This is a genomic window from Evtepia gabavorous (assembly GCF_003425665.1).
GTDB classification, from domain to species: Bacteria; Bacillota; Clostridia; order Oscillospirales; family Oscillospiraceae; genus Evtepia; species Evtepia gabavorous.
Genome location: NZ_QQRQ01000004.1, coordinates 113,957 through 197,500, shown reverse-complemented (window position 1 = coordinate 197,500; position 83,544 = coordinate 113,957). Strand labels below are relative to the sequence as shown.

Here is an 83,544-nt window from a genome sequence, read left to right as displayed (position 1 = left end):
GTTGCCCCACAAAGCTTTAAGCTTCATGGACAACTTTTACTTGTCCGTTTTGGTGCTTCGTGTTTCTTACTTACGTTGTTTAATTTACAAGGTGCACACCGCTCTTACAGGGCGATTTGTATTTTAGCACAAATCCAAGTTGTTGTCAAGAACTTTTTTCTTCTTTTTCTCCAACTTTTCAACCTGTGTCTTGCGACAGCTTTGACATAATAGCATTTCTTTCCTCCATTGTCAAGGGTTTTTCTCAAACTTTTTTCTTCTTTTTAAGACAGTCTGGAACACTGTCTTTCCCAACCGCCCTCAGTAAACTCTCTCAGCTTCTCTCCTCAAAGCTGGCGCCACATTGCCGACAGGTTACCTTGATCTTCCCTTTTCCTCTTGGCACCCGAAGTTTTACTCCGCAGGATGGGCACTTAAAAACCTTATATTGCCGCTTCTGCTCCATTTTTGCTCGCCAGTTTCGCCCTATGCGAAATCCACGGGTCATAGCCAGAAATTTCTGGTTTTCCTGCTGCCTGCGTCCCAAGTTCTGGGAAAACGCACGAACACAGCAAAAAGCAGCTGCCAAAAGGCAAGCCCAATGAAGCAGATTGGCCAGTCCCCTGGTTGGTGCAAACAGAGAGCCTATCCAGCAGAGGATTGCCAGCACAAAAAGAGCAATATTCAATTGATCGATTCCATTTCTTCCAGCGAACAGTCGGTCAAACATGGTTCTCATCATTTCTTCGCCTCTTTGCTTCGGATCTGGCCGTTCTTCTGGTTTCCTGTCTTTTCGAAAGACCAGCAACCAAGACAGCTTACTTTATATTAAGATAAAGTATTCCTATTGTTTGTCAATGGGTTTCTCAATTTGTTTACAAAAAGATTACACTGTATTTTCTTTCCGACACATTGCAAAAAGAAACCGCCGCACAATCGTGCGGCGGTCTCTTAAATTCAGCCAAATCTTTGGAAAGAATTAGAAATACATATACTTGTTGGCTTCTTTCCGCAGTTCCGCGCGGAAGTCGGGGTGTGCAACAGCAATCAGGTTCTCTACACGCTGCTTCACAGTACGGGCACGCAGCTTTGCCACACCATACTCCGTCACCACCATATCGGTCAGGTTCCGGGAAACAGAAACAATAGAACCGGGGTCCAGGATGGGAGCGATTCTGGAAACAGTTCCCTTCTTCGCAGTAGAAATCTGGCACAGCATTGCACGGCCACCCTTGGAGTGATAAGCACCATAGGCATAGTCCGTGGCACCACCGGTTCCAGACCACTGAATGTTGGCAATGGCCTCTGCTGCCACCTGACCAGTCAGGTCAATCTGCAGGGCAGCATTGATGGACACCATGTTATCCTGCTGTGCAATAATCATCGGGTCATTGGTGTAACGACCACGGCGCATCAGGACACGGGGATGGTTGTTCAGATATTCATAGGTAAAGTTGTCCGCAATGATGAAGGTACCGACAGACCAGCCCTTGTCCAGGTTTTTATACCGGTTGGTGACAACACCCTTCTGGAGCATGTGTGCCATGGAAGCACCAATCTGCTCAGTGTGGATGCCCAGGTCGTGACGATCCATCAGTTCAAACCCGATGGCATTAGGGATGCCACCAAAGCCAAGCTGAATGCAGTCACCATCGTGAACCATCTCAGCAGCGTACTGGGCAACGGTCTTTTCAGCCTCGCCGATGGGGGGATCCTGCAGCTCATACAGGTCCAGATCAGACTCAATGATCACGTCAGCCATTGCCACGGGTACAGCACACTCACCGGGCAGGTGGGGAATCTTGGGGTTGACCTCAAAGATGATTTTATCTGCGGAATACAAAGACTCCATTTCCCACTGCAGGTCACAGGACACACAGCAATAGCCATGCTCGTCCATGGTAGAAACACCAATCACTACCACATTCGGGCGCTTGCAGCGATGCAGTTCCTGGCCATAGTTATGCAGGTTGACAGGGAAATAGGTGCTCATGCCGGAGGGATGAATCTTCCGGAAGTTGCCATCATAGAAGAAAGTCTGATGATGGAACTTATCCTTCAGCTCAGGATTGGTATGGACTTCATACTCAGGTCCCCAGCGGTGCACACAGGACCACAGCTCAACAGGGTTGTTGGGATCAATGCGGTCGGCAATGCGGTGCAGATTGCGATAGAAGAGACGGGGTTCGCAGCCATGGATGGAGTTGACAATGCAATCGCCGCTCTCGATAATGGCCAGCGCGTCTTCCACCGTGCCCAGCTTGCTCTTGTAGATTTCCTCATGAGACATGCCGGCATAGACGTCATTCAAATACTCTTCATGCTTCTTATGCTTCTTCAGCATGACATCAGGAATGTAACGATCATAGTTTTCATGATGTTCAAACATTGGATGTGTCCTCCTGTCTTTAATATGTACCAGTCTGTGCTACGCACAAGTTTACTCCTTTATGCTAACCCACCTTATATAAAAAGTCAAGACAGTCATTGTGCGATACTTTGAACAAAATTGCTCCTTTGATTTTGTTCGTTTTGACACAGTTTTCCGGAATATCAAATTATTTCTTTTGTTTAGCTGCGTTTCTCTTTTCTTTTCTCCATTTTTCTGCTACAATAGACCCGAAACAGAGGCAATGGCCTCGTTTTCTTTACTCATTCAACCTATCAATTCGATTGTTAAATCAGGCCAGCAAGGAGGCACGATATGTTAACCCCTGGAACCGCTTTGGAGCTCACTTTCCCTGTCACAGAGACACTGACCGCCAAAACCGTCGGCAGCGGGACACTGGACGTTTTGGCTACTCCCGTTATGATTGCCCGCATGGAACAGGCCGCCTGGACCGCAGTGGCTCCTTCCCTCTCTCCAGAGGAAGGAACCGTAGGTACTTGGATGAATGTAAAGCATCTGAGCGCCACACCCATTGGTGTAGAGGTCACTTGCCGTGCGGAACTGACAGAAGTAGACGGCAGACGATTGGTTTTCCGCGTAACCGCACAAGATTCCCAAGGTCTCGTGGGGGAAGGTATCCACGAACGTGTGATCGTTCAAAATGATCGTTTCCTCACAAAAGCGCAGAAGAAAAGGAATCCCAAATAATGGATTTGCATATTCAGCGGTGAATACTCACGTTCTCCGTAGAATCCTTCTTCCCAGAAAAACCAGATATGGAAGGTCGGAATCAGATTCCACATTATATTGTGGCATCTTTTGACTCCGGCCTTTCTTTTTCCTTATTTTCCCTGGGTATTCTCTCTTTTTTATGAAAAAAATCTTGATTTTTTCTTACAAATAAATTACAATGTGGTAACAACTATGAATATTCGGAAACAGGAGTAGCATGACGATGAAAAATCACTTGCCCAGCGCGATCATTCTATTCGTGCTCTTGTTGGCGTTCTGCTTTCACGCAATCGCCGCAGACAACAAGTCCTATTCCGGAACAAGTACGTTGGCTTCCACACAATCAGGTTATCTTTTCACAAGCACATTGGAAACCTCATCGGTTGATTACCTCGATGTCATTGATCCCGTCGCCACAGACACTGTGGCCACATTGCTTCGTACTACACCGGATATTACCGTCAACGGGACCTGGATCGCCGCCCGAACCGCCACAATCACTGCGGACGGCACAACCTATCTTTCCATCACGCCAGTCCTCCAGGCACTTTTCCCAAACGTCTCGGTCACCCTGAAAAATGGACGGCTCACTGCATCAGGCAACGGCCTCTCTCTGGAAGCCATCGCAGAAGAAGCCTATTTTATGGTCAATGACCGGTATTTTTATGTACCATCCTTGGTTATGGCCCAAGAGAATGATCTGTTGCTCCCCGCAGAATCACTGGCCAACGCCTTGGGCTGTTCCGTGGTGAAAGAGCCCGCAACAGGAACCCTTTCGATTCGCCGGGTCGGGCCGGTGGCCACCGCTAACACTTACGTAGAAGAAGACCTCTACTGGCTCTCCCGCGCTATCTACTCTGAGTCTGGAAACCAGCCGATGAAAGGGAGGATTGCCGTGGGAACCGTAATCCTGAACCGCGTCGCGGATGAGGCTTTCCCCGACACAATTCAGGAAGTCATTTTTGCACCAGGGCAATTTTCTCCCGTGGCCAACGGCACTATCTACCGCACCCCTGATGAGAAAAGCGTGATCGCTGCCAAGCTCTGCCTGGACGGTGTGCGGGAAGCCGATGGGTGCCTGTACTTTAATGTAACCAGCATGTATTCCTGGGCGGATCAAAGCCGTACTTACTCCTGCACCATCGGCGGACATAATTTCTATCTCTAATCTTTCCACCGGCTCGGACCTTGCAGTCCGAGCCGGTTCACTCAGCCTAAATTTTTTCCAAAATTTTTGCATTTTTCTCTTGACTTCTCTTCCAAAGCTGTTATAATACCTATTGTTGCGTCCCCCACGGCAAAATTTCAAAGCAAGTCATAGTAACAGAGCAAACACGGAGAAGTCGCGTAGTTTGGTCGAGCGCGCACGATTGGAAATCGTGTAGGCCCCAAAAGGGTCTCGAGGGTTCGAATCCCTCCTTCTCCGCCAGAAGAAAAACCTTGATCTTTCAGATCAAGGTTTTTTTATCTGTCAATGGATCACCATAAATTCCCCTCCCCCGCTCTCTAAACTACCTCGACAACCTTGACAAGGCAGCAAATCCTATGGTATCGTGAGATGCAATAGAATACTTATTTGCTCCAAAACGCACCGCGTAATTTTTATTGCAGGGCTATATATTTTCCTGTTTCTGATTGATAAACAGGCAAATATATGGCCCTACTTTTTTGGACAGGAAAGAGGCGATTACATTGAAACATACAGAGCATCCCATGGGAACCCGGCCGGTTCTTCCCCTGTTGGTCAGCATGTCACTGCCAGCCATCACCTCCATGCTGATCCAGTCACTATACAATGTGGTAGACAGCATTTTTGTTGCGCGGGTGAGCAACGACGCTTTAACCGCCGTTTCCCTGGCATACCCTCTGCAAAATATGGTACTGGCCGTGGCTGTAGGATTTGGAGTGGGTGCCAATGCATACATTGCCCGCAACCTGGGAGAAGGAAATCAGCGCAACGTGGACCGTGCCGCCTCTATGGGGATGGTCTTTACCACCATTCACGCTGTGATCTTTTTGCTCATTGGGCTGCTTGGCAGCGAACCGTTCCTGGGGATGTTCACCAATGACCCCGAGATCCTCCGCATGAGCAGCAGTTACACCCGCATCGTAATCTGCCTGTCTTTCGGCAGCTTATATCACATTTACATTGAAAAGCTTTTTCAGGCAGTAGGAAACATGTTTGTGCCTATGATCCTGCAAGGGGTTGGCGCCATTGTCAATATCGTCCTGGACCCCATTCTAATTTTTGGTTTATTGGGGCTGCCTGCCCTGGGTGTCACCGGTGCCGCAGTCGCCACGGTGGCCGGGCAGATGACAGCCTGCAGCTTGGCCGTACTCTACTTTTTCCGGACCAACCCCGGCATCCACATCACCCTTCCGGACATGCGCCCTGACCGCAGCATCGCCAAACGAATTTACGCCGTTGGTGTGCCATCCGGTCTGATGACCGCCATGCCCAGCCTGCTGGTTGGCATTTTGAACGCGCTGTTGGTGGAGCTCCATGCCCTGGCGGTTGCTGCGTTCGGTCTATATTTCAAACTGCAAACCTTTGTCTACATGCCGGCCAACGGTCTGATTCAAGGCATGCGCCCTCTAATAAGCTACAACTATGGTGCAGGCCGCCAGGACCGCATGCGCCACATTATTCGATGGAGTTTAATTCTCACCGCCGTCATCATGGCGGCAGGGACCTTGTTAGCCTGGCTTCTTCCCACGCAGATCATGGGCCTGTTTGATGCGGACCGCGCTCTCATCGCCGTAGGGGTTCCCATGCTACGCATCACCAGTCTCGGCTTTCTGGTCTCCACGCTGGGGACCGTTCTGGCGGGGTGCTTTGAGGCTTTGGGGAAAGGTCTGCGTTCCCTTGCTGTCTCCTGTATCCGCCAGCTTATCATCATCCCTCCGCTGGCCCTTGTTTTCTCTCGTTTCTGGGGCTTAAATGGTGTTTGGGCAACTTTTCCGGTGGCTGAGACACTGGCTGCCCTGGTAGCCGTGCTGTTGTATTTTCGTCTTATGAAGCAGTTATGCCAAAGAGAGGAAGAGAGCAACTCCCCTGAAACAGAGAATACATGAAAAATGATGCACGCAAAAATGCGTGCATTGTTTCATTTGTCGGCCCTGTTCCCTGTCCATTTCACTTTCTCGAAGGATCCAGCAATCAGAGACTGTTCGCTCGATCACAAAATTACGGTAAATACCCCTCTGGGTTACCAACGTGTCATGGGTCCCTCCCTGGACAATCTTTCTCCGGTCCAAAACCAGGATTTGATCCGCATTGCAGACGGTTTTCAGCTGGCGGACAATCATCGGCACAGTTTTCTCCCGTGTCAGCACCTCCATGGCCTTTTGCAGCATCCGCTTTAATATTGTAAAGGTCGCTTTATGAGGCTGGGACACTACCAAGGAATACAGCGTGGCACGGAGCAGAAAGCTCAAATGTGCCGAAGCGCACCACCCCAAATAAAATGTATCACCAGGCCTCCCCTCCAACAGTCCTAACATAATCTGCGCCGCCGCAAAATAGGAAAGCATTCCAAACAGCACTCCTACCACCCCAGACAGAACCGCCCGGATCAGCAGACCGTGCTCTCGTCCCCCAGTTCCCATAATTGTCTGTTGCTAAAGCTGGAAAGAGTGCCTTGATTCTGTTTAGAATCAAGGCACTCTTTCAGGACGGCGCCACAAAGCTTGCCTGCATGTAGAGCCATTCTACACAAATCGACGTTCTCGCCCCTCCTTGGGAAGCAAAGGTTCGGACCTCACACATAGACCAGAGCTGGCTGTCTGGATCACGCTGACGGATACGCATCCAATGGGTTTCCTCAGAATTGCTGTAAACAATGTCATCCAAAACCAATCTCGTTGTAATGGTCGCGTTGTTGTTGCTCTGGGCCTCCACCGCACCTGAGTTGTAAATGCTGGCCCGCCGGATATCTGCCAAAACAGGAACACTGGTACTCAAGGCCTGAATACCAATCCGCAGGGCAGACGTAGAGACATTTTGGTAGGTCAGCACCAAATTTTCAATTGGAATATTGACCATGCTGCCTGCCTTAGAAAGATCCAGATTGTAATATTTGATGTTCGATTTTAGGTTCGGACTGATAAAGCTTTGCTCCGATGTCTTGAAACTCACCTTATAGCTCACGGGGGTGTCCTCTTCCACCGCAATTTTCGGTGTTTCCCCGGCAAGCCCCTGCGGTCCTGTCTCCCCTTGTGCTCCCACTGGCCCTGCCTGACCCTGGGTTCCTTGGGGGCCCGTAGGGCCAGGTTCTCCCTTTTCTCCCCGGGGGCCAGTCGGGCCCATCTCCCCTTGTAAGCCGGCCTCCCCTTGGATGCCTTGCGGACCCGTGGGACCAACTTCTCCCTGGAGCCCCTGTGCACCAGGCTCTCCCTTTTCTCCCCGAGGGCCGGTCGGACCCATCTCCCCTTGTAAGCCGGCCTCCCCTTGGATACCTTGCGGACCCGTGGGACCGGGTTCTCCCTGAAGCCCTTGCACACCAGGCTCTCCCTTTTCTCCCCGGGGGCCGGTCGGACCCATCTCCCCTTGTAAGCCGGCCTCCCCTTGGATACCTTGCGGACCCGTGGGACCGGGTTCTCCCTGAAGCCCTTGCACACCAGGCTCTCCCTTTTCTCCCCGGGGGCCGGTCGGGCCCATCTCCCCTTGCAAGCCGGCCTCTCCTTGGATGCCTTGCGGACCCGTGGGACCAACTTCTCCCTGAAGCCCCTGCACACCAGGTTCTCCCTTTTCTCCCCGAGGGCCGGTCGGGCCCATCTCCCCTTGTAAGCCGGCCTCTCCTTGGATGCCTTGCGGACCCGTGGGACCAACTTCTCCCTGAAGCCCCTGCACACCAGGCTCTCCCTTTTCTCCCCGGGGGCCGGTCGGACCCATCTCCCCTTGTAAGCCGGCCTCTCCTTGGATGCCTTGCGGACCCGTGGGACCAACTTCTCCCTGAAGCCCCTGTACACCAGGCTCTCCCTTTTCTCCCCGGGGGCCGGTCGGGCCCATCTCTCCTTGTAAGCCGACCTCTCCTTGGATGCCTTGCGGACCCGTGGGACCAATTTCTCCCTGGAGCCCCTGTGCACCAGGCTCTCCCTTTTCTCCCCGGGGGCCGGTCGGGCCCATCTCCCCTTGTAAGCCGACCTCTCCTTGGATACCTTGCGGACCCGTGGGACCAATTTCTCCCTGGAGCCCCTGTGCACCAGGCTCTCCCTTTTCTCCCCGGGGGCCGGTCGGACCCATCTCTCCTTGTAAGCCGGCCTCTCCTTGGATGCCTTGCGGACCCGTGGGACCAACTTCTCCCTGAAGCCCCTGCGCACCAGGTTCTCCCTTTTCTCCCCGGGGGCCGGTCGGGCCCATCTCCCCTTGTAAGCCGACCTCTCCTTGGATGCCTTGCGGACCCGTGGGACCAACTTCTCCCTGAAGCCCCTGCGCACCAGGTTCTCCCTTTTCTCCCCGAGGGCCGGTCGGGCCCATCTCCCCTTGTGCACCGGCCTCCCCTTGAATGCCTTGCGGCCCCGTAGGGCCAGGCTCTCCCTTTTCCCCCTGGGGCCCCCGCTCTCCTGTATCTCCTTTGGCACCTGTCCGTCCGGCCGCACCTTGGGAACCTGCCGGAATAATGAAATCCAGCGCAACGCCTGTCTCCGTTTCACAGGCTGTTACCTGGGCGGTCTCTCCGGTGATAACCCTTCCAATTTCCACAGTAGGCATCGCGCCCATAGGGCCTGCGGGCCCGGGCTCTCCCCGGGGACCTGCGGGACCTCTCTCCCCTGGGAATCCTTGCTGTCCGGAGGGTCCAGTTTCGCCTGGGATTCCTCGCTCTCCTTTCTCTCCTCTGGGCCCCACAGGACCAGTAGGGCCAGGGACTCCTGGGACCCCTTGAGGTCCTGCCGGTCCCTGCCAGTCTGGATACCTCGCTGGGATGCACCACTGAGAGAAATTCCCATAACCATACATCCAAAACACCCCTTTTCCCAATGCCACTATCACTTTTGGGCAGACAATTTTTCTGCCTCCTTCTCTGGCAGTTCCTCCTGTTTCTCATTCTGGATTCCAAAATAGAATGCCACAATCACAGAAAAAACGGTCAAAAAATCCTGGTTGGAAATTCGCTCTGCCAGAGAAAGGCGAGCAAACACAACGGTTAAAACAATGGTCACAATGCTTTTTACACACAAAAGATTATTCAATCTTCGCAGCCAAATCGAACGCACGAGACTCACTCCTTTTGATCACCGTACCTTTTCGCATTTTATGCCATGGCCTGTCAATCTGTGACAGGGAACACCCTGTTCCCTCCATTTTCTCAAAGTTTTTCCCCAAAACAAGTCGGACTCGTTTTTCTCCGCTCCTCTGGAATGTCGAGAGAAATCCCGCCATAAAGATTGACATTCTCTCAATCAGGACGTACAATAGTGTCGAATGTTTGCCCTGTACGCAGACGCGAATAGGATATAAACGGAGGTAAGGACATGAAGTTTTCCAGCAAAGTCAAAAAATGCGGTCTGTCCCCGATGCGGAAGTTCCATCCCTATGCAGTGGCGGCGGAAGCCAAAGGCCGTAAGATCTATCATCTGAACATTGGCCAGCCCGACGTGGAGACCCCTCCTCAGTTTTTTGAGGCCGTGCGGAATTTCAGCCAGTCTGTTCTGGAATACGCTCCCTCCCCTGGTGTGCCCGAGCTGATCGACGCTGTTCAGAAGTATTATGACAACCTGAACATGCACTTTGAAAAGGATGAAATTCTCATCACCACCGGCGGCTCCGAGGCCCTTTCTATCGTTTTCCAGTGCATTCTGGATGACGGAGACGAGGTTCTGATTCCTGAGCCCTTCTATCCCAACTACGCCACCATGGTCAATACCACCGGCGCCAGCATCCACCCCATCCCCACCTCCCCCGAGGAGGGATACCGCTACGCTGACCGGGCTAAAATCGAGGCGCAGATCAATGAGCACACCCGCGCCATTGTCTGCACCAACCCCGGCAACCCCACCGGCGTTGTGCTGACCCCCGAAGAGCAGCGCCTCATGTGCGACATTGCCAAGGAGCACAACCTGTTCATCATTGGCGACGAGGCGTACCGTGAATTTGTCTATGCCGGCGAGCCCCTGCAGTCCTTCGGGGAGTACGCCGATGCTGCGGAGAATGTTATCGTCATCGATACCGTCTCCAAACGGTTCTCCGCCTGTGGTGCCCGGGTGGGTGCCATCCTCAGCCGCAACCACGAACTGCTGTCTGAGGCCATGAAGTACTGTCAGGCCCGCCTGTCTGTGGCGACCCTGGATCAGATTGCTTCCGCCGCGCTGTACAATGTCGGCCCGGAGTATTTCGCCGCCGTTCGTGAGGAGTATAAGCGCCGCCGTGACACTGTGGTGGCTAAGCTGGCTGAAATCCCCGGCGTGGTCTGTGAGTGTCCCAAGGGGGCTTTCTATCTGATGGCCGCACTGCCTGTGGATGACGCCGACAAATTCCAGCAGTGGCTGCTGGAAGAGTTTGAAGACAACGGCGACACTGTCATGTTTGCCCCCGGCGAACCCTTCTATGGCACCCCCGGCAAGGGCAAAAACGAGATCCGCATTGCTTATGTGCTGAAGCAGGCTGATCTGGAGCGCGCCATGGACCTGCTGGCCCTGGGCATCAAAGCATATAACGAGAAGAAGTAATCATTCCCTTCCAAAACACAACGCCCTGTGATCTGTGATCACAGGGCGTTCTTTCATTTCTCCAAAAAACGCTGAACCATCACCGCCATTTGGGCCCGGTCCGCCGTCGCCTGTGGGGCCAGTGTTTCCCGTCCGGTTCCCCGCAGGATTCCCTCCGCGACAGCCCATTGAACTGCTTCCTCTGCCCAAGGTGCTACTTGAGATCGATCCGCATAGCCCTGCAGGTTATCTCTCTTCTCTACATCCCTTCCGCTGTACTCCCCATAGCGGTAGAGAAACACCGCCAACGCCTGCCGGCTTACACCTCGGGCGGGGAGAAACTCTCCCGGGGCCGCTCCCCGGGCAATCCCAATCCCTTCAGCCCATCGAACGGCCTTCCCATACCAAGCGTCAAGGGGAACATCGGAAAAACCAGTGGGACCAGAGCCTGGCGGCTCCCCTGCCAGTCGGTATAACATGGTCACCACCGCAGCCCGCTGGGCGGGACGGTCCGGTCCAAACCGGTCCGGCGTAATCCCCTGCAGCAGTCCCCTCTCAAACAGCTCTGTAACCCCCTTTGCATACCAGTCCTGAGGACGCACATCCAAAAAGGGCATCTCTGCGCCCTGCTCCAGCAGCATACCCTCAGTAAACCGATCCAGGTCCACCGCGCCCGCAATTCCGGGCACCCGGCCATTGTCCTCATACTGAAAGCCCGCCCACTGTGTCCAGTAGCCAAGGGAGGTCGGTTCCTTGGGCCCATAATCCGCAATCCAGAGGGGATACCGCGTCAGCGCCGGTTCCCAGATCTCTGCGGCACTGGACGCATTGGTATAAAAAGCCGGCGTTTTTCCCGTTCTCTCCTCCAGCGTCTCCGCAAATGCCAAGGCAATCCCGTTGAGTTCTCCCTTGGACAGTGTGCCGTATTGTTCAAAGTCCACCGCTGGCCGGCAGTCATAGGGATATTCCTGAATCAGTTCCGAAAAATAAACCGCTTGCGCCCGGGCCTGGGTCTGATTGGTAGCGGTGACAAAGAAGTAAAAGCCCACCTTCATCCCCGCCCGCCGGGCACCTTCCGCATTCTCCCGGAATCGGCTGTCCTCTGACAGACCATATCCCGCTCGGATATAGACCATCTCTTTCCCGGCCGCCTTCACCTGGGAAAAGTCAATTTCTCCCTGCCAAACACTCACATCCAACCCTTCGTAAACCGCCGCCTGTGCACGCACCGGCAGGACCAGCAGGGAGAGAGCCAGCAGGAAGCACCATCGCTTTATCCATTTCATCACATTCACCATAGCTTTCTCTGTATTTGCCCCAGTGTATGTCATTGGGGGGGCGTTTGTGATGAAACAAGGCAAAACCCTGAACCCGGTTTCCTGGGAAAAAGACGGGGAAAAGCATTTCCCCTTGTAAGATACGTGCATTTCCTCCCGCAAAAAAGTGGGGAAAGACAATGTCTTTCCCCACTTTGCATGAAAACTTGATTTTATCTAAACTCAGCTGATCTTCAGGGTCAGGTTGGAATACTCCTGCTCCAGATTGTTGTAGTCCGCATCCACAGCCAGGGTACCATCCTTGACCTTCTGATACATTTCCTCATACTGCTCCACAGTATAGTTGGTCAGGCTCCAGGAATCGGTGGGCAGGCCCACGGCGTCCTCTTCCACACCCAGAGAAGTGGCAACGCCGCCGATTTCGGAGAAGGTATCGTCATAAACCTTAGCCAGAGACCATTCCACCGCGTCAGACAGTTCCTTCATGGCGGAGGTCACAACCGTATCAGACTGGGTGGACTGGTCCACGTCAACACCGATCACGGCACCATCGTTGGCGGAAGCCGCCGCCGTGATGGACTGGAACATGGAACCGCCGCAGGCAAAGATCACTTCCGTGCCGCTCTGATACCAGCCATTGGCCATGGTCTGCAGCTCAGGAGAGGCAGAGAAGCTGGAGCCGTACTCCCAAGAATAATTCATCTCCACCTGGACGTCCTTCTCCGCCGCAGCGGCGTTGGCGCCCTGCACAAAGCCATAACCATACCGGCAGCAGGCGGGATTGGTGCCGCCGCCACCGCCGGAGAAGCCCAGCTTGGTGTAGCCTTCCATCACAGCGGCATAGCCGGCAAAGTAGCCGGACTGCTCTTCCTTAAAAGCAATGCCAGCCACGTTGGCCAGAGGCTGATTGTCGTCTCCATTGATGGGATATCCGTCCACAAAGATAAACTTGGTGTCAGGATAGTCAATGGCGGCCTGCTTCAGGGCAGCTTCCTGCAGGAAGCCGGCGCAAACCACCACCGTGGCGCCGCCATCCACAGCGGCCTTCATGGCCTCATAACGGTCATCGTCGGTGGCCTGGTCGCCGTTGGCAGGCTGATAGTACTTGTAAGACATGTCATTCTTGCTGGCATACAGCTTCACGCCGTTCCAGGTGCCCTCGTTGAAGGACTTGTCCTTCAGCTGGCCCACGTCAGTGACAAAGGCCAGCTCATACTTGCCGTCCTCAGACGTCATGGAGTCGGGGATGTCATTGGCCGATGTCTCGGTGGTGGTAGCGGGCTCCTTGGTGCCGGCGTCTGTGTCTTCTGCCGGGGTATTGTCCCCGCCGCAGGCGGCCAGTCCCAGGACCATCACCGAGGCCAAGAGAAGTGCAAGAATCTTTTTCATCCTTTTCATTTCCTCCGTTTCAATGGATTGGTTCGGGTGTGTACAGGGTATTTTTTTACAACCCTTTAATGGGATTATAACATTGATATATCCAGCAATCAAGAGTGCAAATGAAACTCCCTCCCTTTTTGACAAAATTGACAATCTGTTGTTTCCCTGTTCAAAGGCCGCCAGACAAAAATTGCATTGTGCCCGGGAATATGCTATCATGTTTTGGTAAGAATCTTCCAGGAAAAGGCGGGAACAACAGTGGCAAAACTTTATTTTAAGTATGGTGCCATGGGCAGCTCAAAATCCGCACAGGCGCTGATCACACAGTTTAACTACGAAGAATTGGGCATGCGCGTTTGGCTGATCAAACCCAGCATTGACGACCGGGACGGCGCCTCTATCGTCAAAAGCCGTGTGGGGCTCTTTCGGGAGGCCGATGTCATTTTCCCGGAGGACAATCTATATGACCGCTATCAGGCGGGAGAACACTATGACGTTATCATCGCGGACGAGGCACAGTTCTTCACCCCCGAGCAGATTGACCAACTGCGTCAGATTGTAGACGAAGCGGATCTTCCTGTCCTCTGTTTTGGTCTGCGCACAGATTTTCTTACCCATCTTTTTCCTGGCTCCCGCCGTCTGATGGAGTTGGCCGATTCCATTACAGAGATCAAGACCGTGTGCGCCTGCGGCTCCAAGGCCACCGTCAATGCCCGTCTGGATGCCAGCGGGACCATTCTCACCACAGGCAGTCAGGTGTTTTTGGGGGGCAATGACAGCTATGTCGCTATGTGCCACCGGTGTTGGCGCAAGAAGATCCAGGCCCAGCAAAAAAGCAATCTGAATTGAGACAGCGCACCCTGACTGGGTGCGCTGTTTTCTCTTGCCCTGCCTTCTTTTCTCGGAAATCTTCCCTCCATTTCCTGGCCCTATCTGGATGCTGTTTTCGAATTTTATTGAAAAAAGCTGACAATCTTATGATTTTTATGGTATAATGTAAATATAATCTATCGTTTGACACCCAATACCGTAGAAAATTTCAGGAGGTCTCTGCTCTATGAAATGCCCGTTCTGTGCCACCCTCGACAGCAAGGTTGTAGACTCCCGTCCCGCCAACGACGGTACCAGCATCCGCCGCCGGCGGGAATGCCTCAAATGCCACAATCGGTTTACCACCTACGAAACCATCGAAGTTCTCCCCATGATCGTAATCAAAAAGAACGGCATTCGTCAGGCATTTGATCGCAGCAAGCTGATGACCAGTATGCTCAAGGCCTGCGAAAAACGGTCTGTCTCTCTCTCCCTGCTGGAAAAGGCCGCTGACGACATTGAAAAAGAGCTTCAAAATGAACTGGGCGGTGAAGTGAGCAGCAAACAGATCGGTGAATTGGTCATGGAAAAGCTGAAAGACTTGGACGAGGTGGCCTATGTTCGCTTTGCCTCTGTCTACCGGCAGTTCAAAGACATCAACACCTTTATGGATGAGCTCAACAAACTTCTGGACAACAAAAAATAAGGCTCCAGCCCCTTCCGAGTCAGCAAAAGTGGATATCTCTCCCCCATCCCCCTGCTGCGGAATCTGCTTCCCGGCAGGGGACCATTTTATGGTATCCTATCCTGTGGAATTCATTTTTTATACAATGTGTACCGATGACAAATTTGATTCCTCATTGTATCATTTCTTTGGCCCTGCCGGCGCCCTTGCTTTCGATTAGACAGCATGCAACAGAATGTTAAGAATTACGAATGCTTTTCTCTATTGATGTTTTGTCCGTTTTCCTTTATAATATAGGAGTATAAGGCAGGTATAAAGAAGATATTACGTTTCGTATATTGGGTTGAGATTTCCACAGAAAGCAGAAAATAAAATCATTTCTGTTTTCCTTTTGACCCCCCTGTATTCCAAGATACGAATCATAAAAATCCATTTTGAAAAATCGACGCAATCCGTACCGCGGCTTTTTTCAGAGGGACCCGATGCCGGCATGGTTTCCGTCTCCTCTCCGCCGCAGCAGAAACCCCGCAAAGAAAGGAGTGTATCTCATTGGTTAAATTTGAACACATTTCTCTGTCCTATGGCAACCAGCAGGTGATCTTTGACTTGAGTTTTGAGATCCCAGACGGTAAATTTGTCGTCCTGATCGGGCCATCTGGCTGTGGGAAAACCACCACCCTCAAAATGATCAACCGTCTCATTCAGCCAAACGCCGGTCACATCTACATAGATGGAGAAGACATCGCAAAGCAGGATAAGGTAACCCTGCGCCGCCGCATCGGCTACGTGATCCAGCAGATCGGCCTGTTCCCCAACATGACGGTGGCCCAAAACATCTGCGTGGTTCCCAAACTCTTGAAATATCCCAAGGAACGGTGCGAGCAGATCGTCCGGGACATGCTGGCCATGGTGGACATGCCTTATGAACAGTATGCCCACAAGTATCCCTCAGAAATGTCCGGCGGACAGCAGCAGCGTGTGGGAATCCTGCGTGCCCTGGCCGCTTCCCCTCCCATTGTTCTCATGGATGAGCCCTTCAGCGCGCTGGACCCCATGACCCGGCGCACCCTCCAGCAGGAAATGAAATCCCTGCAGCAAAAGCTGAACAAAACCATCGTCTTTGTCACCCACGACATGGAGGAAGCCCTTGACCTTGCTGATCTCATTATTTTCATGAACCACGGCAAAATTGAGCAGATGGCTTCCCCGGAAGAGATGCTGTCCCATCCGGCCACCGGTCTGATCCATGACTTCCTGGGCAAGCACATGCCGGAGCAGTCCGCCGCAGACCTGAAGGTCAAGGAGTTCATGCGCACCGGCGTCTATACAGTGGAGCAGACCCGGGGCATCAACGAATGCATCAGCAAAATGCAGCGGCACAACGTGGACACCTTGATTGTGGTGGACTCTCTCAAAAAGTATCTGGGAACCGTGTCCATCACCGATATCCGTCTGACCGGGCATGTGGTGGATTCCATCGGTCCCTTAATCCGCTGCAACATGCCCACAGTGCAGACAGAGGACAACGCCCGGGCCTGCTTCGATCAGCTGATTGAGAGCGGAAGCTCCTATCTGGTGGTCCTGAACCCCGACCAGACGGTCGCCGGAATCGTCACCAAGACCAGCATGGCTTCGGCAATGGCGGAACAGCTGTGGGGGTGAACCAATGAGTTACCATGATCTTCCCCAGGCCATTTTGACCCACCTCGCCTTCACCTTGGTTTCCGTGCTGTTCGGTCTGATCCTGGGCGTGGTGTTGGGCATTCTGCTCTCCCGTAGGCCCAAGCTGTCCAAATTTGTGCTGCCGGTGCTCTCGGTGTTCAATACCATCCCCGGCATTGTCTTTGTGGGGCTTCTGTTCATCTGGCTGGGCATGCAGCCGGCCACAGTGCTCATCGCGCTGTCCATCTACGCGATGTTCCCTATCCTGAAAAACACCTATGCAGGGCTGGTCTCTGTGGACCCGCAGTATATTGAAGCGGCCCGGGGCTGCGGCATGACCCCCTATCAGCGCCTGTATAAGATTGAAATTCCCCTGGCGCTGCCTACCATCATCGGCGGTCTGCGAATGTCCACCATTTACACGGTCAGCTGGACTGTCCTGGCTGCAATGATCGGGCAGGGTGGTTTGGGCACGTTCATTTACACTGGAATCAGCGCCAATGACAACGGACTCATCCTGATGGGCGCCATTCCCGCAGCACTGCTGGCCTTCATCTTGGGCTCTCTCATCGACGCGCTTCAGCGCAAAGTGGTACCCAAGGGAATGCGAAAGGAGGCGGACGAGCTATGACCGGTATCATGATTTTAGACCACATCTCGATCGTTGTCGCCGCCTTGCTGTGTGCCATCGTGGTCGGCGTCCCTCTGGGAATTCTCTCCTACTTTTATCCCTCCGCCCGCAAAATTATCCTGCGGGTGGTGGACCTGCTCCAGACTACCCCTGCATTGGCCCTGCTGGGCATCATCATGGTCTTTCTGGGGGCGGGCAAACCGACCGTCATCATCGGTCTGGCCTTATACTCCCTGCTGCCCATTGTACGAAATACCTGCCTCGGCCTGAACCAAGTTCCCGACTACCTGGTGGAAGCAGGGAAAGGCATGGGCATGTCCCGGATGCAGCGTCTGCTCCGGGTGGAAATGCCCCTTGCCACCCCCATCCTCTTCACGGGAATCCGAATCGCGGCAGTCAACGCGGTGGGAACCGCCGTCTTTGCCGCCTTCGTGGGCGGCGGCGGCCTGGGGAGCGTCATCAACACCGGCATCCGGCAGGATGACATGGCAGCCATCCTTGGCGGCACTGGCGTGCTGATGCTCATGGCCTTGGTGCTTGACACCTTAATGGGTCTCATAGAGCACCGGATGAATCACCACACCGCCGGTTCCACCTCTCACCGCTTCCGTATGGTCAAACGTCTGGGGGCCGCTGGATTGGCCGTCTGTGTGATCGCGGTGGGCGCCTGGAGCTTCATTCCCCAAGATGAAAACGGCATTGTCCTCTATCAGGGAGAATTCTCGGAAGTCCAACTCATCAACAGCATGATCCAGCAGCTCATGGAGGACCGCTATGGCCTAGAAGTGACCATCAAGGACCAAATGACCTCGAAGAACAACTTCCAGGCGCTCATCGGTGACGATCACAGCTGTGACTTGATGTACAACTGGGATGGCACGATCCTCACCACCATTCTGGGGTTGGACACCACGGACATTCCCGACGGCATGACCCTCTACGATTTTGTCAACCAAACGGTTCAGGAAGAGTACGACTGCCGTATGTTGGGAAAAATCGGGGTCAACAACACCTATGCCATTGGTGTGACAAGCCAAGTGGCGGAACAGTACAACCTGAAAACCATCAGCGATCTGCAGCCCGTGGCCGGTTCCCTGCGCTTTGGCGCGGAGCAGGACTTTTTCACAGATGCAGGCAGCATGAAGTTTGGTCCCTTCGTTGAATTCTATGATCTGAACTTCAAAGAGGTTCTGCACGTGGACATCATGCTGAAATACAAGGCCATCGAAGAAGGCTCTTATGAGGTCATGGTGGTTTACGCAACAGACGGCCTGAACAAGCGGGCCAATCTGAAAATTCTGGAGGACGACAAACAGTTTTTCCCAGAGTATTACGGCACTATCTTGGCCCGCAACGATCTATTTGAGCGGTTCCGGGAGGAAGCCCCCGATTTGGAGGAAACCCTCTCCTCCTTGAACGGGCTGTTCACCAACGATCTCATGAGCAGTATGACATACGAAGTCGATGTAGAGCAGCGCTCTGTTGACGACGTGGCACGAGAATTTTTGATAGAACAGGGTCTGTTGGCACCGTGAAAGAAAACAGAGTGGACATTCCAGTCCACTCTGTTCTTTTTCTCTTCCCGCCACTTCCTCGGTGGTGGACAGGAAAACCGGCAGGTCCTTTACAGAACACTGCCGGTCTCCCTGGATTTTTATTTTTAGGATGTGAATACGTTTCCAGTCAGGACTTAGGCGTCCTTGGCCTCCCAAGGCTTGCTCAGCTCTACCAGACGCGCATATTTCTCCTGCGCCTCCTTCTCCGCCCGGGCAAAGAGCTCTGTGGCCCGTTCCGGGAAGGTGAGCTGAAGGGAGGAATAACGGACCTCTCCGGTGAGGAACTCCTGGTAGTCCATAATGGGTGCCGGAGAATCCAGCTGGAAGGGGTTTCTCCCCTTCTCCTTCCGGCGGGGATCATAGCGGAACAAATGCCAGTAGCCAGCTTGTACGGCGGCCTTCATTTCCAGCATGGTGTTGTTCATGCCAATCTTAATGCCGTGGCTGATACAGGGTGCATAGGCGATGATGATAGAGGTACCAGGATAGGACTCGGCCTCCAACAGCGCCCGCAGGGTCTGGCTGTAATCCGCGCCCATGGCCACCTGGGCCACATAGACATTGCCATACTGCATGGCGATGGCCGCCAAATCCTTCTTTTGGACCGCCTTACCCGCTGCGGCAAACTGTGCCACCGCGCCGGTATTGGTCGCCTTGGATGCCTGGCCGCCGGTATTGGAGTAGACCTCAGTATCCAGGACCAGAATATTGATATTCTCTCCCGAGGCCAACACATGGTCAACCCCGCCATAGCCGATGTCATAGGCCCAACCGTCGCCGCCAAAGGCCCAGACCGACTTTTGGCCAAACATGTCCCGCATGTTGTACAGGGCCTGCAATTCCTCCTGGTTCCCCGTGCCGGCCGAAATGGCTTTTGCCAGCGCGGCGGCCAGTGCCTGCCCCGTGGTCCGAGAGCCTTCGGTTTCCCTCCGGTGGTTCAGCCATTTCTGGGCACACAGGGTCACAGCGGCGGGGGTGTCCTCCTTCTGGGCAAGGGACCGAGCCAGATCCGCCGCAGCGGTCTGCCGGGCGTTCACCGCCAGGTTCATGCCATAGCCAAACTCCGCACCGTCTTCAAAGAGAGAGTTTTCCCAAGCCGGTCCTCTCCCCTCCTTATTGACCGTATAGGGCGTGGAGGGGGCGCTGCCACCCCAAATGGAGGAGCAGCCAGTGGCGTTGGCAATGTACATCCGGTCACCAAAAAGCTGTGTCACCAGCTTGACATAGGGTGTCTCACCGCACCCGGCACAAGCCCCGGAGAACTCAAAGAGGGGCTGCTGGAACTGACTGCCCTTCACGGTCTCCTTGGCAAAGGGAAGTTCTTTCTGGCTCACCTGCTCCATTCCATAGTCAAACACGGTCTGCTCATCCAGCTGGGCGCTCAAAGGCTCCATGGTCAGAGCCTTGGTTTTGGCCGGGCAGGCCTCCACGCAAGAGCCACAGCCTGTGCAGTCCAGCACCGACACCGTCATGGAATAGGCATAGATCTCACAGCCCTTCCCGCGCATATCCCGCATCTTGGTCCCCTTGGGGGCGGACACCACTTCATCCGCGTCCATGACAATGGGACGGATACAGGCATGGGGGCAGACATAGGAACAAATATTACATTGGATGCAGTTGTTGGGGTTCCAGGCCGGAACCTTTACCGCAATCCCGCGCTTCTCAAACGCCGCTGTCCCCTGGGGAAGGGTACCATCCGCTCCAGGCATCAGTTTGGAGACCGGGATGGCGTCTCCCCGCATGGCATTGGCAGGGATCATAATATCCTTCACGTACTGCGCCAGTTCCGCCCGCTCGGTCTTCACGGAAAGCTCCGTGGGTTCCTCCTGCGCCTCCGCCCAGCCGCTGGGGATCAGGATTTCCTGGACACCCTCGACACCGGCATCCACCGCGTTGTAGTTGCGCATGATGACGTCCATTCCCTTGTGGCCGTAGCTCTTCACAATGGCGTCCTTCATGTGCTGTACCGCTTCCTCCACCGGAATCACCTTGGCCAGCTTAAAGAATGCGGCCTGAAGAATGGTGTTGGACCGGTTGCCCATGCCCAACTCAATGGCTTTGTGGGTGGCGTCACAGGTGTACACCCGGATATGGTTCTGGGCCAGGTAGCGTTTGGCCGCCGCCGGGAGATGCTCCTCCAGTTCCTGCAAGTTCCAGGGACAGTTGAGCAGGAAAGTGCCCCCCGGCTTAATATCCTGTACAATGTCAAACTTTTCGATATAAGAGGCCAGATGACAGGCGACAAAGTCCGCCTTGGTGACATAGTAGGACGCCTTGATCTGATTCTTTCCGAACCGCAGATGGCTGATGGTCACACCGCCAGACTTCTTGGAGTCATACTGGAAGTACGCCTGCACCTGCATATCGGTGTTGTCGCCGATGATTTTAATGGAGTTCTTGTTGGCGCCAACGGTGCCGTCGCCGCCCAGCCCCCAAAACTTGCAGGCAATGGTCCCCTCATCGGCCACATCGGGCTCCTCCAGAATGGGGAGAGAGCGGTGGGTCACATCGTCGTTGATGTTGATGGTAAAGCTCCGCACCGGCTGGTCGCTCTGCCCATTGCGGAACGCAGACAGGATTCCGCCCGGCGTAGTGTCCTTGGAGCCCAAGCCATACCGGCCGCCCACAATCTTCGCTTCCGCGAAGGGGGTGCCCGCCAGCGCCGCCACCACATCCAGGTACAGCGGCTCTCCAATGGAAGAGGGCTCCTTGCAGCGGTCCATGACCACGATATTTTTCGCTGTGGCAGGCAGGGCCGCCACAAAGCGGTCCGTGGCAAAGGGGCGATAGAGGCGCACCTTCACCAGGCCAACCTTTTCCCCCTTGGCGTTCATATAGTCCACCACTTCTTCCGCCGCGTCGCAGACCGACCCCATGGCAACCATCACGGTCTCCGCGTCAGGGGCGCCATAGTAATTAAACAGCTGGTAGTTGGTCCCCAGGCGCTGGTTGACCTTCCCCATATACTCTTCCACCACAGCGGGGAGAGCATCATAATACTGGTTGCGGGTCTCATTGACCTGGAAGAAGATATCCGGATTTTGGGCCGAGCCCCGCAATACCGGGTGCTCCGGGTTCAATGCCCGTGCCCGGAAGGCATGCAGCGCATCCATGTCCACCATGGACTTGAGCTCATCGTAGTCCCACACCTCTACCTTCTTGATCTCATGAGAGGTCCGGAATCCGTCAAAGAAATGGAGGAAGGGAACCCTCCCGCCGATGGCGGCCAGGTGGGCCACAGCGCCCAGGTCCATGACTTCCTGGGGATTGGCGCTGCACAGCATGGCATATCCCGTGGAACGGCAGGACATCACGTCACTGTGGTCGCCAAAGATCGACAGCGCATGGGTCGCCAGCGCCCGGGCGGAAACATGGGTCACCCCAGGCAGCAGGCTGCCGGCAATCTTGTACATATTGGGGATCATCAGCAAAAGGCCCTGGGAAGCGGTGAACGTGGTGGTCAGTGCCCCGGCGGTCAGGGAGCCGTGGACCGCGCCGGCAGCGCCTCCCTCCGACTGCATGACGGAGACCTTTACTGGCTGGCCGAACATATTCTTCCGCCCCTCGGCAGACCATTTATCCGACAGCTCTGCCATCACAGAGGATGGGGTAATGGGATAGATTGCCGCGACTTCCGTAAAGGCATATGCCACATGGGCCGCCGCAGTATTGCCATCCATTGTCTTGCGCTTTCTTGCCACGTTGACTCCTCCTTGTCCCAACGCAAACGGGAGACCCTTTGCTGGATTTTTCCTGATATTCAGAGGTAAGCCGTAAAAACGGCCCACTGTATTCTTCTGACAATCTAATCCTACCATTGAAGGGCTCCTTTTGTAAATGAAAGTTCTATCCAAACTTCCTGCAGGAAAACCCCTGGAATCCTTCTATCCTGCTGGGAGAGCAAAAAGAAAACGAGAGCTAAAGTAGTTCTTTGTGCAAATAAACCACATGCGAATTGTCAATCTTTGTACTACATCTGTGGATATTTGTCTATCCTGTCAAAACAAACGGCGTGCCTTATCCGGCACGCCGTCGAAAAACGTCAGCGGTTTTGTTCCTCCAAAATCCGTCCGTCCCCAGAGAAAGTGACCACCCGCCAGGGAAGGTCTTTCCCACTGTCCAGCAGCGCGGCCTTGGCTGCGCGCTCCATTCCGCCGCAGCAGGGAACCTCCATCCGGGCAACGGTCAGACTTTTGATCCCATTGGCCAACAAAATCTGCGTGAGTTTTTCCCGGTAATCCCCCTCATCCAACTTCGGACAGCCAATCAGGGTAATACGATTTTTCATAAACTCCTGGTGGAAATTTCCATAGGCATAGGCCGTACAGTCTGCGGCTATGAGAAGATGGGCGTCGGAGAAATACGGCGCCCGAACCGGCACCAGCTTGATCTGGACTGGCCACTGTCCCAAGCAGCTCTCCCCCTGCGCCGGAAAAGCAGAAGACATCCCCTCTTTTCCGCCTATGGTGCGGGGCTGGCTGCCGGGACAGCCGCAAGGCAGCGGCGCAGGGACAGTGGGAGCCTTGGCCTGAGCCACCGCCGCCGCATTGTACTCCGGTGCCTCTCGTACTTCAAAGGAGATCGCGCCGGTGGGACACCCAGGCAGGCAATCCCCCAAACCGTCACAGAAATCCTCCCGTACCAGCCTTGCCTTCCCTTCTCTCATTTCAATGGCGCCTTCATGGCAGGCCGCAGCGCAAATCCCGCAGCCGTTGCAGGCCGCCTCCTCGATCTTGATGATCTTTCTTACCATTTCACGAAACCTCCTACAATGTCCTTGACTTTTCTCTCATAGTTTAGTAGGATAAGCGGGAATCGTATGTTGGAAATCCAACACAATAGGAGATTCTATGGAACAATATTTCGCGCTTTTGCGCCAATGCCCGCTTTTTCAGGGGATCTCTCCCCAAGAGTTATCCCAGATGCTCCCCTGTCTGGGAACCCGCCACATGCAGGTCAAAAAGCACCAAATGATTTTCCGTGCCGGAGACCCGGCACGCTGGGTCGGTTTGGTGCTGTCCGGCGCTGTCCATGTCATTCAGGAAGACTACTATGGCAACCGCAGCATTGTCTCTACGTTCCAGCCTCCTCAGCTTTTTGGGGAGGCTTTTGCCTGCGCCGGTGTGGCGTCTCTGCCGGTCAGTGTGGAGGCTGCCCAGGACAGCACCCTTCTGCTGCTGGACTGTCAGCGTGTCATCCGCACGTGCAGCGACGCCTGTGCCTTTCATCAGCGCCTGCTGTCCAACCTGCTGCATGTGGTCGCGGCCAAGAATCTTTTGCTGACGCAGAAGCTGTCGTTCTTGTCCAAGCGGACCACCAAGGAGAAGCTCATGGCTTACCTGATGGAAGAGGCCCGGCGGGCGGGCAGCCCCACTTTTCGCCTCCCATACGACCGGCAGGGCCTGGCAGATTACCTGGGCGTGGACCGCAGCGCCATGTCGGCTGAGCTGAGCAAGCTGCGCCGGGCGGGCGTTCTCGACTGCAAGGGGCGAGATGTTACCCTCCATAAATCCATTTCCTAAAAAAGAGAGAGAAAGGAACCTGTTATGGAATTTTTCAAAACCAACAGCCGGGGGATCGCCCTGTGCCTGGCCATCGCCGTTCCCGCCTGGATTTTGGGCACCTTCTTTCCCATTGTCGGCGGGCCGGTCATTGCCATCCTTCTGGGCATGCTGATCGCCATTCCCCTGAAAAACCAGGGACGGATGGCGCCCGGCATTAAATTTACCTCCAAAAAAGTGCTGCAATGGGCCGTGGTGCTTCTGGGATTTGGCCTGGATTTGACGGTGGTGCTGAAAACCGGCAAGCAGTCTCTTCCCATCATCGTCTGCACCATTGCCGTCTCCCTGCTCATCGCCTTCGTGCTGCACAAGGCCCTCCGGATTCCCTCCAAAATCTCCACTTTGGTGGGGGTTGGTTCCTCCATCTGCGGCGGCTCCGCCATTGCCGCCACCGCGCCTGTGATTGATGCCGACGACGAAGAGGTGGCCCAGTCCATCTCTGTAATTTTCTTCTTCAACGTTTTGGCAGCCATTCTCTTCCCGATCCTGGGCAACCTCATCGGCTTCAGCACCACTTCTGGAGAGGCTTTCGGCATCTTCGCCGGCACCGCAGTCAACGACACCTCCTCTGTCACCGCAGCTGCGGCCACCTGGGACAGCATGTGGGGATTGGGAACCGCCACCCTGGACAAAGCGGTCACTGTGAAGCTCACCCGCACCCTGGCCATCATCCCCATCACCTTGGTGCTGGCCTTTCTCTATACCCGGAAGGGGCAGAAAAGCCAGGGGAAAGGGGTCAGTCTCAAGTCCATCTTCCCCTTTTTCATTCTCTATTTTATCGCGGCCAGCCTTCTGACCACCGTCGCGGTCCACTTTGGGGTGGATGCCAGCGTCTTTTCCCCCATTAAGACACTGAGTAAATTCTTCATCGTACTGGCCATGGCCGCCATCGGACTGAACACCGATATTGTCAAGCTCATTAAAACCGGCGGTGCGCCCCTGGCCTTAGGCGCTTGCTGCTGGGTTGGCATCACCGGCACCAGCCTTCTCATTCAGCACGTTATGGGCCTTTGGTAACAGAATTCTTGATACGTGCCTTTGCTGTACTTTGGGCTGTGGACAGTCCCTATGAAAACATAAAAAATGATCCTGCCGCCCAGGAGACGGCAGGATCATTTTTTACTTGAAGGCAAAATAGGCCAAAACCACGCCGCCCAAAACGATGCGATACCAGCCAAATACTTTGAAGTCGTGCTTTTTAATGTACCCCATGAGGAATTTGATGACCACCAGAGAGACCAGGAAAGCCACCAAGCTGCCTACCACCAGAGTCACCAACTCCGGGGTGGTGAACACCAAACCAAACTTCAGCAGTTTTAGCAAACTCAAGCCAAACATCACCGGTACAGCCAGAAAGAAGGTAAATTCCGCCGCCGCCACCCGGGAAACCCCGATAAGAAGTGCGCCAATGATGGTCGATCCCGAACGGGAAGTGCCCGGAATGATGGACAAAACCTGAAACAGGCCAATCAAAAAGGCGGTCCGATAGGTGATCTCCGCCAAGGTCTGCACCTTGGGGGTTCGGGTTTTGTTCCAGTTCTCAATCAGAATAAATCCAACACCATAGAGAATCAGTGCCGCTGCAATCACCGTGGGGGTGTGGAGATGGGCCTCAATATAGTCGTCAAACAGGATGGTCACCACCGCCCCAGGGATACAGGCCACCACCACCTTACACCACATCTGAATGGTGTCCCAGCGCACTGCGGGCTGGGTGGGTGTTTTGCGCTGGAAGGGCCACATCTTTTCCCAGAACAGGATCACCACCGCCAGGATCGCCCCCAGCTGGATGACCACAAAGAACATATCCTTGAATGCCTCACTGACATTCATCTGTAAAAACTCATCCACCAAAAGCATGTGGCCGGTGCTGCTGATGGGGAGCCACTCGGTAATCCCCTCCACAATGCCCAGGAAAATGACCTTCAGCACTTCAATGCCATGTTCGATCACGTATAATCCTCCTTGCTGTTCAGTTGTTCTATACGGCTTCTACGCAAAGGCAGGCCTTAGTATACCAATTTTTTCCTCCCCTGTCCAGGCCATGCTCAAAAAAGGGCGCTGTCTTTCATAAATCCCTGGGTTTCCGGCATACTATCTATGGGTGATAACAATGAAACGAAACAAAGTTCTGACTTACCTGCTCTTCCTCTTGCTTCCCCTGGCCGTGGGCGGCCTGGCGGCCCTTGTCACATATCACGGGATGCCGGTCTATGAACAGCTGGAAAAACCGGTTTTCACGCCACCATCCTTCCTCTTTCCCATTGTTTGGAACCTTCTCTACGTTCTCATGGGGATTGGAGCCGCCCGGGTGTGGCTCAGCCAGGACCCCATGCGGGGGCAGCGCCTGCGTCCCTTTGTGCTCCAGCTCATCCTGAATTTTTTCTGGACCGTCTGGTTTTTTGGCGCGGGACAGTATCTGCTGGCCTTCTTTTGGCTCCTCATTCTTCTGTGCGTCATCGGCTGGATGATCGCCGCGTTTTCCAAGGCGGACCCGCTGGCCGGGCGGCTGCAAATCCCCTATCTGCTCTGGACCGGATTCGCCGCAGTGCTGAACTTTTCTATTTTCCTTCTCAACCTATAACCGCGTGCCTCACGCCTCCTGGCCGGCCGCCAGCTGCTGGTCCAGGGCCTGGGCAAAGGCCGGAAATGCCTTGCGCAGACGCAGAATATGGCCCTGCTGGTCCTGGAAACAGTGCTCTGAATTTCCCTCAAACACCACAGGCCCCCCCTCCTTTGTCATCACATAGTGAAGCCGCAGTCGGACCCCGGTAAACTGCGTCAAGGTCACCTGAATGGAGATCACATCCGGAAAAGTGGTGGTCTGCTTATACTTGGCGTCCAAATAGGTTGCCGGGGACACCGAGCCCATGGCCTCCAGCCGCTCCAGTCCCCATCCCAGCTGGGCCAGGTAATCCACCCGGGCCTCCTCCATCCAGCGGATATAGTTGCTGTGATGGACAATTCCCATCCGGTCGGTCTCATAATACTGCACGGTGTGCCGATATGCGTTCATTCCTGTTTCTTCTCCTTTGTCTGCCACGTCCCGGGAATCACTATGCCAGTGTTCCCGTCCAAAAAGTTTTTCCTCGTCTTTGCTGCCCAGCCTCTCAAAGAAGCGTAGGGGCGATGGCCTCCGCCTCACGAACAATACGATTTATGAGCTGTTGTACCGTCGGGATATCGTGAATTCGTCCTACGACTTCACCGCAAGGGAAAACACCTCCCTGGGTGTCCCCGCTGTCATAGCACTTCTTCTGCCGTTTTCCGCTGACATACGGGAAAATATCCTCTAACTTGGGGTTCCCCTTCTCCAGTTCCGCCACTTGCAGCGTAGTCTCATTCTTCAAATTTCTATGGGGGAAATCAATGGACCGCTGCACCACCATTGTCGCGCGCTCATTGCTGTCCACCAAAAGTTTCTTAAAGTTGGGATGGATGGCGCACTCCTGCGTAGCCATGAACCTTGTCCCGATGACCACGCCCTCTGCTCCCAGCGCCCGCATGGCCAAGTAGCTGCGCCCATCACATACACCGCCGCCGCCAATCACAGGAATATGAACCGCACTGGCCACAGAAGGAATCAGCACCATAGAGGTCACATCATCATTCCCCGGTGCACCGCCGCACTCAAAGCCCACCACAGAAACTACATCCACCCCCGCAGCCTCTGCTTTTTGCGCAAATCGGACGGCCGTTGATTTATGAATGATCTTCGCGCCCGCTCCATGGAGTTCCTCCACAAAGGGTTTTGGGTCCCGGCCGGACAATTCCACCACAGGGACCTGGCTTTGGCAGCAGGCCGCAATAAAATCCCATGTTTTCTCCCCTTCCACCACTTCAGGAAACATAGAGATATTAACGCAGAAAGGCTTGTCTGTGAGAGACTTCGCCCGTGCAATCGCCTCGGTCAGTTCCTCCTTCGTCTGATACAAAGACGCGCTGATCGTACCCAGACCCCCTGCATTGGATACCGCCGCAGCCAACTCAGGCGTTGCCAGCCACTGAAAGGCCCCCTGCATAATAGGATACTGGATTCCTAAGAGCGAACAAAGTGACGAGTTCATAAATCCTACTCCTCCTTATACAACAGATAAAAATAACCAAAACGAAAAAAGAAACCGAGATCCTCTCTGAAGAAGTCTCGGTTCTTTTCCATCTGGTGCGGATGACGGGACTTGAACCCGTACGTCATGGACACACGCCCCTCAAACGTGCCTGTCTACCAGTTCCAGCACATCCGCATTTTTAGGTTGCTTAGATAGTATACTCATTCTGGAGAGATTTGTCAATCCCTTTTTCCTCTTTTCTCTTCCATTCTCAGAAAAACCCGGCGGTGGCACCGCCGGGTTTCCTGTTTTGGATCAGCCCTTTAGGGAAGGGGGATAGGTCCCGTTTTCGTGGAGGGCTTTCAGCGCCTGTTCCACCACCGGGCGGTCCTCCTGATAGGTGACGCCGAACCAGACCGCATCGGTATGGAGCACCGCCACATCCAGCCGGCCCGCGGTAATTAAGCGGTCCACCAGCACCGGCAGCAGGCATTCCGCCTTCTGCTCCTCCGGTGCCAGTTCCCGGAGGAAGGTGTGGAAATAGGCCTCCATCTCCTCAAAAATCCAGGGGGTAAAGCCCCAGAAATTCATGGACACCACACTCTCCGGGTCCAAGGGGACCTCCTGAGCCGGGTTCTCCGTGTCCGTAATGCGGCCGTCGGGGTACTTTTTAATTTTCAGGGTCTCCTTCACCTTTCGCAGGCTGCCGCTGTCCAGCTGGCAGACCCCCCGGGAGACCGTCCCGTTGTCGCTGACGGTGTTTTTCAAGCGGTACCCCACCATGGCCCCCTCCCCGGTGGGCTTCAGGGTCAGGAGTTTTTGCAAAATGGTCTCATAGGCCGAGACGCCGTAGTAGTCGTCGGCGTTGATAATAGCAAAGGGCTCCCGCACCACATCCCGGGCGCACAGGGCCGCGTGGACCGTGCCGAAGGGCTTCTTCCGCTCCGGGGGAATGGTATAGAAGGCCGGAATGCTGGAGAAGTCCTGCACCGCATAGGCCACCTCCACCGGCTCTCCCTGGGGGGTGTGCATGGTCTCGATCCGGTCCCCGCAGAGGGCGCGGATGGTGGGCTCCATCCCCGGTTTTATGATAAACACAATCTTATGGAACCCGGCCCGCACCGCGTCATAGACCGAATACTCCATAATGGCCTCGCCGTGGGGGCCAATGCCGTCGGTTTGCTTCTCTCCGCCGTAGCGGGAGCCCATGCCGGCCGCCATGATTACCAAAGTCGCTTTCATGTTGATCTCTCCATTTCGCCGCCTCAGGCGGTTTTTCTTTTATTATACTATGCTCTTCGGCATTTTTCCATTCTGAGGGAAAAATTTCCGGGGAAATCCCCTCTTTCCGGCGGAAATTTCTGGCCAACGCCAGGAAATATGGTACAATAAGGGCAGAGACTTCGGGATATACCCGACCATAAGGAGGTTTTCCCATGGAACAACTGACGGTACGTTGGCACGGCCACGCCTGCTTTTCCCTGACCTGCCGGGACTTCACCGTGGTGTTGGACCCCTATGAGGACCACTACGTCCCGGGCTTTCCCCCGCTGCGCCTGACCGGGGACCTGGTGCTGTGCTCCCACCAGCACAACGACCACAACGCAGCGGAGATTGTCACCCTCCGCACCGGCCGCCCCAACCCCTTCCGTATCACCAAAATTCCCACCTTCCACGACCCGGAAGGGGGCCGGCTGCGGGGGGAGAACACCATCCATCTGCTGGAGGTGGGCAAGCTGCGGGTGGCCCATTTCGGGGACTTGGGCTGTCCCCTCTCTCCCGCGCAAAAGGCAGAGCTCCAGGGCCTGGACGCGGCCATGGTGCCCGTGGGGGGCTTTTACACCATTGGTCCCCAGGAGGCCAAGGCCCTGCTGGACGATCTTCGGCCCAAGGTCTTTCTGCCCATGCACTACCGGATGGGCGCCGTGGGCCTGCCGGCGGTGGGCCAGGTGGAGGATTTTCTGTCCCTGGTGGAGAATTATGTATACTACCCCACCGACACCCTCTCCCTTGACGAAGGGACCAAGCCCCAGATCGCGGTTCTTCACTGCTCCGTGTAAGGGAACGCAGACAGCCGGACGGTGTTTTCACCGTCCGGCTGTTCTTTTCTGGTGTTACCGGGGTGCCGGGGACTCAGTTCTTCCCCACCACCTCACCGGGATTCTCGGCGGAGTTGGCGTCTGACCACTCCTTTTCAAAGGCCTCCCAGTCCCGCACGGGCAGGACTTTGGTCCACACCTCATACTCGTTGCCCTGGGCGTCCTTCTTCACCTGATACTCATGGGAGTTGGTGGCCTCCTGCATGTCGGCGTAATACCACTGCTCGGTGTCCAGGTTGTCCGGCCAGACCAGCATATCCTCCAGGAAGTGGTCCGGGTCGGGGTGCCGGTCCAAGGTCCGGTTGACCAGGGTCACCGCCTCGGCCCGGGTGATGTACTTGTCCGGCCCGAAGGTCCCGTCCGGGTACCCCTCGATAAAGCCGTCTTCCGCGGCCTGGTTGATGTAATCCTGGGCCCAGTGACCGTCGATGTCCGGGAAGAGGTCCTCCCCCTGGTAGTCCATGTCGAAGAACCGGGCGGCAATCACCGCGAACTCGGCCCGGGTGATATACCCGTTGGGGTCAAAGGTCCCGTCGGGATAGCCGCTGATGATCCCGCCGTTGGACAGGGTGGCGATGGCGTTGTTGAACCAGTCCGCCAACGCCACATCCGGGTAGCCGCTGTCCTGGCTCCAGAAGTGGTTCCGGCTCTCATCGGTGAGCATGCGGAAGTAGATGGTGGCCACCTCCGCCCGGGTGATGTTGCCCTGGGGCTTCACCGGCTTTTTGGTCTGGTCCTCGGTGGGCAGCCCGGTGTAGTAGTCCACGGGGTAGCCGATGATGTAGCCATAGTGGTCCTCGGTGTTCAGGCTGGGCTTGTCGTCATCGGGGTCCGGATCAGGGCGGTGGCTTCCGGAGCTTCGATGATTGGTAAAGACGATCTCGTCTGCTGGTTTCTCGTTCTTCTCAATGCTCCAATTACTAACGGTAAGTCCCCTCTCTTCATTATCAGTCACCGTTACAGAAAACGTGTAAACACTGGTGTCATACTTGACACGGTTTAGGTCTCCCTCATCTTCTGTAATTTCGTACTGATAGGTTCCCGCTTCCGTGAAAATGATGGGGGCAAAAGATGCCGATGCTGTGCTGTCAGAGGATTTGGTGATTGTAATTCGATTTGGGTTGGGGACAGGAGTATCCTCCGTCATGGCCTCAATCTGGAAGGATACCGCATCACCTATGTTCCAGCCGCTTCCGGTAAAGGTTTTGTTGATAGCTGGAATGATTTCCGCTACAGCGTTCCCACTATCAAACGTATTTGTGATCGTGATTGCTTTGTCAGCCTTCTCTTCAATCGTTACCGAAATGCCCTGACTTTGCTCAGAAGCCGATACTGCCTCCGACGCAAACGACGTATCTTCGTATGCAACAGTAAACCCTGATACAGCATCCTCTTTCACAGTGATCGTCACACCCGCCGGAACTTGCAGCGTGATGGTCTCCCCACCATGGATCGAAAGCGTAGCTTTTCCTTCCTCCGAGAAGGGCACTTTTTCACCTGTTTCCCCATCCTTCATCCGGTACACCGTCCCGCCGTTCAAATTCTTTGGTTCTGCGGTCAGGGTAATATCAAAGGAAAGCTGGGAGGCGATGTTCTTGTCGAGACCATCCACGTTTTTGGTGATGGAGAGCGTCCCCGCCGCCTGGCGCTGGTTCCCCACCACCACCATGGTGGTACCGGAAAAGAGGTTGTTCAGGCTTTGCTCTTTCAAATCCTGTTTGGGAGACTGAATGGTATCATCATGGTCCATGCACTGCCGAATGGACAGCCGCCCCCAGCCCTCGTCATAGGTCAGTGCATTGGAGTAGCCCTCAATCGGACCATACTCTAAGACTGCATTTGTGGAAGAATAGGACAGGTGCATGATCTTTTCAGGGTCTGTACTGTTCCATACGTTATCCTCTGTCTCGGTCCAGTTCCACTTCTTATTTTCGTACGTCCCCGTCTCCAGCGCCGCCTTGATGTCGTGGAGGGTGGCGTCAATGTCATCGTCCGCGGCAAACTGCACCATGCTCTTGACCAGTTTGCCCACGCCCAGGTTGACAGAGACCATATCTTCTTCTTTCCCTGCATCGGCGTAAACGCCGGTGTCATCCACGATTACGGGAACTGCCGTGGGGTTCTTCTCAAATCCGCCCGGGGCCTCTGTCTCAATTAAGTAATACTCTCCTTTGGGAATCTTGGAAAAGGTCATCGCACCCTTGATTGTGCTTCCATTCCCCAAGTCAATCGTCTCTGTTTTTTCTGTATTTTCCACCGTGATCGGTGTTTTCTCTTCTGATATTTGATAATTACCCTGTTCATCAACTGTGATATCCTCTTGTTTATACAGAGAAAACTTTGCCCCATCCAGGGGTACCCCCTCCTCGTCCGTCTTCTGCACCAGCAGGCGGTTTTGGATGTTGGGCACATACAGGCTCATCGCAAACTGGCGCTGGAAGTCATAGGGGTCCAGCATGACAATGTCCTCGACATCGACATCCTTCAACGCTTCGACACTTGTAATCTTTTGATTGATGTAAAAATAACCGCCGGTATACTCCGCCTGTTGCTTCTGATCTTTCGCTGCTACCAAGTAATACTTTTCAATGTCTCCAGGCAGATTTTCAATGGCGCAGGTGAACTCAGTGCCCAGCTTAAATGGATACCAGTTCTCCTGGGCCGCCTCGAGAACACCTTCCATCCCCGCTGGATGGATTTTCCAACCTTTTTCCGGATTCCCGGACACCGCTGTCAAATCCTTCAAAGTAAGTTCTTCCCACGTTCCTCGGAAATCATTCGGCCGCTTTAGAATCACGGAAAACATGGTGCCCACAGGTTTGCCCTCACTATCAAGGACTTTGACTTTTCCCTCTTCAGTTGTTTCCACATATTTTGCGCCGGGCTCCTCCCCACTCACTGTGCGGGCCGTCGCCAGCACCTTAGACATGGCATAGGCGCCCACGTCCCAGGTGCTGTCAGACAAAAGGATGGGGTATCCACTGTCATTGCTCTGCAAGTGAAAATGAACCTCTTCTATGCCCCGATAGCCCTCTGGCACCTTTGTCTCCCGAAGTACCCAGTAAGAACTGACCCCTTGCAGGTCACTGGGTACCAGCGGGACGTTCTCCTGATCCAGCAAGATAAACTCGCCCTTCTCATCCGTTGTTCCTGTGGCATAGGGTGCGTTCTGGTATCCATCTATAATATCCCAGCTCTCGTCCGCCGGATAGAGTGCAAATTTTGCGCCTGCTACCCCCTCCGCAGTCCCCGCAGCCGTATAATCCTGACTTACCTTTTTGATCTCGCTCTCCAGGATCACCTTCATATTGAACTTGAGGCTCATGTTAGACGCCCCGTTCCCCCGTTCCAGATAGAAGAAATTCAAGGTATGGAAGGTGCCTTCCCGAAAGGTATTTTCATCCCAATCATCATCGTCCCCATTTTTTCCCGCACTCTTAAACGCCTGTTTGAGTGTTGTGGACAATGCCCCTTCCTTCCCAGAATCCTTTCCTCCGTTCACATCAATCTCTCCCGTGGAGAAGTTAATTTTTACCGATGCTGTATTGTGGATGCCGCCCAGGTCCGCCACCAATACACCATCAATGAAAATCCACACGTCGTCGTCCCCAGAGAATTCATAGGTTACCGGCTTCGTAGAATCAAACGGAGATTTGCCATCCTTCGTCTGTACAAAACGGGTCACCATGCTAACGCCGAAATAATGATTGATGATATCCTTTCTTGCCGGAGCACTCTCGCTACCCTCTAATTCTTTATCGTTCAACTCACCGCCGCTTATGTTAAAAACTTGCTCTGCCGTATTGAATGGGAAAAACTGATAGCGAGCGTTTTCCTCTGTGCCTTCTTTTACGCCGCCTTTCTCATAAAGTGTAAACTGATTCTCATTTTCATCAAAGCTGGCAAAGTTTTTTGTACAATCGTAGTAATAATAACCCTCCTGATCCCGCTGCAGCAGTCCGCCCACATCCATATAGGCGGCTTTTCCCTCGACCTTCTTCTCCCTCGTGTCCCGACTGTCAAATCCGTTGAACAAATAGGACAGGGACTCGCCGCTTTCTATTTTCTCTTCGTTTAGATGGGGATATCCGTCCTCCCCCAATAGGGACGACACAATGCCGGTATAGGGTCCTTCATTCCCGGTCCACTGGTTATAGGTGCCCCACGTTGCATCGTTGAGGAATTTTAAGGCGTGATTTTGGTTAATTCCCATATTCTTATATTTACCACTGTCCCCACCTTTCATCCTCTGACTGTCGGGACTGTTTTGGTCTTCCAACCAGTAATCAAACAGATCCACCGTCACCCCTTCCGGGTAAGGATCTTCCACATTCACTTCATGGGCTGAAAAATCCGCAGATGGTTCCTCTCCTGCCGCGTGCGCCCCTGTCGTCATCAGGGAAAGCGCCATACAGACGGTAAGCAATATGGCGCCCCAGCGTCTTTTCCTTGTACTCATCGTGTAAACTCCCTTCTCTTACTTTTTCATCCCGCCGTATGGTTACAACAAAATTCTTATTCCGTTGTAAATAAGCCAAACGAAAAAATGCGGCGCACAACGGAATTCTTATTCCGTTGTCATTCGACAGCCAAGGAAAAGAAATGAGAGCATAACCCAGAGGAAGACTTTCTCCATTCTTCGCAAAAATAGGTGCAAAAAAGTCCTGAAGAAAGATCGACTGTTTTCTTCAGGTGGTTTTCTTGTGCGTTTTATCAAATATCTGGCTTGCATTTCCCCTTTGATCTGTGATATATTGTAAGTAACTCAATCAGTATATCATCTTGCGGCTTATTTGTTACAACGGAATAAGAATTTCGTTGTTACAGAATCAGCCCCAGCCGTTCCACCTGCCGTTTATGCTCGGCGCCGCTCTCCATAATATAGATGCGCGTGGTCTCTATGCTGGCGTGGCCCAGCAGGTCGGCCAGCTTCGCCAGGTCCTTGTCCAGGGCGTAAAAGGCCCGGGCAAACAGGTGACGAAAGTTGTGGGGGAAGACCTTCCGGGCCTCCACCCCGGCCCGGGAGCAGAGGGCCTGCATCTCTCGCCACAGGTTGGAGCGGTCCACCGGGCGTCCGGTGCGGGTCACAAACACCGGACCGGCGGTGATGCCCCGGGCCCGGCAGTATCCCTGGAGTGCCCGGCAGAGTTTTTGGGGCAGCAGAACCGCCCGTCGCTTGCCCTTACAGTGCACCAGCGCCCGGCCGGCAGCCAGAGCCTCCACCGTGACAAACACCAGTTCGGAGACCCGAATCCCCGTGGCCCCCAGGGTCTGCATCACGTGATACAGCCGCTGGCTGCCCCGCCGTCGGGCGGCGGCCAGCAGGGCCAGGTACTCCCCCTTGTCCAGTTCCCGGGCCTTCTCCCGAAAAATTTCCCGCTGCTGGCGCAGGGCCTTCACCCGGCACCCGTGCCAGCCCTGAAAGGCAAAAAAGCCGTTGAGGGCCGCAATCATGCTGTTCACCGTGCTGGGGGCATACCGCCGGGCCATCTCCTCCTTCCATGCCAGCACCTGTTCCTTGTCCACCCGCCCCCCTTGGGGCAGCCGGGCGGCAAAGGCCAGCAAATCCCGGCGGTATTTGGCCAGGGTCCCCGGGCTCCGTTCCTCCCGGCGCAGATGGGCCAGGAACCGCTGAATCTCTGCTTGCGTCATCCAATGGTACATAGACAGCACCCTCCTTTTTCCTGTCTCTATTGTACCAACATATCTCATATTATTTTCTTTTTGGCATAGAAAAACCCACGGCGGACAGAAACCGCCGTGGGTTTTTCTTTTCTTCGCTGGGGTCAAAGGGCGCGGGAATATTCGCTGCGAATCCGCTGCTTCCCCCCCAGGGCGTTGTCGATCATGGACAGGAACTTCTCCCGGTCGTCCGGCAGGGTTCCCTTGAGGGGGAGATAATTGGAGGCGTGGTTGCTGGTGAAATGGAAGGGGCCATAGTTGAGCCCGGCCACCAGGGCCCGGGTCTCCTCCAGGTACTCCCGGGGGGTAATCATCTGGAAACGTCCCTCCTTGACATCCTGGTACATGGGGGAGTTGGGCTCCGGCATGTAGGACAGGCAGGAGACATGGTTGGCCTGCATCCGGTTGAGCACCCGGATGGTCTCCTCCACGTGCTTCTTGGAGGGCTCTCCCGGGCCGGCCAGGCCCAGAATCACCGTGACCCACAGGTCAATGCCGGCGTTTTTCAGCAGGGCAGCGGCCTGGAGCATCTGCTCGGAGGTGACCCCCTTGTTGACCTTTTTCAGCAGTTCATCCCAGCCGCTCTCCACCCCCAGATAGGCCCGGGTGAGGCCGGCCTGGCGCAGCTCAATGAGCTGTTCCTGGCTCTTGGTCATGGTGCTGCGGGTGCCGGCGTAGACCGTCACCTGGCGCAGATGGGGGAAGGCCGCGTACAGGGCCTCCAAAATCTGCAGCAGGTGGGCCTGGCGCATGACAATGGCGTCCCCGTCGCAGAGAAAGACCTTATCCACGTTCTCCGGACCGTAATACTCCCGGGCCATGGCAATGTCCTCGATGATCTCCTTCATGGGACGCACGTGAAATTTCTTGGTCTTATACATGCCGCAGAAGGTACACTTGTTGTGGGAGCAGCCGATGGTGCATTGGAGCAGATAGCTGCGCCACTCTCCTGGGGGCCGATAAATCTGACCTTCATAACGCATAGGGATTCCTCCTGTCCTCCCCAGCCTGGTCCGCCGGGGAAATGATTTTTTTCAGGGCTTTCTCCGCCTTTTTTCGGGGGAGCATCACCTCCCGGCCGCAGCCGGTGCAGCGCAGGCGGAAATCCATCCCCACCCGGAGTACCTCCCACCGCCGGGCGCCGCAGGGGTGCTCCTTTTTCATCTCCAGCACGTCGCCGGGTTGAATATCCATGGTACAACACCTCCATTGGAAAAAGAAGGGGCAATTTTTGGCCCCCATGTGAATATCATTGAGTCAGACTTCGTCTCACTCATGGAATCAGAAAGGAAGGCAGTGTATGTCCAACCTGTATCTCCCAGAAGGGCGCCTGCTCCACACCCCAGAAAACCAAGCCGCCTGGGAGACCCTCTCCTCCCTCCGCCAAGCTATGGAGCAGGAAACCGTGCTGGAGGGCCGGGCCGTCCTGTGCACCCCGGGCCACGATCTGCTGGTGAACCTGGGCCCCTTCACCGGAACCATTCCCCGGGAGGAGGCCGCCCTGGGCATCCGGGAGGGAACCGCCCGGGAAATCGCCATTCTCTCCCGGGTGGGAAAGCCCATCTCCTTCACCGTCACCGGGGTGGCTGAGGGCGCGCCGCCCCAACTCACCCTCTCCCGCCGCCGGGCCCAGGAGCTGGCTCTGGCAGAACTGCTCCGCTGCCCGCCGGGCACCGTTCTCCCCGCCACCGTGACCCACCTGGAGGGCTTCGGCGCCTTTGTGGATGTGGGGTGCGGGGTGGTGTCTCTCATCGGGATTGAAAACTGCTCCGTCTCCCGCATCTCTCACCCTGCCCGCCGGTTCACCGTGGGGCAGGAAATCTATACCGTGCTCACAGGGAGCGACCCCGACCAGGGACGGCTCTTTCTCTCCCACAAGGAGCTTTTGGGCACCTGGCTGGAGAACGTCGCCCGGTTTTCCCCCGGCATGACCGTGGCCGGCTGGGTGCGGGGGGTGAAATCCTATGGAACTTTTGTAGAGCTGACCCCCAACCTCACCGGCCTGGCAGACCAGACCGAAGGACTGGCGGAAGACGACCGGGTGTCCGTCTACATCAAAGCCATCCTGCCGGACCGCATGAAGATCAAGCTCACCCTCATTCACCGCCTGGAGCCAGAGCCGGGGCCGGAACCTCTTTCCTATTTTATCACATCCGGTCAACTCTCCCGCTGGGACTATTCCCCCCCTGGGCGCCTGGCACACAAAATACAGACGGTCTTCGGTTAGCCTTCCCCCTTGATCCGGTCCCAATACTGTTTGGCGGCCTGCTCGGTTTTATTTTCCCCATAGGTGTAATAGGTCTGGTTTTTCAGGGCATCGGGCAGATACTGCTGTTTCACATAGTGGTTGGGATACCCATGGGCATACTGGTACCCCGTCCCATGGCCCAGCTGGGCCGCCCCCTCATAGTGGGCGTCCCGGAGATGCGGCGGCACCTCCCCCGTCCGTCCCGCCCGCAGGTCTGCCAGCGCCCCCTCCACCGCCAGAATGGCGCTGTTGGACTTGGGCGCGGTGGCCAGGAAAATGGCCGCCTGGGCCAGGGGAATCCGGGCCTCGGGCAGGCCCAGCATATTGGCGCTGTCCACACAGGCTTTCACCACCGCCACCGCCTGGGGATAGGCCAGGCCCACGTCCTCACTGGCCATGACCATCAGCCGGCGGCAGGGGGAGATCAGATCCCCCGCCTCCAGCAGCCGGGCCAGATAATGGACTGCGGCATCGGGATCAGAGCCCCGGACCGACTTTTGAAAAGCGGACAAAATGTCATAATGGCTGTCACCGTCCCGGTCATAGCGGTTGGCGGACCGCTGGGCCACCACCTGGGCCTCCGCCAAGGTCAGGACCGTCTCGCCCCGGTCCATGGCATGGGCCGCAAAGAGGGCCTCCACCGCGTTGAGGGCTTTCCGCACATCCCCCCCGCAGCTGCGGGCAATGTGCTCGGCCACCCCCTCCTCCCAGCGGACCCGCCCCTGCCGGTCCTGGCTCATTTCCCGGATTCCCCGAAGCACCACCGGCAGAACCTCCTCCGGCGACACAGGCTGAAAGGCAAAGACCGTGGCCCGGCTGAGCACCGCGTTGTAAATGTAGAAATAGGGATTCTCCGTGGTGGCGGCAATGAGGGTCAGTTTTCCCGTTTCCATAAACTCCAGCAGGGACTGCTGCTGCTTCTTATTGAAATACTGAATCTCATCCAGATACAGCACCACCCCCTCCGGTGCCAGCAGAGTCCCCACATCCGCGGTGATGGCCTTGATGTCCGCTAAAGAGGCGGTGGTGGCGTTCAGGCGGTGGAAGGGCCGGTGCATCTGGGCGGCGGCGATCTCCGCCACCGTGGTCTTTCCCGTGCCGGAGGGACCGTAAAAAATCAGATTGGGGATATTTCCCCCCTGAATGATCCGCCGCAGAACCCCCTGCTCCCCCAGTATATGCCGCTGCCCCACCACCTCGTCGATGGAATTGGGCCGAAGCCGGTCTGCCAGGGGCTGGTACATGGCGCTCATCTCTCTTTCCCATAGTCGAAATAAAAACAAGGAGAACGACCTGCGTCGTCCTCCTTATTTTATCAGCTGTGACCCCTTCCGTAAAGGGAGAATTTTCCCCCGGCGGACAGGGCTTACTCGTAGAGGGGGTACTTGGCCGTGATCTCCGCCACCGCCGCGCGGATCTCCTCCTGCTTGGTGTCAAACTCTGTGGCGGTCTTCCAAATGAGCTGGCCGATGACCTTCATGTCCTCCTCCCGCAGACCGCGGCTGGTGGCGGCGGGGACCCCCACCCGGATGCCGCTGGTGACGAAGGGGGACTGGGGATCGTCGGGGATGGTGTTCTTGTTCACGGTGATGTTCACCTGGTCCAGGCGCTTCTCCATCTCCTTGCCGGTGATGTTGGCCGGGCGCAGATCCACCAGCATCAGATGGTTGTCGGTGCCGCCGGAGACCAGCTGGAAGCCGGCATCCATGAGGCTCTCGGCCAGGACCTTGGCATTCTTCAGCACCTGCTCCTGGTAGGTCTTGAACTCCGGCTTCATGGCCTCCCCGAAGGCAACGGCCTTGGCGGTGATGATGTGCATGAGGGGGCCGCCCTGGGAGCCGGGGAAAATGGCCTTGTCAATCTTCTTGGCATGCTCCTCCTTGCACAGAATCACGCCGCCCCGGGGACCCCGCAGGGTCTTATGGGTGGTGGTGGTCACCACGTCGGCATAGGGCACGGGGGAGGGATGCAGCCCCGCGGCCACCAGGCCGGCAATGTGGGCCATATCCACGAAGAGATAGGCGCCTACCTCGTCGGCAATCTCCCGGAAAGCCTTAAAATCAATGATCCGGGGATAGGCGGAGGCGCCGGCAATGATCATCTTGGGCTTGCACTGTTTGGCCAGGTCGCGGACCTGGTCATAGTCGATGCGGTGGGTTTTGGGGTCCACGCCATAGGGGACAATCTTGTAGTTGATCCCCGAATAGTTCACGGGGCTGCCGTGGGTCAGGTGGCCGCCGTTGTCCAGGTTCATTCCCATGACGGTGTCTCCCACGTTGCACAGGGCCTGGTACACTGCGTAGTTGGCCGAAGCGCCGCTGTGGGGCTGGACGTTTGCATGGTCCGCGCCGAAGAGGGCCTTGGCCCGGTCCCGGGCAATGTCCTCCACCACGTCCACACATTCACAGCCACCATAGTAGCGCTTGCCGGGATAGCCCTCGGCATACTTATTGGTGAGCACGGACGAAGCAGCCGCCAGAACGGCCGGGCTGACAAAGTTCTCCGAGGCAATCAGCTCAATATTTCTCCGCTGACGGTCGTACTCCGCCTGCACGGCGTTGCCCACCTGGGGATCTTGCTGGATCAGGAAATCGATGACATCTTTGACCACGATACTCGCTCCTTTTTACATTCAAATTTCTATGATGGCGGGTTTGCGTTTTCCAGCTTATTATACTCCAAACCGAAAAAAAATCCAATGACTATCCTTCCACTTTGTGCTATACTATTTATACGAAAAACAACCCATAGAGAAAAAGGAATCGGTAGTTTTTATGAAAAATTCCAAGGATATTCACGCCATTGTCCAGGCACTCAAAGACTTGTATCCCGATGGCATCTGTTCCCTGCAATACCAAAAGGACTATGAGCTGCTCTTTGCCACCCGCCTCTCCGCCCAATGCACCGATGAGCGGGTCAATCAGGTGACCCCCGCCCTCTTCGCCCGCTTCCCCACCCTGGAGGCCCTGGCGGAGGCAGAGCCGGCCGACGTGGAGCCCTACATCCACTCCTGCGGCTTTTTCCGGGCCAAGGCCAAGGACATTGTCTTTGCCTCCCGCATGCTGCTGGAACAATTCCATGGCAAGGTGCCGGGCACCATGGAGGAGCTGCTCTCCCTGCCCGGGGTGGGCAGAAAAACCGCCAACCTTATTTTGGGCGATGTTCACCACACCCCCGGCGTGGTGGTGGCAGACACCCACTGCATCCGGATCACCGGCCTGCTGGGGCTCACCGACGGCACCAAGGACCCCGGCAAGGTGGAAAAGCAGCTGCGGGCCTGCCTGCCGCCGGAGGAGTCCAACGACTTCTGTCACCGTCTGGTGCTCCATGGCCGGGCGGTCTGCCGGGCGCGCAAGCCCGACTGCCCCAACTGTACCCTCCGTCCCTGGTGCGATCACTTTCAAAAAAACGCATAGTCATCTACTTTCTTGGCACACCACGGTTCCCGTGGTGTGCTTTTCCTTTCCCCACCTTAAATAGAGGAGGGCCTTTTAGGGCCCTCCTCTGGCAAAACAAAATTTGTGCTATTAGACAACGTCGCCGGGATTCTCGGAGGAGTTGGCGTCCGACCACTCCTTTTCCAGGGCCTCCCAGTCCCGAATGGGCAGGATCTTGGTCCACACCTCATACTCGTTGCCCTGGGCGTCCTCCTTCATCTGGTACTCGTGGGAGTTGGTGGCCTCCTGCATGTCAGCATAGTACCACGCCTTGGTGTCCAGGTTGTCCGGCCAGACCAGCATATCCTCCAGGAAGTGGTCTGGGTCGGGGTGCCGGTCCAGGGTCCGGTTGACCAGGGTCACCGCCTCGGCCCGGGTGATCTGCTTCTGGGGGCCGAAGGTCCCGTCGGGATAGCCCTCGATGATCCCCGCATCCGCGGCCTGGTTGATGTAGTCCTGGGCCCAGTGGCCGTCAATGTCCGGGAAGAGGTCCTCGCCCTGGTAGCTCAGGTCGAAGAACCGCACCGCGATGGTGGCAAACTCCGCCCGGGTGATATACCCGTTGGGGTGGAAGCTGCCGTCCTCATAGCCGTCCAGGATGCCCGCGTTGGCCATGGTGGAGATGGCGTTGTTGTACCAGGCGTCCGCCGCCACGTCGGTGAAGCTGTTGCTCTGGCTCCAGTACGCGTTCCGGCTCTCGTCGGTGAGCATCCGGAAGAAGATGGTGGCCACCTCGGCCCGGGTGATCTTCCCCTGGGGCTTCACGGGCTTTCTGGCCTGGTCGTCGGTGGGCTCGCCAGTGGCATAGTCCACGGGGTAGCCCACGATGTAGCCGTAGTGGTCCTCGGTGTTCAGGCTGGGCTTGTTGCCGCCATTGCCGCCGTGACCGCCGTTGCCGCCAGAGTCCTCCTCCCAAAACAGAGCAAAGGGAGAAAACGACTCTACCGTGATCCTGATCCCTTGATCTGTGTTTTCCAAGTTGCCATTCTCCTCAGAATACAAGACCATATCATATTCTCCGTCCGCAAGACTTGTGTTATTATTTCGATCCAAGCCCTCATAATGGACAATATGGAACTCATCCATCTTGTCGGTGCCCGCCGGATACGGCCAGTAAACCGTAATCGGTTTTCCTGCTGTCGTCACATACGCATTTCCGTTGCCGGTATCCACCAGATCAAGATAGTTAAATTTTACATTGTGCTCAGATGTAATCTCCTCAAACCCGTCCACCGCTTTGGTATACAGCGTGTTGTCTTCGTCTGGTACGATGCTGTCCACCAGCAGTTTGACATTCTCCGGTTCGGCCACTTCAAGCTGACTCTCATTGATGTAAAACAGTGTGTCTTCTGGCACATGCGCCGTGATGTTATCCACTTCTTCGACCGGCACCTCCGTTACCACCTCTGTGGTTGCCGTGTTCTGATCGGTTACACCGCGCACAGTGAGTTTTCCCTCGCCCACTTCAGCAGCGTACGAGACAACCTGCTCTCCAACTCTGAGGACAGCCTTTACTTTTTGTGTCTCCAGATCTCCGGAATAAATCGTCATGTCATACTCATGGAACAAATCCTCCAAATCAACAGTAAAATCATCACTGGTCATGAACATGCCATTTTCATCCGTAAACTGCAACCGGATCGGGATTTCCTGATTCTCCACGACAGCAGGCTTAATACGGTAAATAAACCGATCATACGCCGTGCTGTTGTTTTCGTTGTCATGCGTGTCGTATCGTTCCAGTTCCCATGTTCTTGTTTCTCCAGCGTAGTTATAGGTGAACGTCAAAAATTTAGACAGGTCAACGATTTGCTTTCCGCTCTCAGTTGTAATGATATTCTCTTTGTCAACATGTTCAAGCAGCCACGCATTCACACTTTCCGGTAAATCAATATAGAAGCCAGGTGTCGGCAGTCCATTATTCACCGCGCCAATTTCGTTCCCACTGCCGTTTACCACGCTGTCATAGCTCTCGCCGCCGGTATAGATAGTGATGTCAGCAGGAGTTATGGTGACAGGTTCAATCTCCTCAAGCTCAATCACGTTGTACCAACTAAATGAGTAGTTTTGATAGACATTCCCCATCAATGGTCCATTCAACGCAAACGCCATGTCAAAAACGGTCTCCTCGTTGCTGTTTAACGCATCTGCATACAGCAAATCTTTAAAATATTCATTTGCTTCCCCATAGGTTTCTTCATTCATCGTATAATCCGCAACATCGTGCGCGTTCGTAAAAGGATCATCCGCTGTATTAGTCTTCAGCTTTTCTATATTTTCCTGCCCAAATGCAAACTGGAACAGGCGCTGATACCAATGGTCATAGCTGATTTTTGCCAGCACTTCTGAGGGCCATTTTATTTGTACGTTCAAGTTTCCCTGAGCACTCCTCTGAGCATAAATGTAAGTGTTAAGCCAAGGATACTCACTAATATACTTTTGTAAGTCTTGCTCATTGACTGTATAAATGCCGTTATGAGTAACTCCTGAACTAAATAATATCGAAGATACCTCTTTTGGCTTTTCTAAATACAGTTCTTCCATTGATCCGCAATCCGTCTTGAGTTTCTTATTTAAGTACTCCAGCATATAACTATCCAACGGGTTTTCTCCCTCATACCCCTTCTCTTCCAGCTTATCAAAAATTTGACACATTTCCTCAAAGGTTACCGCTGCTGAAGACGCTTTCCCAAAAAGATCTTGATAGAAATATTGGGGGAGCATAGAGCCAACCGCAGTAATCGGGATATATTGGCCATCATACCCCAAGAACGGAAGCAGTGCACCTTCCTCCAAAGTGCCAAAATCATCGGTATCCGCTGTGCTCAATACAAAGCTGCCATCTTTATATTGATAGTTTTTTCCTGATTGATTTTTAATATGAACCTTAAACTTTTGAATAGCACCCGGCATGTAGGTAATGTTTTCGGCCTCCTGAATCACGCTACTAAAATCCAGAACAACATTAGAGGGAGCGGTCTCATTGATTGTGATATCCAAATGAATAATATTATTTGAATCCTTCTCTGTTTGAATCTCTATCCCATCCGACTGTTCCTTATACTCGACTTTACAAGTCTCCTCTGGAATATCTCCGGCGGACCCCTCCGGGACTTCCGCTAACACTGCCGGGGTCAGTGTCAACAACATACCCAGTGTCAGGAGCGTTGACAGCATTCGCTTTTTCATCTTATTATTTCCTCCCTTTCTTTCATCAAATCTGTTGGGCATTTTGATCCACAGCTATCTAAAGTCCTTTGATGTCAAAAGGTATACCTTTCGACACCTTTCAAAGAAAAGAAAAAAACCGTTAATTTTTATCGATTTGTCTCAAAGGAAAGAAAAAGCGCCTTGATTTTCCAGCTCTTTTACTGTAAAATGCAAAAAGACAGTCAGCTATCAAAAGGTATACCTTTTGATAGCTGACTTCTTATTATTTCTGACATAGTTTATCAAGAAAAAAATGACCTGTTCTCCATGAAAAAGGAGAACAGGTCACTCATATTTTTCACTTTCCTCGTTGTTTCTGATACCGCTCATAAATGATCCGCAGCCCGTCCACAATGAGCTGGCTGTCCACCACGTCGATCAGGTCCGTATTGTCCGCGATCAAACGGGCCAGGCCTCCGGTGGCCACCACCTTCACGCCGTCGCCGTATCCCATCTCCGCCTTGGTATGGCGGATGAGATACTCAATGGCGCCGATGTAGCCCATGACAGAACCGGCCTGAATCTGGGCAATGGTGTTCTGGCCCAGGACGGAGGCGGGACGAATGAGCTCAATCCGAGGAAGCATGGCGGCCTGGCGGAACAGCGCGTCCGTGGAGACCCGGACCCCGGCCAAAATACTCCCGCCCAAATAGATCCCCTTCTCATCCAGGGCATCCACTGTGGTGGCGGTCCCAAAGTCCAGCACCACCAGAGGCTTTCCATACTTCTCCATCGCCGCCACACAGGAGACCGCCCGGTCCGCACCCAGGTGGTCCTCCCCTTCATACTGGATGCCCGGCGACACATCATCATCAATGAGAATGGGCTTTTTTCCAAAATACTTGACAATGGCACTGGTGAGCGTATACATCACCTGGGGCACCACGGAGGCGATGATGATATCGCAGACTTGGTCCGTGGACAGATTGAACCGCCGAAAGTATTCACACACCGTCAGCCCAATCTCATCCGAGGTCCGGTTGGCGTCTGTCATCAGGCGAAAACTCCCCACGAGTTCCTTCCCCTCCAATAGGCCGAACACCATATTGGTGTTTCCTACATCAATGGCCATCAGCATGTCGTGTTTCCTCCTATTGCCTTACCAGGAATTCCCTTTTCCCGGTTTTCTGGCCGAATTTCCGGGAAACAGGAAGATGGAACGATCATAGCACACTCCTTGCGGTTTTTCCAGACCCAATTTTCTTTTTCTGCACTCTGACAGGCACATCCATCTCCCTCGGCTCATATAATGGGACAGCAATACCCGGAAGGAGACCATGTTATGCAAAATTTCGCAGATCAACTCAGTTCCAATCCCCAGGCCAAGCAGCTGTTGGAAAACCAGAAGGCCATCCGCCAGATGCTGGCCAACCCGGAGACCCGCAAGGTCCTCCAGTCCCTGCAAAAAAAGAACGTGGGCCGCCTGCAGGCCGCGGCGCAGTCCGCCCTGCAGGGGGATACCACTGCCCTGAGCAGCGTTCTGCAGGAGCTCTCGTCAGACCCCCAAGCCGCCAAGGCCATGGAGCAGCTGAACAAAACCTTAAACAAGTAATCCGCCTGGTCCGTTTGAAAGGAGGGGATTCCCCATGGCCGACTTTGAAGAAGCACTCAACTCTCTGCTGGCAGACCCTGACGCCATGGGACAGATCATGTCCCTGGCCGGAAAGCTGGGGATGGGGACGGAGTCCCCTCCTTCCCCCGGGGAAGCGGCCCCCCAGCCGGAATCCGCCGCCCCGCCCCCCTTCGCCCCAGAGCAGTTGGGGCAGATGGGCCGCCTGCTGGAGCTGTTCCAGGCCAGCCGCCAGTCCAACCAGGAGGCCGACGCCCTGATCGCCGCGCTCCGGCCCTTCCTGCGGGAGGAGCGCCAGAAAAAGCTGGACCAAGCCATCCAACTGGCCGGGCTGTCTCGGGCAGCCCGGCAGGCCTACCGCCTATGGAAAGAGGGTGAGCTCCATTTATAATGCCTACATACCAGGAGGCGGTCCCTATGAAAAAATCCCGGAGGAACATCCCCCGGGATTTGAGTCTATGTTTTCTTCCCTGCTGGGCTCCAAAGGCACCGGCGGGCTGTCCGGCCTGCTGGGCAAATTGGGGCTGGGAAAACTGGACAGCGGAGATATCCTTCTTCTGCTGATCCTCTTTCTCCTGTGGCGGGAAGGGGATCATTTTGATCTGGTCCTCCTGCTGGCCCTGGCCTTTCTATTCCTCCGGGACAGTGACACTTGAGCTCTCATGGAGGATGGTGCCGTCAGGCAGAGAAAAGACGATGCCATCCTCCAGCGGGGCACGCAGCTGGGTCTCCGTCATCTCATAGACCTTGGTATCCTCCTCATACGTCTCCGCCGCGCAGAGCAGCCCGGTATCCGTGTCAATCCAGTAGCGATCCAGGACGTCCTGGGACCGTTTCACCTCCACAAAGATACAGTACGCCTCGTTTTTCTCCTCATAGCTGGCCGCGCTAATCTGTTCTGTATCCAGCTCCAGCACATCCTCATAGGTGGGAATCCGCTGGGCCAGATCAGCGGTGTCATCCCCGGCGTCCACCTCCTGCCAGGCGCGGTCCCCGGCATACCAAAGGCGGAGCTTTCCCTCCCCCACCAGCCGGTATTGGGTGCTTCCCCCTGTGGTGATGGCCGTACGAACATACCCTCCGTCCGCCCAAATTTCCACCGGGTCGGCGGAGCTTCCTCCCGCCCAGAACAGACGGACGGTCAGTTGGCGATAATAACTCTCCGGGCGGGAGAGACTGACGATGACACTCTGCACCGTATCCGGCCGAACCTCCACCGGCAAGAAGTCTCTCCCCTCCGTGCTCACAGCCTCCTGATTGACATCGGGGAGTACCACCTCCGGCGCACGTCCTGTCAGCGCAGGCAGGCCGAGGCTCACAAAGACCGCGGCAAACACAGTCACCGCAATGGCGAGGACCAAAATGGTCCGGTTCTTCTGGTCCATGGAACACAGCCCACCCCCTTTCCTGACTGCTCCAGACGATGGCCCATCATCCGGCGGAGAATTCCTCCGGCGGCTGGTCCCGCAGCCCCCGCTTCCACAGGATGGCATCCACAATCCGCCGGCAGGCCTGACCGTCTCCATAGGGATTGACCGCCTGGGCCATGGCGCGGTAGGCGGCCGGGTCGGTCAGCAGACGGGCGGCATGGCCGTAAATCACGTCTTCCTCCGTCCCCGCCAGCAGCACCGTTCCCGCCGCCACGGCCTCAGGGCGCTCGGTCTCCCGGCGCAGCACCAGAACGGGCCGGCCCAAGGCGGGGGCCTCCTCCTGCAGTCCGCCGGAATCCGTCATCACAAAGGCGGACCGGGCCATGACATTGTGCATTTCATCCGGGGTAAGGGGTTCGATCAAATGGATTCTGTCGTGGCCGGACAGGTGGGCCCGGGCCGCCTCCTGCACCACCGGGGACAGATGCACCGGATAGACAAGCTCCACTTGGGGGAAATCCTCCACGATCCGGCGGAGGGCCCGCATGATATTGGTCATGGGCTGCCCATAGTTCTCCCGCCGGTGGCAGGTCACCAAAATCACTTGTTTTCTCGTGTAGTCCAAGGTATTCAGCAGCTGGCTCCGGAAGCGATAGTCCGGCCGGACCGTCGTCTTCAGAGCGTCAATGACGGTATTCCCCGTGACGAAAATCCCCTCCCGGAGCCCCTCCCGGAGCAGGTTCTCCCGGTTTGCCTGGGTGGGGCAGAAATGGAACTCCGCCAAGTCGCCCACCAGGGTCCGGTTCATCTCCTCGGGGAAAGGGGAGTATTTGTCCCAGGTCCGCAGGCCCGCCTCCACGTGGCCCACCGCAATTTTCTGATAAAAGGCTGCCAGCGCCCCGGAAAAGGTGGTGGACGTGTCCCCATGGACCAAAACCAGGTCCGGCTTTTCCCGGGAAAAGACCTCCTCCATTCCCAGAAGGCACTTGCTGGTGATGGTGTACAGGCTCTGGCGAGCCTCCATGATATCCAGATCGTAGTCCGGTTGGATGGCAAACAGCTGGAGCACGTCGTCCAGCATCTGCCGGTGCTGGGCGGTGATGCAGCAGATGCTCTGAATCTCAGCTCTGCTCTCCAGTTCCTTTACCAGAGGGGCCATCTTCACCGCCTCCGGGCGGGTCCCGAAGATCGTCATGACTTTCAATGGCATGGTCATTGGACTCCTTTTCTTTTGTTTTTTCCTGGTGGTTCTCATTGTGGCTGAGAAAAATTTTCCCGGAGATCAGCCCCGCCAGGCACAGCGCACACAGCAAAACCATGGCTTTCAAGGCCCCGCTGGTGGTGAGGACCACCGCGGACAGGCCCAAAATGGCACTGATCACGTAGAGGATGGCCACCGCCTGCTTTTGGTTAAAGCCCATGTCAATCAGCCGGTGATGCACATGACTGCGGTCCGGCGCCATGGGGCTCTGGCCCTTGGCCAACCGCCGCAGGATAGCAAAGCAGGTGTCAAACAGAGGCAGGCCCAGCATCAAGAAGGGCACCGCAAAGGAAATGATGGTGTAAAACTTGAATAGGCCCTGGATGGACACCGTGGCCAGGACAAAGCCCAGGAAGGTAGAGCCGGTATCCCCCATAAAAATCTTCGCCGGGTTCAAATTATAGGGCATAAATCCAATGCACCCTCCGGCCAGCGCCGCCATCATCAGCGCCACCACATTCTCACTGACCAGCATGGCAATGACCAGCATGGTCAGGGAGCTGATGGTCGCCACCCCCACCGCCAGGCCGTCCAGACCGTCAATGAGGTTGACCGCGTTGGTGATGGCCACAATCCAAATGACGGACAGGGGGACCGCCAGGGAGCCCAAGGTCCAGTAGGGATTCTCACTGAAAATATTGGGGTTGGACAGAACCTGGATCACGTTGCCATGGAGCACCGCCACCAGGGCCGCCGCAATCTGCACCAGCAGCTTGGGCAGGGCGGGCAGGGCGTAGATGTCGTCGAAAATACCCAGGATCACGATGATCACGCCCCCCAGCAGCATCCCCCGCATGGAGGAGCTCATGGGCACAAAAATCAGGGTACTGAGGAGAAAGCCCAGGAAAATCGCCAACCCGCCCATCCGGGGGATGGGATGGTTGTGCATCCGTCGGTTGTCTTTGGGCACGTCCACCGCGCCCACCATCTGGGCAATGGATTTCACCACCGGTGTGGCAATGAAGGAGATCAGCAGAGCAGCCACCAGCGCCGCTGCAATCCGCGCGATGGCCGGCAATTCCATTGTCATTCTATTGTAACACTCCTTTGGGTCTTAGGGGTTGGGGACCGCCGCGAGAGGCAGGTCTGAGCCGCTCCCCCGTCAGCGGGGAACGAAGCCCACCTTCTTATGCACTTTACGCAGGGTCCGGTTCGCCATGGCAGCGGCTTTTTCCGCCCCCTGGCGGTAGAGGCTCTCCAAATAGGCCTTGTCCGCCAGCAGGCGCTGGGTCTCCTCTCGAATGGGGCGGAGTGCCTCCACCACGGCCTCTCCTACCGCAGGCTTAAACGCGCCATAGCCCTGGCCGGAGAATTCCTGCTCCACCGCCTCCGGGCTCTTGCCCGTTACCGCCGCATAAATCTCAATCAGGTTCGAGACCCCGGGCTTATCCGGGGAACGATAGACGCCGCCCTCGCTGTCGGTCACCGCCCGCTTGAACTTGCGCAGGATGACCTCCGGCGGGTCCATCACCAGGATGTAGGAATTCTCATTGGTGCTGGACTTGCTCATCTTCTTGTCCGGCTCACTCAGAGACATCACCCGGGCCGCGACCTTGGGAATATAGGCCTCCGGCATGGTAAAGACCTCCCCGTAAATGCCGTTGAACCGCTGGGCGATGTTCCGGGTCAGCTCCACATGCTGCCGCTGATCCTCCCCCACGGGAACCAAGTCGGTCTGGTAGAGAAGGATATCCGCCGCCATCAGGCTGGGATAGGTAAACAAGCCCGCGTTGACGTTGTCCGCGTGGGCCGCCGACTTGTCTTTGAACTGGGTCATCCGGCTCAGTTCCCCGTACATGGTATAGCAGTTGAGGGTCCAGGCCAGTTCCGCATGCTGGGGCACATGGGACTGAATAAAAATGGTGCTCTTTTCCGGGTCCAGACCACAGGCAATAAACTGGGCATAGAGCTCCAGGGTCTGCCGGCGGAGCGCCGCCGGGTCCTGTCGGACGGTGATGGCATGCTCATCCGCGACACAGTAAAGGGCGTGATAGTCCTCCTGCAGAGAAACCCAGTTGCGCAGGGCGCCCAGATAGTTTCCCAGGGTAATCTTTCCGCTGGGCTGTGTGGCGCTGAAAATAATCTTTTTCTCGTGTTCCATAATACCTCCGTGGGCAAGAATCCACCCTTTTTCTTGTCAGAAAGCCGATCCGGCTCAATTTTCATGTCTTTTTATCTTACCACAACAACCCCCTCCGTGCAAGAATTCCCGCGATAAACCTTGACAATTTCCCGTGCGAATTTTAGAATATTACCCAGAAAAACGATACTTTAATTTGGGAGGCCTTTCCTATGGATATGACCTGGTTTGACGAGCTGGAGGCAAAGATCCCCAAGGGGACTGTCCGCACCCGGTTCGCCCCGTCGCCCACCGGATACATGCACGTGGGCAATCTCCGCACCGCCTTGTACACCTGGCTCATCGCCCGGAAAGCCGGCGGCCAATTCATCTTCCGCCTGGAGGACACCGACCAGACCCGGCAGGTGGAGGGGGCCACGGAGCTCATCTACCGTACCATGGCCGAGTGCGGATTGACCCACGACGAGGGCCCCGATGTGGGTGGCCCGGTGGGGCCGTATATCCAGACCCAGCGCCGGGGGCTCTATGGCAAATTCGCCGAGCTGCTGGTGGAGAAAGGCCACGCCTATTACTGCTTCTGCGAGAAAGCGGAGTCTGAGGAGGACAGCGGAGATTTTGACCGGGCTGAGGACCCCTGCCGCTGCCTGTCCCAGCAGGAGGTCGCGGCCCAGTTGGCCGCCGGCAAGCCCTATGTCATCCGTCAGAAAATCCCCCATACAGGGACCACCACCTTCTCCGACGCCTCCTTTGGGGAGATCACCGTGGAAAACAGCACCTTGGACGACCAGGTTCTGATGAAGCGGGACGGCCTGCCCACCTATAATTTTGCCAATGTCATTGACGATCATCTCATGGGCATTACCCATGTGGTTCGGGGCAGCGAATACCTCTCCTCCTCTCCCAAGTATAACTTGCTCTACGAGGCCTTTGGGTGGGAAATTCCCACCTACATTCACTGTTCCCCCGTCATGCGGGATGCCCAGCACAAGATGTCCAAGCGCCATGGGGACCCCTCTTACGAGGACCTGAAAGCCCAGGGCTATCTCACCGAGGCCATCCTCAACTATGTGGCTCTGCTGGGCTGGTCTCCCCGGGGAGAACTGGCGGAACAGGAATTCTTTACCCTGGAGGAACTGGTACAGGCCTTTGACATCACAGGGATCTCCAAATCCCCCGCGATCTTTGACCTGGAGAAGCTCAACTACTTCAACAGCGCCTACTTAAAGGCCCTCTCACCGGAAGCTTTTCTGGCGGTGGCGGAGCCCTATCTGAAACAGGGGATCACCAATCCGTCCATTGACCTGCGACTGGTGGCCCCCCTGGTACAGACCCGTCTGAATACCCTGACGGAGATTCCCCCCATGGTGGATTTCTTCGACCGGCTGCCGGAATACAGCAATACGCTCTACCTCCATAAGAAAATGAAAACCAACGAGGAGAACTCGCTGGAGGCCCTCCAGCTGGTGGTACCGGTCTTCCAGGCCATGACCGAGTGGTCCTTCCAGGCCATCCACGACGCCCTTCTCCACCTGGCCGAGGCCCAGGGTCTGAAAAACGGCCGGATCATGTGGCCGGTTCGCGTGGCCGTCTCCGGCAAGGCCACCACCCCCGGCGGCGCGGTGGAGCTGTGCCACATCTTGGGCAAGGAGGAGACCCTGCGCCGGGTCCAGCAGGGCATCCGGCAGCTGACTCCGCAGGCATGAGTTGCCGTTTTTTCCATGCGTCCCAACGGGAGTCTATGTTCCCGAAAAACGCGCTGAATCCCAAATGGTACGATTTTTGTCCGTATGTGAATTAGAAACCGCAGTGATCTATTAATAAAAAGGGGCTGACCCAACTTTGGGTCAGCCCCTTTTTATGCTTTTCAATCCATCCATTCCATTCGCCCAGGAAACTTTACTTTGGAACCACAAACGGGAATGGGGTAGAAAGCCCAACGCCATCGGTCCCCCTCTTAGGTCCCTGTCGCCCTGTCTTGGGCAATCACTTGGAGAATGGTCTCTGCCGCCTGCGGGGCGCCTCCACTTTCCCGAAAGCTCTGGGCAATGGTTGCGGCATGGGCCCGATAACTGGGATCGGACAGCGCTATACCAATGGCTTGGGCAATGGCTTGCGGGCTGTCATCGGGCAGCAGAAGTCCCGCCCCCAAGGCCAGCACCCGGTTGGCAACGCCCCTCTGCTCCTGGGTTTGCGGGCAGCAAACCAGGGGCACGTCAAAGAAAAGGGCCTCGCTCACACTGTTCATCCCACAGTGGGTGAGGAAGACATCCGCCGCCGCCAGCACCCCGATTTGATCCACCATCGCCTCTGCCTGTACGTTCGCCGGAAGGGGTCCCAGGGCATGGCGCATTGATTCCCGGCCCACCGCCATCACCACCCGGTACGGCGTCTCCCCTAAGGCCGTCAGGCAGGACCGATAAAAGGGCAGGTTTTGATTGTTCACCGTGCCCAGGGAAATATAGACGGTTTTTTGTGGGCTGGGCGCCAGGGGCTGCCGGATGGGACGGAGGGAAGGGCCCACAAAGACATATCGCGGGGAGAAAGTCTCCGCCGCCGGCTGGAAATATCGGGAGGTGTAGACGATGGTATGGGTCGCGTTGTCATTCTCCAAAATGGAGAAAACATTTTTCACCGGATATCCGTATGCCCGCAGACGACGCAAGCTTCTGTGAATTTTCGGCACCGCCCGCACCATGGAAAACAGGTTCCCCATCCCCTGCCCCATGACCTTCGCGGAGGCCCGGTTAAAGGCAAAGGTGGTGGTGGAGGAGAGAAAGGGAATCCCCAGCTTTTGGGCCGCCAGCTTGCCCCAAAACGCCATGGAATCCGCTACGATCCCATCGGGGGCAATCCGTTCCATATCCCGGCAGATCTTCTCATCCAGGGCCAGTGTGGCGCGGACAATCAGGTCAATGGAAAAGGCCAAATCCTTGCCCACCCGGGCGCTGTCCTCCGGGGAGGGCGTCATCCCCAACGCGGCATCGTCACAGGGGACAAAGGTCGCGCCGGCTTCTTGAATGACCTTTTGAAAGGGCGCGAAGGAATAGTACCAGACCTGATTCCCCCGGGCAACCAGCTCCCGCACCACACCCAGGGTGGGGTTGGTGTGCCCATAGGCTGGGATGTTGAAAAAGACCAGCTTACTCATGGCTCCACCTGGGGATTTTCCCGGAAAACCTGCTGAAACAGCGACGCAAACGATCCCTTTTCCGGGATGGCGAGCCCCCGCTTTTCATCGGCCAAAAGGAGCAACGTATCCCCCGGCTGAATGGAAAAAAGCGTACGGGCCTCCTTGGGAATCACAATCTGACCCTTGGCGCCAACGGTGACCGTCCAGGCATGGGTCCCCTCGGGTCCTTTCATGGCAATCCCTCCAAAAAGTATGATTTGTATGACAAATTATACTTTTAATCTCTTCTCCTGTCAAGGGGAGGCGGTCACAGTTGAAAGGGGTCCTTGATCCGCAAGGCTTCCAAACCCTCGGGGCGGAGAATCGCATACCCCGCCGGGGTCTTGCGCAGCAGCCCGCCTTTGACGAAATCGGACAGGACAGAGAGCAGATGCCGGTAGCTCACCCCCAAATAGGCCGCTGTCTGGGTATGGGGCTCACAGTAAAGCCCCTGGCGCTGCGACTGGAGAAGGAAGGTCGCCAGGCGGTTTTTCAGAGGATACATTTGATTGCAGGCAGCGGTGCTGGTGACGCGGATGGCCTTTTCATTGGAAAAAATACAGAGCTGCCGGAGAAAAACAGGGTCGTTCAGCATCTCCTCCCGGCATTCCTCCAGGCGAATCATCCAGCCGGCACAATCCGTTCTGGCGGTGACGCCGCTGGTTACCTTCTGCACACCCAAAAGTTCCATTTCGCCCAGAAAACACGGCCCTTCCACAAAGTCCAAGATGGTGACAGCGCCGTTCTCATGGCTCATGGTACACCGGGCTTTTCCCTCCTCCAGGTACAACAGCTGGGTGGCCTTCTGCCATTCTGGGAAAATGACCGTGCCGCTGGGGTAACGCACCGGGCTGGCATAGGGGGTGATGTCAAAAGAGAACAATTCACCCAGGGATTTTCGTTCCATATTCGTCCCTCCTCTGTGAGATTTCTCCTATGACTCTACCACAAAATTGGGTAAAATGGAACCATCACGCTGATCAGGGGGTATCCTATGTCTGCTGTTTCCTTCCTTGCCATTCAAGCCTTGGGCCTGGTCCCCTCCATTGTCTGCTTCACCTCTTTGCAGAGTGGCAGCCGGCTGCGGATTCTGCGCCTTCAGATGGTCTGCTCGGTCCTCTGGGCCTGCCACTATGGGCTGCTGGGGGCCTACACGGCGGTTCTGACCAACGGCGTTGGGTTGTTTCGGGCCGTTCTCTGCTACCATAACGATAAGCCCTGGGCCAAAAGCCGGGGCTGGGTGGCACTCCTACTGGGTCTGTACGCGGGCTGCGCCCTGCTCACCTGGGATGGCCTCTACTGCCTGCTCCCCTGCCTGTCCATGGCCTGCACCACCTTGGCCCTGTGGACCCACAACATGCCCCGGACCCGCCTGCTTTTTCTTCTCAACTCCCCGCCGCTGCTGGCGTATAACTTGATCACAGGGGCGTACAGCTGCGCTCTGGTGGAGGTCTGCGCCCTCATTTCCTTTGCCGTGGCCATCTATCGCTTTGACCTCCGGGGAAAGAAAGCCCGTCTTCCCCAGCGGTAACCTCTCCCCTCCTCCGGCTGCGCCGGCGGTGTTTCAGCAAAAAAAGATCCAGCCGAAATCGGCTGGATCTTTTTGTTAGACACGTTTTCCGCGCCAAGCGCGAAACACTAAGTAAATTAGTGGCCCTTGCCGGACAGAACAGCGCCAGAGATAACGATCTTCTGGATCTGGTTGGTGCCCTCGAAGATGCAGTAAGCCTTGATGTCGCGGAACAGCTTCTCCACGCAGTCTTCCTTCATGTAGCCCTTGCCGCCCATCAGCTGGATGGCGTCGGTGCAGACTTCCATAGCGGACTGGGTAGCGAACATCTTAGCCATAGCAGCTTCCTTGGAGAAGGGCAGGCCCTTGCTCTGCAGGTCGTTGGCGTGGGAGACCAGCTGACGGGAAGCCTCAATCTTGGTGGCCATGTCAGCGATCATCCACTGAATGCCCTGACGCTTGGAAACAGGAGCACCGAAGGTGACTCTCTCCTTGACGAAAGCAATGGCCTCGTCCAGAGCGCGGCGAGCGATACCAACAGCCAGAGCACCCACGCAAGCACGGGACTTGTCCAGGGTCTTCATAGCGAAGCCGAAGCCCTTGCCCAGGCCAGCCTCACCACCAACCAGGTTGGCAGCGGGAACACGGACGTTGTCGAACTTCAGGGAGCAGGTGGAGATGGTACGGAAGCCGCTCTTGTCCTCATACTTGGTGACAGAGAAGCCGGGGGTGCTGGTGGGAACCATGAAAGCAGAGATGCCCTTGGTGCCAGCGGTGGGATCGGTAGAAGCGAACACGCAGACGATGTCGGCCTCGCCGCCGTTGGTGATGAAGCACTTCTCACCGTTGATGACCCACTCGTCGCCGTCCTTGACAGCAGTGGTCTTCACGTTGGAAGCGTCGGAACCGGACTGGGGCTCGGTCAGAGCGAACGCAGCGTAGCCCTTGCCCTCCAGGATGTGCTTGGAGAAGTACTGAACCTGCTCGGGGGTGCCGCCGATCAGAATGGGCTTCAGAGCCAGGTTGGTGGTCTGCATGACGGAAGCGAAGTTGCCGTCATAGTAGCCCATCTCTTCGTACATAACCTCAGCGGTAGCCAGGTCGACCTTGTTGCCGCCGTACTCCTTGGGAATCTCGAAGGAGTTCAGGCCCAGCTTGAACGCCTTTGCATAGGGCTCAAAGGGGATTGCCTTGGAAGGGTCAACAACCTTGTCCCAATCCAGCATGATGGGCTCAATTTCCTTCTTGCAGAAATCGCCAATCACTTCTACCCAATGCTTCTGTTCTTCAGTCAGTAACCGCATGATAATCTACCTCCATAATAAATTCGAGTTGCGCTGACAAAATCGCCCGCTCTGTGCAGAGCAAGCTAAAACACTGCCCATTCCCCGGAGGCCCGGAGGCAGGGCAACTGTTCTCAATATAATTAAGGGGAATCCAGCCAAGAAAGGGCGCTGGTTTGCGTTTTTTCCGCTTTCCTTTGCCGCAGACCCATTAATCTATATACTCAATGATACTGCCTAATTTCAACAAAATAAATCGGACTGATTAACTAAATTCTTAGTTTTTATACTACACATTTCTAATACACCTGAAGGAAATTCTCCCCTTGGATCAGAAGCGGTAATCCTCCTGCGCCAGCGGACGGATCACCCGCCGGTAGGCCCGCCTGAGATAGAAGGCCGCCAACGCCCCAGCCAGGACTTCTGCCACCGGGAAGGACCACCAGACCAGGTTGAGCTCTCCCGTCAGGGAAAACAGGTAGGCCAGCGGGAGCACCAGCACCAACTGGCGGAAAATAGAGATGGACATGCTCAGCAGCCCCTTCCCCAGGGCCTGGAACACCGAGGAGGCGACAATGGTGAAGCCGCCCACCAAAAAGCACAGGCTCAAAGTCCGCAGGGCAGGCACACCAATGGCCAGCATCTCCTCCGAGGCCTGGAACACGCCCAGCAGTTGGACCGGAAAGATCTGAAACACCACCACGGCCACCACCATGATGCCCACCGCGTAGGCAATGGCCAGCTTGATGGTCTGCATAATGCGTGCCGGTTTTCGGGCGCCGTAGTTGTAGGCAATGATGGGGACCATGCCGTTGTTCATCCCGATGATGGGCAGGAAAGCAAAGCCCTGGAGCTTAAAATAGACCCCGTACACAGCGGTGGCGGTCTCGGAGAAGGTCACCAGAATCTGGTTCAGCCCGAAGATCAGCAGGGAGGACACCGTCTGGAGCAGAATGGACGGAATGCCCACCCCGTAAATCCGGGCAATCACCGGCTTGCTGGGCCGCAGGCCGGACAGGGAAAGGCGGATCTCCGGGTTTTTCCGCAGGTTGTAATAGAGCCCCATCCCCGTGCCCACCATCTGGCTGAGTACCGTGGCCAGCGCCGCGCCGGCCACCCCCATCCGGGGAAAACCCATCAGGCCGAAGATCATAATGGGGTCCAAGACAATGTTCAGACCCGCCCCCACCATCTGGATGACCATGCTGTAAAAGGTCTTGCCCGTGGACTGGAGTAGCCGGGACAGAAGGACCTGGCCAAAGCAGCCAATGGACAGGACCAGAATGATGGACAGGTAATCGCACCCCAAGGCAATGATCTCAGGGTCCTCCACTTGGGCCGTGAAATACAAGCGGGAGCCAAAGACCCCCAGGAGCGCGAAGACGCCGTAACTCACCAACCCCAAAAAGATGGCGTTGCCGGCCGTTCGATTCGCCATGACAAAATTCTTCTCCCCCAGGTTCCGGGAGAGCAAGGCGTTGATGCCCACGCCGGTGCCGGTGGCCACGGCGATCATCAGGTTCTGCATGGGATACGCCAGAGAGACCGCGGTCAGCGCGGCCTCGCTGATGTAAGAGACAAACATACTGTCTACAACGTTGTACAGGGCCTGGATGAGCATGGAGAGCATCATGGGCCCCGACATGGTCAGCAGCAACCGGTGGACGGGCATAACACCCATTTTATTTTCCTGGGCCGGTTGGGGCTGCTGGTTCATTTTTCCGTCCCCCCCGGGAAGGATTCCGCCGCATGCTTCAGGACTTCCACGGCAAAATCCACCCCATAGACACTGCTGATGGCCAGGTGGTAATGGCGGGCGTCCCCCCACTTATTCTGGGAAAAATAGTTGTAGAAAGCGGCCCGCTTCTTATCCTTTTTGCGGACAAAGTCCTCCATATTTCCGGCCTCTTTCTCATAGACCTTCTGGGCCCGGTCCGCCCGGAAGGCCACCGGCGCGTGGATGAAAACGCTCAGCAGATCCTTCCGCTCCCGCAGGACATAGTCCGCGCAGCGGCCGACGATCACGCAGGGCCCCTCCTGGGCCACCTGGCGGATGATCTTGCTCTGCACCAAAAAGATTTGGTCGTTCATGGGCAGCTGCTGGGCGCTCATGTACAGGCCATAGAGAAAGCTGGTGGACTTCATCTGCTCGGTTTTCTTGATGTACTCCTCCGACAGGCCGCTCTCCTTGGCCGCCATAAAGATGAGTTCCTTGTCATAGAACGGGACCCCAAGCTCCTTGGCCAGCCGCTCACCGATGGCCCGGCCCCCGGAGCCATATTCTCTGGAAATGGTAATCACTGGATAGTGCATGCCGTTCCTCCTTCATGGGATGATCTTTCCCTTTTCAAAAGACCCACCAGGCCCCGCCGCTGGCAGGGACCGCGTGGGTCTTTCGAATGGTGGGTTTGGTGCAAGTAAGCCTGTAAGCCGGGTTCTGTTTTGACAGCCATCTATCTAGGCGTGCCGTTGCCGGCACGCTCCAGCCACCTCCCCGGGGAGACCGGGCCAGTCATGTTCCCCTCCACGGTGTTGCTCCGAATAGAGTTTACAGCACCGGACACTTCCGCGCCGGCGGGTGAGCTCTTACCTCACCTTTCCACCCTTACCCAGCCGGAGCCGGGCGGTATCTCTCTGTTGCACTTGTCCTGAAGTCGCCTTCGGCGGGCGTTACCCGTTATTCTTGCCCTATGGAGCCCGGACTTTCCTCACGGACGGCCTTTCGGCCTGCCCCCGCGGCTGTCCAGCTTGCTTGCTCTTTTATTTTACTCAATTCCGCCCCCCTTGTCAATGCGCGGGACCCCTTTGAAATCCGATTTTATTCCCCTGAAATCATCCCCTTGTCAATTGGGGTGCCCTCCCGAAAAGCCATCTCACCGCCCCTGTTCTATCCCTCCCTCCTCTTGTTCGGTTGGTTTTTCTCCCTCACTCTGGGATGCCTCCCTTTCTTGCGTGCTGTCAGACCTGCCCGGCGGCTGTCTTTCTTCCCTTCCCTGGTCGCCACCCATGGGACCCATACCACCGATGGCCTGTGCGCCTTCCATTCCCTCCCCCATGTCAGAAATGGACAGGGAAGAAACATCTACCAGCGCGCTGTCATCTGCCTGCTGGCCATCCGTGGTAGAAGGAATGGTCCCATCCAGCTGGCCTCGAATACTCTGGGCCCGAAGCTGGCAGAAGGCTTTCAGGGTTGAAACCCCCGTTTCAAATTCGTCATAGGTACAAAACTTGGTGGGGTCTCTTTCCACATAGGGTGCAATCATAGCCGACACTTGGTCAAACTCTGTCTCAAAAGCGCCGCTTTCAAAATATGTCGTGATAAACTGGTCATAAAGGGCATGGTACTGCTGCGTATAGGTCTCCTCCTGGAAAATCCAAGCTACCATAGGCCGGTCCTCGGTGCTGCCGCTGGAGACCGGGGAGTCAATGGGATCATTGACCACACTGGTGGCGTCGCTGCCCCCCAGGAAGCCTCCAAAGGCCAGGTTATAGTCCCAGGGGATCATGGACAGCACACCATCCTCTTCATAGAGGTAATAGTTGTGGACTATCATCCCGGTGTAGCTGTCGTAATTGCAGACAAAGTTGTGGACCACAAAGTAGCGCATGACCTCTTCCACATTCACCACGGAAGAGATATCTTCCCCTTCGTTGAGAGTTTTCAAAGACCGGATCAGCCGGGTTTTATCCTGGTCAGTTACCGCAGTCTTGGCGTTTTCAAAGATATTGGAATAGCTGCTGAACGCGTCGTCAGTATAAATGAGTTTCACATCGTCGGAACTCATGCCCCCCATACCACCGCCCTGGCCGGGGTCAAATTCTTCCATTCCCTCCGGCAGTTCTCCCTGGGGCATGGCTGGAGGCATTTCCTCCTGATTCCAGTCGTCCGTACCCTGGATGTCCCCCTGGGAGATACCCTGTTCTGCCTGGGTCTGGGCAGAGTCTGTTTGGCTGTCCTCTCCCGCTTTCTGTCCGTTGGGGGGCGTCAAATGAGAAAAGTCGAAGTCTGCCGGCAGTTCAACGTCACCCCCGACTTCCCCGTCGCCCATGCTCATGACGCTGTCAGGTTTGTAAAGTTCCCCGGAGCCATCGCCGTAGTTGCGCTCCAGGAAGCTCTCCTCTACTCCTTCCACCGCCAAGTAGAGCCCCCATTCCTCTCCGTTGACGGTGATATACGCATAGCTGCACAGAGGCGCGTCCACTCCGAACTCCTGCATCATCCGATAGCTCAAGTAATCCTTCATGTAAGTGTTATCCTGAATAATGTTGTTCAGATTCAACTTATCCAATCCCTGATATTGGATACCATCTTGATAATGGTCAAATTCCAGTTTAAAACTGTACCGATCGTTGCCATAGTTTTTGACTTGGGTCAGGGAGGTATTTCCTTTGGCGCGGATTCCCACCTCCCGGACTGTCTGGCCGTCGATGGTCACATCGCACATGACGTATTCCTCATTCTCGCAGTCCTCCAGAAAACCTTCCCAGTCATCCATGGTAATCTCAATGGTGTGGACCTGGTCGGTACTGAAGAGACCGGTCTCATATTCTTTTTCCATCCCAGTCCGTTCGCCACTGGCTCCCATTCCGGCAAAAAGGATCAGAACACCAGCCAGAACCGTCAGGATTATCAGAAGTGCAATGCGATCAATGTGCTTGTGGGTTGACATTGGTCCGCCTCCTTATCCCATGTAGTCTCCGTTGTAGCTGACCAGCACAGCACTGCGGACCCCCTCCAGGGCAGCAATATCATTGATAAAATCTGTTCCATCACCCTTCAGCCGGACCTCCAAGTTGAGTTCCACACTTCCCTGCTGCGCCGTTTTGCTCTTAACCACGCACCGTTGAACCTGGGTTTTCAAATACTCTACCGCCCGGTGTTCGCTTGCCTGGCCGTCACACTGAAGTACGGCGATATAGGGGCGCACATGGGGTTTGCGGTTGGCAAAGGCCAAAAGAATAACCCCAATCACCCCGCTGCCAAGGACGGCCAGAGGAATCATCCCTGCCGCCAAGACAATGCCAACTGCAATGGACCAGAAGAGAAAAGCAATGTCCAAAGGCTCTTTGATGGCCGTACGGAAGCGCACGATAGACAGGGCACCCACCATGCCCAGGGACAAGACCACATTGGATGTAACGGCCAGAATGACCAAAGTGGTGATCATGGTCAGAGCCAGGAGCGTAACCCCAAATCCTGAAGAATACATAACTCCAGCATAGGTTTTTTTATAAATCAGAAAAATGAACAGCCCCAGAGCAAACGCCAGAGCCAAGGCAATAAGGGCGTCTGGAATACTGACGCTGGACAAGTTCTCCATAAAGCTGGACTTGAAAATATCGCTGAACGTTGTCATAAAAAACAGTTCCTTTCTCAATCATACATGCGGCAAACGGCATATTTAGAAAATGCCTCTGCCCGACGGCGGGGAATCTGCACAGCATCCCGAATCACGTCGGGGAGAAACGCGTCCCATTTGACCTCCAGAATGGCGGTGGCATCCCGGGCGGGAATGGTAATACACTCTGGATTTAAAAAATCCACACACCGCAGCCCTGTGCGTAGTTGATGGTCCAGAGTCACCCGGACATTGCCAGGGCCATAGACGAAGGGCTCCCGAATATAGTCCACTAAAGTACGGGGACGCAGCCCTTGTAACTTCATCTTGCAGCAGAGCTCTTGCAGCAGAGGATTGCCGCTGGCCATCATCCAGTTTGTCTCCCCGTTCATCAGAGCTTGCACCTGGTCTGGGGTCAGACGTACCTTCTCCTTACGCCCCAAACCATTCCGCTTGCTTTTCTTCTCCAGATGAATCAAAGAGAAGTCTCTGTTGTAGCAGCGGATACGAAACTTCTCCCGGCCATTGACCCCATCCAGCTTCTCCCGCAAGGCTTTGTCTGAAGGGGTATCGAAATAGAGGCTGCGGATATGATAGCATCCCCCTACCGCATAGGGATCCGGCTTGGCCAGCAGCCGTAGTCGCTGCCGCAGAAGAATCAAATCCTCCACATTGATCCGGTGTTTCCATTCATGGCGTAGGTCCATGGACCTCACTCCTTTCCGTGACTTCACCGAAATTTTACGAAAACTACTTTAGATTTAACTTAGAAAAGACGCCTCCAAGATGAACGTTCTTGGAAGCGTCTGTAAATAAACTATGAAGGTTCTTCCTACAAAAAACCGCTTTGCCCCCTCAAAAGGCTACTGTGAACACCATCGTGTTCTTTCCCTCCACTGTCGCAGTAATGGTTCCTCCCCACGCCCCCACGATAGCTTGTGCGGCGGAAAGCCCAATGCCGTATCCGCCTCCCTTTTGGGTGCGGGCAAGGTCTCCCCGGAAAAAACGGTCAAACATCCGAGACAGGTCTCCCTCGGGAATCTGCGTGGGGCCGTTTCTCACCCGCAGACGGACTTTTTTCCCCTCCTTCTGAAGGGACAAAGCAAGCTTTCCTCCCGGCTCGGTGTATTTTATCCCATTGTCCAAAAGAATGGAAAGCAATTGAACCATTTGCTCCCGGTTGGCCTGTAGCACAATATCAGGGGCAATGGCCTCCTCCATTTGGATATTCCGTTGGGCCGCCCCCTCCCGAAAGGATTGGCAGACCTCCTGCGCCAGAGAGCTCAGTTCCACCCGTTGCGCCGGAGGGGCTTTGACCTCATCCATCCGAGCCAACGTCAATAGGTTTTCCATCAATCCTGTCAAGCGAAGCGTTTGTACCCGGATATTTTGGCTCCACTTGGACGGCCCCTGATGAAGCTCCATCGCATCCGTGTTGGCTTGGATAATGGCCAAGGGGGTTTTAATTTCATGGCCGGCATTGGTGACAAACTGGCGCTGTTTTTCCATTGACCGGGCCAGGGGAGCAATGGCCCGGTGAGACAGGAGAACCACCAGCAGCAAGGTTCCCAGCCAGCACAGCAGCCCCATCCCGGCAGAAATCGCCAGTACCGTCAGAATGGACCACCGGCTTGAAGAGATGTCCAAAAAGAGAATACGCTCTCCCTGCCCGTCCGGGACAGACACCCGGCGAAACTCGAATCGGTCGATCGTTCCCTGGTCCCGTCCCTGGCATTGGGCAGCATAGTCCACAGCCTCCTCCTTTGTTACCGTGGCAATCTGATTGACATCTACATAGGCCACCTGTCCCGTCCCATCATAGAACACCTGAAAGAATCGGGCAGCCCCCTTATCATCGGCGTCCAGAGGCGGCAGGAAACCCTCCGGCCGTTTCGGCTCCACAGGAGGCGCATCCCCCTGAGTCAGCACTTGAAGCATCCAGTCAGTCTGCCGCTCCACTTGCCACCAATTGAGTAAATTAATCGCGCCCAGCAAAACCAACAGCAGTACAGTCACCGCCATCATAGCGGTGCGGATGAATTTCCACTGTAACGTTCTCTTCATTGCCCCACCTCCAGGGTATAACCAATGCCCCGGCGCCCTTTGATCTTTACCCGTGATCCCAGCTTAGCCAGCCGCTTACGCAGATAGGACAGGTAAACCCAGACTGTGCCCAGTTCCGCCTCGGTATTATAGCCCCAGACCTTCACCAGCAGGTCTTCTGAGGAGAGATAAATCCCCTGGTTCCGTATCAAAACCTCCATGAGACGGTATTCCAACTTAGGCAGCGTAACTGCTTCTCCATTCCTTCTGAGCTGAAAGGTCCCCCCATGCAAGGTGACATCATCGTATTGGAGGATTTCTGGCGTAAATGCCTCCCGCCGCCGGAGCATGGCACGCACCCGGGCCAGAAATTCCTCCATAACAAATGGCTTTGGTAAATAGTCATCTGCCCCCAAATCCAGGCCGGCAACCCGATCTTCCACAGCCCCCTTGGCTGTTAACAATAGAATAGGGGTACGGCATCCCATCTCTCGAAGGCGGCTAAGAACCTCTAACCCATCCATCTTTGGCATCATCACATCCAAGATGATACCGTCATAGTCCCCATTCTGGGCATAGGCCAGGGCCTCCGCTCCATCGGCCACTGTGTCCACTAAATAGTTGTGGTAGGTAAGAATATCCACCACGGCCTCTGCCATGGTCTCCTCATCCTCCGCATACAAAAGTTTCATAGGCTTCCTCCCCTTGCTGCTTGTGCAAAAATCCGCCGTCTTAAGACGGCGGATTTCGCATTTCATTCCCCATGATACCGCAATGGGTCCCGCCGCTTGTGGGCGCTGCGGGCGTGATAGCGGTCGATGATGGCCTTGTCATGCTCGTTGGCCTCACCGGTGGTGATATACTTGTCGATGGCCGCGTAGGTGACCCCCATGTCCTCCTCATCGGTCTGCCCCTCAAACAGGCCGGCAGAGGGCGCCTTGGTGATCACCGCCTGGGGAGCCTTCAGGTAGCGCAGGAACTCAAAAACCTCCGTGGCGGTCAGGTCCGCGATGGGGTTGAGGTCATAGGCCCCATCCCCCCACTTGGTAAAGTAGCCCATGTGGTACTCGCTGGCGTTGCCCGTCCCTGCCACCAGGCGGTTTTCACTGGCGCCGATGGCGTAGAGGGTAAGCATCCGCAGACGGGGTGCCAGGTTGCCAATGGCGGCCTGGGAGAGGGTGGCCACCTGGGACATGGTCTCTATGGCCAGCTCCTTCTGGGCGGTCAGGTCGATCACCCGGGTTTTGATGCCGAACTGCTCGGCCACCTCCATCCCGTCGTCCTTGTCAATGGTAAAATTCCGCTTGGAGCTGCAGGGCAGAATGATGCCCTCGGTGTTCTCACAGGCCATTTTGCACAGGATACCCACCAGGGCGGAGTCCTTGCCCCCGCTGTTGCCAAACAGAATGCCGTCGGCGTGGGCATCGGCCACCGCCTGCCGGATAAATTGGACCCGTTTCTCCGTTTCTTCCGCGTAGTTTCGCATGCTCGCCTTCTCCTTTTATTCCACAGTGACAGACTTGGCCAGATTTTTGGGTTTGTCGATGTCACAGCCGTTGGCTCTGGCCACATAGTAGGCAAACAGCTGCAGGGGAACAATCTCCGGCAGGGAGTTGAACAGGGCCTCGGTCCGGGGGACAAAGATCACATCGTCGGCCTCGGCAAAGATCTGCCGGTTCCCCTCCAGCACCACCGCCAAAACCTGGGCGCCCCGGGCCTTGACCTCCTTGATGTTGCTCATCATTTTGTCAAACAGCGCCTCATAGCAGGCCAGGGCGATCACGGGACGGTCCTTTTCAATGAGGGCAATGGTGCCGTGCTTGAGCTCCCCGGCGGCATAGGCCTCCGAGTGGAGGTAGGAAATCTCCTTGAGCTTCAAGGACCCCTCCATACTGGCGGCATAGTCCACATTCCGGCCAATGAAAAACATATCGTTGTGCCCGTGGTACTTCTGAGCCAAGGCGGGGAGATTGGGGTTGAGGTCAATGGCCCGCTGAATAAGGCTCGGGAACTGAAGAATGGCCTCCACCAGTTCCTTGTTCCTCTGATCATCCAGTTTGCCCAGGCGGCGGGCCAAATAAACCGCCAGCATGTCCAGCACCGCCACCTGGGTGGTGTAGCCCTTGGTGGTGGCCACCGCGATCTCCGGCCCGGCCCAAGTGTAAATGACATGGTCGGCCAGCTTGGCGATGGTGCTGCCCACCACGTTGACAATGGCCAGGATGCGGGCCCCCCGGGCCTTGCACTCCTTCATGGCGGCGATGGTGTCCGCGGTCTCCCCGGACTGAGAGACCACCACCAGCAGGGTGTGCTCATCCACCAGGGGATTGCGGTAGCGAAGCTCGGAGGCCAAGTCCGCCTCCACGGGAATCCGGCAGAGCTCCTCCATCACATACTTGCCCACGCTGCCGGCATAGAAGGCCGAACCACAGGCGGTAATCATAATCTTGTTGATCTGCCTCAGGTCTTCGTCCGTCAGGGAGAAGTCGTCCAGCACCACCTCTCCATTCTGAATCCGGGGCTCAATGGTGGACTTGATGGCGTTGGGCTGCTCCATGATCTCCTTGAGCATAAAGTGGTCATAACCACCCTTTTCCGCCGCTGCAATATCCCAAGCGATCCGGGTGATAGACTTTTCGAGGTTCTTACCAATGCTGTCGTATACGGTAATTCTATCGGGAGTAATGTCCGCGATCTCCCCGTCTTCTAAGTAGATGACGTTTTTGGTATACGCCACCAGGGCTGTAACATCGGAGGCAAAGTAATTTTCCCCAATGCCCACACCCACGATCAGGGGTGCCGCGTGACGGGTCGCAATCAGGCGTCCCCCCTCCTCCGCGCAGAGGATACCCAGAGCATAGGCGCCCTCCAGGCGGGAAACGGTTTTCAATACCGCTTTTTTCAGGTCACCCTCATAGTAGAGGTCCAGCAGATGCACAATCACCTCAGTATCGGTCTCGCTCTTGAACTGGAACCCCTTTGCTTTAAGCTCCTCCCGGAGCTGGGCATAGTTCTCGATGATACCGTTGTGGACAATGGCGAACTTGTCATCATTGCTCATGTGGGGATGGGCATTGACATCCGTGGGCTCCCCATGGGTGGCCCAGCGGGTATGGCCGATGCCGGCGGTGCCTGGAAGGGCCGCCCCTCCCTGCGTCTTGTTGTCCAGATTTTTGATCATTCCGATGGTTTTGACCATCTGAATGCCATCCTGTCCCAATACCGCCATGCCGGCGGAATCGTATCCTCTATATTCCAGCTTCTTCAGCCCGTCCAGCAAAATGGGGGCCGCATTCTGGCTGCCGGTAAATCCGACAATTCCACACATGTGTGTTTCCTCCTTTTTCAGCGTGCTGGCGCACGCGGCTGATCCCGGGTCGGGGCCTTAGGGCTGCTTCTCCAGCAGGCGGCGCATGACCTCCTGATAGGCGCTTTCCACGTGGCCCAAATCCCGGCGGAAGCGGTCCTTGTCCAGCTTCTCATTGGTGTCTTTGTCCCACAGGCGGCAGGTGTCCGGGGAGATCTCATCCGCCAAGACGATGGTCCCGTCCCCCGTCCGGCCAAACTCCAGCTTAAAGTCCACCAGCCTAATGCCCACTGACAGGAAAAATGCCTTCAGAGCCTCGTTGACCTGAAAGGCCAGGCGGACGATGGTGTCGATCTCCTCGCCCGTGGCCAGTTTCAGGGCCCGGGCATGGTAGGAATTGATGAGGGGGTCCCCCAGCGCGTCATTTTTATAGGAAAACTCAATGGTGGGCTCGTCAAAGACGATCCCCTCCTCCACCCCATAGTTCTGGGCGAAGTGACCAGCGGAAATGTTGCGGACAATGACCTCCAGGGGTACGATCTCCACCCTTTTCACCACGGTCTCCCGGTCGCTGAGCTCCTTTACGAAATGGGTGGGAATCCCCTGCTGCTCCAGCATCTGCATGAGCAGGTTGGTCATCCGGTTGTTCACGGCGCCCTTCCCCAAAATGGTCCCTTTTTTCAGTCCATTGAACGCGGTGGCATCGTCCTTGTATTCCACGACGCAATACGCCGGGTCATCGGTCCGAAATACTTTTTTGGCCTTTCCCTCGTAAATCTGTTCCAGCTTTGTCATCTTCATCGACCCCTTTGATCTGGTTCCCTTGCAGCGGGCCTGGGTTCCCGCATGATGTTCCATGTTGCACCCGCTTATTTTCCCACAAACCCGTGGAATTTGCAATGGGGTCCGGCCGCTTTCTCCTGGGATTTTATAATTTTTCCACTATGTTACCAACAGAGAGGGGGAAATTCCCCGCCATCCTGTCCAAATCCTATCCTTTAATATAAGAAAAACCACAGACCGATGACTTTTTCCTTGACAGTCCTGCTTGGGAATACTATAATTTAAAAGAGCGGACGAGTGCTTCGGAATTCGAAGCTTACTGGTCCTTTTTTCGTTTGAAAGGGGAACTGATCTTAATGAGCAAATACACCAAGGACGATATCATCCGCATGGTAGAGGAAGAGGGCATTGACTTCATCCGCATGCAGTTCACCGATATCTTTGGCCAGGCCAAAAACGTGGCCATCACCGCCTCGCAGATCCAAAAAGCCGTAAACAATCAAATCTCTATTGATGGCAGCTCCATCGAGGGCTTTACCCGGATCCACGAATCTGATCAGTACCTCTACCCCGATCTGGACACCTTCACCGTCCTGTCCTGGTACGAACAGCAGGGCAAGGTGGCCCGGCTGCTCTGCGACGTGTGCAACCCGGACGGCACCCCCTTCATCGGGGACCCCCGGGGAGCCCTGAAGCGGGTGCTCCGGCGGGCCGCTGACCTGGGCTATACCTTCAATGTGGGGCCGGAATGCGAATTCTTCCTGTTTGAGATGGACAAAGACGGCAAACCCACCACCAAGACCAACGACGAGGCTGGTTACTTCGACTTAGGCCCCATTGACCATGGGGACCACACCCGCCGGGAAATCTGCCTGGCCCTGGAGGCCCTGGGGTTTGAGATCGAGGCCTCCCACCACGAGTGCGCCGCCGGGCAGCATGAGATTGATTTTAAGTACGCCGAGGCGCTGAACGCCGCCGACAGCATCATCACCTTCAAACAGACGGTGAAAAAAATCGCCTACGCCAACGGTCTTCACGCCACCTTTATGCCCAAACCCATTTACGGCACCGCTGGCTCGGGCATGCACATCAATATGTCCCTGTTCAAGGATGGGAAAAACGTCTTCTTTGACCCCGACGGAGACCGTCAGCTCTCAAAGGACGCCTATCACTTCATCGCCGGCCTGCTGACCCATGTGAAGGGCATGACCGCCATCACCAATCCCTTGGTCAACTCCTACAAGCGTCTGGTTCCCGGCTATGAGGCCCCCTGCTACTCCGCCTGGTCCGCCTCCAACCGCTCGGCCCTGATCCGAATCCCCGCCGCCCGGGGACAGTCCACCCGGGTGGAGCTGCGAAACCCCGACCCCTCCTGCAACCCCTATCTGGCGCTGGCCGTCTGCCTGGCCGCCGGCCTGGACGGCATGGAGAGAAAGCTCACCCCTCCGGAGGAAATCACGGAGAACATCTTTGAGATGAACGCCGATGAACGGGCAGCCTGCGGCATTGAGGACCTGCCCGATTCCCTGGAGCACGCCCTGGACGCCCTGGAGGCCGACCCCCTGATGGCGGAGGTGCTGGGGCCCCATATCTACACCCAGTACATCGCCGGCAAGGAAAAAGAGTGGGAGGAGTACTGCACCCGCGTTTCCAGCTGGGAAATCGCAAAATACATGGTCCTCTATTGACAGAGGTTCCGCAAACCGGGAGAAACCGCGTTGGTTTCCCCCGGTTTTTTATGAGGATTGAATATTTATTCGTATATTTCCATAATTATTCACTTTTTCTCGTCAATTCTACCAAAATATACGAAACTTTACCCGCATTGTTTTTTTCCGGGGCATCCAGTTCCACATTGACGCCGGATCAATTTTCCGGTATACTTAAACGTTAGAAAATTACGTTTTTCCCCGATACTTTCCCCAAAAAAACAACCGTTTGATTCCTGATACATGGATGGAGGGACACGATGAAAAAAGCATATCTCTATTTGGAAAACGGTCAGGTTCTGGAAGGGCACAGCTTCGGCGCCGCCGGCACCGCCATGGGCGAGCTGGTCTTCACCACGGGCATGACCGGCTGCGTGGAAAGCCTGACAGATCCCAGCTACTACGGGCAGCTGGTGGTCTACACCTTCCCGCAGTTTGGCAACTACGGCATCTGTCACAAGGACAAAGAGAGCCCTCATTGCCAGATGGGCGGCGTGGTGGTCCGGGAATATTGCCAAACCCCCTCTAATTTCCGATGTGAGGAAACGGTGGACGCCTTTCTGAAAGCCCAGAACGTGGTGGGCATCGCCGGGGTGGATACCCGGATGCTCACCCAGCTGCTTCGGGATGGCGGCGTCCTCAACGCAGTGATTACCACGGAGGAGGGCCAGCCCGACTGGGAGGCGCTGAAGGCCTACCGTGTCACCCAGTCCGTGGAGAACACCAGTGAAAAAGAAGTCACGGTCCGTATGCCCCAAGGGGAGGCCGCCTTCTCGGTGGCGCTGCTGGACTACGGCGCCAAGGAGAGCATTGCCAACTCTCTGCTGGCCCGGGGCTGTAAGGTGACCATCTATCCCTACAACACCCCTGCGGAGGAGATTCTTTCAGCGGGCCACCACGGCGTGATGCTCTCCAATGGCCCGGGTGACCCGGCGGACAACCCCTTCTGCATCCAGCAGATTCAGAAACTGTTCGGCAAGCTGCCCATGTTTGGAATCTGCCTGGGGCACCAGATGATGGCCCTGGCCGCAGGGGCGAAGACCAAAAAGCTCAAGTTCGGCCACCGGGGTGCCAACCAGCCGGCCATGGACCTGGAGACCGGCGAGGTCTCCATCACCAGCCAGAACCACGGCTATGCCGTGGACGAGACCACCCTGGCCGGCACCGGAGGCAAGCTGCGGTTTGTCAATGTCAACGACGGCACCTGTGAAGGGGTAGATTACCCTGAGTTTCACGCGTTCTCGCTCCAGTTCCACCCCGAGGCCCACGGCGGGCCCCTGGACTGCCTGACCGCGTTTGACCGCTTTACTGCGATGATGAAGGAGGGCTTGTAATGCCGAAGGATACATCCATCAAGAAGGTACTGGTCATCGGCTCCGGCCCCATTGTCATTGGCCAGGCCGCTGAGTTCGACTACGCCGGCACCCAGGCCTGCCGGGTGCTGAAGCAGGAGGGGGTGGAGACCATCCTGGTCAACTCCAACCCCGCCACCATCATGACCGACAACGCCATGGCCGACGCGGTCTACCTGGAGCCCCTGACCACGGAAACCATCAAGCGGATCATTCTGGAAACCCAGCCGGACAGCTTGCTGGCTGGCCTGGGCGGGCAGACCGGTCTGACCATCGCCATGGAGCTGGACCATGAAGGCTTCCTGAAGGAGCACAACGTCCGCCTCATCGGCACCAATGCCGATGCCATCGACAAGGCGGAGGACCGGCAGCTGTTCAAGGACGCCATGGCTAAAATCGGCCAGCCCACCATCCCCTCGGACACCGCCCATGACATTGAAACCTGCGTTGCCATTGCTAACCGCATTGGCTACCCGGTCATTGTCCGGCCCGCCTTCACCCTGGGCGGCGGCGGCGGCGGCGTTGCCTACAATGAGGAAGAGCTCCGGGAAGTGGGCTCCGTGGGCCTGGACTACTCCCCCATCACCCAGGTCCTCATCGAAAAGTATATCTTTGGCTGGAAAGAGATTGAGTTTGAGGTGATGCGGGACCACAAGGGCACCGCCATCACCATCTGCTCCATGGAGAACTTTGACCCGGTGGGGATTCACACCGGCGACTCCATTGTGGTGGCGCCCGCGCTCACCCTGGCCGACAAGGAGTACCAGATGCTCCGCTCAGCCGCTTTGAAGATCATCGAGGAGCTGGGCATCGAGGGCGGCTGCAACTGCCAGTTTGCCTTGAACCCAGACAGCTTTGAGTATGCTGTCATCGAGGTAAACCCCCGGGTCTCCCGCTCCTCCGCCCTGGCCTCCAAGGCCACGGGCTATCCCATTGCCAAGATCACCGCCAAGATCGCCCTGGGTTACACCCTGGATGAGATCAAAAACGATGTGACCGGTGAGACTTTCGCCTGTTTTGAGCCCGCAGTGGACTATGTGGTGGTGAAGTTCCCCAAGTGGCCCTTTGACAAGTTCCACGGGGCCAGCCGGAAGTTGGGCTCCCAAATGAAGGCCACCGGCGAAGTCATGTCCATTGCCCATACCTTTGAGGCCGCCCTGATGAAAGCCGTCCGGGGGGCGGAAATCAAGCTGGACAGCCTCCATTCCCAGGACACCACCGGCCGCTCCCTGGATGAACGCCTGGCCTCCATGGATGACCTGCGGCTGTTCACCATTTTTGAGGCCCTGTCCCAGGGGGTGTCTGTGGACCACATTCACGACATCACCAAGATTGACAAGTGGTTCATCTGCAAACTGCAAAACCTGGTCGCTTTCGAGGCCTCCCTGCAGGGCGGGCTCACCGAGCAGATCTATCTCCAGGCGAAGAAATACGGCTACCCTGACAAGACCCTGGCCCGCCTGGCGGGGGTGGACCCAGCAGCCCTGCCCCACCGCTCCCCCAGCTATAAGATGGTGGACACCTGCGCGGCGGAATTCCAGGCCCAGACCCCGTATTTCTACGCCACCTATGACGAGCACTGTGATGCCCGGAACTTCCCCCGGACCGGCCGGGACACCGTCATCGTCCTGGGGTCCGGCCCCATTCGGATCGGCCAGGGCATTGAATTTGACTACAGCTCCGTCCACTGTGTCCAGACCCTGAAAGAGCTGGGCTATGACGTGGTCATCATCAACAACAACCCGGAGACCGTCTCCACCGACTACGACACCGCCGACCGGCTGTACTTTGAGCCCCTCACCCCTGAGGATGTGATGGGGGTTATTGAAGTGGAGCACCCCGTGGGTGTGGTGGTGGCCTTCGGCGGCCAGACCGCCATCGCCCTGACGGAGTTCTTGGACCAGCAGGGCATCCCCATCCTGGGCACCTCCGCCGACGGCATCGACATGGCCGAGGACCGGGGGCGCTTCGACGCCCTGTTGGAGGACTTGGGCATCCGCCGCCCCAAGGGCATGAGCGTCACCACCCTGGAAGAGGCGCTGGATGCCTCGGAAGCCTTGGGCTTCCCGGTTTTGCTCCGCCCCTCCTACGTCATCGGCGGCCAGAACATGGTCATCGCCCATGGGCGGGAGGACGTGGAGAAATATATGGGCGTCATCCTCTCCGGCGGCATCAAAAACGACGTTCTGGTGGACAAGTACATGCCTGGCACCGAGCTGGAGGTGGATGTGATCTCCGACGGCACCGACGTGCTGATGCCCGGCATCATGGAGCATATCGAGCGGGCCGGCGTCCACAGCGGCGACTCCATCGCCGTCTATCCCCCGTACAGCCTCACCGACAAGATGATGCGTGTGGTGGTGGAGTGCTCGGAAAAGCTGGCCCTGGCTCTGGGCACCAAGGGGCTGGTGAACATCCAGTACTTGGTCTACCAGGGAGAGCTCTTTGTCATTGAGGTCAATCCCCGGGCTTCCCGGACGGTCCCCTACCTGAGCAAGGTCACCGGGATTCCCATGGTGGACCTGGCCACCAAGATTATGATGGGCGCCTCTCTGAAAACATTGGGATACCCCTCCGGCCTGTGGAAAATCCCCCCCTATTACGCGGTCAAAGTGCCTGTCTTCTCCTTCGAGAAGATCACCGATGCCAACGCCATTCTGGGCCCCGAGATGAAATCCACCGGCGAGGTACTGGGTCTGGGCCGGACCTTCAACGAAGCGCTGTTCAAGGGCTTTGCCGCCGCCGGCTACCGTCACTACATGGGCAAGGGCGTGCTGCTCAGCGTGGAAAACCACGAGCTGCCCGAGGTGGTCGGCCTGGCCAAGAAGTTTGACGACCTGAAAATGCCCATGTACGCCACGGCGGACACCGCCAGCGCCATCCGTTCCCTGGGCATCCAGGTCCATGAGATTCCCCCCATTGTCCCGGGCTCCGAGGCCTACCAGCTCATGGAGGCGGGAAAAATCGGCCTGATCGTCTACACTGGCGCACTGTATGACGACACCATTCGGGAATACATTGAACTCCACCGGGAGGCAGTCCGTCATTCCATCGCCTCCATCACCGCGCTGGACACCGCCAACGCCATGGCCAACATGATCGCCAGCCGGTTCCACCTGGACAACACCGAGCTGGTTGACCTGAACCGCATGCGCAAAGAGCGGCAGCTGCTTCCCTTCGCCAAGATGCAGGGCTGCGGCAATGACTATATCTTCTTTGATAACCGGAAGGGCACCATTACCAGCCCGGGCTCCCTGTGCGTGAGTCTCTGTGACCGGCATTACGGCATTGGCGGCTACGGCATCGTCCTCATTGAGGACTCCCGGGTGGCCGACGCCAGGATGCGGATCTTCAACCGGGACGGCACCGAGGGTGCCATGGCCGGCAACGCCATCCGCTGCGTGGGCAAGTACCTCTATGACAAGAGGATTGTCAAAAAAGAGTACATGACCATTGAGACCGCCGGCGGCATCAAGAGTCTGCTGCTCTATACGCGCAACGGCAAGGCCAACACCATCAGCGTAGGCATGGGCAAAGCGGATCTGGATGCCATGAGCCTGCCCACCACCCTCCCCGGCTCCACCATCATCAACCGGCCGGTGGAGATTGCCGGGGGCACCTATCACATCACCTGCGCCAGCGTGGGCAATCCCCACTGCGTGGTGTTCTGCGACGATCCCTCCGCCCTGGACCTGGAGACCTTAGGGCCCAAGTTTGAGCGGGCCTCCTACTTCCCCGAGCGGATCAACACCGAGTTTGTCCGCATCGTCAACGAAGACACCCTGCGGATGCGGGTCTACGAACGGGGCAATGGGGAAACCGTGGCCTGCGGCACCGGCGCCTGCGCCGCTGTCATTGCCGCCACAGAGAATGGCTTTGTGGAGAAAGGCAAAGATATCACAGTCAAGTTAGTGGGCGGTGATCTGGTGGTCAAGTACACCGACCACGAGGTCATCCTGACCGGCGACGCCGTACTGGTCTATGAAGGCGTTGTCGAATATTGATTCTCTCCATGCACACGCAAAAAGCCGCGCCTGTCGGACGCTCCGACGGGCGCGGCTTTTTGTGTTTTCTCCCCGCTTCTATCAACGATCTCTTCTCTTCCGACAGGGATAGGCACCCCGCTCCTCCTCCCTTCATAGGATACACTGTCCCAGGCCGGGCAGACGCCCCCTCGCCCGCCGGGGCAAATCATCCAAAGGAGGAATTCTATGCTTGACAGCTTTTCTCAGCTGGCATTCCCGGTTCAGGCCCTGATTGCCACGCTGTTTACCTGGGCGCTCACCTCCCTGGGTGCCTGCGTGGTTTTCTTCATGCGGCAGCCCAACCGGAACGTGATGGACGCCATGCTGGGGTTGGCCGGCGGGGTGATGGTGGCCGCGGCCTTTTGGTCCCTGCTCTCCCCCTCCATTGATATGTCCGCTTCCCTGGGGATGAATCCCTGGCTTACCGCGCTGATCGGCTTCATGGGCGGCGGCGTCCTTCTGTTTTTGGGGGACCGTCTGTTCACCCGGTTCAGCGAACGGCGGGCCCTGCTCCGCCGGGAAGACAGCGGCAGAAAGGCGGGCTTCAAACGCTGTGCCATGCTGGTCTTTTCCATCACCCTCCATAACATTCCCGAGGGCATGGCCATCGGGGTCGCCTTTGGGTCTCTGGCCTATGGGCTGGATGGCTCCACAGCGGCAGGGGCCTGGATGCTGGCCCTGGGCATTGGCCTGCAGAATCTGCCGGAGGGCATGGCGGTGAGCGTCCCCCTCCGCCGGGAGGGCTATTCCCGCGGGCAGTCCTTCTTCTACGGCCAGCTCAGCGGGGTGGTGGAGCCCATCGCCGCCGTGCTGGGCGCCCTGCTGGTGCTGAAGGTCCGCACCTGCCTGCCCTTCCTGCTGGCCTTTGCCGCCGGCGCTATGATTTACGTGGTGGTGGAAGAGCTTATCCCGGAAAGCCAAACCAACGAAAACAAAGATTGGATGGCCCTCTTTACATTGGTGGGCTTTTCTGTCATGATGGTAATGGACGTGGCTTTGGGGTAAGCTATGTCTGAAAACCATCACAGGAGGCACCGATATGAGCGTTCGTTTGAATGAAGACAAAGAGATTGTGGCCAAGATTCGAGAGGGGCTGAAACGAAAGGGCGGGCACTGTCCCTGCAAGCTGGAGGTCTCTCCCGCCACCAAATGTATCTGTCAGGAGTTTCGGGATCAGATCGCCGACCCCAATTACGAGGGATTCTGCCACTGTATGCTCTACTATAAATCCAAGGACTGAGAAAACCCCGGCATAGTTTCTTCCGGCAGCTCATATAGTTCAGACAGTCAACAAACTTTGGAGGCGGTCTGAACATGGAACAAAAGGAAAACCGGGTGGTCCTGCGGGGGACCGTCGCCGGAGAGGCAGTTCTGTCCCATCAGGTACACGGCATCGACTTCTATCGCTTTCCCCTGGCAGTGCCCCGCCTGTCGGGGCGGGAGGACCTGCTGAACATTCTCTTCCCCCTCTCCTCCCCGGAGACTGCCCTCCCCCAGGCGGGCGCCTTCGTGGAGGTGACTGGGGAGATTCGCTCCTTTAACAACCGCAGCGGGGTGGGCAACCGGCTGGTGATCACTGTCCTGGCCCGGTCTGTGGTCCCGGGAGAGGGGGACCCCTGCAACCAGGTGTTCCTGCACGGGGTCCTCTGCAAGCCCCCGGTTCTGCGGCGCACCCCCCTGGGTCGGGATATCTGCGACCTGCTCCTGGCGGTCAACCGCCGTTACCGCCGGGCCGACTATCTCCCCTGCATCGCCTGGGGCAGCCTGGCTCTGCAGTGCAGCCAGCTTCAGACAGGGGATGCCCTCTGGCTGGACGGACGGCTGCAGAGCCGCACCTACCTCAAAACCATCGGGGAGACCACCCAGGAGCGCACCGCATTTGAAATCTCCATCACCTGCTTGGCGTTTCCAGAGGAGCTGCCCCAGGAAACCGATCTGCGGTAAGCCCGAAGCAAGCTGAAAAAAATCGAAGGTCACTGGGTGACCTTCGATTTTTTCCTTCTGTTCACAGTTTCTTCATAGAACTCTGCTAAAATAGCAACACTTTCGTCCGGTTTCTAACAACCGATTCCCTTTTCCACGCCAGGAGGAACCCCCTATGAAAAAACGTTTCGCGGCCCTGTGCCTAACCTGCTCTGCCCTGCTGTCCCTGTCCGCACCCGCCGCGGCGGTGCGGGCACCCAACGACAGCGGACAGCCCCAGTCCTCCACAGGCAACACCTCGGTCACCATTCCCTCAGACGGGACCCTCTCCTTCGACCAGATCGGCCCTCGGGTAAAGGCCAACAACCTGACCTTGAAGGCGGCGCAAGAGAGCCTGAAATCCGCCGAGGCCATGGACTGGGATGAGGCCATCGACGAGATGGAGGATGCCATTGATGCCATGGAGCTACAGATCTCTATGCTTGTGAGCAGCGGGGCCGGAGAATTAGCAAATGCAAAGAAAAATTTAGAGCATACTCTAAAACAAATAGCCATAACTGAAGGCAAAATTTCTAACGTAAGTGATATTACCGATGGCATGTTTGATTCACTTTCTTTAATTGCACTCGGTAAATATAGCGAAATGCAAGCGGCAAGCTTGAAAGCCTCCTTGGAATCCATGGAAGACCAGTTAGACGATCTGCAGGACCAGAAGGAGGACTACCAAAAAACCTTGGAGGACACCGCCCGCCAAATCGACTATGCCGCCGCCCAGACCATTGCCGGGGCGGAGTCCCTCTATCTGACCATCCTCTCCACCCAGCTTCAGCTGGAGGCCCTGCAGGAGACCATGGAAAGCACCCAGCGTTCCCTGCGGGAAGTGGAGCTGCGCTATGAATTGGGGCAGGTCTCCCAGCTGACCCTGCTGCAGGCCCAAAGCGGCTATGACAGTCTGAAGGCCTCCATGGACAGTCTGGAGAACACCATCTCCACCCTGTACAGTTCCCTCCAGTCCCTGATGGGAGATGTCCCCACAGGCCGCCTGACCCTTACCAGCACCCCCTACGTCACCCAGGGACAACTGGCCGCCATTTCCTATACCTCCGACCTGGAAAAGGCCAAGGAGAACAGCTACACCCTCTATGCCTCTGCCCGGTCTGTGGAGGACGCCAAGCAGGCCATGGACGACGCCCGGCGGGAGGAGGGAAAGAACAGCTACCAGTACAAGATGGCGGAGTATACCTATCAGTCCACCCTCTATCAAAACGACGCCACCATCGCGGAGTTTGAACTCTCCTTCCAATCCCTCTACAAGGCCCTCGCCCCCGCCCAAGCCGCGCTGTCGGCCAAGGAGAGTGCCCTGGCCTATGAGGAACAGGTCTACGCCGTGGCAGAGCGAAAGCACGAGCTGGGCAACCTCTCGGATAACGCCCTTCTGGACGCTAAGAACACGCTGAACACCGCTAAGCGGGATGTCACCGCGGCAGAGATGGAGCTGTACACCGCCTATCACAGCTACGAACAGGCCGTAAAACAAGGGCTGGTCAGCAGCGCCGGATAAGTCCATCCCCTGCGGGGAACCATTTCAGGTTCCCCGCAGTTTTTGTCTCTTGCCCCCTATCCAAAAGCCCATCTCCTGTTTCTTATGTCCGATTAAGAAATCGTTTACAAAACCGTCACGGAATTCATAATTTAGCCATATCATTCCAATATTTTGGTCACAATTCTCCTGTACTATATCACCTGTAAGCAGCAGAGATCAAAAACTTCTGACTTTACTTACACACTCTCTTTTCTCTCTCTTTTCTCTCTTTTTAAAAAAGGACCGGCAGCGATATGGGAAATCGCTGCCGGTTCTTTTTGGGCGCATCTTTGCCGGTTCTGGCAATGATCCACAAAGATGCTTGCCTGGTTTTATCTCTCTCAGGCAATTCTCCGGTCTCAATGAAAATTTTGAAAAGCAAGAAAAGAAAAAAATATTTCTTCTGCACGAAAAAATTAAAGTCACGGCGTTGATTTTCGTGATTCCATGTGGTAATGTGTACCTGTACAATTTGTCCTTGGCCGGAAACGATTGTCGAGATCTCTGTCGTCCGTGACAGCGCTTTCAGTCAAGCAGGCCAGTTGGTTCTTACCAATGCAAAAAAGGAGACAATACCATCATGAACTTTGAACTGAACGAACAACAACTCTCGATCCAGAAAATGGCCCGTGACTTCACCGAGAAAAAGGTGGCTCCCAAGGTCCTTGAACGGGACGAGACCCGCGAGTACGATGTGAACCTCTACAAAGATCTGTGCGACATGGGATTCATCGGTCTTCCCTATGCCAAGGAATACGGCGGTCAGGGGCTGGGCTACATGGAATACGCCCTGGCTGTGGAAGAGATCTCCAAAGTGGACCCCTCCCTGGGTGTCTCTTTCTCCGTTGCCACCTCTCTGTATGGCGGCAGCCTGTACTTCTCCGAGGCCACCGATGAGCAGCTTAAGCGCTTCATGCCCCCTGTGCTCCGGGACGGGCATCTGGGTTCCTTCGGTCTGACTGAGCCCACCGCCGGCTCCGACGTCAGCGGTATGCTGACCTTCGCCCAGCGGGACGGAGACGAGTACATCATCAACGGCAGCAAGTGCTTTATCACCAACGGCCCCCTGTCCGACTACTTCTGCGTCTACGCCCTCACCGACCACGAGCTGGGGCCCAAGAGCATCGCCACCTTCGTGGTGGAGAGAAATACCCCGGGCTTTACCATCGGCGCCCGCCACAACACCATGGGCATCCGCAGCGCCATGGTCAGTGAGCTTCACTTCACCGATGTCCGCGTCCCCGTGGCCAATATGATTACCCCGCCGGGCAAGGGCTTCGTCGCCGCCATGAAAACCCTGGACGGCGGCCGCATCGGCATCGCCTCCCAGGCCCTGGGCATTGCAGAGGGCGCTTTTGAGATCGCCCGGAAGTACCTGATGCAGCGGGAGCAGTTCAAAAAGCCCCTCTATAAGAACCAGCACCTGGCCTTCCGGATGGTGGACCTGGCCAATGAGATTGAGATGGCCAAGTACATGGTCTACAAAGCCGCCTGCGACAAGGACGAACACAAGCCCTTCTCCGCCTCCGCCGCCAAGGCCAAGCTCATCGCCGCAGAGACCGCCATGCACGTGACCACCGACGCAGTTCAGATGCTGGGCGGCAACGGCTTTATGAAGGAGTATCACGTGGAACGCCTCATGCGCGACGCAAAGATCACCCAGATTTACGAGGGCACCAGCGAAATTCAGAAGATCGTACTGAGCAAAGGATTGTTCGTGTAATTCATTATTGTTTTGACTCCCCTGCCCCGCTGCCGGTGCGGCAGCGGGGCAGCCAAGCATCGAAGAACCCCCTTCCCCAGAGCCGCTCTGGGGAAGGGGGTTCTTCTCTTATTTCAATGTCTCATCGTAGACCGCCCGGTCCCCCCCAATGAACTTGGGGCGCACCCGCGCAGCCAGGAGAATGGCTTCTCCAATCTGTTTCTGTTCCAGGCGGACAGGAACCGCCACATGCTTCAAATGCATCCCGATGAGGGTCCCTCCAATGTCCAGGCCCGCGTCCGCCTGGATTTGCTCCAACGCCACAGGATGCCGGAACCCATGGTAGGCGGCCGTGGCAAAGGAGCCACCCGCTTTCGGCTGAGGCACCACGTTGCAGATTTCTCCCTGCCCCACTGCTTCGGCCTCCACAATGATGGCCCGGTTCAGATGCTCACAGCACTGGGCCGCCAAATAAATTCCCCGGGGAATGAGAACCTCCTGCATCCCTTCATAGATGGCCTGCCCCAGTTCCGGGCTGGAATAACTCCCCACTTTATGACCGGTCACCTCACTGGTGGAACAGCCCACCACCAGAATCTGGCCCTGGCGGAGTTTGGCTGCCTCACAGATCTGCTGGGCGGCGGCATGGGCTTCTTTTCGGACTTGCTCTAACATATCAAACACCTCGATGCGTTTCCTTTTTCCTTGGGTTCCTCCGGGCGTATTTGCCGTTCTTTCTTATTATAACGGGAATTGGTCTTTTTAACAGAGCCAAAAAGGGAATATTTTATAAGTCCAGATTCTTCCTCACCGGGGCCCCGGCGGCGTCCGGCGGCTACGGAGCATTTTTTTCCGGCGAATCTCCGCCCAAAGGATCATGCGGACCAACTCAGAGGCAACCAGGATGCCCACCACAATTCCCAAGGCCATCAGTCCAGTCTCTTTCCCCTTCAGCATGACCGTATCCATGTCCCCTCCGATGAGGGCACTCATGGTATAATACAGCGCCCCGCCGGGGAGCAGGGGGATGATACCGGGAATCATAAAAATGTTGGCGGGGGCTTTTCGCACCCGGGCCATTCCCTCAGACCACAGGCAGACCCCCATGGAGGCCACCAACGCACTGAGAAATACATTCCCGTCCCGGGCCAGCACCAGAAGATACAGCAGCCAGGACAGCGCACCGCCCAAGGTGGCCAGGAGCAGATGGCGGGGACGGACATGGAAGAACAGGGCGTAGGCCAGCGTCCCCAAACCGCCGCACAGAATCTGTATCGCGCCTTCTCCCATCACAGGCTCCCTCCCATCATCAAAGATACCGCGTAGCCTGCGGCAATGGCCCCTGCAATGAGGAGCGCCTCCACCAGGCGATAGAGCCCGGTGAGGATATCCGCGTAAAAGAACTCCCGGACGCCGTTGACGATCACCAGCCCTGGGATAAAGAGCATAATGTCCCCAATCATAATCAAGTCCAGGTTGACCCCAAAGCCTATTCCGACACAGGCCTGGGCCAGCAGGCCCGCCAGGAAACAGGCCACAACAGTGTAGATAATTTTGTTTTGCTGGTGGACCCGGCGCACCTGCTCCATGAGGTAAACCACGCCGCCGATGGCCCCTGCCGCCACGCCGTCTAAGAAGACGCCGCCGAAGAAGATGGCAAAGGCCCCGGCGCCCAACAGATAGCCCAATAGCTCCCGCCAGGACCATCGGGCCACTGGCCGCTTCAGGCAAAGGGGAAGCTCCTCCAAGGGCGGCGGCGCATCACAGATATGCCGCGCGGCGGCATTGAGGGTCTCCAGGCGCCCCAAATCCGTCCCGGTCTTGTCCGGCAGGATCATGCAGGTGCTGGTATAGTGTTCCCCCGTGGGGGTCTTCACTGTCACCGCCGCCTGGGTGGCGATCACATGGGCATCCAGGACCTCCAGGTCATAGGCCCGAAAAATCCTGGCCATGGTATTCTCCGCCCGCCAGGCCTCCGCGCCGCACTCCATCATCTGCCGGCCGATATTCAAGGTATATTCCACCAAGGCTTCCCATTCCGCTCTCGTCATTGGCGTCCTCCTCTCCTGTCACATCACATCTCCTCCCCGTCCTCTTGATGGACCACATGCTGGGAGGATGCCATATCTTACCTCAATCTGTCAGAAATTACAAGTGGCGAAGCCCACAGAAAGGGCGGAAGGGTCTCCTTGGTTTTCATGGAAAACCCACGCACAGCATCCTTCCATTGACGGCTGGAGAAAAATCCCCTATAATGAAATTGACCCTATTTGCCCCCTCGCATGCAAAGGAGGACATATATGGAGACAACCCGTTGGAATCGCTTAGAATATAAGCAGACAGGAAAGGCCGCTTTCCTCGCCAACTACTGGCCCATGGTAGGGGGGATTCTTCTCCTGCTGCTTCTAATGGGGGATTTCCTCCCCACAAGGATCCATGAGACGGTGACAAACTGTATCGCGATTTGTCAAGACCTTGCGCTTTACGGCCCCTTGGAGT

70 protein-coding genes, 2 tRNA genes and 1 other RNA gene (1 of these 73 running past the window's edge) are annotated in these 83,544 nt (G+C 56.1%); 30 read left to right on the top strand and 43 right to left on the bottom strand.

Annotated elements, in window-relative coordinates; all coding sequences use genetic code 11:
- Window positions 1-313 precede the first annotated feature (313 nt).
- Window positions 314-721, bottom strand: coding sequence for a hypothetical protein (locus tag DV520_RS04280; protein ID WP_117141884.1), 408 nt, complete (start codon window positions 719-721; stop codon window positions 314-316).
- A 237-nt stretch (window positions 722-958) separates the two neighbouring features.
- Complete coding sequence (locus tag DV520_RS04275) at window positions 959-2,368, bottom strand: acetyl-CoA hydrolase/transferase family protein (protein WP_117141883.1); 1,410 nt, start codon at window positions 2,366-2,368, stop codon at window positions 959-961.
- Between the two features lie 315 nt (window positions 2,369-2,683).
- On the opposite strand from DV520_RS04275, the gene DV520_RS04270 reads away from it, so the two are divergent.
- From DV520_RS04270 to DV520_RS04255, 4 genes are all read left to right on the top strand, one after another.
- Window positions 2,684-3,076 (top strand): thioesterase family protein, encoded by a 393-nt coding sequence (locus DV520_RS04270; RefSeq protein WP_021920509.1) that lies wholly within the window; start codon window positions 2,684-2,686, stop codon window positions 3,074-3,076.
- Window positions 3,077-3,323: 247 nt separating this feature from the next.
- A complete protein-coding gene (locus tag DV520_RS04265; protein ID WP_165850034.1) occupies window positions 3,324-4,268 on the top strand; it encodes a cell wall hydrolase in 945 nt (314 codons plus the stop codon).
- Between the two features lie 168 nt (window positions 4,269-4,436).
- Window positions 4,437-4,529 (top strand) — tRNA-Ser (locus DV520_RS04260).
- 263 nt (window positions 4,530-4,792) lie between these two features.
- Window positions 4,793-6,175 (top strand): MATE family efflux transporter, encoded by a 1,383-nt coding sequence (locus DV520_RS04255; protein ID WP_117141881.1) that lies wholly within the window; start codon window positions 4,793-4,795, stop codon window positions 6,173-6,175.
- 595 nt (window positions 6,176-6,770) lie between these two features.
- Here DV520_RS04255 and DV520_RS12515 read toward each other — a convergent pair.
- Together DV520_RS12515 and DV520_RS12645 are read right to left on the bottom strand one after the other, a co-directional pair.
- On the bottom strand, window positions 6,771-7,250 hold the full coding sequence (locus DV520_RS12515) for a hypothetical protein (RefSeq protein ID WP_021920506.1): 480 nt from the start codon (window positions 7,248-7,250) through the stop codon (window positions 6,771-6,773).
- The gene (locus DV520_RS12645) at window positions 7,247-8,755 is read right to left on the bottom strand and encodes a hypothetical protein (protein ID WP_277352350.1); all 1,509 of its coding nucleotides are present in this window, start codon (window positions 8,753-8,755) and stop codon (window positions 7,247-7,249) included. Before DV520_RS12645 ends, DV520_RS12515 begins: the two co-directional genes overlap by 4 nt.
- 819 nt (window positions 8,756-9,574) lie before the next feature.
- On the opposite strand from DV520_RS12645, the gene DV520_RS04230 reads away from it, so the two are divergent.
- Window positions 9,575-10,768, top strand: a complete 1,194-nt coding sequence (locus tag DV520_RS04230; RefSeq protein WP_021920503.1) for a pyridoxal phosphate-dependent aminotransferase — start codon at window positions 9,575-9,577, stop codon at window positions 10,766-10,768.
- A 53-nt stretch (window positions 10,769-10,821) separates the two neighbouring features.
- Here the strand turns inward: DV520_RS04230 and DV520_RS04225 are convergent, their stop codons facing one another.
- Window positions 10,822-12,033, bottom strand: coding sequence for a GH25 family lysozyme (locus DV520_RS04225; protein ID WP_242984645.1), 1,212 nt, complete (start codon window positions 12,031-12,033; stop codon window positions 10,822-10,824).
- Between the two features lie 213 nt (window positions 12,034-12,246).
- Complete coding sequence (locus DV520_RS04220; RefSeq protein WP_021919365.1) at window positions 12,247-13,413, bottom strand: BMP family ABC transporter substrate-binding protein; 1,167 nt, start codon at window positions 13,411-13,413, stop codon at window positions 12,247-12,249.
- 249 nt (window positions 13,414-13,662) lie between these two features.
- On the opposite strand from DV520_RS04220, the gene DV520_RS04215 reads away from it, so the two are divergent.
- The 5 genes from DV520_RS04215 to DV520_RS04195 all read left to right on the top strand — a co-directional run bounded on the left by DV520_RS04215 (window position 13,663) and on the right by DV520_RS04195 (window position 18,727).
- On the top strand, window positions 13,663-14,253 hold the full coding sequence (locus DV520_RS04215) for a thymidine kinase (protein ID WP_021919366.1): 591 nt from the start codon (window positions 13,663-13,665) through the stop codon (window positions 14,251-14,253).
- 208 nt (window positions 14,254-14,461) lie between these two features.
- A complete protein-coding gene (nrdR, locus tag DV520_RS04210) occupies window positions 14,462-14,920 on the top strand; it encodes a transcriptional regulator NrdR (protein ID WP_021919367.1) in 459 nt (152 codons plus the stop codon).
- A gap of 528 nt (window positions 14,921-15,448) precedes the next feature.
- Window positions 15,449-16,561: a betaine/proline/choline family ABC transporter ATP-binding protein gene (locus DV520_RS04205; RefSeq protein ID WP_021919368.1), complete on the top strand. Its 1,113-nt coding sequence runs from the start codon at window positions 15,449-15,451 to the stop codon at window positions 16,559-16,561.
- Window positions 16,562-16,565: 4 nt separating this feature from the next.
- Window positions 16,566-17,192, top strand: a complete 627-nt coding sequence (locus DV520_RS04200; RefSeq protein ID WP_021919369.1) for an ABC transporter permease — start codon at window positions 16,566-16,568, stop codon at window positions 17,190-17,192.
- On the top strand, window positions 17,189-18,727 hold the full coding sequence (locus tag DV520_RS04195; RefSeq protein ID WP_165850032.1) for a glycine betaine ABC transporter substrate-binding protein: 1,539 nt from the start codon (window positions 17,189-17,191) through the stop codon (window positions 18,725-18,727). The genes DV520_RS04200 and DV520_RS04195 overlap by 4 nt, the downstream gene beginning before the upstream one ends.
- Window positions 18,728-18,882: 155 nt before the next feature.
- Here the strand turns inward: DV520_RS04195 and nifJ are convergent, their stop codons facing one another.
- Together nifJ and DV520_RS04185 are read right to left on the bottom strand one after the other, a co-directional pair.
- On the bottom strand, window positions 18,883-22,452 hold the full coding sequence (gene nifJ / locus DV520_RS04190) for a pyruvate:ferredoxin (flavodoxin) oxidoreductase (RefSeq protein WP_117141877.1): 3,570 nt from the start codon (window positions 22,450-22,452) through the stop codon (window positions 18,883-18,885).
- 341 nt (window positions 22,453-22,793) lie between these two features.
- Window positions 22,794-23,504 (bottom strand): ATP-binding protein, encoded by a 711-nt coding sequence (locus DV520_RS04185; RefSeq protein WP_117141876.1) that lies wholly within the window; start codon window positions 23,502-23,504, stop codon window positions 22,794-22,796.
- 169 nt (window positions 23,505-23,673) lie between these two features.
- Here DV520_RS04185 and DV520_RS04180 point away from each other — a divergent pair, with 169 nt between their 5' ends.
- The gene (locus tag DV520_RS04180; RefSeq protein ID WP_338083301.1) at window positions 23,674-24,273 is read left to right on the top strand and encodes a Crp/Fnr family transcriptional regulator; all 600 of its coding nucleotides are present in this window, start codon (window positions 23,674-23,676) and stop codon (window positions 24,271-24,273) included.
- 24 nt (window positions 24,274-24,297) lie between these two features.
- Window positions 24,298-25,329 carry a YeiH family protein gene (locus DV520_RS04175; protein ID WP_021919374.1) on the top strand — a complete coding sequence of 344 codons (1,032 nt, stop codon included), beginning with the start codon at window positions 24,298-24,300 and terminating at the stop codon, window positions 25,327-25,329.
- Window positions 25,330-25,431: 102 nt separating this feature from the next.
- Here DV520_RS04175 and DV520_RS04170 read toward each other — a convergent pair whose 3' ends face one another.
- On the bottom strand, window positions 25,432-26,265 hold the full coding sequence (locus DV520_RS04170; protein ID WP_117141874.1) for an undecaprenyl-diphosphate phosphatase: 834 nt from the start codon (window positions 26,263-26,265) through the stop codon (window positions 25,432-25,434).
- A gap of 160 nt (window positions 26,266-26,425) precedes the next feature.
- Here DV520_RS04170 and DV520_RS04165 point away from each other — a divergent pair, with 160 nt between their 5' ends.
- Complete coding sequence (locus tag DV520_RS04165) at window positions 26,426-26,896, top strand: TspO/MBR family protein (protein WP_021919376.1); 471 nt, start codon at window positions 26,426-26,428, stop codon at window positions 26,894-26,896.
- A 9-nt stretch (window positions 26,897-26,905) separates the two neighbouring features.
- Here DV520_RS04165 and DV520_RS04160 read toward each other — a convergent pair whose 3' ends face one another.
- The 4 genes from DV520_RS04160 to DV520_RS04145 form a co-directional block, all read right to left on the bottom strand.
- Window positions 26,906-27,328 carry an acyl-CoA thioesterase gene (locus DV520_RS04160; RefSeq protein ID WP_021919377.1) on the bottom strand — a complete coding sequence of 141 codons (423 nt, stop codon included), beginning with the start codon at window positions 27,326-27,328 and terminating at the stop codon, window positions 26,906-26,908.
- A 94-nt stretch (window positions 27,329-27,422) separates the two neighbouring features.
- A complete protein-coding gene (locus tag DV520_RS04155) occupies window positions 27,423-28,379 on the bottom strand; it encodes an NAD(P)H-dependent flavin oxidoreductase (protein WP_117141873.1) in 957 nt (318 codons plus the stop codon).
- A gap of 93 nt (window positions 28,380-28,472) precedes the next feature.
- Window positions 28,473-28,556: transfer RNA gene (locus DV520_RS04150), tRNA-Leu, on the bottom strand.
- 120 nt (window positions 28,557-28,676) lie between these two features.
- The gene (locus tag DV520_RS04145) at window positions 28,677-29,603 is read right to left on the bottom strand and encodes a nucleotidyltransferase family protein (RefSeq protein WP_117141872.1); all 927 of its coding nucleotides are present in this window, start codon (window positions 29,601-29,603) and stop codon (window positions 28,677-28,679) included.
- Between the two features lie 194 nt (window positions 29,604-29,797).
- Between DV520_RS04145 and DV520_RS04140 the strand changes: the two genes are divergently transcribed.
- Window positions 29,798-30,421: an MBL fold metallo-hydrolase gene (locus tag DV520_RS04140; protein WP_117141871.1), complete on the top strand. Its 624-nt coding sequence runs from the start codon at window positions 29,798-29,800 to the stop codon at window positions 30,419-30,421.
- A gap of 73 nt (window positions 30,422-30,494) precedes the next feature.
- Here DV520_RS04140 and DV520_RS04135 read toward each other — a convergent pair whose 3' ends face one another.
- The 4 genes from DV520_RS04135 to DV520_RS04120 form a co-directional block, all read right to left on the bottom strand.
- Entirely contained in the window at window positions 30,495-34,919 is a 4,425-nt protein-coding gene (locus tag DV520_RS04135) for an S-layer homology domain-containing protein (RefSeq protein WP_117141870.1), read from the bottom strand.
- 362 nt (window positions 34,920-35,281) lie between these two features.
- The gene (locus DV520_RS04130; protein ID WP_117141869.1) at window positions 35,282-36,124 is read right to left on the bottom strand and encodes a tyrosine-type recombinase/integrase; all 843 of its coding nucleotides are present in this window, start codon (window positions 36,122-36,124) and stop codon (window positions 35,282-35,284) included.
- Window positions 36,125-36,246: 122 nt separating this feature from the next.
- Complete coding sequence (locus DV520_RS04125; RefSeq protein WP_021919307.1) at window positions 36,247-37,125, bottom strand: radical SAM protein; 879 nt, start codon at window positions 37,123-37,125, stop codon at window positions 36,247-36,249.
- Window positions 37,115-37,336 carry a DUF951 domain-containing protein gene (locus DV520_RS04120; protein WP_021919306.1) on the bottom strand — a complete coding sequence of 74 codons (222 nt, stop codon included), beginning with the start codon at window positions 37,334-37,336 and terminating at the stop codon, window positions 37,115-37,117. Before DV520_RS04120 ends, DV520_RS04125 begins: the two co-directional genes overlap by 11 nt.
- 106 nt (window positions 37,337-37,442) lie before the next feature.
- Between DV520_RS04120 and DV520_RS04115 the strand changes: the two genes are divergently transcribed.
- A complete protein-coding gene (locus DV520_RS04115) occupies window positions 37,443-38,369 on the top strand; it encodes a S1 RNA-binding domain-containing protein (RefSeq protein WP_242984642.1) in 927 nt (308 codons plus the stop codon).
- On the opposite strand, the gene DV520_RS04110 is transcribed toward DV520_RS04115, so the two are convergent.
- Both DV520_RS04110 and DV520_RS04105 read right to left on the bottom strand, forming a co-directional pair.
- Entirely contained in the window at window positions 38,366-39,634 is a 1,269-nt protein-coding gene (locus tag DV520_RS04110; protein ID WP_117141895.1) for a replication-associated recombination protein A, read from the bottom strand. The genes DV520_RS04115 and DV520_RS04110 overlap by 4 nt on opposite strands.
- Window positions 39,635-39,756: 122 nt before the next feature.
- Window positions 39,757-41,001 carry a serine hydroxymethyltransferase gene (locus DV520_RS04105; RefSeq protein ID WP_117141868.1) on the bottom strand — a complete coding sequence of 415 codons (1,245 nt, stop codon included), beginning with the start codon at window positions 40,999-41,001 and terminating at the stop codon, window positions 39,757-39,759.
- 163 nt (window positions 41,002-41,164) lie between these two features.
- Between DV520_RS04105 and nth the strand changes: the two genes are divergently transcribed.
- A complete protein-coding gene (nth, locus tag DV520_RS04100; protein WP_021918955.1) occupies window positions 41,165-41,806 on the top strand; it encodes an endonuclease III in 642 nt (213 codons plus the stop codon).
- Window positions 41,807-41,917: 111 nt separating this feature from the next.
- Here the strand turns inward: nth and DV520_RS12255 are convergent, their stop codons facing one another.
- Both DV520_RS12255 and DV520_RS04090 read right to left on the bottom strand, forming a co-directional pair.
- Window positions 41,918-43,939 carry an S-layer homology domain-containing protein gene (locus DV520_RS12255; RefSeq protein WP_165850031.1) on the bottom strand — a complete coding sequence of 674 codons (2,022 nt, stop codon included), beginning with the start codon at window positions 43,937-43,939 and terminating at the stop codon, window positions 41,918-41,920.
- A 1,396-nt stretch (window positions 43,940-45,335) separates the two neighbouring features.
- Complete coding sequence (locus tag DV520_RS04090) at window positions 45,336-46,115, bottom strand: type III pantothenate kinase (RefSeq protein WP_021919392.1); 780 nt, start codon at window positions 46,113-46,115, stop codon at window positions 45,336-45,338.
- 204 nt (window positions 46,116-46,319) lie between these two features.
- On the opposite strand from DV520_RS04090, the gene DV520_RS04085 reads away from it, so the two are divergent.
- The 3 genes from DV520_RS04085 to DV520_RS04075 all read left to right on the top strand — a co-directional run bounded on the left by DV520_RS04085 (window position 46,320) and on the right by DV520_RS04075 (window position 47,263).
- On the top strand, window positions 46,320-46,589 hold the full coding sequence (locus DV520_RS04085) for a hypothetical protein (RefSeq protein WP_021919393.1): 270 nt from the start codon (window positions 46,320-46,322) through the stop codon (window positions 46,587-46,589).
- 34 nt (window positions 46,590-46,623) lie between these two features.
- Window positions 46,624-46,998 (top strand): hypothetical protein, encoded by a 375-nt coding sequence (locus tag DV520_RS04080; RefSeq protein ID WP_021919394.1) that lies wholly within the window; start codon window positions 46,624-46,626, stop codon window positions 46,996-46,998.
- Window positions 46,999-47,065: 67 nt separating this feature from the next.
- The gene (locus DV520_RS04075) at window positions 47,066-47,263 is read left to right on the top strand and encodes a hypothetical protein (RefSeq protein ID WP_021919395.1); all 198 of its coding nucleotides are present in this window, start codon (window positions 47,066-47,068) and stop codon (window positions 47,261-47,263) included.
- On the opposite strand, the gene DV520_RS04070 is transcribed toward DV520_RS04075, so the two are convergent.
- The 4 genes from DV520_RS04070 to trpS form a co-directional block, all read right to left on the bottom strand.
- Window positions 47,237-47,992 (bottom strand): hypothetical protein, encoded by a 756-nt coding sequence (locus tag DV520_RS04070; RefSeq protein ID WP_117141866.1) that lies wholly within the window; start codon window positions 47,990-47,992, stop codon window positions 47,237-47,239. The two genes, DV520_RS04075 and DV520_RS04070, sit on opposite strands and share 27 nt — an antisense overlap.
- Before the next feature lie 46 nt (window positions 47,993-48,038).
- Window positions 48,039-49,187: a non-hydrolyzing UDP-N-acetylglucosamine 2-epimerase gene (gene wecB / locus DV520_RS04065; protein ID WP_117141865.1), complete on the bottom strand. Its 1,149-nt coding sequence runs from the start codon at window positions 49,185-49,187 to the stop codon at window positions 48,039-48,041.
- The gene (locus DV520_RS04060) at window positions 49,099-50,268 is read right to left on the bottom strand and encodes an MraY family glycosyltransferase (protein WP_117141864.1); all 1,170 of its coding nucleotides are present in this window, start codon (window positions 50,266-50,268) and stop codon (window positions 49,099-49,101) included. Before DV520_RS04060 ends, wecB begins: the two co-directional genes overlap by 89 nt.
- A gap of 72 nt (window positions 50,269-50,340) precedes the next feature.
- Window positions 50,341-51,339: a tryptophan--tRNA ligase gene (gene trpS / locus DV520_RS04055; RefSeq protein WP_117141863.1), complete on the bottom strand. Its 999-nt coding sequence runs from the start codon at window positions 51,337-51,339 to the stop codon at window positions 50,341-50,343.
- 191 nt (window positions 51,340-51,530) lie between these two features.
- Here trpS and gltX point away from each other — a divergent pair, with 191 nt between their 5' ends.
- Window positions 51,531-53,021 (top strand): glutamate--tRNA ligase, encoded by a 1,491-nt coding sequence (gltX, locus tag DV520_RS04050; RefSeq protein ID WP_117141862.1) that lies wholly within the window; start codon window positions 51,531-51,533, stop codon window positions 53,019-53,021.
- Between the two features lie 251 nt (window positions 53,022-53,272).
- Here gltX and DV520_RS04045 read toward each other — a convergent pair whose 3' ends face one another.
- The 3 genes from DV520_RS04045 to yeiL form a co-directional block, all read right to left on the bottom strand.
- Window positions 53,273-54,466 carry a macrolide family glycosyltransferase gene (locus tag DV520_RS04045; RefSeq protein ID WP_117141861.1) on the bottom strand — a complete coding sequence of 398 codons (1,194 nt, stop codon included), beginning with the start codon at window positions 54,464-54,466 and terminating at the stop codon, window positions 53,273-53,275.
- Window positions 54,463-54,681 (bottom strand): AbrB/MazE/SpoVT family DNA-binding domain-containing protein, encoded by a 219-nt coding sequence (locus tag DV520_RS04040; RefSeq protein WP_117141860.1) that lies wholly within the window; start codon window positions 54,679-54,681, stop codon window positions 54,463-54,465. Before DV520_RS04040 ends, DV520_RS04045 begins: the two co-directional genes overlap by 4 nt.
- Before the next feature lie 74 nt (window positions 54,682-54,755).
- A complete protein-coding gene (gene yeiL / locus DV520_RS04035; RefSeq protein ID WP_117141859.1) occupies window positions 54,756-55,394 on the bottom strand; it encodes a transcriptional regulator YeiL in 639 nt (212 codons plus the stop codon).
- Between the two features lie 87 nt (window positions 55,395-55,481).
- Between yeiL and DV520_RS04030 the strand changes: the two genes are divergently transcribed.
- Complete coding sequence (locus DV520_RS04030) at window positions 55,482-56,018, top strand: YgjV family protein (RefSeq protein ID WP_021919405.1); 537 nt, start codon at window positions 55,482-55,484, stop codon at window positions 56,016-56,018.
- Between the two features lie 116 nt (window positions 56,019-56,134).
- Here the strand turns inward: DV520_RS04030 and DV520_RS04025 are convergent, their stop codons facing one another.
- From DV520_RS04025 to purC, 12 genes are all read right to left on the bottom strand, one after another.
- On the bottom strand, window positions 56,135-57,301 hold the full coding sequence (locus DV520_RS04025) for an acyl-CoA dehydrogenase family protein (protein ID WP_021919406.1): 1,167 nt from the start codon (window positions 57,299-57,301) through the stop codon (window positions 56,135-56,137).
- Between the two features lie 310 nt (window positions 57,302-57,611).
- A complete protein-coding gene (locus DV520_RS04020; protein ID WP_021919407.1) occupies window positions 57,612-58,997 on the bottom strand; it encodes an MATE family efflux transporter in 1,386 nt (461 codons plus the stop codon).
- The gene (locus DV520_RS04015) at window positions 58,994-59,593 is read right to left on the bottom strand and encodes a cytidylate kinase-like family protein (protein ID WP_021919408.1); all 600 of its coding nucleotides are present in this window, start codon (window positions 59,591-59,593) and stop codon (window positions 58,994-58,996) included. Before DV520_RS04015 ends, DV520_RS04020 begins: the two co-directional genes overlap by 4 nt.
- A gap of 97 nt (window positions 59,594-59,690) precedes the next feature.
- Window positions 59,691-60,035: RNase P RNA component class A (gene rnpB, locus DV520_RS04010), an RNA gene on the bottom strand.
- Window positions 60,036-60,153: 118 nt separating this feature from the next.
- Window positions 60,154-61,950, bottom strand: a complete 1,797-nt coding sequence (locus tag DV520_RS04005; protein ID WP_117141858.1) for a CotH kinase family protein — start codon at window positions 61,948-61,950, stop codon at window positions 60,154-60,156.
- A gap of 12 nt (window positions 61,951-61,962) precedes the next feature.
- The gene (locus tag DV520_RS04000; protein WP_021919410.1) at window positions 61,963-62,637 is read right to left on the bottom strand and encodes a DUF4956 domain-containing protein; all 675 of its coding nucleotides are present in this window, start codon (window positions 62,635-62,637) and stop codon (window positions 61,963-61,965) included.
- Between the two features lie 17 nt (window positions 62,638-62,654).
- Window positions 62,655-63,326: a polyphosphate polymerase domain-containing protein gene (locus tag DV520_RS03995; protein WP_117141857.1), complete on the bottom strand. Its 672-nt coding sequence runs from the start codon at window positions 63,324-63,326 to the stop codon at window positions 62,655-62,657.
- A 148-nt stretch (window positions 63,327-63,474) separates the two neighbouring features.
- Complete coding sequence (locus DV520_RS03990) at window positions 63,475-64,683, bottom strand: sensor histidine kinase (protein WP_117141856.1); 1,209 nt, start codon at window positions 64,681-64,683, stop codon at window positions 63,475-63,477.
- The gene (locus tag DV520_RS03985; RefSeq protein WP_117141855.1) at window positions 64,680-65,354 is read right to left on the bottom strand and encodes a response regulator transcription factor; all 675 of its coding nucleotides are present in this window, start codon (window positions 65,352-65,354) and stop codon (window positions 64,680-64,682) included. Before DV520_RS03985 ends, DV520_RS03990 begins: the two co-directional genes overlap by 4 nt.
- Before the next feature lie 62 nt (window positions 65,355-65,416).
- Entirely contained in the window at window positions 65,417-66,148 is a 732-nt protein-coding gene (gene nadE, locus DV520_RS03980) for an NAD(+) synthase (RefSeq protein WP_021919414.1), read from the bottom strand.
- A gap of 15 nt (window positions 66,149-66,163) precedes the next feature.
- Window positions 66,164-67,990 carry a glutamine--fructose-6-phosphate transaminase (isomerizing) gene (glmS, locus tag DV520_RS03975; RefSeq protein WP_021919415.1) on the bottom strand — a complete coding sequence of 609 codons (1,827 nt, stop codon included), beginning with the start codon at window positions 67,988-67,990 and terminating at the stop codon, window positions 66,164-66,166.
- A 57-nt stretch (window positions 67,991-68,047) separates the two neighbouring features.
- Entirely contained in the window at window positions 68,048-68,764 is a 717-nt protein-coding gene (gene purC, locus DV520_RS03970; protein WP_117141854.1) for a phosphoribosylaminoimidazolesuccinocarboxamide synthase, read from the bottom strand.
- 344 nt (window positions 68,765-69,108) lie between these two features.
- Here purC and glnA point away from each other — a divergent pair, with 344 nt between their 5' ends.
- The 8 genes from glnA (at window position 69,109) to DV520_RS03930 (ending at window position 81,066) form a co-directional block, all read left to right on the top strand.
- Entirely contained in the window at window positions 69,109-70,440 is a 1,332-nt protein-coding gene (gene glnA, locus DV520_RS03965) for a type I glutamate--ammonia ligase (protein WP_021919417.1), read from the top strand.
- Window positions 70,441-70,721: 281 nt separating this feature from the next.
- Window positions 70,722-71,795, top strand: a complete 1,074-nt coding sequence (locus DV520_RS03960) for a carbamoyl phosphate synthase small subunit (protein WP_117141853.1) — start codon at window positions 70,722-70,724, stop codon at window positions 71,793-71,795.
- Window positions 71,795-75,817 carry a carbamoyl-phosphate synthase large subunit gene (carB, locus tag DV520_RS03955; RefSeq protein WP_117141852.1) on the top strand — a complete coding sequence of 1,341 codons (4,023 nt, stop codon included), beginning with the start codon at window positions 71,795-71,797 and terminating at the stop codon, window positions 75,815-75,817. The genes DV520_RS03960 and carB overlap by 1 nt, the downstream gene beginning before the upstream one ends.
- Window positions 75,818-76,024: 207 nt before the next feature.
- Window positions 76,025-76,843 (top strand): ZIP family metal transporter, encoded by an 819-nt coding sequence (locus DV520_RS03950; RefSeq protein ID WP_021919420.1) that lies wholly within the window; start codon window positions 76,025-76,027, stop codon window positions 76,841-76,843.
- A 34-nt stretch (window positions 76,844-76,877) separates the two neighbouring features.
- A complete protein-coding gene (locus DV520_RS03945) occupies window positions 76,878-77,078 on the top strand; it encodes a Ferredoxin thioredoxin reductase subunit beta (protein ID WP_021919421.1) in 201 nt (66 codons plus the stop codon).
- A 74-nt stretch (window positions 77,079-77,152) separates the two neighbouring features.
- Window positions 77,153-77,782: a single-stranded DNA-binding protein gene (locus DV520_RS03940; protein ID WP_242984641.1), complete on the top strand. Its 630-nt coding sequence runs from the start codon at window positions 77,153-77,155 to the stop codon at window positions 77,780-77,782.
- Between the two features lie 154 nt (window positions 77,783-77,936).
- The gene (locus DV520_RS03935; RefSeq protein WP_117141850.1) at window positions 77,937-79,322 is read left to right on the top strand and encodes a TolC family protein; all 1,386 of its coding nucleotides are present in this window, start codon (window positions 77,937-77,939) and stop codon (window positions 79,320-79,322) included.
- A gap of 601 nt (window positions 79,323-79,923) precedes the next feature.
- The gene (locus DV520_RS03930; protein ID WP_117141849.1) at window positions 79,924-81,066 is read left to right on the top strand and encodes an acyl-CoA dehydrogenase family protein; all 1,143 of its coding nucleotides are present in this window, start codon (window positions 79,924-79,926) and stop codon (window positions 81,064-81,066) included.
- Between the two features lie 108 nt (window positions 81,067-81,174).
- On the opposite strand, the gene DV520_RS03925 is transcribed toward DV520_RS03930, so the two are convergent.
- From DV520_RS03925 to DV520_RS03915, 3 genes are all read right to left on the bottom strand, one after another.
- Entirely contained in the window at window positions 81,175-81,720 is a 546-nt protein-coding gene (locus DV520_RS03925; RefSeq protein WP_021919425.1) for a TIGR01440 family protein, read from the bottom strand.
- Window positions 81,721-81,852: 132 nt separating this feature from the next.
- Window positions 81,853-82,335, bottom strand: coding sequence for a threonine/serine exporter family protein (locus tag DV520_RS03920; RefSeq protein ID WP_021919426.1), 483 nt, complete (start codon window positions 82,333-82,335; stop codon window positions 81,853-81,855).
- The gene (locus DV520_RS03915) at window positions 82,335-83,096 is read right to left on the bottom strand and encodes a threonine/serine exporter family protein (RefSeq protein WP_117141848.1); all 762 of its coding nucleotides are present in this window, start codon (window positions 83,094-83,096) and stop codon (window positions 82,335-82,337) included. The genes DV520_RS03920 and DV520_RS03915 overlap by 1 nt, the downstream gene beginning before the upstream one ends.
- A 249-nt stretch (window positions 83,097-83,345) precedes the next feature.
- On the opposite strand from DV520_RS03915, the gene DV520_RS03910 reads away from it, so the two are divergent.
- Window positions 83,346-83,544, top strand: partial view of a DUF975 family protein gene (locus DV520_RS03910; protein ID WP_165850030.1) — the start only. Its footprint extends 581 nt past the window's final position; the window shows 199 of its 780 coding nt (coding positions 1-199); it begins with the start codon at window positions 83,346-83,348; its stop codon lies beyond the right edge, outside the window.

Bases quoted from the DNA above. Each gene is read 5' to 3' on its own strand.
- DV520_RS04060 (WP_117141864.1), bottom strand. From the start codon at position 50,268: ATGACAATGGAATTGCCGGCCATCGCGCGGATTGCAGCGGCGCTGGTG.
- DV520_RS04020 (WP_021919407.1), bottom strand. From the start codon at position 58,997: ATGAACCAGCAGCCCCAACCGGCCCAGGAAAATAAAATGGGTGTTATG.
- DV520_RS04075 (WP_021919395.1), top strand. From the start codon at position 47,066: ATGTTTTCTTCCCTGCTGGGCTCCAAAGGCACCGGCGGGCTGTCCGGC.
- trpS (WP_117141863.1), bottom strand. From the start codon at position 51,339: ATGGAACACGAGAAAAAGATTATTTTCAGCGCCACACAGCCCAGCGGA.
- DV520_RS04180 (WP_338083301.1), top strand. From the start codon at position 23,674: ATGCTCCCCTGTCTGGGAACCCGCCACATGCAGGTCAAAAAGCACCAA.
- DV520_RS04030 (WP_021919405.1), top strand. From the start codon at position 55,482: ATGTCTGCTGTTTCCTTCCTTGCCATTCAAGCCTTGGGCCTGGTCCCC.
- DV520_RS04155 (WP_117141873.1), bottom strand. From the start codon at position 28,379: ATGAACTCGTCACTTTGTTCGCTCTTAGGAATCCAGTATCCTATTATG.
- glmS (WP_021919415.1), bottom strand. From the start codon at position 67,990: ATGTGTGGAATTGTCGGATTTACCGGCAGCCAGAATGCGGCCCCCATT.
- DV520_RS03940 (WP_242984641.1), top strand. From the start codon at position 77,153: ATGGAACAAAAGGAAAACCGGGTGGTCCTGCGGGGGACCGTCGCCGGA.
- DV520_RS04165 (WP_021919376.1), top strand. From the start codon at position 26,426: ATGAAACGAAACAAAGTTCTGACTTACCTGCTCTTCCTCTTGCTTCCC.
- DV520_RS04125 (WP_021919307.1), bottom strand. From the start codon at position 37,125: ATGCGTTATGAAGGTCAGATTTATCGGCCCCCAGGAGAGTGGCGCAGC.
- DV520_RS04045 (WP_117141861.1), bottom strand. From the start codon at position 54,466: ATGAGTAAGCTGGTCTTTTTCAACATCCCAGCCTATGGGCACACCAAC.
- DV520_RS04275 (WP_117141883.1), bottom strand. From the start codon at position 2,368: ATGTTTGAACATCATGAAAACTATGATCGTTACATTCCTGATGTCATG.
- DV520_RS03945 (WP_021919421.1), top strand. From the start codon at position 76,878: ATGAGCGTTCGTTTGAATGAAGACAAAGAGATTGTGGCCAAGATTCGA.
- carB (WP_117141852.1), top strand. From the start codon at position 71,795: ATGCCGAAGGATACATCCATCAAGAAGGTACTGGTCATCGGCTCCGGC.
- DV520_RS04130 (WP_117141869.1), bottom strand. From the start codon at position 36,124: ATGTACCATTGGATGACGCAAGCAGAGATTCAGCGGTTCCTGGCCCAT.
- glnA (WP_021919417.1), top strand. From the start codon at position 69,109: ATGAGCAAATACACCAAGGACGATATCATCCGCATGGTAGAGGAAGAG.
- purC (WP_117141854.1), bottom strand. From the start codon at position 68,764: ATGACAAAGCTGGAACAGATTTACGAGGGAAAGGCCAAAAAAGTATTT.
- DV520_RS04195 (WP_165850032.1), top strand. From the start codon at position 17,189: ATGACCGGTATCATGATTTTAGACCACATCTCGATCGTTGTCGCCGCC.
- DV520_RS04115 (WP_242984642.1), top strand. From the start codon at position 37,443: ATGTCCAACCTGTATCTCCCAGAAGGGCGCCTGCTCCACACCCCAGAA.
- DV520_RS04200 (WP_021919369.1), top strand. From the start codon at position 16,566: ATGAGTTACCATGATCTTCCCCAGGCCATTTTGACCCACCTCGCCTTC.
- DV520_RS04025 (WP_021919406.1), bottom strand. From the start codon at position 57,301: ATGCGGTTACTGACTGAAGAACAGAAGCATTGGGTAGAAGTGATTGGC.
- DV520_RS04040 (WP_117141860.1), bottom strand. From the start codon at position 54,681: ATGAAAGGACCCGAGGGGACCCATGCCTGGACGGTCACCGTTGGCGCC.
- DV520_RS03960 (WP_117141853.1), top strand. From the start codon at position 70,722: ATGAAAAAAGCATATCTCTATTTGGAAAACGGTCAGGTTCTGGAAGGG.
- DV520_RS03930 (WP_117141849.1), top strand. From the start codon at position 79,924: ATGAACTTTGAACTGAACGAACAACAACTCTCGATCCAGAAAATGGCC.
- nadE (WP_021919414.1), bottom strand. From the start codon at position 66,148: ATGCGAAACTACGCGGAAGAAACGGAGAAACGGGTCCAATTTATCCGG.
- DV520_RS04220 (WP_021919365.1), bottom strand. From the start codon at position 13,413: ATGAAAAAGATTCTTGCACTTCTCTTGGCCTCGGTGATGGTCCTGGGA.
- DV520_RS04145 (WP_117141872.1), bottom strand. From the start codon at position 29,603: ATGAAAGCGACTTTGGTAATCATGGCGGCCGGCATGGGCTCCCGCTAC.
- nrdR (WP_021919367.1), top strand. From the start codon at position 14,462: ATGAAATGCCCGTTCTGTGCCACCCTCGACAGCAAGGTTGTAGACTCC.
- DV520_RS04000 (WP_021919410.1), bottom strand. From the start codon at position 62,637: ATGACAACGTTCAGCGATATTTTCAAGTCCAGCTTTATGGAGAACTTG.
- DV520_RS04185 (WP_117141876.1), bottom strand. From the start codon at position 23,504: ATGGTAAGAAAGATCATCAAGATCGAGGAGGCGGCCTGCAACGGCTGC.
- DV520_RS04270 (WP_021920509.1), top strand. From the start codon at position 2,684: ATGTTAACCCCTGGAACCGCTTTGGAGCTCACTTTCCCTGTCACAGAG.
- DV520_RS04135 (WP_117141870.1), bottom strand. From the start codon at position 34,919: ATGAGTACAAGGAAAAGACGCTGGGGCGCCATATTGCTTACCGTCTGT.
- yeiL (WP_117141859.1), bottom strand. From the start codon at position 55,394: ATGGAACGAAAATCCCTGGGTGAATTGTTCTCTTTTGACATCACCCCC.
- DV520_RS04080 (WP_021919394.1), top strand. From the start codon at position 46,624: ATGGCCGACTTTGAAGAAGCACTCAACTCTCTGCTGGCAGACCCTGAC.
- wecB (WP_117141865.1), bottom strand. From the start codon at position 49,187: ATGCCATTGAAAGTCATGACGATCTTCGGGACCCGCCCGGAGGCGGTG.
- DV520_RS03950 (WP_021919420.1), top strand. From the start codon at position 76,025: ATGCTTGACAGCTTTTCTCAGCTGGCATTCCCGGTTCAGGCCCTGATT.
- nth (WP_021918955.1), top strand. From the start codon at position 41,165: ATGAAAAATTCCAAGGATATTCACGCCATTGTCCAGGCACTCAAAGAC.
- DV520_RS04070 (WP_117141866.1), bottom strand. From the start codon at position 47,992: ATGGACCAGAAGAACCGGACCATTTTGGTCCTCGCCATTGCGGTGACT.
- DV520_RS03925 (WP_021919425.1), bottom strand. From the start codon at position 81,720: ATGTTAGAGCAAGTCCGAAAAGAAGCCCATGCCGCCGCCCAGCAGATC.
- DV520_RS04265 (WP_165850034.1), top strand. From the start codon at position 3,324: ATGAAAAATCACTTGCCCAGCGCGATCATTCTATTCGTGCTCTTGTTG.
- DV520_RS03985 (WP_117141855.1), bottom strand. From the start codon at position 65,354: ATGAAACTTTTGTATGCGGAGGATGAGGAGACCATGGCAGAGGCCGTG.
- DV520_RS03920 (WP_021919426.1), bottom strand. From the start codon at position 82,335: ATGGGAGAAGGCGCGATACAGATTCTGTGCGGCGGTTTGGGGACGCTG.
- DV520_RS04140 (WP_117141871.1), top strand. From the start codon at position 29,798: ATGGAACAACTGACGGTACGTTGGCACGGCCACGCCTGCTTTTCCCTG.
- DV520_RS04110 (WP_117141895.1), bottom strand. From the start codon at position 39,634: ATGTACCAGCCCCTGGCAGACCGGCTTCGGCCCAATTCCATCGACGAG.
- DV520_RS04230 (WP_021920503.1), top strand. From the start codon at position 9,575: ATGAAGTTTTCCAGCAAAGTCAAAAAATGCGGTCTGTCCCCGATGCGG.
- DV520_RS03995 (WP_117141857.1), bottom strand. From the start codon at position 63,326: ATGGACCTACGCCATGAATGGAAACACCGGATCAATGTGGAGGATTTG.
- DV520_RS03990 (WP_117141856.1), bottom strand. From the start codon at position 64,683: ATGAAGAGAACGTTACAGTGGAAATTCATCCGCACCGCTATGATGGCG.
- DV520_RS03915 (WP_117141848.1), bottom strand. From the start codon at position 83,096: ATGACGAGAGCGGAATGGGAAGCCTTGGTGGAATATACCTTGAATATC.
- DV520_RS04090 (WP_021919392.1), bottom strand. From the start codon at position 46,115: ATGCTGATGGCCATTGATGTAGGAAACACCAATATGGTGTTCGGCCTA.
- DV520_RS12255 (WP_165850031.1), bottom strand. From the start codon at position 43,939: ATGGCGTTTGCGTTGAATGGACCATTGATGGGGAATGTCTATCAAAAC.
- DV520_RS04005 (WP_117141858.1), bottom strand. From the start codon at position 61,950: ATGTCAACCCACAAGCACATTGATCGCATTGCACTTCTGATAATCCTG.
- DV520_RS04015 (WP_021919408.1), bottom strand. From the start codon at position 59,593: ATGCACTATCCAGTGATTACCATTTCCAGAGAATATGGCTCCGGGGGC.
- DV520_RS04160 (WP_021919377.1), bottom strand. From the start codon at position 27,328: ATGAACGCATATCGGCACACCGTGCAGTATTATGAGACCGACCGGATG.
- DV520_RS04085 (WP_021919393.1), top strand. From the start codon at position 46,320: ATGCAAAATTTCGCAGATCAACTCAGTTCCAATCCCCAGGCCAAGCAG.
- DV520_RS04175 (WP_021919374.1), top strand. From the start codon at position 24,298: ATGGAATTTTTCAAAACCAACAGCCGGGGGATCGCCCTGTGCCTGGCC.
- DV520_RS04225 (WP_242984645.1), bottom strand. From the start codon at position 12,033: ATGAAATGGATAAAGCGATGGTGCTTCCTGCTGGCTCTCTCCCTGCTG.
- DV520_RS03935 (WP_117141850.1), top strand. From the start codon at position 77,937: ATGAAAAAACGTTTCGCGGCCCTGTGCCTAACCTGCTCTGCCCTGCTG.
- DV520_RS04120 (WP_021919306.1), bottom strand. From the start codon at position 37,336: ATGGATATTCAACCCGGCGACGTGCTGGAGATGAAAAAGGAGCACCCC.
- gltX (WP_117141862.1), top strand. From the start codon at position 51,531: ATGGATATGACCTGGTTTGACGAGCTGGAGGCAAAGATCCCCAAGGGG.
- DV520_RS04280 (WP_117141884.1), bottom strand. From the start codon at position 721: ATGATGAGAACCATGTTTGACCGACTGTTCGCTGGAAGAAATGGAATC.